Genomic DNA, 113,736 nt, shown 5'->3' with positions numbered 1-113,736 from the left:
CGAGGCGGTCGCGGCCGACCCGCCGTGGGGCACGCGGACCGGCTCCCACGAGACGAACGCGGAACTGTACGGCGCGATGCTCGACACCGCGCACCGGCTCGCGGCGCCGGGCGGGGTGTTCGCGGTGCTCACGCACGAGGTGCGGCTCATGGAGCGGCTGCTGCGCGAGCACCGCGCGCAGTGGGAGCCGCGGGCGGTGCACCAGGTCTTCCAGAAGGGGCACCACCCGCGGATCCATGTGCTGCACCGGCGTTGAGCGGGCCGGCACGAGGAGGCCGGCACGACGAGGGCAGCCCAGCTGGCGGGGGGACCGAGTCCCCCCGATCATCAATTCTCCCCCGCGGGTCCGACGGTCCCCGGCGGCCGTGCCGCCGGGGACCGGATTCCGGGTGCGCTAGCGGATCGGGTTCCAGCCGTCCGAGCCGCGCAGGTAGTCGACCATCTCGTAGTTCGCGGCCTCACTGGCGGACATCTGCGGCCGGTTGGCGTTCACCGTCGCGCCCGCGCCGGTGTTCTGGTACTCGCGCAGGCGCGCGTCCTCCCAGGCCAGGCCCGACATGTCCGACCACGGCTCGGCGGTGCGGATGTGCGAGCCCATGGTCGTCTCGCGGTAGAGGACCTGGCCGCGCGCGGTGGTGGAGCCGCCGGCGGGCCAGGGGCGGCCCAGGTACACGGAGTTGGCGGGCGCGTTGCTGGTCAGCGAGCAGCGGTAGAACAGCATCCCGTACGGGTTGGTGATCTCGGTGCTGGGCGCCACGATGTACCCGTTGTTGGTGGTGGAGCCGCGGGTGAGCGAGTGGATGCGGCACCCGTCGAACACGGCGGTGCCGCGGCCGAAGATGAAGTCGACGTCGCCTTCGACGTAGCAGTCGTGGTAGTACTGCCGCGACACGGTGGTGGCGCTGCCCGAGTCGGTCAGGAGGGTGTCCTGGTTGCCGAGGAAGCGCACGTTGTCGAAGACCATCCGGTCGCCCTGGACCTTGACGGCGACGGCCTGGCTGGCGCCGTTCGCGGCCTCGTCGTAGGTGTTGGCGAAGGTGAGGTCCTCAGCGGTGAAGTTCGCGCCCTGGAGCAGGACGCTGGCGCTGCCGCTGGTCCCCCACGTGCCGCCCGCGCCGTTGCTGCAGCTCGCGCAGCGGTTCTCGTGGATGACGACGTCGGCGGCGTTCCCGGTGGCGCCGATGAGCGTCAGGCCGGTCTTGGAGGAGGGCACGGTGACCGCGCCCTTGTAGGTGCCGGCCTTGACGAGGATGGTCGAGCCGGAGGCGGCGGCGTTCACCGCGGCCTGGACCCCGGTGTAGTCGCCCGAGCCGTCGGCGGCGACCACGATGTCGGCCTCGACGTCGCCTTCGGCGGGGACGAGGCGCCACTGCTGGTTGGTCGCGCCGGTGGGCGTGTACTGGGAGATCCTGCCGCCGTTGGCGGTCGACCACTCCCACACGTCGAGGGCCTTGCCCGAGGCGCGGTTGACGATCGTGGCGTAGCCGCCGCTCTCGGTCACCCGCCACTGCTGGTTGGTGCTCCCGGCGTCGCCCCACTGCTGGACCTTGGCGCCGTCGGCGGTCGAGCCGCTCGCGACGTCGAGGACCTGCCCGGAGTGGCGGACCTGGATCTTGAAGTAGCCGCCGCCGGCGTCGACGAAGCGGAACTGCTGGTCGTGCGAGCCGTTGCTCGACCACTGGACGAGCTCGGCCCCGCTGGCCGTGGAGGCCGCGCGGATGCCGAGGACCAGGCCGGAGTGGCGGGACTCCACGTTGTACCAGACGCCGGCCTCGACGGCCTGCGCCCCGGTGGCGGTGATGAGGGCGGTGGCGGCCGCCAGGACGGCGCCGACCACGACGGCGAGCGCCGCTGCGAGGCGGCGTCGGAATGGGCGCACTGAAGTACTCGATGACATATCGACTCCATTGGACGCGCCCGGTCGCTGAGCATGCCGGGAGAAAATTCCTCAGCAATCCAGGCATTTATAGTTGTCGATCCAGATTGTAGGGCAAACGGTTCCAGGGCGCCACCGCCGGGGACGCTCCACATGGACCGCTCCGCGCCGGCCGCTCCGCCTACACCGCCGCCCGGGGCCGAGGGGCCCCGGGCGGCGCGGTCGGCGGTCAGCCGTTCAGCGTCACCGCGATCATCGCGACGGCGGCGATGACGTCGAGGAAGAGGCAGAACTCGGTCATCGAGCGGACCACGACGCGGCCGGTGCGGTGGTGCCACGCGTCCCAGCCGGCGTGGGCGAGCAGGCCCGCGGCCACGATGTACGCGGCGGCGTCGCCGCCGATGACGAGCACCGCGACCGAGGCGCCGCCGAACAGGACCATCGCCAGCGACTGGAGCGGCAGGGACTCGAAGGGGCGCAGCGCGCCTCGGACGAGGCCGTGCAGGGCGAAGGCCGCGGCGATGCCGAGCAGGACCCAGGTGGCCGCGTCCTCCCAGGGCGTGAATCCGGCCGCGCCGATGACCACGAAGGACAGCCAGAACACCGGCCAGGCCGCGCGCGGGCGCCCGATCGCGGCGGCGCCGAGGTAGACGAGCCCGGAGGCGGTGAGCACGGGCGCGAGGTCGGCGCCCGCGGCGAGGTCGTAGGCGACGAACGCGCCGAAGGCGATGCCCGCGGCGACGGGCCAGAACCGGAGGACCCGGTGGCGGGCGAGTTCGGGGGTGCGGGTCGACATTGGAAGCTCCTCGTATACCTGGAGGGGGTATCTGACGTGTTCAACTCTCCGCCCGCGCCACCGCCGGGTCAAGCCGGAGCGGACCCGAGGTCCGAAATCTTGGCATCATGGTCTTCCGGACTACCCTGCGTTGGCCTACGCTCGGGGCATGGACCCGCACCGCGTGGTCGTCGTCGGCTACGACGACGCCGAACTCCTCGACATCGCCTGCGTCACCACCACACTCGACGCCGTCCGCCAGATCGACCCGGCGGTGCGCTACGACCTCGTGCTCGCCACCCCCGGCGGCGGCCCGATCACCTGCACCTCCGGCCTCGTCCTCACCGGGCAGCAGGCGCTCGAGCGCGTGCGCGGCCCCGTCGGCACGCTCGTCGTCTCCGGCGGGCTCGGGCACACCGCCGCCGCCCGCGACGAGCGCCTCGTCGGCCACGTGCGCCGCCTCGCCCGCGAGAGCGAGCGCGTCGCGTCGCTGTGCACCGGCGCGAGCGTCCTGGCCGCCGCCGGACTCCTCGACGGGCGGCGCGCGACCACCCACTGGCGCTTCGCCGACGAGCTCGCCGCGGCCTGCCCCGGCGTGACCGTGGACCCGCGGCCGATCTGGATCAAGGACGGGAACGTCTACACCGCCGCCGGGGTGACCAGCGCGATCGACCTGTCGCTGTCGCTCATCGAGGCCGACTTCGGCCCCGACATGGCCCGCTGGGTCTCCCGCGCCATGGTCACCTACCTGCACCGGCCCGGGAACCAGGCGCAGATGAGCATGTTCACCGCCGCGCCCGCGGCCGACCACGACATGGTCCGCAGGGTCACCGACCACATCGCCGCCTCGCTCGACGGTGACCTCTCCGCCGAGGCCCTCGCCCGGCTCGCACGGGTGAGCCCGCGCCACCTGACGCGCCTGTTCCGCGCTCACCTGCGCCAGACCCCCGGCCGCTACGTCAGGAAGGCCCGCGTCACCTCCGCCGCGCAGCTGCTGTCCACGACGGACCTCCCGGTCGCGCGGGTCGCGGCCCGCTGCGGCTTCGCCTCCGCCGAGTCGCTGCGCCAGGCGTTTGCGAAGGAGTACGGCATCGCGCCCTCGCAGTACCGCGCGGTCGCCGCGACAGCCGGCTAAGCTCCGGCCGCGGCCGAGGAGCACGAGAATCGTGTAGTTCGAACTACACGATTTTCGTGTAGTCTCGACTACACGACTTCGACGGAGGATGCTCGTGGAGAAGCCTGACACCATCATCGGCCGGGACCTGGAGTGGGCGGTCCTGGAGCGGTTCCTGCGCGCCGGGGACGACGGCTCGCTGAAGATCGGGATCGTCTCCGGGCGCCGCCGCGCGGGGAAGACGCACCTGCTCACCGCCGCCGCGGGGGCCGTGGGCGGGCTGTACCACGTGTGCGTGCAGGAGGAGGGCGACCTGTCGGCGCGGGCCCGGTTCGCGGCCGGGATCGCCGCGCACGGCGGCATCGCGGGGGCGGCGACCGCCGACTGGGAGTCGCTGCTGGTGAGCGCCCTCGACGTCGCCGCGCGCACCGCCCCGCCGGGGCGGCCGCCGCTGCTGGTGATCGACGAGTTCCCGTATGCGATGGCGAAGGCCCCGCAGCTGCCGGGACTCCTCCAGCTGCTCTACGACCGGGCCCAGCGCGGCGAGGGCCCGGGCGGGCGGGTGGTCCTGTGCGGGTCCTCGCTGAGCGTCATGCGCGAACTGCTCTCAGGGACGAAGCCGCTGCGCGGGCGGGCGATGGTCGACCTCAAGCTCGGGCCCCTCGACTACCGGCAGACCGCCGAGCTGTGGGGCGTCGCCGACCCCGAGACGGCCATGAAGGTCCACGCCTGCGTCGGCGGCTACCCCGGGTACCGGCGGCTCATCGACCGGACCCCGCGCAGCCCGGCCGAGTTCGAGGAGTGGGTGCCGGACACGCTCCTGAGCACCGGCTTCGGGGCGTTCACCACGGCCGAGGTCGACTACCTGCTGCGCGAGGACCCGCGGATCACCGACCGGTCGGCGTACCACGACGTGCTCGGGGCGATCGCCCGCGGCTCCACGACGCTGGCGAAGATCGGCGCCGAGACCGGCCGGAGCAAGGACGCCGTGCGGCCGCTGCTGCGGACCCTCGAGTCCACCGGGTACGTCGCGCGCCGGGTCGACCTGGTCCGCGGCCGCAGCTCGATCAGCGTGCGCGACCCGATCATCCGCTTCGACCGGCTCGTGACCGCGCCGCGCCAGGGGCAGCTCGAGCTGGGCCAGTCGCAGCAGGTCTGGCGCGCGATGCGCGACACCTTCCGGTCGCAGATCATCGGCCCGCACTTCGAGGAGCTGGCCCGGGAGTGGGTGCGCCGCTTCGCCGCCGCCGAGCTCGGGCGCGAGGAGGGCTTCGGGGAGGTGGGCACCGCGAACGTGCAGGACAACGCCGGGCGGGCGAAGTACGAGGTCGACGTCCTCGGCGTGCAGGGCCGCACGGTCACGTTCATCGGCGAGGCGAAGGCCACCGGCCAGCGCCAGGGCGCGTCCGCGCTCGAGCGGCTGGAGACGATCCGGTCGGCGCTCGCGGGCCTCGGCTACCGGGCCGAGGGCGCGGTGCTGGGCGTGTTCTCGCTGACGGGGTTCACGCCGGAGCTGGCGGGCCTGGCCGGTCCCGGGACGGCGCTGGTGGGGCTCGACCGGATGTACGGACGCTAGGGGACGGACTTGATGGGCCACACCAGGATGCCGCCGAGGAGGGTGACGCCCGCGGCGACGGCGTACAGGCCGGCGTAGCCGCCGAACCCGGCGATGATCGGGGCGGCGAGCGCGGGGCCGAGGACCTGCGGGACGGTGGAGGCGATGTTGATGATGCCGAGGTCCTTGGCGCGGTCGGAGGCGGCGGGCAGGACCTGGGTGATGAGCGCCTGGTCGACCGAGAGGTACACGCCGAAGCCCGCGCCCATGATCGCGGCGGCGGCGATCGCGGCGGGCCAGGTGTGCCAGAAGACGAGGATGAGCGCGGCCGCGGTGATGACCACCGAGGACGCGGTGACCAGGGCTTTGCGGCGGCCGATGCGGTCGGAGACGACGCCCCCGGCGACGGCGGTGGCGATGACGCCGCCGGTGTAGAGGAGCGTCAGGACGAGCACGCCCTCCTCGGGGTCGGGATGGTGGACGGCGTCGTCGAGGAAGTACAGCAGGTAGAGGGTCCCGGTGGCGTTGCCGAGCATGACGAGGAAGCGCGTGAACCAGGCCCACGCGAAGTCGGGGTGGGCCTTCGGGGAGACCCAGAACGTGTCGAACAGGGCCTTCCAGGAGAAGGCGGGGCGGGCCTCGCGCGGCAGCGGCGGGTCCGGTGTGGACAGCACGAAGGGGAGGGTCATGGCGACGGCGGCGAGGCCGATCACGACGTAGCCCGCGGGGATGTCGGTGACGAGCATGGTGACGATGACGGCGCCGACGACGAGGCCGAGGGCCTGGGGGAAGCCGATCCAGCCGGAGACGACGGCGCGCTGGCGGACGGGCACGTGGTCGGGGATCCCGGCGTTGAGGCTGGCGTACCCGGCGTTGAGGGCGGCCTGGGCGAGGCACCAGCACAGGAGCACGCCGAGGACGGTGGACTGGGCGCCGAGCAGGCACAGGGCCCCCGCGCCGAGGACGACGCCGCCGAGGGTCCAGGGGTGGCGGCGGCCGAAGCGGCCGGCGGTGCGGTCGGAGAGGGCCCCGGCGACGGGGTTGGCGACGACGGCGACGAGCGCGCCGACGCCGGTGACGAGGCCGAAGGCGGCGACCTTGCCGTCCTCGTCGATGCCGGCGAGCTGGAGCGGGAGCAGCACCTGGATGGGGGTGAAGAACGCCATGTAGAGGCCGAGCATGGCGGCGGTGATGCCGCCGATCCAGACGCGGCCGACGTCGCGGTCGGGTTCGGCGAGGGCGGGGTGTCCGGTGGGGCGGGGGGCGGGCGGGGCGGCGGTCATGGGCGCTGGTCTCTGATGAGGGCGGCGTAGCGGTCGAAGGAGTCCTTCGGCGTGCGCACCTGGGTGTCGAAGTCGACGTGGACGAGGCCGAAGCGCTGGTGGTAGCCCTCGGCCCACTCGAAGTTGTCGAGGAGGCTCCACACGAGGTAGCCGCGCACGTCGGCGCCCTGGTCGACGGCGGCGGCGACGGCCTCGACGTGGGCTTCGAGGTAGTCGACGCGGGCCTGGTCGCGGACGCGGCCGTCGGGGCCGGGGCCGGTGCCGTAGGAGCAGCCGTTCTCGGTGACCCACAGGGGCGGGAGGGCGTCGCCGTAGTCGGCGGTGAGGTCGAGGAGGGTGCGGGTGAGTCCGGCGGGGACGACGGGCCAGCCGAAGTCGGTGGTGTCGGCGTCCTCGAACTCGGCGATCGCGAACGGGAGCGGGGTGGTGCCGTCGGGGGCGGTGACGCGGGTGGGGTTGTAGTAGTTGACGCCGAGGCCGTCGAGGGGCGCGGCGATGCGGTCGAGGTCGCCGTCGGCGACGAAGGGGAGGTCGCCGCCGAGGCCGAAGCCGCCGAGGTCGGGGTAGGCGCCGAGGAGGACGGGGTCGGTGAAGAGGCGGCGGTGGAGGGTGTCGTAGGCGAGGGCGGCCTCGGCGTCCTCCTCGCTCTCGCCGGCGGGGACGACGGGCGTGTAGGAGTTGGTGAGCATGACGTGGGGCGCGCCGGCGGCGCGGAGGGCGGCGGTGGCGAGGCCGTGGCCGAGGAGCTGGTGGTGGGCGGCGGGGAGCGCGTCGAGGAGGTAGGCGTGCCCGGGGGCGTGCTGGCCGAGCGCGTACCCGAGGGCCATGTGCTCGAAGGGCTCGTTGAGGGTGATCCAGTGGCGCACGCGGTCGCCGAGGCGGGCGGCGGCGAGGGCGGCGTACTCGGCGAAGCGGTGGGCGGTGTCGCGGTCGAGCCAGCCGCCGCGGTCTTCGAGGGCCTGCGGGAGGTCCCAGTGGTAGAGGGTGGGCATGGGGGCGACGCCGGCGTCCAGGAGGGCGTCGACGAGGCGGTCGTAGAAGTCGAGGCCGGGTCCGTTGGCGGGGCCGGCGCCGGCGGGCTGGACGCGGGGCCAGGCGATGGAGAACCGGTAGGCGTCGACGCCGAGGCGGCGCAGGAGGGCGACGTCGTCCTCGTAGCGGTGGTAGTGGTCGCAGGCGGTGGCGGCGGTGTGGCCGTCGCGGACCTTGCCGGGGGTGGCGGTGAAGGTGTCCCAGACGGACGCGCCGCGGCCGTCCTCGGTGAGGGCCCCTTCGATCTGGAACGCCGAGGTGGCGGCGCCCCAGGTGAATCCGGCGGGAAGTCGCGGCATCGCGGGGCACCTCCGAGAGTGACGTGAGTTACGTTCGTGAAGATACCAGTTCGCGAACCGGCCGGTAACCCCTCTTCAGCTGGTATTCCCCTCGCCGCTCGGGCCGGGCCGGGTCGGCTGCGGCGCAGGCGGTCGCGGCGGTGGGCGGCCATGCGGACGGGGGCGTTCGCCGCCCCGTAGCCGGTGTGGCCGCCGATGCGCTGCACGGCCTCGAAGAAGACGCGGGTGCCCAGGACGGGCGTGTAGCAGTGGAGGAACTCGCCGCCGTGCTCGTCGCGGTCGTACAGGAGGGAGTGGGCGCGCATGAGGGCGAGGCGGTCGGGCGGCGGGGCGAGGCGCGCGTCGAGGTCGTCGTAGTAGTTGGCGGGGATCTCCAGGAGCAGGCCGGCGTCGCGCAGCCGCGCCGCGGCGGCGGTGGCGTCGTCGGTCGCGAAGGCGACGTGCTGGGGGTGGGGGACGCCGGGGGCCCAGTCGCCGCGGCGGACGGCGGCGACGCTCAGGGCGATCCTGACGCGCCGCTCGGCGTCGGTCATCGACAGGCTCCGCATGAGCCCGAAGGGGGCGGCGACCTCGGCCGGCGTCTCGGGGTGGAGGCCGAACACGGTGCGGTAGAACAGCGCCGCGCCGTCGAAGTCGTCGGTCTGCTGGGTGAGGGCCACGTGGTCGACGCGCTCGATGCCCGCGCCGGGCGGGGCGGGGGCGCCGGTGGCGGCGAAGTCGGCGCGCCAGCCGTCCTCGGCCTCGGTGCGGCAGAAGAACACCGAGGTGCCGCCGGGGGCGGCGACGGCGGCGAGGTCGGCCTCGCCGGCGCGGTGCTCGCGGGGCAGGATCGGGGCGAGGAGCCGCTCGGCGCGGCGGGCCGAGGCGGGCGGGTCGGTGCTCTCGACGGCGATGGCGGCGACCGCGGTCGCGCCTTCGGGCGCGGCGGACCGGTTGACGAGGATGCGGGCGCTCCCCTGCTCCCACAGGTCGACCGGTTTGGAGCGGTGCTCGCCGGAGCGGGCGAACCCGAGCGCGGCGAGCGCGGCGGCGACCTCGGCGTCCGCGCCGGGCCCGGCGCCGATCTCCACGAACGCGGTGCCGTCGAGGCGCGGCGGCGCGGGCAGGGCGGCGCCGTGCCCGGCGGCCTCCTGGAGGCCGAGCAGCGACCGGAGGGCGTCGACGGCGGCGACGCGCGGGTCGGACTGGCGGAACACGTCGTTGAACACCTCCAGCGACAGCGGCCCGGTGTAGCCGGTCTCCAGGACGGTGCGCAGGAACCCGGCGAGGTCGAAGGCGCCCTGGCCGGGGAAGAGCCGGTGGTGCCGGCTCCACTGGAGGACGTCCATGTCGAGGCGGGGCGCGTCGGCGAGCTGGAGGAAGAACAGCTTCTCGGGCGGGATGACGCGGATCGCGGCGGGGTCGGAGCCGCGGGAGAGTATGTGGAAGGAGTCGAGGCACAGGCCGAGGTTCGGGTGGTCGGCGCGGCGCACGATCCGCCAGGCCCGGTCGTAGGTCGAGACGTGGCGGCCCCAGGCGAGGGCCTCGTAGGCGAGGCGCACGCCGTGGTCGGCGGCGCGCTCGGCGAGGAGGCGCAGGTGCGCGGCGGCGAGGTCGTCGTCGTCCACGGACCCGGGGTGGACGGTCGAGCACACGAGCATGAGGTCGGCGCCGAGCCGCTCCATGACGGCGAACTTGGCCTCGGCGCGGCGCAGGTTGGCGCGCAGGAGGTCGGGCGGGACGGCTTCGAAGTCGCGGAACGGCTGGTAGAGGTCGATGCGCAGCCCGAGGTCGGCGCAGCGGGCGCGGACCTCCTCGGGGCCGTCGGCGGCGGCCACGAGGTCGGGTTCGAAGACCTCCACGCCGTCGAAGCCCGCGGCGGCGGCCGCGGCGAGCTTGTCGTCGAGGGTGCCGGAGAGGCAGACGGTGGCGATGCCCAGGCGGTGCACGGGTTCCCTCCTCAGCGGGCGGCGGCGAGCGCGTCGAAGTGGCGGAGCATCCGGTCGGCGTCGGGTTCGGCGCCGGTGAACAGCCGGAAGGAGTCCACGGCCTGGTAGACGGCCATGCGGCCGCCGTCGAGGACGCGGCATCCGGCGGCGCGGGCGGCGGCGAGCAGCTCGGTCTCGAGCGGGAAGTAGACGACGTCGGCGACCCACAGGTCCGGGCGCAGCAGCGCGGGCGGGACGGCGGTGCCGGGGTGCTCGGCCATGCCGGTGGGGGTGGCGTGGACGATGCCGTCGGCGTCCGCGACGGCGGCCTCCAGTCCGGCGGCGGGGCCGGCGCTGATGCGGTCGCGTCCGAAGTGGGCCCCGAGGGCGTCGACGAGGCGGGCGCTGCGGTCCTCGTCGAGGTCGAGGACGCGGACCCGGCCGGCGCCGATCCCCAGGAGCGCGTGGGCGACCGCGGCGCCGGCGCCGCCCGCCCCGAGGAGGACCACCCGGTCGAGCGGGGCCCCGGCGAGGCCGCCCATGGCGCTGCGGGCGAACCCGGAGGCGTCGGTGTTGTAGCCGACGGCCTTGCCGCCCTTGAACAGCACGGTGTTGACCGCGCCGAGGACGGCGGCCTCCTCGGACAGCGCGTCGAGGTGGGCGATGACGGACTGCTTGACCGGGTGGGTGACGTTCAGGCCGGTGTAGCCGGTGAGCCGCGCGGCCGCGAGCAGGTCCCCGATCCGGTCGGGCCCCAACCCGAGTTCGAGGAGGTCGAGGCGGCGGTACTGGTAGCGCATGCCGAGCGCGGCGGCCTCGCGCTCGTGGAGGGCGGGGCTGAGGGAGGGTCCGATCCCGGCGCCGATGAGCCCGATGAGGTGCGCGCCGGGAGCGCCGAAGTCAGTGGGCACGGGGTCTCCTCGCGGTTCGGCAACTTTGTACGAACTAGTTACTTCAACTTAGCAACCTTGTGCCGGTTTGGAAAGGGCGCGGCGGGACGGTCTCGGAGGGCTTTCGCCGCAATGCGGGAGCCCGACTCGCGCGGGCGCGGGTTAGAGTTGCGAGTCCGCAACCCACCGCTGCCCGGGGGACCCGCTTGAGCACGCACACGCCCGACACCGCGCCGGCCCCCGGCGCCGACCGCGTGCGCGACCCCCAGCGCACCAGGGCCGAGATCCTGGAGGTGGCGACGAGCGAGTTCGCCGCCAACGGCTACGCGGGCGCGCGCGTCGACGAGATCGCCGCGAAGACCCGCACCACCAAGCGGATGATCTACTACTACTTCGCGAGCAAGCAGGGGCTCTACCTGGCGGTCCTGGAGCAGGCGTACTCGGTGATCCGGTCCCTGGAGCGGCAGGTCGACGTCGAGCACCTCGACCCGCTCGCCGCGCTCCGCCAGCTCGCCGAGCTCACCTTCGACCACCACGAGTCGCACCCGGACTTCATCCGCCTGGTCAGCATCGAGAACATCCACGGCGCCAAGCACCTCGCCCAGTCCGAGATGCTGCCGAGCCTGTCCGCGCCGGTCCCCGAGGTCATCGGGCGGATCCTGGAGCGCGGCCGGGCCGAGGGCGTGCTCCGCGAGGACGTCGACGCCCTCGACGTCCACATGCTCATCAGCTCCTACTGCGTCTTCCGGATCGCCAACCGCCACACCTGGAGCACGATCTTCGGGCGCGACATGCTCGACCCCGGCCGCCGCGAGCACTACCGGACGATGCTCGGCGACATGGTCGTGGCGTACCTCTCCAAGCGCTGACCGCCTCCCGCACGCCCGTCGTATCGACGTGCCGCGATGCGTGCTGCCCGCCGACCTGCGCGTGCTCGCGCGCTCCACCCCCTTGACAGCGCCGCCGCGCTGGCGAATGATCGGTGATTAACCAAGCAGTACATAACTATCCAGTACGTTCATCGTCGACTCGATGGGATGACTGCACCCCGCTGCCCATGCAATGGCGCACAGCCGGAGGAGTACACCGTGTCTGACCACCCCGCCCCCCAGCCCCCGGGCCCCGAGCACCGGGGCGCGCCCCGGAAGACCGCCGTCGCCGCCTGGATCGGCTCCGCCCTGGAGTACTACGACTTCTTCATCTACGGCACCGCCGCCGCGCTCGTCTTCGGCCGCGTCTTCTTCCCCGAGTCGCACCCCGCGACCGGGACCCTGCTCGCCCTCGCCACGTTCGGCGTCGGCTACGCCGCCCGCCCGATCGGCGCGGTCGTCCTCGGCCACGTCGGCGACCGCTTCGGCCGCAAGAAGGTCCTCGTCTTCACCCTGCTGCTCATGGGCGCCTCGACGTTCCTCGTCGGCTGCCTGCCGAGCTACGAGTCGATCGGCATCGCGGCCCCGGTCCTCCTCGTCACGCTCCGCCTGCTCCAGGGCCTGTCGGCCGCGGGCGAGCAGGCCAGCGCGAACTCGATGAGCCTGGAGCACGCGCCCGCGCACCGCCGGGCGTTCTACACCTCGTGGACGCTGAGCGGCACGCAGGCCGGGCAGCTCATCGCCACCGCCGCGTTCCTGCCCGTCGCGGCCCTGCCCGAGGAGGCGCTGCTGTCGTGGGGCTGGCGGGTTCCGTTCTGGGCCAGCGTGATCATGGTCGTGGTCGGGTACGTCATCCGCCGCAAGCTGGAGGAGACCCCGGTGTTCGAGGACGCCGCGAAGTCCGGCGAGGTGGCGAAGCTGCCGCTCGCGGTCCTGCTGCGCGACCACTGGGCCGACGTGCTGCGCGTGGTGTGCGCGGCGCTCATCGCCTCGGTCTCGACGATCTTCACCGTCTACGCGCTCACGTACGCGGTGAACACGGTCGGGCTGGAGCGGACGCCGATGCTGTGGGTCGGCGTGACGGCGAACATCCTCGCGGTGGCGCTGATCCCGCTGTGGGGCAACGCGGCCGACCGGTTCGGTCGCAAGCCGGTGTTCCTGACCGGCTCGATCGGGTGCGGCATCCTCATCTTCCCGTACCTGTGGGCGATCTCGGTCGGCAACTGGGCGCTCATCTTCGGGCTCGGCATCCTCCTGTTCGGCCTGGTGTACCAGGCGGCGAACGCGACCTGGCCGTCGTTCTACGGGGAGATGTTCACCGCGCGGGTGCGCCTGTCGGGGATGGCGATCGGGACGCAGATCGGGTTCGCGATCAGCGGGTTCCTGCCGACGATCGCGGTCGCGCTGGAGGGCGCGGACGAGGGCGCGTGGGTGCGGGTGGCCGTGTTCACCGCGGTCATGTGCCTGGTCAACGCGATAGCGGTGGCGACGGCGCGCGAGACGTCGCGGGTGCCGACCGCGGAGCTGGGCCTGAAGGGGGCGCCGGCGCGGGTCGGCGCGGCCGCGGGCGACTGACCCGATTCGCCCTCGCCTCGGTCGAATCCGCACTACCGTGGCGAGGGCGTTCTCCGGCTGTTCACTCGACGTTGGTGGAACCGCTCACCCGTGCCGCATAGCGTCCGGGGCGAGAGACAACCGAACGCGACGACCCCCGCCCGCGTTCCCCATCGGACTGCCATGGAGAAGCGAATGCAACCCCAGAACCCGGAGCGCCGCCGCCTGCAGCTGTTCCCGTCCGTGCACGGCTCGCGCTCGGCGATCACCTGCATGTACCGCTGCGGCGACGCCTGCAGCCACCCGGTTCCGAACACCTCCGACAACGAGTACCTGGGCGACGTGATCGCCAAGGCCGTGTCGCGGCGCGGCCTGTTCAAGGGCGGCGTGGCGGCGGGCCTGGTCGTGGGCGCGACCGGGGCGCTGGCCGCTCCCGCGGCCGCGGCGGACGCCGAGGGCAGCTCGTCCTCGGCGCGCTGGGGCCGCGGCCCGCGCGGCCTCGACTTCGAGGCGGTGGCCCCCAACCGCGAGGACGCGGTGGTGACCCCCGAGGGCTACGAGCAGCAGGTCGTGATCCGCTGGGGCGACCCGATCCTGGAGGGCGCGCCGGAGTTCGACCCCGAGAACCAGACGCCGGAGTCGCAGGCCGGGCAGTTCGGGTACAACAACGACTACGTGGCGCTCCTCCCCCACCCCGACAGCAGCCGCAAGAAGGTGCTGGTCGCGAACCACGAGTACACCACGGAGAGCTCGATGCTCCCCGACTACGACGACGCCGCGCCGACCGAGGACCAGATCCGCATCGGCCTCGCCGCGCACGGCCTGTCGGTCGTGACGGTGCAGGAGGACCGCCGCACCGGCGCGCTGACGCCGATCGTGGGCGACGAGCTCAACCGCCGGATCACCGCCGAGACGCCGTTCGTCATCGCGGGCCCGGCCGCCGGCTCGGACCTGCTGAAGACCTCCGCGGACCCCGAGGGCCTGACGGCGCTCGGCACGCTGAACAACTGCGCGGGCGGGACCACGCCGTGGGGCACGGTCCTCTCGGGCGAGGAGAACTTCAACCAGTACTTCGCGAACTTCGCGTCGGTGACCGACGCGGACCGCAAGGCGAAGCTGGCCCGCTACGGCTTCTCCGGCGGGGCGTCGGGCCGCAAGTGGGAGACGTACGACAAGCGCTTCGACCTGGTGCAGGAGCCGAACGAGCCCAACCGGTTCGGGTACATCGTGGAGCTGGACCCGTACGACCCGGACTGGGCGCCGCGCAAGCGGACCGCGCTGGGCCGCTTCAAGCACGAGGGCGCGGGCCCGCGCCTGGCGCGCGACGGCCGCGTCGTGGTCTACATGGGCGACGACGAGCGCTTCGACTACATGTACAAGTTCGTCTCCAAGCACAAGATGAAGACCGGGAACTCGCGCAGCGCCCGCAACCACAACCGGACGCTCCTGGACGAGGGCACGCTGTACGTCGCGCGGTTCACCGGCGACAGCCCCGCCGCGGAGATCGACGGCACGGGCGCGCTGCCCGCCGACGGCGCCTTCGACGGCTCCGGCGAGTGGATCAAGCTGGCGTCCGGCGACACGTCGTACGTGGACGGCTTCTCGGCCGAAGAGGTGTACGTGCACACCCGCCAGGCCGCGGACAAGGTCGGCGCGACCAAGATGGACCGCCCCGAGGACGTCGAGCCGAGCCCGAAGACCGGCAAGGTGTACGTGGCGCTGACGAACAACACCAACCGCGGCACCGGCACCAACGCGAAGGCCGACGAGGCGAACCCGCGGACCGCGAACAAGCACGGCCAGGTGCTGGAGCTGACCGAGCGCCGCGACGACCCGACCGCGCTGACGTTCGGCTGGAACCTGCTGCTGGTCTGCGGCGACCCGGCCGCGGCCGACACGTACTTCGGCGGCTTCCCGAAGGACCAGGTCTCGCCGATCTCGTGCCCGGACAACGTGGCGTTCGACCCGTACGGGAACCTGTGGATCTCCACCGACGGCAACGCGCTGGGCTCCAACGACGGCCTGTTCGCCGTCGCGCTGGAGGGCCGCTACCGCGGCCAGACCAAGCAGTTCCTGACGGTGCCGATCGGCGCGGAGACCTGCGGCCCGGTCGTGCAGGAGAAGCACATCCTGGTGGCGGCGCAGCATCCGGGCGAGCTGTCCGGCGCGAGCTACGAGAACCCGCTCTCGGAGTGGCCCGACGGCCCCGGTTCGCTGCCGCGTCCGGCGATCGTGAACGTGACCCGCGAGGACTTCGACAGCATCGGCTGCTAGTCCCCCGCTCCTGACGGCGGCGCCTCCTCTGGGGGCGCCGCCGCTCGGCGCTCCTGGGCGGGCTCGGCCGTGCCGCGTGCCGCGCGGCGCCCGGGCGCGGCGCTGGCCTCCAGGGCCCGCGTGCCGGGTCCGCGCGGCGTCTCCGGCTCTGGGACGGGAGTTGCCGAACCGGTTCAGTCGCGGCTAGGTTCGACCGGGCCGAAGCGCGGCCCCCGTCTGGAGGACACCATGCCTGTCGCTTTCGTTTCCGGTGCGTCCCGCGGCCTGGGGGCCGTCATCGCGCGGCGCCTGGCCGCCGACGGGTTCGCCGTCGCGGTGAACTACGGCGCCAGCCGGGACGGGGCCGAGCGGGTCGTCGCCGGCATCCGGGCGGCGGGCGGCACGGCCGCGGCGTTCGGCGGGGACGTCACCGACGAGGCCGCGGTCGCGGACCTGGCCGAGCGCGTGCGCGCCGAGCTCGGCCCGGTGACGGTGCTGGTGGCGAACGCGACCGGGCCGCAGCCGGAGGTGCGCGTCGACGACCTCGGCTGGGCCGACCACCTCGCGCAGCTGGAGTTCTTCGTGAAGAGCCCGACGCTGCTGCTCAAGGCGTTCCTGCCGGACATGCGCGCGGCGGGCGGCGGCCGGGTGGTGCAGATCGGCTCGGACATGTTCGAGCGGGCGCTGGCGGGCTGGTCGGCGTACGTGGCCGCGAAGGGCGCGCAGTGGGGCCTGACGCGCTCGTGGGCGCGGGAGCTGGGCGGCGACGGGATCACGGTGAACCTGGTGGCGCCGGGGTGGACGCCGGTGGAGCGCCACGGCGAGCTGACCGACGCGGACGTGGCGGGCTATCTCGCGGACGTCCCCATGGGCCGCATGGGCACGCCGGGCGACATCGCCGACGCGGTGTCGTACCTGGCCTCGGACGCGGCGTCGTTCGTGACCGGCCAGCGCCTGACGGTCAACGGCGGCCACACGATCGACTAGCGCGGGCCAGGTGCGCGGTCCGGAGGCGCCGGTCTCCGGACCGGCACTGGACGGGTGGAGGCGGGCCGGGCGGGCCGCGGGGGTTCGCCCCGCGGCCCGCCCGGCTTCTCTGGGAGGGCAAGGCTTCTCAGGAGAGGTAGGGCCCGTCGTCGCCGACCTGGCCGGGCGCGTCGGTGAGCGCGGTGTCGAGCACCCACACGGCCATGTCGCCCTGGCCGGACACGGTGGCGGTGAGCGTGCCGTTCGCGACGGTCTTGACGTCGCCGGTGACGGCGTCGGTGTAGGTGCCGTTCGGGACGCCGGTGAACGTCGCGGCGCCGGTGATCGCGACGAGGGCGAAGCTGTCGGTGGTCGCGTCGGTGTAGCGGCGTTTGAAGGCGATGCCGCCGGAGACGCCTTCGGTGGAGTACTGGCCCATGGAGAGCGCGGGGACGGCCCGGCGGATCTCGTTGAGCCGCTGGAGGTGCTGCACGAGCGGCTGGTCGAGGGTGGTCGCGATCGCGCCGGTGGCGGCGTCGACCCGGCTGAAGTCGCTGACGGCGAGGGTGCCTTCGAGGTGGTCGCCGTAGTAGGCGCGGCCGGTCTCGGCGAGGGGGCAGGTGGGGCCGCAGTCGATGCGCACGCCGGCCTGGAACTCGATCTCGGAGCCGTAGTACAGGGTCGGGATGCCGCGGAAGGTCCACATGAGGTTCATGTTCTCGGCCCAGGCGTCGGTGCCGCCGGCGTAGCGGGTGCTGGACTTGTTGGGGCCGTAGTCGTGGGAGTCGACGTAGACGGCGTTGTAGGTGGCGTCGTTGACCCAGGCGTCGGAGTCCTTGCCGTTGAAGAACGCGTTGGAGGCCTCCCCGAAGTTCATGTGCATGCGCATGTCGATGATGTTCATGCCGGAGAACTGCGAGTGGTCGGGGGCGTGGTAGGTGTTCCCGTCGAGGAACGCGTTGTCGCTGACGGGCTGGTTCTCGGGGCCTTGGGCGTTCTCCCAGGCGTACTGCTCCAACGCGGCGGCGACGTCGTCCGCGGCGTACTCGCGGCGCTCCTGCCAGGTGTAGAACTGCGCGGAGTGGTTGACCGAGCCGCGGTTCCAGCGGTCGTGGACGAACGCGGCGACCTCGCCGAAGATGTAGAAGTCCCGGGCCTGCTCCTCGCCGTACTTGGCGGTGAGGTGCTCCTGGAGGGCGGGGAGGAAGACCCGGTTCCAGGTGACGCGGGGGATGTGGACGGCGGTGTCGACGCGGAAGCCGTCGACGCCCATGTCGATGTACTGCTCGTAGGCGCCGATGAGGTACTCCTGCACCGCTTCGTTCTCGGTGTTGAAGTCGGCGAGGTCCTCGTGGATCCAGCAGGAGCGGGCGTCCTCGCCCTCCCAGTTCCCGATCCAGCACTGGTGGTAGTTCGCGGCGGAGAACATGCCGGAGGTGGGGCTGGGCCACTGGCAGTGGTAGACGCGCCATCCTTCGGCGCTGTAGTTGCCGGTGAACTGGCCCCAGTTCCGGCAGGTGTTGCCGGCGGGCTCGGCGGTGGACCAGAGGTCGCCGTTGTAGTACGAGCGGCCGGAGTTCGGTTCGACGCTGAGGCCGTCGTAGGTGAAGCCGGGGTTGGGGGTGTCGTAGAAGTCGCCCCATTGGGCGTCCTGGACGCCGTAGACGGTGGGGGTCTCGAGGCCGACCGCGCCCCAGCGGGAGGAGTGGTTGAGGACGACGTCCTGGTAGATCTTCATGTCCTTGGCGTGCGCGGTGTCGATCAGGTCCTGGTAGGACGCGCCCTCGGATTCGAGGCGGGCGTCGATCTCGTAGAAGTCGTACCCGTGGTAGCCGTGGTAGTCGTAGTCGGAGCGGTTGAGGACGACCGGGGTGATCCACACGGCGGAGAAGCCGAGGGCCTTGATGTAGTCGAGGCGTTCGATGAGGCCGGAGAAGTCGCCGCGGAACATGGGGTCGTCGTATTCGGCGTTGCCGGAGGTCTCGTGCTTGGCGCCGCCGCGGTTGTTCGACTCGTCGCCGTCGTAGAAGCGGGCGGTCATGACGAAGTAGATCGGGTCCTGGCGGGGGTCGCCGCCGAGCATCTCGCCGCCGGCGGACGCGGGCGGGGCCTCGCCGGTGGTCGCGGTGGCGGCGGCGCTCGCGGCGGAGAGGTTCCCGGCGGCGTCGTAGGCGGCGACGGTGTACGCGTACTCGGTGTGCGGGTCGAGGTTCGCGTCGGTGAACGCGGTGGCGGCGGTGGTGCGGGTGACGGTGCCGTCGGCGGAGGTGCGGGTGAGGCGGTAGCCGGTGACGCCGACGTCGTCGGTCGCGGCGGTCCAGGAGAGGATCACGGTGGTGGCGTTGACGGTCGCGGTGAGGCCCGCGGGTGCCGCGGGGGCGGTGGTGTCGGGCTCGGCGGCCTCGCACGGGTCGTCGCCGGCGGTGGCCTCGGAGTCGGAGACGAGGGTGACGCCCGCGCCGATCAGGTAGTCGGCGCCGCCGTTGTTGTCCCAGACGCCGCCGCCGTTGTTGAACGCGCCGGTGAGGCCGGCGGCGGTGCCGAGGGGCACGGTGAGGCGGGCCCAGCCGGCGCAGGCGGGCTCGGCCATTGCGGTGCCGGGCGCGGTGGTCCAGACGCCGTCGACGGCGTAGTGGAGGTTCGCCCGGGTCCAGCCCATGGAGGTGAGGTCGTAGTAGACGACGGCCTCCTCGCCCCCGCAGGGGTTCCCGGCGCGGACCTGCCCGTTCGCGACGGTGACGTCGCCTGAGCCGATGCGGTAGTTCGCGCCGCCGTTGTTGTCCCAGGTGCCGGCGCCGTTGTTGAAGACGACCTGCGCGCCGGCCGCGGTGCCGAGTTCAACGGTGCGGGTGAGCCAGCCGGCGCAGGCGGCGGCCATGGGGACGCCGGGCACGGCGGTCCAGGCGCCGCCGTCGGGGGCGTAGTGGAGGTTGGCACCGCTCCAGCCGGAGGGCGCGCGGTAGTAGACGGTGGCGGTGGTGGCGGCGGCCGTCGCGGCGGGGACGGCCAGCAGCGCCATGAGCGCGGCGGCCAGTGCGAGGACGGCGGCGAGCAGCCGGGAACGGCGGCGGTGTCCGCGGGTCATGTCGAGCTCCTGTGGGGGCGTGGTTGTCAGTCTCGTTCTTGCCGTTCCCAGATGTTTTCTTGCAGTTCTTGCAAGAAGTAACCAGACTGTAGCACAGGCTTTTCTATATAGCCATGTCTCGATTCATAGGGAATTGCGGCGGAACGCGGAACGCGGAACGCGGAACGCGGAACGCGCGCGAGCGCAGGCGCGGTGGCGCGGTGGCGCGGTGGCGCGGTGGCGCAAGGGCAGGATTCGCCGAGGAGTACTCGCAACGCGCATGAAGGGCTAAAGGTTGTACGACCGTCCCTAGCCCCCACCCACCCAGAAGGGGACCGTAGCCGCCAGTTTTGCCCGCAGGTACGACAGAACACCGGGGTCGCGGGCGCATTGTCACCCGGACGGGTGGCGTGGCGTCGGCCATACCAGGCGTGCGAGATTTATCGAACACCCGTTTGAGGTTGCATCGGGCCCGAGGTTCGGTAAGTTGATCTTGATACACATGTTCGACACAGCACGGGGGTTCTGGTGGCGACGACGGTCGCGGCCGCATTGGCCGCTGAGCTCGGGCTGCGCACAGGCGCGAACCTGCGCCGCGCCGCCGCGGGCACCGACAACGCGCCTGCGGCGCCGGGCCGGGCAGCGCGGCAGCCGCCGGGCCGGACCGAGGACCGGCTACCGGGGCACGCCGAGCGCCAGTCGGTCATCGGAACGCCGAAGACCATCCTGCCGGTCACCTCCGACATTTCCGGGCTCCTCCCCCACGGCGGACTCGCAACAGTGACAGCGATCACGGCCGGGCGCCTCGGGGCGACCTCGCTCCTGTGGCGGCTCCTGGCCGGCCCGACCGGGGCCGGGGCGTGGTGCGCGCTGGTCGGGCTGCCGCGCGTCTACCCGCTCGCCGCGACCGCCGCAGGGGTCGACCTCGGGCGGGTGGCGCTGGTCGACCCGGGGCCGCGCGCCGCCGAGGCGGCCGGGGCGCTGGCCGAGGGCGTCGCCGCGATCGTCGTCCCCAGCGAGGCTCTGAGCCCCGCGCAGGCGCGGCGCCTGGCCGCGCGAGCCCGCGGCAGCGGCACCTCCATCGTGTGGTGGGAGACCCGGCCCGTGGCCGGTGCCGACGCCCGGCTCCAGGTGGCTCGGGCCCACTGGAAGGGCCTGCGCGAGAACGCCGGGCGCCGCTGGGGCGCCGGGCGGCTCGACGCCTGTGAACTCGAGGTCGCCTCGCGCTGGCGCTCCGGCGGCGTCCGCCGGGCCTCGATCTGGCCGTACGGCGGCAGACCGCCCGAACACGTCCTCGACCTCCGCGACCGCCCTGCCGAAGCGAGTGCCGTCGAACCGGGCGGCGACAGGACCGGCGAGGAGGCCGTCGTCCGGCACGGCAGGACCGGCGCGGTCGTGGACTTGCGCCCGCGCGCCATCGGGCCCGACGGCGATGCTGCTCCGTTCGGCGGGGCCCGGACCCTCGATGACGCCGGCGGCCCGGTTCCCTCCGTGACCCGGATCGCCGGAGGTGAGGGGCCGTGAACGCCCGTGTGCGCCGGGCCCCGAGCCGCGTCCTGGTGATGCGGCTGGTCGACTGGGACGGCGAGGACGCCGCCGCGTTCGAACCGGTCCTGGCGGCCCTCGACCTGCTCACGCCGTACGTCGAGGTCCTCGAGCCGGGCTGCGCGGCCGTGCCGCTGCGCGCCGGGGCCGGCGACGAGGGGCTGTTCTGCGAGCGGCTCATCGACACCGTCTCCGGCCTGGTCGACCAGGACTGCCTCACCGGGGTCGCCGACGGCCTCTTCGCGGCGGTCCTGGCCGCCCGCGGCGGCCGGATCGTGCCGCCCGGCGGCGACGCCGCGTTCCTCGCCGCATGCGACATCGGCGACCTCCAGGCCACCGGTCTGGTCGGCGCCGAGACCTGTGAGACCCTGCGCCACCTGGGCATCGACACGATCGGGAAGTTCCGGGAGCTGCCGCCGCAGCCGGTGGCCGAGCGGTTCGGCGCGCCCGTGCGGCGGGCCCAGCTCCTCGCGGCCGGGCGCTTCTCCCGCCCGCTCGTCCCGCGCCCGGCAGTGCCCGAACTCGCCGTCACCGAGACCCCCGAGACCCCGTACGCCACGGTCGAGCACGCCGTCTTCGCCGCCCGGCCCCTCGCCGAGCGGCTGCTGCGGGTCCTCGACGAACGCAACCTCGCCTGCACCCGCGTCACCGTCACCGCCCGCACCGGCAGCGGCCTGGAGCGTCGCCGCACCTGGCAGATCGATCCCGCCATCAGCGCCGCCGACCTCGCCCGCCGCGTCCGCTGGCAGCTGGAGGGCTGGCTCGCGGCCGGCCCGCTCGTCCACGGCGGCGACGAGGACGCGGGCGCCGTCACCTCCCTCGAACTCGCCCCCGGCGGCCTGGTCGGCCTCGTCGCCGCCGGACGCGGCCTGTGGGGCGAGAAGACCGCCGCTGCCGTCAGAGCCGAAGCGGCCCTTCGGCACACGCAGAGCCTGCTCGGACCCGAGGCCGTCCGCATCGCGGGGTCCTCCGACGGCCGCGACCTCGACGAGCGGTACGCCAGCGCGGCCTGGGAGGTCGAGCCGGCCCCGCCGCCGCCGTCGGGGCCGTGGCCGGGCGGGCTGCCGGATCCGCTGCCGCAGCTCACCGGCACCGGGCAGGACGTGGAGGTCCTGGACGCGGCGGGCGCGGTCGTGGCGGTGTCGGCGCGCGGCGATTTGTCGGCGACGCCGGCGCTGGTCGCGCTGGGCGGCAGGCGGATCCGGATCGCGGCGTGGGCGGGGCCGTGGCCGGTGGCCGAGCGGTGGTGGAGCGCGGACGCGCGGCGGTACGCGCGGCTCCAGGTGGAGCTCGCCGACGGGAGCTTCGCGCTGCTGGCCCGCGAGGACGGCCGGTGGCGGGCGGTGGGCTGGTATGACTGACTACGCCGAGCTGCACTGCCATTCGCACTACTCGTTCGCCGACGGCGCCGACTCCCCCGCCGTCCTCGTGGCCGAGGCCGAGCGGCTCGGGCTGCGCGGCCTCGCCATCACCGACCACGACGGCCTGTACGCGGTGTCGCAGTTCGCCACGGCCGCGAGGGGGGCGGGCCTGCCGACGGTGTTCGGGGCGGAGCTGGGCCTGGACATGCCGCGGGCGCGGCGGGGCCAGGCGGACCCGGCCGGGACGCACCTGGTGGTGCTGGCGCGGGACCCGGGCGGGTACCGGGGGCTGTCGCGGGCGATCACGGAGGCGAAGCTCGCGGGCGGCGAGAAGGACCTGCCCCGGTATCGGATCGAGTCGCTGGCCGCGCATGCGGGCGGGCGCTGGCAGGTGCTCACCGGGTGCCGCAAGGGCCCGCTGCACGCGGCGCTGGACGCGGGCGGGCCCGCCGCGGCCGAGCGGGAGCTGCGGGCGCTGGTCGACCTGTTCGGTCCCGGGTGCGTCGCGGTGGAGCTGACCTGCCACGACCTGCCCGGGGACGTCGAGCGGATGGAGGCCCTGTCGGCGGTGGCGCGGCGCTGCGGGGTGCCGGTGGTGGCGACGAACAACGTGCACTTCGCGTCTCCGGCGCGGGCGAGGGCGGCGGCGGCGCTGGCGGCGATCCGGGCGCGGACCACGCTCGACCAGGCCGATCCGTACCTGCCGGCGAACGCGGGGGCGCACCTGCGCTCGGGTGGGGAGATGGCGCTGCGGTTCGCGGACTTCCCTGCGGCGGTTGAGGAGTCGGTGAGGATCGCGGCCGAGTGCGCGTTCGACCTGGAGCTGCTGCGGCCGCGGCTGCCGCGCTTCCCGGTTCCGGAGGGCCACGACGACCTGTCGGCGCTGGCGGCGCTGGTGGTGGCGGGGGCGCGGGGGCGGTACGGGGACCCGTACGACCCGGCGCTGCGGGCGGCGTGGGGGCAGCTCGACAAGGAGATGCGGGTGATCGGGGGGCTGGGGTTCGAGGGGTACTTCCTGATCGTGGCCGACATCGTGCGCTTCTGCCGGGAGCAGGACATCCTGTGCCAGGGAAGGGGTTCGGCGGCCAACAGCGCGGTCTGCTACGCCCTGGGGATCACCAATGTGGACCCGGTCGGGTTCGGGCTGCTGTTCGAGCGGTTCCTGTCGGCCGACCGGGACGGCCCGCCGGACATCGACGTGGACATCGAGTCCGGGCGCCGCGAGGAGGTCATCCAGTACGTCTACGGGAAGTACGGGCGGGACCGGGCGGCGCTGGTGGCGAACGTGGTGACGTACCGGCCGCGCTCGGCGGTGCGCGACGCGGCGAAGGCCCTGGGGTACGGGCACGACCAGGCCACGGCGTGGTCGAAGCGCCTGCACCGCTGGAGCGGGCTCGATCCTGAGGAGGCGCAGGACATCCCGGCCGACGTCCAGGCCCTCGCCGCCGAGCTGCGCGACATGCCGCAGCACCTGGGCATCCACCCGGGCGGGATGGTGCTCACCGAGGAGCCGGTGAGCCAGATCGTGCCCGTGGAGCCGGCGCGGATGGCCGACCGGACGGTCCTCCAGTGGGACAAGGAGGACTGCGCCGACGCCGGCCTCGTCAAGTTCGACCTGCTGGGTCTGGGGATGCTGGAGGCCCTGCACCGCATGGTCGACCTGGTGGCGGACTTCCACGGCGCGCGGGTCGACCTCGCGCACCTGCCGCCCGAGGACGAGGCGGTGTTCGCGATGCTCCGCCGCGCCGACACCGTCGGGGTGTTCCAGGTCGAGTCGCGGGCGCAGATGGCGACCCTGCCGCGGTTGCAGCCCGAGAACTTCCGCGACCTGGTGGCGGAGGTGGCGCTCATCCGGCCGGGCCCGATCCAGGGCGGCGCGGTCCACCCGTACCTGCGGCGGCGGCACGGGGAGCCGTGGCGCGACCAGGTGCCCGAGATCCTGCACCCGGTGCTGGAGAAGACGTACGGGGTGCCGCTGTTCCAGGAGCAGCTCATGCAGATCGCGATCGTCGCCGCGGGGTTCGACGGCGGCGAGGCCGACCGGCTGCGCCGGGCCATGGGCGCCAAGCGGTCCGCCGAGCGCATGGAGGAGCTGAAGGCGCGCCTGTACGCGGGCATGCGGGAGCGGGGCATCGGCGGGGAGGCCGCCGACCGGATCTACGAGCAGTTGAAGTCGTTCGCGGACTTCGGGTTCCCCGAGTCGCACGCGGCCTCGTTCGCGCACCTGGTGTGGTCCTCGTCGTGGCTGAAGTGCCATTACCCGGCGGCGTTCTACGCGGGGCTGCTGGCGAGCCAGCCGATGGGGTTCTACTCCCCCGCGTCGCTGGTCGCCGACGCGCAGCGGCACGGCATCGCGGTGCTGGCCCCGGACGTGAACGCGAGCGGGGAGGTCGCCTCGCTGATCGCGGCCGACCGGGCGTGCGAGCCGCCGCTGCACGGGGTCGCGGACCTGCGGCTGGGCCTGGACAACGTCAAGGGCCTGGGGGCCGGGCCCGCCGGGCGGATCACGGCCGCGCGGGATGCGGACGGCCCGTTCACGTCCCTGGCCGACCTGGCGCGGCGGGCCGGGCTGGGTCAGGGGGCGCTGGAGCGGCTGGCGGTCGCCGGGGCGCTCGGGAGCCTGGAGCCGGACCGGCGGCGGGCGCTGTGGACGGCCGGGACGGTGGACGAGCGGCCCGGCACGATCGCGGGGACGGGCCCCGCGGCGCCGCCGCCGACGCTGCCGGGGATGAGCGCGACCGAGCTCGCGCGCGCCGACTACACGGGTCTGGGCCTATCGGTCGAGATGCACCCGATGGAGTTCGCGCGCGCCGCGCTCGACGCCGACGGGGTGCTGCCCGCGAAGCGCCTGCCGCACATGAAGGACGGCAAGCGGGTCGAGATCGCCGGGATCGTCACCCACCGCCAGCGCCCGTCGACGGCGAAGGGGGCGACGTTCCTGAGCCTGGAGGACGAGACGGGGATCGCGAACGTGGTGTGCTCGCAGGGGCTGTGGAAGCGGTGGCAGTCGGTGGCGACGGTCGCGAAGGCGCTGCGGGTCAAGGGGACGGTGGAGAAGGCCGTGGACGCGCACGCGAGCACGATGCCGATGATCGTGGCGTACAAGCTGGTGGAGCTGGACTTGAGCAGTCCGGCGGCGCCGTCGCGCGACTTCCGGTGAGCGGGTGCCGGCGCGGTTCAGAAGTGGGTGGCGATGCCGAAGGCGCGGCGCAGGTGCGCCATGTCCTGCCGGTCGCGGTCGGTCGGTTCGTAGCCCTGGTGGAAGTGGTTCTGCTGGGCGGCGGAGAGGCAGGGGACGGCGGTGCCGCCGATGGCGCCGGTGGTGAAGGCGTCGGCCGGGTAGTGGAAGGGCGCGTCGGGGTCGAAGGAGGACTGGTCGGCGCTGCCGTCGGGGCCGAACACGAGGGGGTGCAGGTCGATCTCGGGGCCGTCGGGGGCGGTCATGACGAAGCGGACGGGCCGCCAGTCGAGGGTCTCGGTGTAGCCGAGGTCCTGGAGGAGGGCGGTGAGGGCGTCCTCGTGCGCGGCGCGGTGCATGAGGTCGAGGTCGCGGTGGGGGCGGGTCTGCTCGCCGAGGAGGGCGTCGATGCCCCAGCCGCCGCCGATCCACACGTCGATGCCGTTGCGGCGCATGGCGTCGAGGAGGGCGAGCACCTGGTGGGCGTTCATGCGGGGTCCGCGAGGACGGCGTCGAGGGTGCGGCGCTGGGAGCCGTCGTGGTCGTAGTCGCCAGCGGTCACGATGAGCGCCTTCCAGAGCGTCCAGGCACGGGCGCGCGCCCAGGTGCCGTCGTCGAGGCCGACGGCGTCGCGGAAGGCGCGGCGCGCGTCGCCGGTGAAGTGGGTCCAGGCGATCTGGAGGTCGCAGGCGGGGTCGCCGGTGCCGCAGGTGCCGAAGTCGATGAGCGCCGAGAGGCGCCCGCCGGAGGCGAGGAGGTTGCCCGAGGCGATGTCGCCGTGGAACCACACGGGCCGGCCCTGCCACACGGTGGTCATGCCCGCGGCCCAGACCGCTTCGCACGCTTCGGTGTCGACCTCGCTGGCGAGGGTCCGGAGGGCGTCCTGGACCTGGTCGGCGTAGGCGCTGGGGTGGCAGCCGCGGTAGAAGGAGTGGTGTCCGGCGGCGGGGCCGTCGCCGAGGGGTGCGGCGCGCAGGGCGGTGAGGGCGGCGCCGAGGTCGCGGGCGAGGCGCTCCTGGTCGAGGCCGGGCGCGTCCTGGACGGCGGTGCCGTCGAGCCAGCGCCGGATCGACCACGGGTGGGGGTAGTCCTCGGTCGGTTTCCCGGTGGCGACGGGTTCGGGGACGGGGAGCGGGAGGTGGCGGGCGAGGGCGGGGAGGACGCGGTCCTCTTTGGCGACGGCGAGGGCGTAGACGGGGCCGGTGGGGAGGCGGACGGTGAGTTCGTCGCCGAGGCGGAAGGTGCGGTTGTCCCAGCCTTGGCGTGCGACGGGTGCGACGGGGAGGCCGGCCCACTGCGGGAACTGCGCGGCGACGAGGTCGCGGGCGAGGTCGGCGGTGGGTTCGGTCATGGGTCTCCTCGGGGTCGCGGCGGGGCGCACGGCCGTGAGTGTAGATCGGCCCGTGCGCCCGGCGCGAGTGCTTTACCCGGCGGCGATGCGCATGTAGTCGCTGCCGAAGGCGTCGTCGACCTCGGAGGGGTCGAGTCCGTAGCCGAGGAGGGAGTGCTCGTGGCGGCGCACGCCGTCGCGGCCGCCGCCTTGGCCGGTGCGGGTGAGCTGCTCTTCGAGGCGGGCCTCGTCGTCGGGTCCCCAGGGGAGGTCGAGCTGGCCGAAGAGTTCGGGGACGGCGGAGTGGGGGGAGCCGGTGAGGCGGTGGTACTTGACGTCGATGAAGCGGCCGGGCTGGCCGGCGGCGGCGCGGACCTGGCGGCACTGCTCCATGCCGGAGGCGAGTTCGCGGAGCCAGGTGCGTCCGATCTCCTGCGGGTCGACGGCGCCGCGTTTGAGGTGGATGCTGTACAGGCTCTCCACCATGGAGCACAGGGACGACATGACGGTGGTCGGGTCGCGGTGGGTGAGGACGATCTGGGCGTCGGGGAAGACGCGGAGGATCGAGTCGAGGTTGAAGATGTTGCCGGGGTGCTTGAGGACCCAGCGCTGCTTGGGGCGTCCGGCCTGGAGGACCTGGAGGGCGTCGCGCACGAACCGGAAGTCGGTGTCGCGGTCGTAGGAGGTGCGGTACCAGTCGAGGTAGCCGGGGAGGGGGGCGACGGTGGTGTGGAAGGTCGCGTGGAACTTCAGCCAGTAGTCCTCTTCGGGCCATTCGGCGTTGGTGGGGTGGATGGAGGTCCAGGACTTCGACAGGAGGAGGGTCATGTCGAGGCGCTTCTGGGTGGCGCGGATGCGGCGGCGGCGCTCCTCGGGGGAGGGTTCGAGGCCGAGGTAGTACATCTCCCACAGGTAGGGGGCGCGGGCGGAGTCGGAGCCGGCGATGATGTGCTGCGCGAGCGTGGTGGCGGTGCGGGGCAGGCCGAGGACGAAGATGGGGCGTTCGACGACCTCGTCGCGGACCTGGGGGTGCTCGGTCTGGAGGCGGCGGACGGTGAGGAGGTTCGCGATGCGGGCCTCGACCATGTCCTTGGCGGAGCGCCAGCCGACGCCGGAGAGGTCGGGGGTGCGGGCCCAGCAGTGGAGGAGGAACCGGAGGCTCTCCATGATCTCGGCGTCCTCGTCGGAGAGGGCGAGGCCGGCGGTGCCGGTGTCCTTGCGGGCCTTGGCGTGCATCTTGTCGAACAGCGCGTCGACCTTGCGGGTGCTGCCCGATTCGGACCGGCGCTGGCCTTCCATCAGGACGTTGAGGACGCCGAGCATCTGTGTGGTGCGCTGCAAGAGAGGTCTCCTTGGTGACGAATCGTCCGCTCCTCGGTGGGCCACACCATACCGCCGTCCGAGGAGTGGTCGCGATTCAGGTTCGACCGCTATGCAATGGCCTGTGCCGCTTCGTGGTCGCGGAGTGCTTGCGCCGCTTCTGCGGCGGTCTGGGCGCGGAAGCCGTCGGCGCCGAGGGCGAGGACGGATTCGAGGGCCCGGCGGTGGGCTTCGGCGAGGGCGTCGGCCGCGGCGGCGGGGACGTCGGGGACGACGCCGGTGCCCTCCCAGTTGCCGCCGGAGAGGGGGCTGACGGAGCGGGCGGTGGGGATGGTGACCTCCAGGTGGGTGTCCACTTTGAAGCCCTGGCGGGGGTGGGCGCCGCCGCGGGTGCGCTCGCCGACGACGGTGGCGCGGCCGCGCTCCTGGAGGTCGAAGCTGAGGGCTTCACCGCCGGAGAAGGTGGTGGCGCTGGTGAGGACCCACACGGGCTTGTCGGGGCCGAAGGTGGGGCCGGGGACGTGGGAGGTCCACAGCTGCTGGAGGTCGGCGGGGTCGCGGTGGGCCATGCCGGAGAGCTGCACGGGTTCGGTGCCGGTGAGGTGGCTGGCGACCCAGGCGACCATGGTGGGGTCGCCGCCGAGGCATTCGCGCAGGTCGATGATGAGGGCGTCGGTGGCGGCGAGGAGGCGCAGGGCCGCGGAGACGCGGGGTTCGGCGACGGACGGCGGGAACAGGAGCGGGGCGATCGCGAGGAGGCCGACGTTCCCGGGGAGGCGCTGCGCGTTCGCGACGCCGCCGCAGGTGAGGTCGCTCCACTCGGCCATCTGGCGCAGCTGGGTCTCCTCGTCGTCGTGGGTGTCCGCGAGCGGGGCCTCGCTGTGCTTGAGGCGCAGGTGGAGGTCGCCGTTGACGGACTGGAGGTCGGCGGTGACGAGATCGGCGAGGCGGGCCTGGTCGGCGCCCTCGTAGCGGCCTTCGGCGGCGCGGGCGGCGAGGACGGCGCCGAGTTCGGCGGCGACGTCGGGGAAGACGTAGTGCTCGTCGAGGAGTTTCGCGATCTGGGGGATGACGGACATCAGGACCTCCTGGTGGCGGGTGATACCGAGAAGTGAACCACCGATTTGACAAAGTGTCCAGAGTTCTGGACACTTATTTTCATGGACGACTCCGAACCGCTGAAGATCGCGACCCCGCAGCAGTACCGGGCCCTGGGGCACCCCGCCCGCCACCGGCTGCTCTTCGCGCTCGGGGAGCGGCCCGCGACCCTGAGCGGCCTCGCGGCCGAGCTCGGGATCAGCAAGGGCAGCGCCGGGCACCACCTGAAGATCCTGCGCGAGGCCGGCCTCGTCGACCTCGACGAGACCCGGCAGGTGCGCGGCGGCACCGAGCAGTACTTCAAGCGGGCCTTCCGCAAGCTCCACTACGACACCGGCGAGACCACCAGGATCGCCCTCGCGGCCGTCGCCGACGACCTCCTCACCGACGACGACGACCCGCTGCTGCACCTGCGCCACGTCCGCCTCACCGAGGCCCAGGCCAGGCAGCTGCGCGGCACCCTCGAGACCCTGGTCGAAGACCTCGAGAACCAGGAGGGCGAGGCCCGCTACGGCGTCGTCGTGGGCCTGTACCGACCGGGCCGGCCCTGACCGCTCCCCCGCGTACCGACGTATTGACATTTATTAATAGGAAGGTTTACTGTCAGTACGGGAGGACCACATGAGAAGACCGCGATTGCTCGCATCCCTGCTCGCCGCCGCGGCGGTGGCGCTGGCCGGGGCGCTGACCGCCTCGCCCGCGCAGGCCGCCAACCTGCTGACCGACCCCGGGTTCGAGTCCGGGTCGGTGTCGCCCTGGACCTGCGACGGGGGCCAGGTCGTGTCCTCGCCGGTGCGCTCGGGGACCAAGGCGCTCAAGGGGACCGCCGGCGCCGCCTCGACCGGGCGGTGCGCGCTCACCGTCTCGGTGCAGCCCGGCAGCACGTACACGCTCAGCGCGTGGGTGCGCGGCTCCTACGTGTACCTCGGCGCGACGGGGGGCGGGTCGACCTGGACCGGGTCGCCCGCGTCGTACGCGCAGCTGAGCACCAGCTTCACCACCGGCGCGGCGCAGACGACCGCCGAGGTCTACGTCCACGGCTGGTACGGGCAGGGCGACTTCTGGGTCGACGACGTCGTCGTGGACGGCCCGCCCGGCGGGGGCGAGGGCCAGGTGCCCGGCGCGCCCGGGTCGCCGCGCGTCTCGCAGACGACCGAGACGAGCGTGACCCTGGCCTGGAACGCCGCCTCGGGGCAGGTCGACGGGTACACCGTGCGCCGGGCCGGCGCCGCGGACGTCGCGGCCACCGGGACGGGCGCGACGATCAGCGGCCTCGCCGCCTGCACCACCTACGAGTTCACCGTGGCCGCGAGGAACGCCGAGGGCGAGGGCCCCGCCGCCGCGGTGACCGCCCGGACCGCGGGCTGCACCGGCTCGGGCCTCGCCGACAAGGCCCTCATCGGCTACCTGCACACCAGCTTCGCGAACGGCTCGGGTTACCTGCGCCTCGACGACGTGCCGTCCGAATGGGACGTCGTCAACCTCGCGTTCGGCGAGCCGACCACCCCGACCTCCGGCGACATCCGGTTCTCGCTGTGCCCGGCCGCCGAGTGCCCCGGCGTGGAGACCAAGACCGAGTTCATCGCCGCGATCGACCGCAAGCAGGCCGAGGGCAAGAAGGTCCTGCTCTCGATCGGCGGCCAGAACGGCCTCGTGCAGCTGACCACGACGGCCGCACGGGACGCGTTCGTGAACTCGGTGGGCGCCATCATCGACGAGTACGGGCTCGACGGCCTCGACGTCGACCTCGAAGGCCACTCGCTGTACTTCAACGCCGGCGACAGCGACTTCCGCAACCCGACCACGCCCGTCATCGTCAACCTCATCTCGGCGCTCAAGTCGCTCACGGCCGAGTACGGCGACGACTTCGTGCTCTCGATGGCGCCCGAGACGTTCTTCGTGCAGGTCGGCCACCAGTTCTACGGCGGCACTAGCGCCGGCGACAACCGCACCGGCTCCTACCTGCCGGTCATCCACGCCCTGCGCGACGAGCTCGACGTCCTCCACGTGCAGGACTACAACTCCGGGCCCGTCATGGGCCTCGACGGCCAGTACCACAACATGGGCGGCGCGGACTTCCACATCGCCATGACCGACATGCTCAAGGCCGGGTTCCAGGTCGCCAACACGGGTCGGTTCTTCCCGGGCCTGCGCGAGGACCAGATCGCGTTCGGCCTCCCGGCGGCCGTGAGCGCCGGCAACGGGTACACCCAGCCCGCCCAAGTCCACCAGGCGCTCGACTGCCTGACCTCGGGCGCGAACTGCGGCGGATACACCCTCCGCGGCGGGGCCTCGCCGGGCCTGCGCGGCCTGATGACCTGGTCGATCAACTGGGACGAGTACTACGGGTGGGAGTTCATGGAGCACCACCGCCCGTACCTGGACGCACTCTGAGGGATCCGAGAAAGGGGCCGGGCCCGACCGCGAGAGGCGGTCGGGCCCGGCCCGCGTCGTCGGGTCAGTGCGCGGCGAGCGCCGGCGCCTGGCCGTCGACCACGGGCTTGCGCACCAGGAACGAGGCGGCCACGGCGATGACGGCCATGCCCGCGCCCCACAGGAACGCGGTGTGGATGCCGTCGGCCTGGGCGGCGATCGCGTTCGCACCGCCCTCCAGGCTCGCGGTCGTGCCGGTGGTCATCAGCGTGATGAACACGGCCGTGCCGGCCGCGCCCGCGACCTGCTGGAGCGTGGTGAGGACGGCGCTGCCGTGCGAGTACAGCTCCATCTTCAGCGATCCCAGCGAGGAGGTCATGAGCGGCGTCATGAGCAGGCTCAGCGAGAGGCTCATGAGGACGTGGATGACGACGACGAACCACACCGGGCTGGCCTGGTCGAGCAGCGTCAGCAGCGCCAGCGCGCCGAACACGCCGAACGAACCGGGTATGACCAGCGGGCGCGGGCCCAGTTTGTCGTAGAGGCGCCCGATCGTGGGGCCGGTCAGGCCCATCGCGAGGCCGCCGGGGAGGACCACCAGGCCGGTCTGGAACGTGGTGAGCTCCAGGACGTTCTGCAGGTACATGGGCAGCAGGATGAGCGAGCCGAACAGCGCGGCCATCGACACCAGCAGCATGACCACGCCGACGGTGAACGAGCGGCTGCGGAACACCCGCAGGTCCAGCAGGGCCGAGTCGGTGCGCTGGAGCCGCAGCTGCCGGAGCACGAACAGGGCCATAGCGACCGCCCCCGCGGCGATCGTCGCGTACGGCGGCACCGGGGGGTGCGCGCCGGCCGCGGCCTCGCCGATGGAGCTGAGGCCGTAGATGATGCCGCTGAACGCCACCGCGGACAGCAGCGCCGAGAGCAGGTCGAACCGCACCGGGCGGGTCTCGCCGAGGTTCTGGATCTTGAACGCGCCCAGCACGAGGCCGAGGACGGCGATGGGCAGCACCGACAGGAACATCCAGTGCCAGGACAGCTGGGCGAGGATGAACCCGGAGAAGGTGGGGCCGACCGCCGGGGCGACGGCGATGACGATGGTGATGAACCCGATGGTGCGCCCGCGCCGGTCGGCGGGAACGAAGGTCATCACGGTCGTCATCAGCAGCGGCAGCATGACGGCGGTGCCGCTGGCCTGGATGACGCGGGCCGCGACGAGGACGCCGAAGACCGGCGCCGACGCGGCGAGGATGGTGCCGACGGTGAACAGGGTCATCGCGGCGATGAACACCGTGCGCGTGGTGAACCGCTGGAGGATGAGGCCGGTCATCGGGATCACGACGGCCATGGTGAGCATGAATCCGGTGGTGAGCCACTGGACGGTGGCCGCGGTCAGGCTGAACTGCTCCATGAGTTCGGGGAGGGCGACGCCCATGATGGTCTCGTTCAGGATCATCACGAACGCGGCCACGAGGAGGACGCCGAGGACCAGTTTGATCTGGGCCGGGACGCCTTCCGAGGCGGGGGTCTCGACCGCCTCGGGTGTGCCGGCCGCTTCTGGTGTGTCGGCCGGTCGCTGGTCAACGCTCATGGGGGGATCCTTCGGGTGTTGTGGAACTCCCGGTGCCGACGGGGCCCCGCTGTGGTGACGGCGGGTACGCACCGGAAGTGTCAGTGACTGTCAATCATTGCAGTTGCTACCATCCCTTGCATGGCCGCCGGTACCAGTCTGCGAGAAGTGTCACGCCGGGCCGTGCAGTCCCGGATCGCACGGACCGCCGAGTCGCTGTTCGTCGCCAAGGGCTTCGAGGAGACCACGGTCGACGAGATCGCTGCGGCCGTGGGGATGTCGCAGCGGAGCTTCTTCCGGTACTTCGCCTCGAAGGACGAGGTCGTGCTCGACAGCCTGGCGCGGCTGGGCGAGGACCTCGCGGAGCGGCTGGCCGCGCGGCCGCCGGGCGAGCCCGAGTGGGACTCGCTGCGGCGGGCGTTCGACCCCGTCGTCGAGCGCTTCGGCGACCCAGTATCGCGCGGCCACGACGCCGCGATCCAGCGAATTATCGACGGCAGCCCGCGGCTCCTCGCGTCCTACCTGTGCCGCCTGGAGCACCTTCAGCGGATGCTCACCGAGGCGCTGCGCGAGCGGGCCGGGGACGACGCCGACCCGGTGGTGCTGCGCGCGATGGTCGGCGGCGCGTTCGCGTGCCTCCACGCGTCGGCGTTCCCCGTCGTCGACGACCCGGACGCGTTCGGGCCGTGCCTGGACCGGACGATGGCCGCTCTGCGGCCCGGCGCCGCCCGCTGATCGGCCCCGGTTTGCGCTGAACGCCCGGCACCGGGGCCCGCCGCAGGGAAAACTGTGTCGATGGAGCGCACAGTGGACGGGCGGCCCGAATCGGAGGCGGAGCGGCTGGAACGGCTGGCCGGGACCGGCCGGTACCTGCGGCTGCTCCTGCTCGCGGGCCTCGTCGGCATCCCGGTCTCGGTGGCGGCGTTCGCGTTCCTCGCCCTGCTGCACTGGATGACCGCGTTCGTGTGGGAGGACCTGCCCGCGGATCTAGGCCACGACCTGCCGCCGTGGTGGTGGCCGGTCCCGTGGCTGCTGGTCGGCGGGTTCGCCGTCGGCGCGGCGGTCAAGTGGCTGCCGGGCGGGGGCGGGCACGTCCCGATCGAGGGGCTCTCGGCGGCGCCGGTGCGGCCCTCCCACCTGCCCGGGGTGCTGCTCGCGGCGCTCGGCGGGCTCCCGCTGGGCGTGGTGCTCGGCCCCGAGGCGCCGCTCATGGCCGTGGGCGGGGCGGTCGCCCTGCTGGTGGTCCGGCGGTGGGGCCCCGAGGCCGGGACACCCGAGTCGGCGGTGCTCGGCACCTCCGGCGCGGCCGCGGCGGTCGCCGTCATCTTCGGCAGCCCCCTGGTGGCGGCCGTGTTCATCATGGAGGCGGTCGGGTTCGCCGGGCCGAAGCTGACGCGGGTGATCCTGCCGTGCCTCCTGTCGGCGGGCGTCGGCGCGCTCGTGTTCACCGGGCTCGGGGACTGGACCGGCCTGCCGGTGTCCTCGCTGGCCCTGCCGGGCCTGGGCGCGGCGTCCCTGCACGCCGCCGACCTGCTGTGGACGGTCCCCGCGGCCGCGGCGATCGCGGTCGGCGTCAAGTGGATCCACAGTCTCGGGCGCCGGCTGGCCCCGGCCGCACAGCGCCGGCCCATGACGCTGGCGCTGGCCGCGGCCGCCGTCACGGCGGTCTGCGCCGGGGCGTACGCGCTCCTGACCGGCCGGTCCCCCGTCGAGGTCCTGCTCTCGGGCCAGGACTCCCTCGGGGAGCTCAGCCGCGACCCGGCGTCGCTCACCGCGTGGGCGCTCATCGCGATGATCGCGTGCAAGGGGATCGCGTACGCGGTGTCGCTGGCGTCGCTGCGCGGCGGCCCGATCTTCCCCGGCCTGTTCCTCGGCGCCGCCGCGGGCGTCCTCTTCAGCGCCCTCCCCGGGTACGGGGCGGTGCCCGCGCTCGCGGCCGGGATGGCCGCGGCGACCGCGGCGGTCCTGCCGCTGCCGGTCTCGGCCGCGGTGCTGGTGACGCTGCTGCTGGGCGCCGACGCCGCCGAGATGGCCCCGGTCGTGCTCATCGCGGTCGTGGTCGCGTTCGTGACCGAGCGGTTCCTCGACCGGCCGCGGGCGCGCGCCGCGGCGGCCGCGCCGTGAGCCGGCCCCGGGTGCCCGCCCCGCTGCGGTACGCGGTCGCGTGCGCGGCGCTGGCGGTCGCGTACGCCGTCGCGCCGGTCAAGGCCGACGCCGACCCCGCCGCGCTCGCGTTCCGGTGGACGCTCACCGCCGCGATGCTCGTCGTCCTCGCGCTCGCGATCCGCTGGCAGGCCGTCCGGCAGCTGCGCGACCCGCGCGCGCCCCTCGGCGGCCTGGTCGTGGGGGTCCTCGCCGGGGTGCTGGTGTTCGCGCTCATCGACTTCGCCGTGGCGGTGCACCGGCCCGGGGAGTTCACGGGGATCGCGACCCGCGTCGACGCCCTCTATTTCGCGATCAGCACGCTGCTGACCGTGGGCTTCGGCGACGTCCACGCCTCGGGGCAGATCGCGCGGGGCCTGCTGTGCGCCCAGATGGCGTTCAACATCATCGCGATCGCCGGATCGGCCTCGCTCGTGGCCCGCAAGCTGACGCTGCGCGCCCGCCAGCCGTCCCGGCGCCGCCGCGACCACGACGGGACTCAGCCGAGCCGGTAGCCCACGCCCGGCGTCGTCGCGATCACCGGCGGGCCGCCGAGCTTGCGGCGCAGCCGCCCCACGGTGACGGCGACGGTGTTCGTGAACGGGTCCGCGTGCTCGTCCCACACCTGCTCCAGGAGCCGCTCGGCCGACAGGAACCCCGGGTGCGCGCGCAGCAGCGCCTCCAGGACCGCGAACTCCTTCACCGACAGCGGCAGGACCCGGCCGTCGCGGACCGCGGTGCGGCGCACCGGGTCCAGTTCGATCCCGGCCGCGCGGAGCGTGCGCGGGCGCGCGTCGGGGCGGCGGCGCGCCAGCGCCTGGACGCGCAGGACGAGCTCGGGGAAGTGGAAGGGCTTGGCGAGGTAGTCGTCGGCGCCGAGGGACAGGCCGCCGACGCGGTCGTCGGGGCCGCCGGCGGCGGTGAGCATGAGGATCATGGGCCGGTCCTCGCGGTCGGCGACGAGGCGGCAGACCGCGTCGCCGTGGAGGCCGGGGAGGTCGCGGTCGAGGACGAGCACGTCGTAGGCGGTGTGGCCGAGCTTCTCGGCGGCGGTGAGGCCGTCGAAGGCGAGGTCGACGGCCATGCCGTTGTCGCGCAGGCCTTCGGCGACGACGTCGGCGAGCGCGCGGGCGTCCTCCACGACGAGGATCCTCATCGCGGCGCCGTCTCGGAGCGCCGGGCCTCCGGGAGCGCCACGGTGGCGGCGAGGCCGCCTTCGGGGGGCGCGGTGAGCACGAGGGCGCCGCCGTGGGCGGTGGTGATCGCGTCGACGATGGCGAGGCCGAGGCCGGAGCCGCGGTCGGAGCCGGTGCGGTCGGCGCCGTGGCGGTGGAAGGGGCGCACCAGGTCGGCGACGAGGTCGCGGTCGAGCACGGGCCCGGAGCCGTGCACGGTGAGGCGGACGAGGCCGTCTGCGGCGGTGAGGGCGACGGCGACGGCGCCGCCGGGTTCGTTGTGGACGACGGCGTTGTCGACGAGGTTGCCGACGAGGCGGGTGAGGAGCGCGGGGTCGCCGGTGACGGGCGAGGGGGGCAGGTCCGCGGTGACGGCGAGGCCGAGGGCGGCGATCTCGTCGGCGCGGGCGTCGATCGCGGCGGCGGCGAGGTCGGCGAGGTCGCAGGTGTCGGCGCCGAAGGCGCCGTGCTGGGCGCGGGCGAGGGCGAGGAGGCCGTCGAGGAGGCGGTCGACCTGGTCGAGCTGGGGGCGGAGGCGGTCGGCGAGGGCGGTGACGGGGGCGGGCGCGGCGGGTTTGGCGGCGGCGACGTCAACGGCGGCGCGCATGGTGGCGAGCGGGGTGCGCAGTTCGTGGGAGGCGTCGGCGGCGAAGCGGCGCTGGGCGTTGAAGGCCGCTTCGAGGCGTTCGAGGAGGTCGTCGACGGTGTCGGCGAGGTCGGTGACCTCGTCGCGGGGGCCGGTCAGGGCGAGGCGGCGGTCGAGGCGCTCGGCGGTGATCTCGCGGGTGACGGCGGTGATGCGGCGCAGGGGTCCCAGGACCCGTTTGGCGAGGACGCGGCCGACGAGGAGGGACACGAGGATCATGAGGGCGAGCGCGCATACGCAGGCGATGAGGATCTGCCGGGAGTGGCGGGCGTCGGCGTCGGCGAGCTGGCGCTGGAGCGCGGCGATCTGCGCGGCGGGCGAGGCGCCGCCTTCGCCGGCGGGGGCGGTGTCGGCGCGGTCGCCGCCGGCGATGAGGAGCACGAGCGCGAGGAGCGCCGCGCCGCAGAGGAGGAACGCGGCGCCGTACAGGACGGTGAACCGCGTCTCCGTTCGGACCCTTGGCATGCCACCAGCATGCCCGGGCGGGCCTAACAGCGGCATAACGGTTCCGATGCGGCCGGTGTCATGCCCGGGTGCGTAGAAACGGCGGCATGAGAACGCAAGTGAGAGCGGCGTGCGCGGCCTTGGGCCGCTGCGCCGTCGCAGTGTCGAGGCCCTCGGCGTGGGCGGCGCTCCGCCGTCCCGCCCGGCTCGTCGCGCTGGCATCGGTCGGCGCCGTCCTGATCGCCTTCGGGCTCCTGACCGCCGCGGCGACGCCGTCGTGCGGCGGGGCGTGCCCGGCGCCGCCGGTGTCGCCGGAGGGCGAGGTGGTCGCCGACCGGTTCTGGTTCGTGCACCGCGACCTGGGTCCGGAGGGGTCGATCACGGTGCGGCTGGCCGACATGACCGGGACGATCACCTATCCCCCGCCGGACCACGACGAGATCGTGGCCGGTCTGGTGCCGTGGGCGAAGGCCGGGATCATCGTCAAGGACGGGCTCGACCAGGGCTCGGACTACGCGGCGCTGGTGCTCACCGGGGAGCACGGGGTGCGGATGCAGTACGGGTACACCGGGGACGTCGCCGGGAGCGCGACGGCGCCGGGGACGCCGGTGTGGCTGCGGCTCACCAGGTCCGGTGACACGATCACCGGGTTCGAGTCGGCCGACGGGCAGGCGTGGGACGAGGTCGGGACGGCCGTCGTGGCGGGCCTGCCGGAGACGGTGCAGGTCGGGATGCTCGCGACCTCGCCCGGCGACCTGACGGTGCGCGAGACCGCGCTGGGCGCGGGGACCCCGGAGGTGCGGTTCACACAGGCCGTCGGCGTGTTCGACCACATCGGAGTGGAGGGGGCCGGTGCGGGCGCGTGGGCGAGCGACCCGGTCGGCGACATGAACCGCACCGACTGGGAGCGGCTGCACCGCGCCTCCGGCGGTGTGGAGGCAGACGGCGTGTGGACCGTCAGCGGCATCGGCGACATCGGGCCGGCCACGGAGGACCCGTTCGGCGGCGTCGGCGGGCTCCTGCTGGGGCTGCCGTTCGCGCTGGCCGCGGCGGTGGTGCTCGCGGCCCGGTTCGGAGCTTCGGCGCGGGTGCCGGGGCGGGAGTTCGCGGTGCGCGCGGCCGCGCTCGGCACGGCCGTGTTCGCGGTCGGCGCGGTCGCGGTCGGGGTCCTGGTGGTGGCGGGCCCGGCGGTCATGCGCGCCGGCGGGGTCCCGGTGGCGCCGGTCGGTGCGGGGACCGTCGTGCGGCTGGCGGCCGGGGTCCCGGCGGTGCTGGCGCTGAGCGCGGTGCTGGCGTTCGCGATCGGGGCGCGGCTGCGGCGCCGGTGGGCGGCACCGCTGGCGGCGCTGCTGCTGATCGCGGTGCCGTACGCGGTCGGGACGCTCCCGATCCTCCCCGACGCGGTCTCGGAGTGGCTGCTGCGGGTCACGCCCGCGGCGGCGTTCGCGGTGCGGCAGACGGTGGCCGAGCACCCGCAGGTGCTCGGCCACTACGTCCCGTCGGGCGGTTACTTCCCGCTGCCGTGGTGGGCGGGGGTCCTGGTCCTGCTGGCGTACACGGCGGTCGCGATCGCGGCGGCGGTCAGGCCGGCGGCGGCGAAGGCCGGGCCGGCGGGGCCGGCCGCCGCGTAGCCGAGCCCGGCGAGGACCGGGCCGAGCATCGCGCCGACGTTCAATGCGGCCGTCGCGTAGGAGCCGCCCATGGTGGGCGCGTCCTGCGCGGCGGCCATGATGCGTCCGATGAGCGTGCTGCCCGCGGCGAACGCGAGCGCGCCGAGGACGGGCGCGAGCGGGAGCAGCGCGGCGGGGGCGAGCGCGAGGGCGAGCCAGCCGGCGAGGAGGAGCGGGCCGCTCCAGGCGAGGAGCGCCCGCCAGTGCCGGTCGGCGAGGCGCCCGGCCCCGGCGACGCCGAGGAACGCGCCGATGCCGAACAGCGCCAGCACGAGCGGGGCCCGGCCTGCGGCGAGCGCGCCGAGGTAGGTGTACGCGCCGAAGGTCGCGCCGTTGACGAGGACGCCGAGCACCAGCACCTGGATCGTGCTGCGGCGCTTGAGGACGGCGAGTTCGGCGCGCAGGTGCGGCGGGGCCGCGGCGGCGCTCCGGTTCGGGACGGCCAGGACCGCGGCGAGCGCGGGCGCGGCAAGGGCGGCGACCGCCCACAGGGTCGCGCGCCAGCCGAGGGCCTCGCCCAGGAGCGCCCCGGCGGGGACTCCGGCGACGAGCGCGAGCGTGGTGCCGCCCAGCAGGACTGCGAGGGCCCGGGCGCGGGCGGTCTCGGGGACGAGGAGCGCGACCGTGGCGAGCGCGACCGCGAGGAAGCCGGCGTTGGCGAGCGCGGCGACCGCGCGGGTCGCGAGGAGGACGGCGAAGTCGTCGGTGAGGGCCCCGGCGGCGTGCGCGGCGATGAACAGCGCCAGGAACGCGGCGAGGGCGGTGCGCGGGGGCCAGCGGCGGCCGGCGGCCGCCATCAGGGGCGCGCCGGCCACCATCCCGGCGGCGAACGCCGAGGTGAGGAGGCCGGCGCGGGCGACGGTGACGCCGAGGTCGGCGGCGAGGTCGGGCAGGAGGCCGGCGAGCATGAACTCCGAGGAGCCCTGCGCGAACACGGCGACGGCGAGCAGGTACAGGACGAGCGGCATTGCGGTGTCTCCGAAGCGTCGAGAGCGGACGGCGGGTCGCCGCCGGGCCCCGGACGCGCGGAGGGAGGCCCCGCGTCTGGCGGGGCCGAAGGTCTCAGACGGGCGTCGCGGGCCGCCGGCGGTGCGGCGGCCCGGGTCTGGACGCTTCGGGTGAGGACATGGCGCCGAAGCTACCAGGGCGGCGGGCGGGCCGGCGACCCGTTTTCGCGGCGGGCCGGCCGCGGCCTTCGCCTCGGCCTGCTGGAGGCACTGAGAGGCAGCGCGCCGAGCGAGTCGGCCCGGCCGCGGCCTCCGTCTCGGCCTTCTGGACGGCGCTGCAAGGCGGCACGCCGAGCGAGTGGCCGGCGGTCGTCGCGGCGCCGGCCCCGGTCGTCGCCTCCCTCGCGGGAGTGCTGCGGCGCCGTCCCCCGAACGGGGACCGTCCCTCAGCAGACCCGGAGGCCCGGCGGGCCCGCGGCGGCGCGCCGCCGCGGGCCCGCCGTGCTCAGGCGTCGAGGAGGGCCGCGTACAGGGTGAGCCCGGGGCCGAAGGCGAGCATGACGACCGGGCCGCCGGGCGGCCCGGCTCGGAGGATCTCGTCGAGGACGAGCAGCACCGTCGCGGAGGAGCAGTTGCCGTGCTCGGCGAGGACGCGGCGGGACGGGTCGAGGGCCGCGGGCGCGAGGTCGAGGCCCGCGGCGACGGCGTCGAGGACGCGGGGCCCGCCGGGGTGGACGGCCCACGCGGCGACCTCGGACCGGTCGAGGCCGTGCCGGGCGAGGAGGTCCTTCACGAGGGGGCCGACGTGCTCGCCGAGCGCCTCGGGGACCTCCGGGGACAGTCCCATGCGGAACCCGAGGTCGGTGACGCGCCAGGTCATGTGGCCGCGGCGGGCGGTGTCGGTGCGGGCGGCGACGTCGACGACGCGCAGGCCGGGGCCCTCGTCGCCGGGACGCAGGACGATCGCGGCGGCGGCGTCGCTGAACAGGGCGTGGACGACGGCCTGGTCGATGTCGCGGGTGCCGGGCTGCACGTGGAGCGAGGTGAGCTCGACGCACACGAGCGCCGCGGGCCGGCCGTGCGCGGCGACGTAGTCGGCGACCGCGCCGAGCGCCGGGATCGCGGCGTGGCATCCCATGTGGCCCACCAGGAGGCGGCGCGCGTCGGCGCGCAGCGGCAGCGACCCGGCGAGTTCGATATCGGTGCCGGGCGTGCCGTACCCGGTGCAGGTGGCGACGGCGAGGAGCCCGATCTCGTCGGGGTCGGTCCCGGCGGCGGCGAGGGCCCGCCGGACGGCGCGCAGGCCGAGGACCGGGGCGCGCTCGGCGTACCGGCGCATCCGCTCCTCGGTGGACCACCCGGCGGCGACGGCGAGCTCGTACGGCGGGGTCGAGGAGTGGCGGCGGGCGACGCCCGCGGTGTCGAACATGCGCGCGGCGACGCGGCTGCCGCCGAAGTGGCCGTCGAAGACCTCGTCCCACAGCCGCCGCTGCTCGAACTGCGGCGGGAGGGCGGCGCCGAGCCCGGCGACGCGGGCGCTCACCACCGCGGGACCGCCGTGTCGCGGTCCGGGTCGCCGCCGAGCGCGGCGGCGCCGAGCCAGTCGGCGCACACGTCGGAGGTGGCCGGCTGGAGGGCGCCGCAGCGGGCGTCCCGGTAGAGCCGTTCCAGCGGGTGGCCGCGCCGCGACGCCGAGGTTCCGGCCGCCTCGAGGAGCGAGGACGCGACCTGGAACGCGGTGTCGCCGGCGATGAGCTTGGCGCGCCACACCCACCGGTTGGTGCCGTCCTCCCCCGGGGCGGCGTCGATGCGCCGGGCCGCCTCGGCCACCGCGTGCTCGGCGGCGGCGACGGCGTCGCCGGCGCGCATGATGCGGGCGCGCACGCGTGCGAGGCTGTCGAGGCCGCGGCCGCGGACGCGCGCGGCGGCCGCGTCGTCGGCGGCGTGCGCGAGCCCGGTGTACACGGCGGCGTACGAGGCGACGAGCCACTGCGGCATGGCCTCGGCGAGCAGCAGGGCGAGCCCTTCGACGCCGCCGAGGAGCGCGTCGGGGCCGACTTCGACGTCGAAGTGGACGTCGTGGCTCCCGGTGGCGCGCATGCCGAGCGAGTCCCAGGTCTCCTCGACGCGGATGCCCGGCCCGGCGGGGACGAGGAAGTGCGAGACGAGCGGCTCGGCCGCGTCGGCGTCGCGGGCGGTCACCAGGTACGCGTCGACGTGCCCGGAGCCGGACACGAACGCCTTCGCGCCGGTGATCCGGTACCCGTCCCCGCTGCGGCGGTACGTGGTCGCGGTCTTCGACAGCCGCGAGCCGCCGCCGCGCTCGCTCATCGCGACCCCGTACAGCGCGCCCCCGGCGGCCGCTTCGAGGGCCTTGTCGCGGGCGGCGAAGAAGTCCTCGGGCGCGCCGAGCGCGCGCACCAGGTGCTCGGGGGTCTGCGCGAGCGCGCCGGTCACCGAGGCGTGCATGTTGAAGATCAGCGCCGTCGAGCCCGCGCCCCGCGCCAGGGCCGCCGCGACCGCCGCGTACTCGGCGAACGACGCGCCGAACCCGCCCAGGCGGACCGGGACCATGAGCCCGGTGAGCCCGGCCTCGCGCAGCTCGGCGAAGTCGGCCTCGGGGAAGCGGCCCCGCTCGTCGTGGGCCGCGGCGCGGTCGGCGAATCGCGGCGCCAGTTCGCGCGCCAGCGCGAGCGCCTCGCCGCCCCTGGACTCGGTCGGTGCTGGCATGTGCGGACGCTCCTCCGGTAGGCGGGTCCGCCCGGTTCCCTTGCGGGGGCCTAGCCGGCGGGCACCCCAGTATGGAGGAGCAGGACGACGTCGACAAGGGCCACGAGGAGCACCGCGTGGAACGCCGCGCGCGATCCGGGCCGGCGGCCGAGGACGAGCCCGGCGGCGAGGACGGCGGCGGCGACCGGGACCGCGGCCAGGACCAGCGGCGAGGGCGGGCCGGGCGGGCCGAACGCCAGCAGCGCCGACGCGGTGAGCACCAGACCCGCGGCGAGGAGCCGGGTCGCGCCGGCGCCCAGTCGGTGCGGGAGGCCGCGCACGCCGGTGGCGGCGTCGTCGGCGAGGTCGGGCAGGACGTTCACGAAGTGCGCGCCGGAGCCGAGGGCGGCCGCGGCGGCGGTGAGCCACAGCGGCGGCCACGGCGAGCCGGGTTCGCCGAGGGACACGATCGCGGGGAGGAGGCCGAAGGAGACCGCGAAGGGCGCCACGGAGAACGGCGTGGACTTGACGCCGAGGTCGTACGCCCAGGCGGAGACGAGGGCGGCGAGGTGCGCGAGCGTGGCGGGGACGCCCGAGACGAGGGTGAGGAGGACGGCGGCGGGCGCGGCGAGGGCGACGGCGGCGCTGGCGATCGCGGGGTGGAGGTCGCCGGAGGCGAGGGGCTTGCCGGCGCGGCCGGCCTCGGCGTCGCGGGGCGCGTCGACGAGGTCGTTGAGCCAGCCGACCGACAGCTGGCCCAGCAGGACCGCGACGGCGATCGCGGCGATCCCGGGGACGGAGCGGCCGGTGGAGGCGGCGAGCCCGGCGGTGACGAGGGTGACCGCGAGCGCCGGAAGGGGATGGGACGCTTGGACGAGCGCTTTGAACATCGCCGCGGCCGTTGTCATGCGGATCAGTGTGCCACCCTGACCGTATGCGACGCCAGACCCGAGCGGCCCGCGGCGGGGCCGCCGACGCCCTCGCCCCCAACGATCCCGCGCTGTACGACCGCCTCGCCGGGGAGTGGTGGCGGCCGCGGGGCGTGTTCGCGGTGCTGCACTGGCTGGCGGCCGCGCGCGGCGGCCTGGTGCCGCCCGCGGACCGTCCGAGCGCGGTCCTGGTGGACCTGGGGTGCGGGGCGGGGCTGCTGGCGCCGCACCTGGAGGGCAAGGGGTACACGCACATCGGGGTGGACCTGTCGCGGGAGTCGCTGCGGCTGGCCGCGTCCCGCGGGGTGCTGGCGGTGCGCGGCGACGTGTGCGCGGTGCCGCTGCCGGACGGGTGCGCCGACGTGGTGGCGGCCGGGGAGATCTTCGAGCACGTCCCGGATCTGGGCCGGGCGGTGGCCGAGGCGTGCCGCCTGCTGCGACCGGGCGGGTTGCTGGTGGTCGACACGCTCGCGGCGACGGCGCTGTGCCGGTTCCTGGCGGTCACGGTGGCGGAGCGGATCCCGCGGATCGCGGTGCGGGGCGTGCACGATCCGCGGCTGCTGGTGGACCGGGAGCGGCTGGTGGAGGAGTGCGCGCGGCACGGGGTCGCGCTGGGTCTGCGGGGCGTCCGGCCGTCCCTGGTGGACGCGGCCTTGTGGGGGCTGGGGCGGCGGGCCTCGGTGCGGATGGTGCCGGTGCCGACGACGGCGGTCTTGTTCCAGGCGTGGGGCCGCCGGGGCCCGCTCGCGTGAGCGGACCCCGGCGCGGCCGGCGAGGCTTAGTGGGCGGTCTTGTGGCGGCTCGAGGCGATGGCCTCGGCGACGCCGATGAGCAGCACCGACGCGATGACCGCGACGATGAAGCCGAGGATGTTCAGCTCCCAGATGTCGCCGGTCCCGAGCAGGTTCGCGATCACGCCGCCGATCACCGAGCCGGCGAGTCCGAGCAGGAGCGTCGCGAGGATGCCGAGCGACTGCTTGCCGGGCTTGATCAGGCGCGCGAGCGCGCCGATGACGAGGCCGGCGATGATGAAACCGATCATTGGAACCTCCTGTGTGTGTCGTTCCGAGGTGGTCTCCAGGTACCCGCCTAGGCGGATTCCACACCGGCGGAGCGGTGTGATCGTCCCGGTTCGAGCGCACGGCGCTGGTCGCGGCGGCGCTTCACGGCGCGGATGAGCGCGCGCGACAGCGCCAGCCCGGCGGCGAACGCGATCTTCTTCAGGATCCAGGTCATGCCGTTTCCTCCTCTCCGTGCACCGGGGTACCCGGGTGCACGGAGAGGATGCGTCGGTGCGACGGCGTCCTAATTCAGGGTGAACGAGACGAACCGGGGCTTGTAGATGCTCGGGTCCGTGTAGTGGGACCCTTCCGCGGTCATGCGGCTGTCGAAGGTGTTGACGTTGTACGACATGACGAACCGGTTGCCGGAGCTGATCGTCGGGTGGAGGTGCGCGTTGTACGCGAAGATCCGCTCGTCGTGGTACGGCTCGCCGAACATGCCGGTCTCGGGCATGGTGTAGACCAGGCTCTGGTTGGTGAAGGGCCCGGCGGGCGAGCAGGAGGTGTAGGCGAACACCTGGTTGTTGAAGGCCAGGGTCGAGTCCTGGGTGACCAGGACGTACTGGCCGTTCCACGCGGTCACCGAGTACTCGTTGGCGATGCCGTTGAGGCCGATGCCGGTGTCGGACTCGTACGCGGTCCACCCGTCGGCGGTCCAGTACTGCCATTTCGCGGTCGCGCTCAGGTCGGAGCCGTGGACGCGGGCGATGCGCTGCTTCTTGTTCGTGGGCGCGTCGGCGATCCCGTAGATGTAGGTGTAGCCGTCGCCCGACTGGCTCGCGGGCAGCAGGGCCGAGCCCCAGGCGCCGGCCTGGGAGGGCAGGGCCTCGACGCTGATCGGGTCCTTCAGGTTGGAGAGCGAGAACGTGGCGACGACGTTCCGGTCGAAGCGCCAGTCCCAGTCGCCGGTGCCGAACCGCAGGTACTCCTGGAAGACCACCTGGAGGTAGTCGGTGCCGTTCTGGCGGGAGATCATCCCGTCGCCGAGCCAGTACCAGTGGCCGGCCTCCGGTGGCGGCATGATCGCCTCGGGGTTCGCGGCGGTGCCGCCCTGGATGGTGGAGAGGCCGCTCCCGTCCTGTCTGACGAAGGTGGAGTTGACGAGCGGCGCGGTGACGGGCCGGGTGCCGTCGCTGTTGAGCGGCCCGAGGAACGTGTCGGAGAACAGCCACAGCAGGTCGCCGTCGGGCAGGCGCACCGAGTAGGTGGAGTCGCCGCCGGTCCAGCCGTTCGGGGTGGTCGCGGCGTAGTCGAGGAACTGCTGCTCGGGTGCGACGCCGTCGTCCTGGAGGTTGGAGACGGTGAGGTCGGAGAGGCTGCACGACGGGTCGTCGAGCGGCACGAGGGCGCGGACGCGGAACCGGTACTCGCGGCCGTCGCCGTCGGCCTCGACGGCGTTCGTCTGGAGGTCGGTGCGGGTGGCGACGAGGGTGACGACCATCGGGTACGCGAAGTCGGCCACGGTGATGACGTTGCCGACGGGGTAGACCGCGCGTGCGGCGGTGGGGTACTCCGAGAGGCTGCCGGGGCTGCCCTGCGGGGACCACACCATTGCGACGTACTGGAGGTCGTCGCGGCCCTCGGTGGAGATGGTGAGCGTCGACCGGTGCCCGTTGCCGGGGTCGCCGGAGTCCTGGACGGCCGCGAAGTCGAAGTAGGCGGAGCCGCCGGGTTCCATGTCGGCGGTGTAGGTCTCCTGCGTGCCCATGGGGACGGCGCGGGTGAGGCGGTAGGGGCGGTACTCGCCGAGGAGGTGGTCGTCGGTGCGGGAGTCGCCCATGAGGAAGTCGCGCCAGAGGTCGCGCTCGGGGTCGTGGTAGCCGTACCCTGCCATGGGGTTCGGCGGGGCGCCGCCCTGCTCGGCCGCGAGGCGGTAGTTGGCCACGGCGTAGCCGAGCAGTGTGGAGGGGATGTCGAGGCCGTACCCGGTGAGCACGGCCTTGATCGCGGTGATCGGGGTCGAGTCGTGGTCGCGGATGTGCTCCCAGGTCTTGCGGACGGCCGAGACGCTCCCGGTCGCCTCGTTCAGGTAGAACGCGAGCGTGAAGGTGCTGTACTGGCGCGAGCTGCCGAGTGCCTCGGCGGCGTTGATGGCGCGCCCGGGGTCGCCGAGGTGCTCGGGGATCGCGTGGGCGTACATCATCGCGGCGGTGGGGTTGCGCGGGTCGTACGGCTGGAGCCGGTAGGACATGAGGGTCGCCCATTCGGCGGTCGACTCCATCCACCAGTTCATGGTCTTGAAGTCGCTGGCGCCCATCCAGTCGCGCAGGTACGCCCAGCCGATGTCCCCGGTGTCGTCCCAGTACTGGTACTGGACGATGTGGAAGAACTCGTGGCGGGGCAGGTAGTCGTAGTTGTCGCTGTCGTGCAGGCCGGGGTCGGAGGGGAGGACGATCATCGGCTGGCCGTTCGCGCCGAACGGGAGCGTGAACGCGCCGCCGTTGAACCAGCCCTCCTGGGTGTCGTTGAGCCCCACGACGACCGCCCACGGGCCGGAGCCGGGGTCGACCTCGTAGCCCATCTCGCGGTAGGCCGCCTGGGCTTCGTCGACGGCGTTGATCATGTCGACGACCGCGGTGGGGCGGCCGTTGGGGCCCGCGGCGGCGGGGACGCCGCGGGTGTCGCCCGGGGCGTCCTTGACGTCGTAGAGGAACACGAAGTCGCCCGCGAACGCCTGGCACTCGTAGTCGTGGAAGTTGTAGTCGTAGGAGGAGGCGCAGTCGTCGTACGCGGCGGTGGCGGCGTCCTCCATGGCGAAGGGTTCGGCGTCGAGCGAGGCGGCGGTGATCTCCTGGCGCACGGCGCTGCTCTCGGCGGCCCGCGCCGAGGGTGCTTCGTAGGGGCCGAACTCGGCGTCGCCGGCGTCGGTGAAGGCGTCGAAGTCGGCCTGGTCGAAGGGCTGGGGTTCGGCGACGCCCTGCTGCTGGAGCTCCTCGGCCCCGGCCTGCGAGGTGGTGTCGGCGGCCGAATCCGGTGGGGCGGCCTGGGTGGGCTGGATGACCAGCAGGCTGACGAATACCGCTGCCGCGCAAGCGATCGGAAGTCTTCTCAAGACCGTTCTCCGTCCGATGGTATCGATACCAATGAGTATGGCAGCGATCGCCGCATTCGGATAGACCTCAATGGAGGGCAATTCCGAACGGGCCGTTCGGACTCCGGGCCCGGGCCCGCCGGGGCCGCGGTCTAGGGTGGCGGCGAGCGGGAGGAGGCGCGGATGCGGGCGCTGCACAGGGACACCGGGATCGTGCTCGGGCACCTCGACGAGACCAGGTTCTTCACCGTCGTCGTCTACTCGCGCGAGACCCGCCGGTTCCGGCTCACGCCGGTCCCCTGCCGGCGGCCCGCCGAGGGCGCGGCGGACATCGAGATCCGCTGCGGGGCCTGCGGTCAGGAGCTGCTGCTGCGGGCTCGCAGCGCGGCGTCGACCGCGCGCGTGCGCCGGCGCCTGCTCGTCGTCGCGCTCGCGGGCCTGGCGGTCGCCGCGGCGGCGGTCGTCGCCGGCTCCCTCGTCCACCTGCCGCTGGCCGACCCGCTCGGGAAGCTCGTGCTCGTCGTGTTCCTGCTCGCCCTGCCGGTCGCCGGGGCCGCCGGATGGCGGTGGTGGAAGGAGGACGGCCTGCGCCTGCACGCGGCCACCGGCGGGGCCGACCGGGTCCACTGGCGCATGGACGCCCCGGTCCCGGTCCGGGCGGCGCCGTGACTCAGCGCGGGTCCCACACGCCGCGGGCGGTGCCCGCACGCACGTGCGCCTCGTAGACGGCGACCTTGTTATGGACCACCTCGAGGCACTCCCGGAGGTCCGCGATCTTGGCGAGGACGTCGGCCTCGTGCCGCTGGAGGAGCTTCAGGCGCTCGGCCTCGTTCCCGGGCCCGGCGGCGACGAGGGCGGCGAACTCGCGGATGCCCGCGATCGGCATCCCGGAGTCGCGCAGGCGGTTCATGAGGGTCAGCCACTCGACGTCGGACCGCTCGAAGACCCGCCGTCCGCCGCCGGACCGCGGGATGTCGCGCAGGAACAGGCCCTCGCGCTCGAAGAACCGGAGCGCGTGCACGCTCAGGCCGGTCGCCTCGGCGACCTCGCCGATCGAGAGCCCCTGCTCGTCCATGGGGGCCATCCTAGCCTGACCTCGGGTTCCGCTCGTGTTTAGCGATCAACCGGCGTCCACCTGTCGAAACGGTTTGTCGATCGGCCCGATCGGATGCAAGCTGGTGCGGTGCCCGGGCCCGACCGGGCGCCTCTCCGCCCGCCGTTCGATTGGACCGACGTGACCGAATCCTCCCTGCGCGAGCACCGAATCCCCGCCGACCCGGTGCTGGCGCGCTGGCGCAACGCCGTGTTCACGATCTTCGCCCTGTCGGGGTTCGTGTTCGCCAACTGGGCGGCGCGGGTGCCGAACATCCGCGACATCCTCGGGGCGTCGACGCAGGAGATGGGGGTCCTCATCCTCGGCATGGCCGGCGGCGCGATCCTCGGGCTCGTGGCCTCCAGCCACGTCATCACGCATCTCGGGGTCAACCGGGCGATCCGCCTGTTCCTGGCGACCGCGGCCGTCGGGCTCATCGGCGCCGGGCTCATCGCCGGGTTCGTCCCGCACTTCTGGCTCCTGTTCGCCGCGCTCATGGTCGCGGGCGGGGGCAACGCGATCCTCGACGTGGCGATGAACGTCGCGGGCGCGGCCAACGAGCGGCGCATCGGCCGGACCCTGATGCCGATGTTCCACGCCGGGTTCAGCGTCGGCACCATGCTCGGCGCCGGGACCGGCGCGCTCACCGAGCAGCTGGGCGTCCCGGTCGAGTGGCACCTCGCGGTGGTGGGCGCGGCCGTGATCGCGATCGACCTGTGGGTGGTCCGGCACCTCCAGCCGGCCGAGGAGCCGCACGAGGCCGAGCCGGGCGAGTCCGCCGGATGGCGGGGCCGCCTGTCGGCGTGGCGCGACCCGCGCATCATCCTCATCGGACTCATCATCCTCGGCATGGCGTTCACCGAGGGCAGCGCGAACGACTGGCTCGGCCTGGCGATGGTCGACGGCTACGGCCTCACCAACCCGGGCGGGGCCGCGGTGTTCGCCGTGTTCGTCACCGCGATGACGGCCGGACGGCTGTTCGGCGGGGCCGCGCTCGACCGCTTCGGCCGCGTCCCGGTCCTGGCCGGGTCGGCGGTCCTTGCGTTCGCCGGGCTCCTGCTCGTCATCATCGGCCCGACCTCGCCGGTCGCGATCGCCGGATCGGTCCTGTGGGGCGTCGGCGCCTCGCTCGGGTTCCCGGTCGGCATGTCGGCCGCCGCCGACGACCCGCGCAAGGCCACCGCGAACGTCGCCGCCGTCGCCACCATCGGGTACATGGCGTTCCTCGTCGGCCCGCCGCTCATCGGCGTCCTCGGCGAGGAGGTCGGCCTGCGCAAGGCGTTCCTGGTGGTCCTGGTGCTGGTCGCGGTCGCCGCGATCTGCGCCCCCGCGGCCCGCAGGCCGAAGGGCCTGCCCGAGGCGTGAGGGGAGCGGCGCCTGCCGGCGCCGCTCCCCCGCTCACTCGCTGTGCAGCGCTTCGGCGATGGTGAGCCGGGCCGCGCGCCGCGCCGGGAGGTAGGCGCCGGCCACGGCGATCGCCAGGCCCGCGAGGGCCAGCAGCGCGAGCTGCGGCGCGCTCCAGGTCCGCAGCAGCGAATCGGGCATGTCGACCTGCGAGGCCGCGGCCGCCAGCCGCATGACCTGCCGGTGGGCGGCCACGCCGAGGCCGATGCCGGCCAGGCCGCCGAGGACGCCCAGGCCCGCCATGGAGGTCACCATCATCGCCACCACCTGCCGCGGGGTCATGCCGATCGACTTGAGCATGGCGAGGTCGCGGCGGCGCTCGCGCGCGTCGAGGGCGACGGTGTTGAACACCCCGAGCGCCGCGACGGTCCCCAGCATGAGCGCGAACAGGGTCGCGAGGCCGACCACGGCGATCCCGGTCGCGTCGGACTGGCGCGTGGACCGGCCGACGAGCCCCGCGTCCTCGACGGCGGCCAGGAACGCGGCCGGGTCGGTCCCCGCGTCGAGGGCGACCTCGTAGGTGATCGGCTGCCCCAGCGCCTCGACGTCCGCGACCAGTCCGGTGAGGACGTCCCAGCCGGTGTAGACGGTGCCGGTGCCGCTGCCCATGACGACGCCGACGATCGCGACGGTGGCGGTGCCGCCGTCGAGTTCGAGCGTCATCTCGTCCCCCGGCCCCAGGCCGCTCTGGTGCGCGGCCTTCGAGGAGAGGACCGCCTCGCCGGGGCCTTCGAGCCAGCGTCCGTCGACCAGCTGCTCGGCGAAGCCCATGTCCGAGGCGTCGCCGCGGATGGACCACAGCGTCGGCGTCTTCGCGAACCCGAACGCCGACACCGGCATCCGCAGGTTCGCGGTCACGTTCGCGGTACCGGCCATCCCGGCGAGCAGGTCCTGCGTCGCCTGGTCGCCCAGGGCGGCGGCGTCGTCGCCGCCGGGCCCGCCGGGGCCGCCGAGGACTTCGACGGGGGCGGCCTCGTGCCGCTGGATCATCGCGTCGACCCCGGTCGCGAACGCGGCCAGGCCCGCGGTGAAGGTCGCGGTGGTGACCCCGAGGACGACGGCCGCGGCCGTCAGCGCGGTGCGGCCGGGCCGCGCGAACGGCAGGCCCAGTCCCAGGCTCACCGAGCGCGGCAGCGGCGTGCCGCTGAGGCGACGGTGGACGCGCAGGCCGCGGCCGCTGCGGGGCGCCGATCCCGCGCTGATGGCCGCGGCGGCCGAGAGCCGGTGGGCGCGCAGCGCGGGGCCGAGCGCGGCCAGGACCACCAGCAGCGGCATGCCCAGGAGCGCGGCGGCGTCGGCCCAGGGGCTGACGGCCGGCGTGCCGAGGCCCGCGTCGCGGAACGTCTCGGCCATGACCCCGGCCGCGAGGAGGTGGCCCAGGGCCGTGCCGAGGACGGCGCCGGCGGCGGCCGGGAGCGACACCATCGCGAGGTAGACGGCGACGACCTGGCGGGGGGTGAAGCCGAGGGCCTTGAGGATGCCGATGTGGCGCAGGCCGGAGACGACGGCGCCGCCGACCACGTTGGCGACGATGAGGACGGACACGGCCAGGCCGAGGATGCCGAACACGGTGAGCAGCACCAGGAAGATGCCGAGCTCTGCGGAGACGTCCTCCTTGAGGGCGAGGTAGGACTGCGCGCCGGTGAGGGCGCCGTCGGGGACGGCGGCGGTGATCGCGGCCAGCGCCGCGTCGATGTCGGCGTCGGCGGCGTGCGCGTCGAGGCGGTAGAGCATCTGGGTCGCGGTGGGCCCCATGGCGTCCATCTGGGCTTCGGTGACCCAGGCGTCGGCGCTGCGGCCGAAGCTGGAGGCGAAGCCGACCACGGTGAGGGCGGTACCGTCCGACGTGGTCAGTTCGGTGCCGATCGGGAACGGGGATGTCGAGGAGCCTTGGTCGGTGAAGGCGCCGCTCAGCACGATCTCGCCTTCGGCTGCAGCCCAGCGGCCTTCGATGAGGTCGAGGCGGTCGACCGGGCCGGCGGGGTCGTCGCGCCCGGCGACGGCGACCGGGAGCTGGAACACCTCGTCCCCCGGCAGCTCCAGGACGGTGGCGAGCTGCCCGAAGGGCCCGGCCGCGGCGGCGACCCCGTCGAGGCCGGCGGTCGCGCCGACCGCGGCGTCCGTCGCGAGCGCGGCGTCGAACTCCGCGGTGAGGTGCGCGCCGCGCTGCTCGGCGAAGACCCGGTCGAACGGCTCAGAGGAGGCCGCGAGGAGCGCCAGCGCGGCCACGACGGTGGCGCTGGAGAACAGGACCACCAGGGCGATGGCGGCGGTCTGGAAGCGGCGGCGGCGCACGGCGGCGCGCACGGTGGTCCACACGGCGCTCACAACGCGCGCTCCAGGGCCCGCTCGCCGACGATGCGGCCGTCGGCGAACTCCACGACGCGGCTCGCGCAGCGGAGGGCGAGGTTCGGGTCGTGGGTGACGATGAGGAGGGTCTGCCCGATCTGGTTGAGGTCGATGAGGAGGTCCATGACCTGTTCGCCCGCATGGCTGTCGAGCGCGCCGGTGGGCTCGTCGGCGAGGAGGAGGGCGGGGCGGTTGACGAGGGCGCGGGCGACGGCGGCGCGCTGGCGCTCGCCGCCGGAGAGCGTGGCGGGGTAGAGGTCGCGGCGGTCGGCGATGCCGAGCTCGTCGAGCAGTTCGAGGGCCCGCTGGCGGGCCTGCGCGGCGCGGACGCCGGCGAGCTGTGCGGCGAGGGCGACGTTGTCGAGGACGGTGAGGTCGTCGAGGAGGTTGAAGAACTGGAAGATCACGCTGACGGCGCGGCGGCGGAACAGGGAGCGGCCGGTCTCGTCGAGGCCGCCGATCTCCTTGCCGTCCACGGTGACCGTGCCGGAGTCGGGGCGGTCGAGGCCGGCGATCATGTTGAGCATCGTGGACTTGCCGGAGCCGGAGGGGCCCATGACGGCCACGGCCTCGCCGCGGCGGACGGTGAGGGAGACGTCGTCGAGCGCCGCGGTGTCGCCGTACTCCTTGCGGAGCCGGTCGAGGGCGACCAGGACGGGGGGTTCGGTTGCGTTCATGCCGCCAACGTACGGCCGCCCGCGCGGCGCCCGCATCGGTCCGGGGAGGCAGGTTCGGGGGCGGGTCATCCTCCGGATGTACGGGGGTGGACCCGGCGACCGATGCCGGTGCGGGCCGGGCCTGCGAGACTGGACCCGTGTGGACTCTCGCATTCGGGCTCGCGCTGGCGGCCGCGGCCGGCCTCGGCGCGGCGCTGCTGCGTTCCCATCGGGCGCACCGGAAGGCGCTGGCGGAGCAGCGGTGGCTGCTGGAGCGGGAGCGGGCGCACGCGACGGCGGCCGCGGTGCGGGCCGAGCGGGAGCGGATCGCGCGGGAGCTGCACGACGTCGTGAGCCACACCGTGAGCCTGATGGTGGTGCAGGCCGCGGCGGCGCGGGAGGTGCTCGACGCGATGCCGGAGGCGGCCGCGGCGGCGATGGCCGCGGTGGAGGACGCGGGGCGCTCGGCGCTGACGGAGCTGCGGCACCTCCTCGGGGTGCTCGCGCCGGCGCAGGACGGCGAGGACGACGGGCCGGGCCTGGGGCCGCAGCCGGGGATGGACCGGCTCGGATCGCTGGTGGACCGGTTCGCGTTCGCGGGGCTGCCGGTGGAGGTGCGGATCTCGGGGGCGCCGCGGGAGCTGCCGCCGGGGATCGACGTGACGGCGTACCGGATCGTGCAGGAGGCGCTCACCAACGCGCTCAAGCACGCCGGGGGCGCGCAGGCGCAGGTGACGGTGCGCTACAGCGAGCGCTCGCTGCGGGTGGAGGTCCTGAACGGCGGGCCGAGCGTGCTCACCGGGGACCGGCCGCCGAGCGGGCGCGGCGGGACGGGCCGGGGCCTGGCGGGGCTGCGCGAGCGGGTCGGCGTGTACGGCGGGGACCTGGACGCGCGCCGGCGGCTCGGCGGCGGGTTCCGGGTGCGGGCGCGGCTGCCGCTGGGGCGGCCGTGAGCGGCGGGCCGCGGGTGCTGGTCGTCGACGACCAGGCGCTGGTGCGCGCGGGGTTCCGGATGATCTTGAACGCCAGGGGCATCGAGGTCGTGGGCGAGGCGGCGGACGGGGTGGAGGCGGTCGCGGCGGTGCGGCGGCTGGTGCCGGACGTGGTGCTCCTGGACATCAGGATGCCCGAGATGGACGGGCTGGAGGCGGCGCGGCGGATCCTGGCGCTGGCGCCCTCGTGCCGGGTCATCATGCTGACCACGTTCGACCTCGACCGGTACGTGTACGCGGCGCTCGCGGCGGGGGCGAGCGGGTTCCTGCTCAAGGACGTGACGGCCGAGCACCTGGCCGCGGCGGTGCGGTTGGTGGGCACCGGGGACGCGCTGCTGGCGCCGTCGATCACGCGGCGCCTGGTGGAGCGGTTCGCGGCCGAGCGGGGCGGGAGCGCGGCGCCCGGGAGCCTGCAGGGGCTGACGCCGCGGGAGCTGGAGGTGCTGGCGCTCATGGGCCGCGGCCTGTCGAACGCCGAACTGGCGGCGCGGTTGACGTTGAGCGAGGCCACGGTGAAGACCCATGTGGCGCGGATCTTCGCGAAGCTCGGCCTGCGCGACCGGGCCCAGGCGGTGGTGGTGGCCTACGAGACGGGTCTGGTGACGCCCGGCGGCGGGGTCGGCGGGGACTGAGCGCTCTGGGCCGCTCGCGGGCCGCGCCGGGCGCTGATCGACCGCGGTCCGGGCGGACCGGTCAGCCCTTGAGCCAGGAGGACCAGACCGGAACGGCGTCGAGCATCGCCGTCAGGGCGGTGATCGAGCCGCGGACGTCGCGGGCGAAGCCCGCCTGGAGCTCGGGGCTGCCGCCGCGGTGGCCGCAGGCCATCCAGAGCTGCCATGCGGCCGTGGCCAGGCGCCCGGCGAGGATGCCGGTGAAGGCCCCTTCGCCGGTGTCGCCGATCGTGCTGCCCGCGTCGGCGTACCCGGCGACGCACGCCTCGACGCTGGCGCGGTCGGGCTCCATGACGCCGAGGCCCGGGGCGCCCATCTCGATCGCGATCGACACCAGCTCCCACCACGGGACGGCGGGGCCGCCGGAGTCGAAGTCGATGAGCTTGGGGCCCTGCGGGGTCACCATGATGTTCAGGTGGCTGAAGTCGCCGTGGACGATCAGCCGCTCCGGCATCGCGGCGACGGCGGGTTCGCCCGCGGCGGCGATGCGCACCGCGATGTCCTTGAGCGCGCGGCGCCCGGCGGGGTCGAGGACCCCGAGGTCCTCCGCCTGGTCGAGCCACTCGTCCCACTCGGCCTCGGGGTGGAAGCGGAAGGCGTAGTCGCCGGTCGGGTCCGGGTCGGGCGCGACCGCGAGCCGTTCGAGTGCCGCGAAGGCCGCGCCGGCCCAGGCGGCGAGGTGCGGGGGCACCGGTGCGGGGGCCGGGGCGCCGTCGAGGAACCGCGCGGCCCTCGCGTACGAGCCGTCGCCGACCGGGGCCCACATGCCGGCCGCGGCCGACGCGGGGCGCAGCGGCTCGGCCGTGCCGACCCCGGCCTCCCAGGCCGCGGCCTCCAGGCGGCCGGTCTGGGCGACGTCGGCGAGCCAGTAGTCGCCGTGCGGGACGAGGCTCTTGACGACCCAGGTCCCGCTCGCGGTGTCGACCCGCCACACCGGGGAGCGCTCCTCGGCTTTGAGGACGACCGCGGGTCCGCGGAGGGCGCCGAGGCCGAGTGCGGCCGCTGCCGCTGCTGGTTCCATGCGGTGCATTCAACCGGCAACCGCTCTCGGACGCAATCGGTTTACCGCCGGGGCGGTGTCGGGGAGTTTCCGGAGCCGGCCTCGGAAGACCGGTCGCGCCCCGGCGGCGCCTCGCGGAGGCGGTGGTGCGGACGACGGACGAGCGCCCGACTTGTCCGGTACCGACCTCGCCGCGTGCTCCGCGACCCGGCTCGTCGCACTGCGGCACCTTCTCGGCGACCGATCCCGGCCCCTCATTTAGACTCTGTCTAAACTACGAGTAAGTTGTTGTTGAGACCTGGTACGGGGCCGCCCTGGCAGGGGTTCGGGGCGCCCGGTGAATGAGGAGGACATCCATGTCTGAGGACCACGACGCGATCATCCACGACGCGGACGCGGGAGCCGAGTCGAAGTGCCCTGTCGCGCACGGGCGCGCGCCCGTCCCGGCGCAGGGCGGCGGCAACCGGGGCTGGTGGCCGGACCGGCTCAACCTGCGGCTGCTGGCGAAGAACCCGGCCGAGACGAACCCGCTCGGCGAGGACTTCGACTACGGGAAGGCGTTCCTGTCGCTCGACCTCGCGGCGGTCAAGGCCGACATCGCGCAGGTTCTGACGACCTCGCAGGACTGGTGGCCGGCCGACTTCGGGCACTACGGCCCGCTCATCATCCGCATGGCGTGGCACTCCGCGGGCACGTACCGCATCAGCGACGGCCGCGGCGGCGCCGGGGCCGGCCAGCAGCGCTTCGCGCCCCTGAACTCCTGGCCCGACAACGGCAACCTGGACAAGGCGCGCCGCCTGCTGTGGCCGGTGAAGCAGAAGTACGGCCAGAGCCTGTCCTGGGCCGACCTCATGATCCTGTCCGGGAACGTGGCGCTGGAGTCCATGGGCTTCCCGACGTTCGGGTTCGCCGGCGGCCGCGCCGACGTGTGGGAGCCGGACGAGGACGTGTACTGGGGCCCGGAGACCACCTGGCTCGGCGACGCCCGCTACTCGGGCGAGCGCGACCTGGAGAACCCGCTCGCCGCGGTGCAGATGGGCCTGATCTACGTCAACCCCGAGGGCCCCAACGGGAACCCGGACCCGATCGCGGCGGCCCGCGACATCCGCGAGACGTTCGCGCGCATGGCGATGGACGACGAGGAGACCGTCGCGCTCATCGCCGGCGGCCACACCTTCGGCAAGACCCACGGCGCGGGCCCGGCCGACCACGTCGGCGCCGAGCCCGAGGGCGCGGCGATCGAGGAGCTGGGCTTCGGCTGGAAGTCGACCTTCGGCACCGGCAAGGGCGGCGACGCCATCACCTCGGGCCTCGAGGGCATCTGGACGAACACGCCGACCCAGTGGGACAACAGCTTCTTCGAGATCCTGTTCGGCTACGAGTGGGAGCTGTTCGACTCGCCCGCGGGCGCGCACCAGTGGCGTCCCAAGGACGGCGCCGGTGACGGGACCGTCCCCGACGCGCACGACCCGTCGAAGCGGCACGCGCCGACGATGCTGACCACGGACCTGTCGCTGCGCTTCGACCCGGTGTACGAGCCGATCTCGCGCCGCTTCGCGGAGGACCCGCAGGCGTTCGCCGACGCGTTCGCCCGCGCCTGGTTCAAGCTCACCCACCGCGACATGGGCCCGAAGGTCCGCTACCTCGGCGCCGAGGTCCCCTCCGAGGACCTGATCTGGCAGGACCCGCTCCCCGCGGCCGACTACGACCAGGTCACGGCCGCCGACGTGGCCGACCTCGAGGCCCGCATCCTCGACTCCGGCCTCTCGGTGGCGCAGCTCGTGTCGACCGCGTGGGCCGCGTCGTCCTCGTTCCGCGGCTCCGACAAGCGCGGCGGCGCCAACGGCGCCCGCATCCGCCTCCAGCCGCAGCGCGGCTGGACGGTGAACGAGCCCGACAAGCTCGGGATCGTCCTCGGGAAGCTCGAGGAGGTCAAGGACGCGTTCAACGCCGCGCAGACCGGCGGCGTGCGCGTCTCGCTGGCCGACGTCATCGTCCTCGGCGGCGCGGTCGCGGTCAAGAAGGCCGCGAAGGACGCCGGGTTCGACGTCGAGGTGCCGTTCTCCCCCGGCCGCGTGGACGCGACCGAGGAGCAGACCGACGCGGACTCGTTCGCGCCGCTGGAGCCGACCGCCGACGGGTTCCGCAACTACCTCGGGAAGGGCCACCGCATCCCCGCGGAGTTCCTGCTCGTGGACAAGGCGAACCTGCTCACGCTGACCGCGCCGGAGATGACCGTCCTCCTGGGCGGCCTGCGCGTGCTGGGCGCGAACTTCGAGGACGCGCAGCACGGCGTGTTCACCGACCGCCCCGGGACGCTGACGAACGACTTCTTCCGGAACCTCCTGGCTCCGGGCGTCACCTGGAAGGCCGGCGACGACGGGGTCTACACGGCCCACGACGACGCCACCGGCGACGTGAAGTGGACCGGCACCCGCGTGGACCTGCTGTTCGGCTCGAACTCCGAGCTGCGGGCCCTCGCCGAGGTCTACGGCAGCGACGACGCCGCCGAGAAGTTCGCGAAGGACTTCGCGGCCGTGTGGGTCAAGGTCGCGAACCTCGACCGGTTCGACCTGCGCTAGCACCGTGACGGAAGCCGCCGGACCTGCGGGTCCGGCGGCTTTCGCGTCGCCTCACATGGATTCGCAGCGCTCGCGCAGGAGCGGGACGCCCTCGCCGTCGAGCTCGTCGCAGTAGGCCGCGCGGCCGGTCATCGCCATGATGAGGGCGAGGGCCGGGCCGGCCACGAGCGGGCCGGCGCCGGCCGCGAACGGCCCGTCGGTCGCCTCGAGCCGGAGCCCGGCGGCGCGCCGTCCCGAGGGCACGGCCATGTTGGTGCGCTGGAAGTACGCGGCCGCGGCGGTCGCGGCGGCGTCGGGCAGGTCGCGGCGCAGGCCGAGCGGGCGGCGGATGTCCTCGCCGTGGACGACGATCTCGCCGAGCATGGCCCGCAGCGGGATCGGCTTCGTGGTGCTGGTGACGACGCGTTCGAACCGCTCCAGGGTCTCGGCGCCCGAGCGGCCGAGCTGCCGCCGCAGCTGCACCTCGACCTGCGCGTCGAAGTCGAAGCGGCACTTGATCACCCCGAGCATCCAGCGGGGCCAGCTCAGGCTCGCGCCCGCGGTGAGGTGCGCGAGGACCTCGCGCACCGACAGGCCCGCGCACTGCGAGGGGGTGGTCCAGGCCGCGGCGTCGAGGCCCGCGAGGTCGTCGGCGAGCGCCCGGCGCTCGGCGAACATCGCGTTCCACAGTTCCGGCTTCGGCAGGGTCTCGGTCACCGGTGCTCCCTTCTCTCGCGGTGAAGACCGCGCGGCGGGCCGGGATTCATCGGCTTCAGCCGAACTCGGCGAACGCGGGCGCGTACGCGAACGTGCCGCCGAGCCCGGAGCCCCACGCGGCGAGGGTGCGGATCTGGAAGTACGGGCCCCATTCGGGGTGCTCGGGGGCGACGCCGTGGTCGGCGGCGGGGACGAATCCGAAGCGGCCGTAGTAGGCCGGGTCGCCGAGGAGGACGACGGCGGGCTCGTCGCGGGCGTCGGCGGCGGCGAGGGCGGCGTGCATGAGCGCCGAGCCGACGCCCCGGCGCTGGCGGGCGGGGTCGACGCCGATGGGGCCCAGACCGAGGACGCGGGTGCCGCCGACGGTGCCGTAGGAGGAGACGACGTGCCCGGCGAGGGTGCCGTCGATCTCGGCGACGAGGGAGTACCGCGGCTCCCACGCGCGGGTGCCGCGGAGGGCGTCGACGAGGTCGGCCTCGCCGCCGGAGGCGTGCGGGGCGGTCGCGAAGGCGGCGGCATGGAGGGCGTGGACGGCGTCGCGGTCGCCGTCGGTCTCGCGTCGGATGAGTGTCACCGCATGAGTATCCCCCGCTAGCGGTTCCCTGACGCGAGGATGGCCCGGGCGCGGCCGAGCATCGCCGGGTCGACCATCTCGCCGCTCGGGAGCGTCGCCACTCCCCCGCCGTCGAGGGCGGCCACGACGGCCTCCGCCCACGCGGTCTCCTCGGGGCCCGGTACGAAGACCTCGCGGATCACCGGGAGCTGGCTCGGGTGCACGGCGGTGCGGCCGTACAGGCCCAGGGACCTGCCGCGCTCGGTGTCGGCCCGCAGGCCGTCGAGGTCCCGGATCCGCGGGTAGACCGAGAGCATCGGGGCGGGCAGGCCCGCGGCGCGGGCGGCGACGAGCAGGCGGATGCGGGCGTGGTCGAGGACGGCCTCGGCGGTGGACCCGAGGTCGGAGGCGAGGTCGGCCTCGCCGAGCGCGAGCGCGGCGACCGCCGGGTGGGCGGCGATCGCGCCGGCGTTCTGGAGGCCGCGCGCGGACTCCACGAGCGCGGTCAGCGGCAGGCCCTCGGCGAGTGCGGCGATGACGCCGAGGTCCTCGGGCGACTCCACTTTGGGGATGCGCAGGCCCACCTGGGCGCCGGTGGCGCGGACGGCCCGGATCTCGTGGTCGGCGCCCCAGTTGACCCGCACCTGGACCGCGGGCCCGCCGGTGCGGCCGTGCAGCCATGCGGTGACGTGGTCGAGGGCCGCGGCCTTCGCGGCGTCGGCGACGGCGTCCTCCAGGTCGAGGATGACGACGTCGGCGCCGGAGGCGGCGGCCTTGTCGAAGCGGTCCGGGCGGTCGCCCGGCACGTACAGTGCGCTGACCGGGTTCATACGATCCCTTTCTCCCGCAGCCGTTCCAGCTGCTCGCGGGTGACGCCGACCTCGGCGAGCACCTCGTCGGTGTCCTGGCCGTGGCGGCGTCCGGGCCAGCGGATCGCGCCGGGCGTGGCCGAGAGCCGGAACAGGACGTTCTGCATCTTCACCGGGCCGAGCTCCTCGTCCTCGACGGTCTGGACGGTGCCGATGGCCCGGTACTGGGGGTCGGCGAGGACGCCGCGCACGTCGTAGACGGGGGCGACGGCGGCCTGCGCGTCCTCGAACGCGGCGACGACCTCGGCGGTGGGGCGGGCGCCGATCCAGGCGGCGACGGCCTCGTCGAGCTCGTCGGCGTGCTCGGCGCGGGTGTGCCCGGACGCGAACCAGGGCTCGGCGACGAGGTCGGCGCGCCCGACCAGGCGCACGACGCGCTCGGCGATCGACTGGGAGCTGGTGGAGACGGCGACCCACTCGCCGTCGCCGGTCTCGTACACGTTCCGCGGGGCGTTGTTGACCGAGCGGTTCCCGCTGCGCGGCTGGAGGACCCCGAGCTGGTCGTAGGCGGTGATCTGGCCGCCGAGGAGCATGAGGATCGGCTCGATGATGGCGAGGTCGATGACCTGCCCGGCGCCGTCGCGGTCGGCCGCGCGGAGCGCGACCATGACCGCGTAGGCGGTGGCGAGCGCGGCGACGCCGTCGGCGAGGCCGAACGGCGGCAGCGTGGGCGGCCCGTCGGGCTGGCCGGTGAGGGCCGCGAAGCCGCTCATGGCCTCGGCGAGGCTGCCGAACCCGGGGCGGCCCGAGTACGGGCCGGTCTGGCCGAACGCGGTGACGCGGGCGACGACGAGGCGCGGGTTGGCCTCGTGGAGCCGCTCGGGGCCCAGGCCCCAGCGTTCGAGGGTGCCGGGCCGGAAGTTCTCGATGAGCACGTCGGCGCCGGCGGCGAGGCGCAGCAGCAGCTCGGCGCCCTCGGGGGTCCCGAGGTTCACGGTGACGGTGCGCTTGTTGCGGCCCAGGGTCTTCCACCACAGGTTGACGCCGTCCTTGGACGGCCCGTGGCCGCGCGAGGCGTCGGGCTTCGTCGGGTGCTCGACCTTGACGACGTCGGCGCCGAAGTCGCCGAGGAAGGTCGCGGCGATGGGCCCGGCGAACAGGGTCGAGACGTCGAGGACCCGCAGGCCCTCCAGCGGCGCGGTCATGCGGTGCCCTCCTCACCGGTCGCGGGCAGGTCCCAGGCGATGCGGAACCCGATGCTGCTCGAGCGCTCCAGTCCGAGGCCGGGGAGCAGGAACTTCAGGCTGAACTCGGGGTCTCGGACGCCGCCGTCGGTGTACCAGTCGGAGCCCTCGGAGCGGTGGGCGCTGCCGCCCTTGAGCATCGCGAAGCGGGTGATCCCGTCGCAGTGCTCGCTCTCGGTCCAGTTCCACACGGCCGGTTCGCGGCGGGTGAAGCCGGGGAGGGCGGCGGCGAGCTGCCACTCGAACTCGTCGGGCAGGCGGGCGCCGGCCCAGGCGGCGTAGGCGCGGGCGTCGTCGAGGGACACCCCGGTGACGGGGGCCATCGGGTCGGCGTCCGCGGTGCCCGTGAGGAACCGGTGCGGGACCGTCGGCTCGTAGCCGCTGCGGTCGAGGAACAGCCGGTACTGCATGACTGAGACCTCGTTGGCGGCCACGGCGACCGGGCCGGTCTCGACGGCGAGGACCTCCTCGCGGTCGTCGTGGAGGCGCGGCGGGAGCGGCTTCCACTCCTCGACGTAGGGCGCGCCCTGGTAGAAGCCGGTCTCGCGGCGGCGGTAGGCGACCCGGAGGTCGCGGCGGCCGGCGGGGACGCGGACGGCGGTGTTCGGCGGGATCTGGAGCACGGACGCCTTGGGCCGCACGCGGACCGCCTCGCGGGCGGGGAAGGCCGCGTCGGTCGCGCCAGGGTCGGCGGCGGCCTCGCGCAGGAGCGCGTCGAGCCAGGCGGGGGCCGCGGCGCCGGGGGCGAGGTCGAGGACGCCCGCGATGCCGCGGGCGGGGACCTTGATCGCGCCGTCGACCTTGGTCCCGGCGGTGACGTCGACGCGGCGGCCGGTCGCGGGCGCGGCGAGGGGGTCGCCGACCCAGTCGAGGTCGCGCCGGTTCACGATCGTCCACAGTGTCACGTCACCGAGGGTCCAGCGGGAGACGTGGACGCCGGCGGCGACCGCCTCGGGGGTCGCGCCGTCGAGCGGGGCCCACTCGCCGTCGACGAGGACGTCGGCGGCGGCGCGCTGCACGCGCAGCATCCGGCGGAGCGTGGCCTCGTCGCGGCGGTTCCACCCGACCCAGACGCCGAACACGGCGTCCCACACCAGGATGCCGGTGCCGTTCATCCACGCGGTCTGGAGCTCCTCGGCGTGGTCGCGGTTCCAGCGGCGGATCGAGTGCATCATGTGGCGGCGCTCGTACCAGTGGGCGCGCTGCACGCCGGGGGCCTCGGAGTCGGCGAACCACTGGGCCCACGACAGGAGGTGGTCCTCGATGCGCGGGTTGGCGACGCGGGACTCGCCTTCGAGGACCCGTCCGGCGAGGGCGCGGGTGAGGGTCGCGTCGCCCTCCTTGAGGGTGTCGAGGAAGATGCCGTCGGCGTCGAGCTCGCGCATGAGGTCGGCGAGCTCGTCGGCGTCCCCGCGGCCGGTGCGGCGGGTGCCGGTGTCCCACGGGTTGTAGTCGACGAAGACGCGCAGGCCGCGGTCGTGGAACTCGCGCACGAGCGCGGCGAGGCCGGGCACGTCGCGGTAGTAGTCGAACTGGTTGCGGTCGTCGATGCCGATGACGGGGTAGGCGTGCCAGAGGACGAGCCCGTCGAGGCCGCCCTGGGCGGCGATCGAGTCGAGGAACCGGTCGACGGTGAAGCGCTGCTCGGCGTGGTCGAACAGGCGCTCGTCCCACAGCCAGACCTGGGCGACCGCGTACGCGCGGGAGGCCCAGCGGACCGCGGGGTTCTCGTAGGCCTTCCCGCTGTAGGCGAGGCGGGCGCGGGCCTCGTCGCGCCAGGCGGCGAGGTCCTCGCGCCAGGCGGGCCAGTCGGCGGGGTCGGCGGGCGCGGCGAAGATCTTCGCGATGTCCCCCGCCTCGGGGTCGATCCTCCCGCCGGGCGGCAGGGTCGTGGAGCGGTCGATGGGCCGGGGCACCAGCGGATTAATAGTGTTGGTGGCGGCCTCGTCGGGATCAGCGTGCGTCACGGAACGCCCGCACCTCCTCCAGTGTCGGAATGGACGGGACGGCGCCCTTGCGCTGCACGGCGAGCGCCGCGGCGGCGGTGGCGAACCCGGTGGCGGCGACGAGCGCGTCGAGGCCCTCGCCGTCGAGGGCGGCGGCGAACGCGCCGACGAACGTGTCGCCGGCGCCGGTGGTGTCGACGGCGTCCACGGTGTGGCTGGGCACGGTCACCGGGGCTTCGCCGGGGACGCCGACGAGGGCGCCCGCGGCGCCGAGCGTGATGATGACGGCGCAGCCGAGCCCGGTCAGGGCGGTCATCGGGTCGTCGGGTCCGGCGAGCTCGGCGGCCTCGTGCTCGTTGACGACGAGCACGTCGACCTCGCGCAGGACCGCGTGCGGCACGGCGCCGCTGGGGGCGGCGTTGAGGACGACGCGGGTCCCGGCGGCCTTCGCGGCCGCCGCGGCCTCGGCGACGGTGTCGACCGGGGTCTCGAGTTGGAGGACGAGCACGTCGGCGGCGGCGATCGCGGCGCGTTCGGCCGCGGTGAGGTCGGTGAGCTCGGCGTTCGCGCCGGAGTTCACGACGATGGAGTTCTCGCCGCGGCGGTCCACAAAGATCGCGGCGGTGCCGGTGGGGGCGTCGGTGCGGCGGTCGAGGAGGTCGATGCCGGCCGCGCGGGCCTCGGCGGCGAGGCGGTCGCCGGCGGCGTCGCGGCCGAGCGCGGTGATGAACCGGGTCGGCGAGCCCGCGCGGGCGGCGGCCACGGCCTGGTTGTTGCCCTTGCCGCCGGCGAACGAGCCGGAGCCGAGCGACAGGACGGTCTCCCCGGGCGCGGGAATGCGCTCGACCTCGTAGACGAGGTCGAGGTTGGCCGAGCCGAGCACGACGACGGTCATCGGGAGGCCTCCAGGGTGCGGGCGGCCAGGTCGGTGAAGCGCGCGTTCGCGAAGCCGGGCACCGAGGTGGCGTACCGGTCGCCGATCGGGTCGGTCCACTGCCGCGGCAGGGCCTTCGCGCCGGTGAGGGCGCCGGTGAGCGCACCCGCGGTGGCGCCGACGGAGTCGGTGTCCCAGCCGCCGGAGACCGCGAGGGTGATGGTGCGGTGGAAGTCGCCGCCGCCGCGGGCCAGCGCGAACGCGAGCAGGGCGGCGTTGGGGAGCACGTGGACCCAGTGCAGGTGCCCGTACTGGGCGTGGAGGGCGTCGACGGCGGCCTCGTCGTCGAGGCCGCCTTCGGCGAGGCCGGTGCCCCAGCGGATCGCGGTGGCGTAGCGGGAGTTCGCGGGGACGACGGACAGCCCGGTCTCGATGACGTCGTCGACGGAGGCGCCGGCGACGGCGGCGGCGCTGGCGGCCGCGGCGAACATGGCGCCGTAGACGCCGTTGCGGCCGTGGGAGAGGCGCGCGTCGGTCCAGGCGAGGAGGGCGGCCTCGACGGGCAGGCCCGGGCGGGTCCAGCCGTAGAGGTCGGTGCGGATCTGCGCGCCGATCCAGTCCTGGAAGGGGTTGCGCACGCTGCCGGCGCGGTCGGGTTCGACGCCGTCGAGGAGGTTGCGGTAGGCGATGCGCTCGGCGGTGAAGACGCGGCCGCCGGGGAGGAGGTCGAGCCAGGCCTGGGCGACGTGGTCGGTGGTGAAGCCGGGGCCGTGGCGCTCCAGGAGGTGGAGGGCGATGAGCGGGAAGTTGAGGTCGTCGTCCTCGGGCATGCCGTCGATGTTCTCGGCCAGGCTGGTGGGGCGCGAGCGGCGGTTCCAGGGGTGGGCGGCGGCGGTCTCGGGGTCGAGGCCGCGTTCGGTGAAGTACCCGTCGAGGGGCCAGTTGCCGGTGGACTTCGCGATGGCGCGGATGCCGGCGAGGGAGATCTTCTCGACGGGTTTGCCGAGGAGGCATCCGGCGGCGCGGCCGAGCCAGGCGCCGAGGACGCGGTCGGCGGTGTCGCCGGGGTCGGGGAGCTCGGGCGGGGCCGCGAGGGCGAGGACGGGGCCGAGGTCGTCGGGCTCGTTCGCGCGCAGCGCCTCGGGGTCGGGGAGCAGGTCGAGTTCGGCGAGGAGCTCACGGGCGAGGCCGCGGAGGGCCGCGGGCGCGGGCTCGGGGGTGGCGCCGGAGACGGGTGCGTCGGTCGAGCCGCCGGCGGCGGTCCAGCGGTCGCGGATCGCGTCCGCTTCGCGGCCGTCGAGGCGGGCGGCTTCGAGCGCGTGCGGGACGAGGTCCTCGGGTTGGGTCCAGGAGAGTCTGATCATGAGGAAGCTCCGTATGCGGCGGCTCCGGCGTAGGCGGTGCGGGCGGCGTCGACCCGCGCGGCGCGGTCGGCGTCGGCGGCCCAGATGTCGCGGGCGACGGCGGCGATGACGGGGCCGGTGGCGGTGACGTCGAGGCGGGAGTGGTCGCTGACGTCCTTGATCCACTCGGCGGGGACGGCGGCGAGGCCGCCGAGGGCGCCGGCGATCGATCCGGCCATGACGGCGATGGAGTCGGAGTCGCGGCCGTAGTTGATCGAGCCGAGGACGGCGTCGCGGTAGTCGCCGCGGGCGGCGATGAGCATCCCGAGGGCGATGGGGAGCTCCTCGATGGCCTTGGTGCGGCTGGGGATGCGGGCGTCCATGGCGGGGGCGCGGTAGTCGGGGCCGACGGTGTCGTACGGCTCGACGGCGCGGCGCAGCTCGGCGAGGCCGGCGCGCCAGTCGGAGATGTGGCGGGCGGTGTCGGCGACCGCGGCGATGGCGGCCCTGGTGCCGTCCTTGGCGAGGCGCAGGGCGGTGGCGACGACGGAGTCGACGTCGGCGCCGGGGCGCATGGCCTCGGCGACGGCGGCGGCGTAGACCCCGGCGGCCTCGCGGCCGTAGGAGGACTGGTGGGCGCCGGCGACGTCGATGGCCTCGGCGTAGGCGGCGTCGGGGCTGCCGGCGTTGACGATGCCGATGGGGGCGGCGTACATGGTCGCGCCGCAGTTGACGATGTTGCCGACTCCGGCTTCGCGGGGGTCGATGTGGCCGTAGTGGAGGCGGGCGACGAGCCACTTCTCGGCGAGGAAGATGCGGTGGAGCAGGAGCCCTTCGGCCTCGAACTCGGGGATCCAGCGCTTCTCCCCGATGAGGAGGGGCACGAGGTGGGAGGCGACGGCGTGGGCGTCGAGGTGGTCGCGCACGTCGGCGTACACGTCGACGAGTGCGCAGGTCATGAGCGTGTCGTCGGTGATGTGCCCGTCGCCCTTGTGGTAGGGCGCGATCGGGCGGGCGTTGCGCCAGTCCGCGTTGAAGGGCGGGACGATCCCCTCGATGAAGCCGCCGTAGCGCTGCTGGATCGCCGCGGGCGTGTTCCCTTCGGCGGCGCCGCCGAGCGCGTCGCCCACCGCCGCGCCGGCGAGCGCGCCGGTCGCCTTGTCCGTCAGGACGTCGTTCAGCGGACCAGTGTTCGGCGCCAGGGTCATCGTGTCTCCTCAGTTCGGTTCGGGTGCCCGCCGGGGCCGGGGCCCCGGCGGGCGGAGGTGTCGCGGGCGGTGCTAGCCGAGGCTGTTCCAGCCGTCGGTGAGCTGCGCCTGCAGCTCCTCGACGGTGATCTCGTCCGCCAGGTACTGCTGGAGGGCGGGGGTGGCGTACTGGTCCTTCCACTGCGGGTAGTTCACGGCGGACTGGAACGGTGCGGCCGAGAGGCCCTCGCCGGAGGCGAGGATGGCGCCCCAGCCGTTGTAGCCCGCGGTCTGCTCGGCGACGAGGTCGCGGGCGGCGGTGGAGGACGGGATCAGCCAGTCGCCCTGGGCGAGCGCGGCCTGGTGCTCGGGCTGCATGAAGAAGTCGATGAACGCGGCCGACTCCTCGACGTGCTCGGACTCGGCGGCCACCGACATGGTCTGCGGGTTGGCGGCCTGGACGGCGCCGGCGGTGCCCGCGAGCGGGGGCAGGACGGCCCAGTTGAAGCCCTCGGGCGCGGACTCGGTGATCTGCTGGGCGATGTAGTTGCCGGCGACGTACATCGGGTACTTGCCGTCGAAGAAGCCGGGCAGGACGTCGGAGCCGGACTGGGTCAGGGAGACCGGGTCGAGCGAGCCGTCCTCGTAGGCCATGGCGTGGATGCGCTCGGGCACGGCGAGCTCGTTCGCGCCGACGTCGATGGCGTCGCCGTCGAAGTAGGTGCCGTCGAAGCCGAGCGAGAGGTTCATGACCGCGGCGGTGGGCTGCTGGAGGCCCCATCCGAGGCCGAATCCGCCGTCGCCGGCGACCTGGGTGGCGAGGGACTGGAAGTCGTCCCAGGCGAGGGCGTCGCCGGCCGGGAGCTCGACGCCGGCGTCGGCGAACGCGTCGGTGTTGGCGAAGACCACGTAGGACTGGAGCAGGGTCGGGGCGGCGACGATCGAGCCGTCGGAGGCGGTCACGGTGCCCCAGATGTCGTCGGAGACCGCGGACTTGGTGTCGTCGCTGAGGGGGTCGCTCAGGTCGGCGAGGTAGCCCTGCTCGGCGAAGCCCATGATGTCGGCGGACTCGTCGTGGATGATGTCCGGCGCGGTGCCGCCCTGGAACTGGGTCACGAGCTGGTCGTGGACGTTGTCCCAGGAGCCTTGGACGAGTTCGACCTGGACGTCGGGGTTGGCCTCGTTCCAGGCGTCGACGATCTCCTGCGTGGCGGCGATCGTGGAGTCCTGGTAGGCGAGGGACTGGAAGGTCAGGGTCACCTTCCCGCCGTCGTCGCCGTCGTCGCCGACGCCGAAGGCCGAGCAGCCGGTGAGCGCGATTGGCAGGGCGAGCAGGCCTGCTACCGCGGCGACGCTGGCGCTGGTGCGAGTGCGCATTGCTTTCTCTCTTTCCATAGTGGTCGGCACGGTCAGCCTTTGACCGCGCCGCTGAGGAGTCCGGCGGTGAGCCGTTTCTGGATGAGCATGAAGAACACGAGGCTGGGGACGCACGCGATGAGCGCGGCGGCGGCCAGCGGCCCGAGTTGGACCTGCCCCTCGGCGCCCACGAAGCGGGCGAGGGCGAGCGGCAGGGTCTGCATGTCCGGGTCCTGGATGAGCACGAGCGCGAAGAAGAACTCGTTCCAGGAGTTGATGAACGTGAACAGGCTGGTCGCGACCAGTCCGGGGGCGAGGAGCGGCAGGACGATCTTCCAGAGCGTCTTGAGCCGGCCGGCGCCGTCGACGGCGCTGGCCTCTTCGAGTTCGACCGGGATCGCCGAGACGTAGCCCTGGAGCATCCACAGCGCGAACGGCAGCGCCCACACCGCGTACACCAGGACCAGGCCCAGCAGCGTGTTCACCAGGCCGATGTCCTTGAGCAGCAGGAACAGCGGGATGATGATGAGGATGAACGGGAAGACCTGCGACAGCAGGATCCACCCGGTGGCGACGGCCCGCAGCCTCGTGCGGAACCGCACCAGGGCGTAGGCCGCCGGGAGCGACACCGCGGTGACGATCGCGGTGGTGGTGACCGCCGTGAGCAGGCTGTTGGCGGCGGCCTGGAAGAGGTCGGCGCGCTCGATCGCGGCGGTGAAGTTGTCGAAGTTGAGCGACTGCGGGAGGAACGACGGGTCGGGCGAGCGGATCTCGCGGTCGGTCTTGAACGCGGTCGTGAGCAGGAAGATCAGCGGGAACGCCAGGAAGCACATGTACGCCAGGAGCGCCAGGTACTGGAGCGGGCGGGCGACGGGGTTGCGCATCGACTTGCTCATGAGTTCCGGCTCCGCATCTGGGCGCGCAGGTACAGGATCAGGAAGGCGCCGATGAGGACGACCATGACGTTGCCCATGGCGGCGGCGTAGCCGAAGTTGCCGTACCGGAACGCCTCGTTGTAGGCGAACAGGCTCGGCAGCATCGTGGTCCCGCCCGGGCCGCCCGCGGTCAGGACGAACACGAGCGCGAAGGAGTTGAAGTTCCAGATCAGGTCGAGCGTGGTGATGGCCGTGACGATCGGGCGCAGCGCCGGCAGCGTGACGTGCCAGAACCGGCGCCAGGTGCTCGCGCCGTCGATGGCGGCGGCCTCGTTCAGCTCCGCGGGCACCGACTGGAGCCCGGCCAGGAGCGTGATCGTGGTCTGCGGCATCCCGGCCCACACGCCGACGACGATGACCACCGGGAGCGCGATCGCGGACTCGCCGAGCCAGTTGATCGAGGACGGCAGGCCCAGCGACTCGAGGGTGCGGTTGACGGGCCCGTAGTTCGGGTTGAGCATGAGCTGCCACATGATCGCGATGATCACCGGCGGCATCGCCCACGGGACGAGCGCGAGGGTGCGGGCCAGCCAGCGCAGCCGCAGGTTCAGGTTGAGCAGCAGCGCGAGCCCGAGTGAGGCCAGGAACTGGAGGATCGTCACCGAGAAGGCCCAGATGAGGCCGATCTTGAACGAGTTCCAGAACAGCTCGTTGCCGGCCAGCGCGACGTAGTTGTCGAGCCCGTTGAAATTCGTCTCGGCGTTGAGTCCGGCCTCGGCGTCGGTGAAGCCGAGGAAGACGCCGTACACGAGCGGGTAGACGCTGAAGAGCATCACCGGCAGGAGCGCGGGCAGGACCAGGAGCCACGCGTCGCGGCCCTCGGTCGAGCGGCGGCGCCGGCGCGGCGGTGCGGGTGCGGCGAGGGCGGTCATGCCGGGCCTCCGGTGGATTCGCGGACCGACAGGGCCGGGGGGATGACGATCCGGCTGACGGGGGCGCCGGGGTCCTGGATGCGGCGGATGAGGAGCTTCGCGGCGGCCTTGGCCCGCTTGGCGGAGCCGAGGTCCACCGAGGTCAGCGACGGGGTGGCGAGCTCGGCGGCGTCGGTGTCGTCCATGCCGACGACGGCGACGTCCTCGGGGACGCGGGTCCCGGCGGCGGCGAGCTCCTTGAGGGCCGCGACGGCGAGGAGGTCGTTGGCGCCGATGATCGCGTCGGGGCTGGCCTGGCCGAGGAGCGCGGCGGTGGCCTTGCGCCCGGCCCGGTAGGTGAACGCGGCGGCGGTGACCTGGAGTTCCGAGGAGGTGGTGAGGCCGAACCGCTCGATCGCCGCGAGGTATCCGGCGAGGCGGGCCGAGCCGGGGACGGTGTCGACGGGGCCGTTGACGAGCGCGATGCGGCGGCGGCCCTGGGCGACGAGGTGCTCGACGGCGAGGCCGATGCCCGTGGCGGAGTCGGCGCGCACGTTGTCGAGTTCGACGTCGGCGGGGAGTGTGCCGATGACGACGATCGGGAGGCGGCTCGACTTCATGGCCTCGACGAGGTCCTCGGTGATGCGCAGCGGGCTCATGAGGAGCCCGTCGGCGTAGCCGCGGTTGAGGCTGGTGACGAGGTCGATCTGGGAGGCGGGGTCGCTGCCGGTGGAGGAGACGACGAGCCGGTAGCCGGCCTTGGCGACGATCCCGGTGACGGTGCGCATCATCTGCACGTAGACGGGGTTGCCGACGTCGGCGACGGCGAGGGTGATCTGGTCGGTGCGGCCGGTGCGCATGGTGCGGGCGCTGGCGTGGGGGACGTAGCCGAGCTCGGCGGCGGCCTCGCGCACCTTGCGGGCGAGCCCCTCGGAGGCGGAGCCGCCGTTGAGGACCCGCGACACGGAGGACACGGACACGCCGGCCTTGGCGGCCACGAGCTGGAGGTTGGACTTCGGTGTCTCAGCCATCCTCATCCCTGCGAGGTAGAAGGGGTTTGGGAACGTTCTTAAGAACGTTTCCAAGAACGATATCAGAGATCTTCCGAAACGCAACAGCAGTCACACCAGCACCGCTCCCACCCGCTGTCGGGCCTGCAGGGAGGAGTGGGGTCGGACCCCGGTGGGGCGTTCGTCTGCCTCGGTCGCGGTGGCGGTGGATGCGAGCGCGACGGGGCGTGTCCGCACCGGCCGCGGCGGCCGCCGGACCACCTCCGCGGCCGCCCGACCCGGCTCCCCTGCGGTGCGGCCTACACCCGCGGCTCCGCGGCACGGGCCGGCGCGCGGCCGGTGCTACGTTCGGCGCGGAAACCGACCGAAGGAGTCCCGGCCATGGCCAAGAACCCCGTCTTCCTCTACCGGATGCTCACCCTCGCCGAAGGCTGGTCCTTCGTGCTCCTCCTCGTGCTCGGGTCCGGCCTCAGCCGCGTCTCCGACATCGACCTCGTCATGCCGCTGGGGTCCCTCCACGGCGCGCTCTTCGCGCTGCTGGTCGGCTCGACCCTCCTCATCCGCCGCCGCCTCGGCTGGGGTTTCGGCACCACGCTGCTCGCGCTCGCCTGCTCGGTCGTCCCGCTGGCGCCGTTCTGGTTCCACCACCGCAAGCGCGAGGAGTTCCTCGCCGCCGAACGCGCCGTGGCCCAGCCCGCGTAGACCTCGCGAACGCGAAACCGCCCCGGCGCATCGCCGGGGCGGTTTCGCGTTCACTCAGTGCGCGCGGCTCTTGAAGGAGCGGAGCCGCAGGCTGTTGCCGACGACGAAGACGCTGGAGAAGGCCATGGCCGCCCCGGCGAGCATCGGGTTGAGCAGGCCCAGGGCCGCCAGCGGGATCGCGGCGACGTTGTAGGCGAAGGCCCAGAACAGGTTGCCCTTGATGGTGCCGAGCGTGCGCCGTGAGAGCCGGATGGCATCGGCCGCGCCGCGCAGGTCGCCGCGCACCAGCGTGATGTCGGCGGCCTCGATCGCGACGTCGGTGCCGGTGCCCATGGCGAGGCCGAGGTCGGCCTTGGCGAGCGCGGCGGCGTCGTTGACGCCGTCGCCGACCATCGCGACGACCTTGCCCTGCTCCTGGAGCCGGGCCACGGCCGCGACCTTGTCCGCGGGGAGGACCTCGGCGATCACCTCGTCGATGCCGACCTCGGCGCCGATGCGCTCGGCGACGGCCTGGTTGTCGCCGGTCAGCAGGACCGGGGTCAGGCCGAGGGCCTTGAACTGGGCGACCGCTTCGAGACTGGTCGGCTTGACGGTGTCGGCGACGACCAGGACCCCGCGGGCCTCGCCGTCCCAGGCGACGGCCACGGCGGTCTTGCCCTCGGCCTCGGCGTCGGCCTTCGCCTCGGCGAGCGCCGGGTCCAGTTCGAGCTTCCAGTCCGCGAGGAGGCGCTCGCGGCCGACGACGACGTAGTGCCCGTCGACGACGCCCTGGACGCCCTTGCCCTCGACGTTCTGGAAGTCCTCGACCGCCGGGAGCGGCCCGTCCTCGGCCGCGCGCCTGGCGATCGCCTGGGCGACCGGGTGCTCCGAGGCGTGCTCGATCGCGCCGGCGAGGCGCAGCAGCTCGGCCCGGTCGACACCCGCGGCGGGGAGGGCGTCCACGAGGGACATCTTCCCGGTGGTGACCGTGCCGGTCTTGTCGAGCACGATCGTGTCGACCCGGCGGGTCGACTCCAGGACCTCCGGGCCCTTGATGAGCACGCCCATCTGGGCGCCGCGGCCGGTGCCGACGAGCAGCGCGGTCGGCGTGGCCAGGCCCAGGGCGCACGGGCAGGCGATGATGAGGACGGCGACGGCGGCGGTGAACGCCGAGGCCGCGGGGAACCCGGCGCCGAGCCAGAACCCGAGGGTGCCGACCGCGATCGCGATGACCACCGGCACGAAGACGCCCGAGACGCGGTCGGCGAGGCGCTGGACCTCGGCCTTCCCGGACTGGGCCTCCTCGACCAGGCGCGCCATCTGCGCGAGCTGCGTGTCCGAGCCGACGCGGGTGGCGCGGACGACGAGGCGGCCGCCGGCGTTGACGGTGGCGCCGGTGACCGGGTCGCCGACGCCCGCCTCGACGGGGACGGACTCGCCGGTGAGCATGGAGGCGTCGATCGCGGAGGTGCCGGAGACGATGACGCCGTCGGCGGCGATCTTCTCCCCCGGGCGGACGACGAACTCGTCGCCGACCGCGAGCTGCGCGACCGGGACGCGGACCTCGGCGCCGCCGCGCAGCACCGCGACGTCCTTGGCGCCCATCTCCAGCAGGGCCCGCAGGGCCGCGCCGGCCCGGCGCTTCGAGCGCTTCTCGAAGTACCGCCCGGCCAGGATGAACATGGTGACGCCGGCGGCGACCTCGAGGTACAGGTTGGAGGCGCCGTCGCTCGGCTCGACGGTGAACTCGAACGGGTGGGTCATGCCGACCTCGCCGGCCGTGCCCCAGAACAGCGCGTACACCGACCAGGAGAACGCGGCGAGCGTGCCGACCGAGATGAGCGTGTCCATCGTGGCCGCGCCGTGGCGCAGGTTCGTCCAGGCGGCCTTGTGGAACGGCCAGGCCGCCCACAGGATCACCGGCCACGCCAGCGCGAGCGACAGCCATTGCCAGTAGTCGAACTGGAGGGCCGGGACCATCGACATGGCGATGACCGGGACCGACAGGACGATCGAGGCGGCGAGGCGGTCGCGCAGCGAGGTGAGCTCGGGGTCGGGGCGGTCCTCGCCTTCGGCCTCGGGTTCGGGGGCCGCGGGGAGGGCGGCGGTGTAGCCGGTCTTCTCGACGACGGCGATGAGCTCGGCCGGGTCGGTGCCCGCGGGGGCCTCGATCCGGGCCTTCTCGGTGGCGTAGTTGACGCTGGCGGTCACGCCGTCGAGCTTGTTGAGCTTCTTCTCGATCCGCATGGCGCAGGAGGCGCAGGTCATGCCGCCGATCTCGAGTTCGATGCGGTTCGCGGCGGCGGGGGCCGATGCCATGGGTCTTCCTCTCTTCTGCTCGGTCGCTCAGTCGTCGTGGGAGTCGGTGCCGTCGTGCCCGTGCGGGGACTCGGTCTCGGCGGGCGCGGCCGGCTCGGTGCCGTCGGTGTCGAGGACGAACGGCGCGGTGTGGACCTCGCCGTCGACCTGGAAGTCGAAGTAGAGCAGGTAGCGGCCCTCGGTGGGCGCGGCGGTGGCGAAGGCGACGGTGGGGCCGGAGGTGGTGCCTGGCTCGGGGTCGTCGCCTTCGGGGTGGACGTGGAGGTAGCCGAGGTCGCCTTCGCGGAGGGCCACGAGGTGGCCCCAGGCGCCGAGGTAGGGCTCCAGGGCGGTGACGGGTTCGCCGTCCTTCGCGACCTCGATGAGGAGCTCGGAGGCGGCGGCCGAGAGGTCGCCGGTGATCGTGACGTCGAAGCCGTCGACGCCGGCGGTGCGGGAGACCGGGTTCTCGGCGCGCGGCGCGTACTCGCCGGCGACCTCGAAGGTCTGCGAGAGGGTCACGTCGATCTCCTCGGCGGCGTCGCCGGGGACGAAGTCGGCGAAGACGCGGTAGGTGCCGGGCTGGGCCCAGGACCAGGGCAGGGACCAGGTCTCGCCGTCGAATTCGGGGTGGACGTGGCGGAACTCGGCGCCGTCGGCGCGCACGACGACGAGGTGGAGGTCCTTCTCGTGGGACTCGGTGTACTCGGTGAGCGGGGCGCCGCCGGGGGCGGTGACGCCGAAGGCGAGGACGCCTTCCTCGCCGACCACTGCGGGGGCGGCGACCTCGCTCATGAGGTAGCCGTCCTGTTCGATCGAGAGGCCGCGGACCGGGTCGGCCTCGTGGCCGCCGTGGTCTTCCACTTCGGTCTCCATCTCCATGTCGTGCTCGGGTTCGGCCTCGGCGAGGCGGTCTTCGACGGCGCCTTCGGGGACCGTGTTCGCGGCGAGCGCGAAGGTGCCCCCGAACAGCGCGGCGAGTCCGAGGCCGAAGGCGCCCAGTTTGACGGGGGTCCTCATGAGACGCGCACCGCCTCGTAGCCGGCCTCGTCGACCGCGGCGAGGACGGCGGCGTCGTCCACGGGCGCGTCGGCGGTGACGACGAGCCTGCCGGTGGCGGCGCTGACGTCGATCCGCGAGATCGGGCCGATCTTGCCGACCTCTTCGCGCACGGACGACTCGCAGTGCCCGCACGTCATGCCGGTGACCTGGTATTCGATGACGCTCATGACGGTTCCTCTCGCTCAATCATACCCCAGGAGGGTATCTCCTTGATCTGAATTTATACCCCCTAGGGGTATCAAGTCAACAGGCGGGCCCCACTTTCTCCCGCCGGGCCCCTGACGTGCGGGATTCCGCCGTGGGCGGAATGGATTGAATCCGCCGGGCGCCGCGGCTTACCGTGAACCATGGCTGAGACTCCCCCGAACCCGGTCGACGCGCCGGAGCGGACCCGACCGAGCGCACCGAGCGAGCGGAGGGAGCCGCTGTGGCGCGACGCCCTCGGCGAGCAGCTCCGCGCGACCCGCCGCGACCGCGGCGAGACCCTGAGCGAGACCGCCGACCGCGCGGGGATCTCCCCGCAGTACCTCTCCGAGATGGAGCGCGGCGTCAAGGAACCGTCGAGCGAGATGATCGCCGCCGTGGCCGGCGCCCTGGAGACGAGCCTCGGCGACCTGGTCCTCCAGGTCGCCGAGCGGATCATCCTCGACCGCGCCGCTCCCCCGGCCGGCCCGGTGTGCCGGGCGGCGTACGCGCTGGCCGCCTAGCGGCCGCGGTCCGGGCCCGGTCCGCGACGCCGGGCGGGCCCGCCGCGGCGCCTGGACGGAACCGGCGCGCGTACCCGGTGGTGCGGCGGTTGAGGGTGGTGCGAGGAGGACGCCGGACGTCTCCTTGACCCATGCGACTCGAAGCCGACGGCCCGGCCTGGGCCCCTGGAACGCTCGTGCGGCACCGGCCGATCCCGCGGCGCCTCTGGCCGGCCCCGGCGGCGGCCGGGTACCGGATCTTCTACCGCGGCTTCGGCTTCGACAGGGCGCGGCGCCTCGTCTCGGGTTCGGCGTTCCTGCCCGCCGGGCCGGCCCCGGACGCCGGTTGGCCGGTCGTGGCCTTCGCGCACGGCACCACGGGGCTGTCGAACGCCTCGGCGCCGTCCAAGACCGGGTTCTCCCGCCTCGAGCGCGCGCACGTGGGCCGCTGGCTCGCCGCCGGGTACGCCGTCGCCGCGACCGACTACGAGGGCCTGGCCACGCCCGGGCCGCACCCGTACTTCAACGGCGAGGCCGTCGCCGACGACGTCATCGACGCCGTGCGCGCCCTCCGCGGGCTCGGCCACCCGGTCGCGGACGCCTGGCTCGTCGCGGGGTTCAGCCAGGGCGGCCACGCCGCGATGCACGTCGCCAACATCGCCACCGGCTACGCCCCCGAGCTCGACTTCCGCGGCGCCGTCGCCCTCGCACCGGCCGCATGCGTCGCCGACCTCGTCGCCCACCTCACCGCGGACGGGGCGGCCCCGCTCTCGCCGATCGCGGTCCTGACGCTGGCGGGCGTGCGCGTGTCCCATCCGGGCTTCGACGTGTCCGGCCTGCTCGCGCCCGCCGGGGCCGCGCTCGTCGCGCAGGCCGCGGGGGCGACGCTCAAGGAGATGTGCCGGGCGGTGCGCGGCGTGAGCAACGACCGCGCCGGGACCACCGGGATCGCCGCCGTCCCCGCCGTGGCCGCGGTCCTCGCGGCCGCGAGCGTCCCGGTGACCTATCTCGACCGGCCGGTCTTCATCGCCGCGAGCCGCGCCGACGAGATCCTGCCCTACGAGCCGATCCGCGTGTTCGCGGACGGGCTCCGCGGGGCCGGCGCCGCGGTCCTGGAGGTCCCGCACGAGGGCGCGGCCCACGCCGACATGCTCGCCGTCGGCCATCCCGGCGCCCTCGCGTTCGGGCGCGCGCACCTGGCCGCGGAGGCGGCCCCGGTCGAAGTCGCGGCGCACCGCTTCGACCTGCTCGACCGGTCCTGCGACGGGCGCCTCGCCCGCGACGACTACGACGCGTTCGCCCTGCGGCTGGCCCGCTCCCTGGGCCGCGGTCCGCGGTCGAGTGAGGCGGCCGCGGTGCGCGGGGGCTACCGGCGGCTGTGGCAGGCCGTGCGCACCGCCGCGGACGCCGACGAGGACGGCGCGGTCTCCGCGGCGGAGTACCGCGACTGGGCCGCGAGGGAGGCGCGGAGCGGGGGCGGGTTCGCCGCGGCCGTGCGCCCGCTCGCCGAAGCGGTCGTCGGCCTGGTGGACGAGGACGGCGACGGCGTCCTGGACCGCGCCGAACTCGCGCGGCTCCTCACCGCGTGCCGCCTGGACTCCGCCGAGGCGGAGCGCACCTCCCGCGAGCTGGACGGCGACGGCGACGGCAGGGTCGGCGTCGACGACCTCGTCGACGCGGTGCGCGCGTTCTGCGTCGGCGAGGACCGCCCCGGGGCCTGGCTGTTCGGGCGGTTCTGACGCGCACCGGAGTCACTCAGCGTTCGGGGGCCGCCGGACGGGTCTCGATGACGCCCGATCCCGTCAGGAGGCCCTTGAGGAGGGCGAGGCCGTCGCCGAAGACCGGCAGCAGGAACACGGCGTGGCCGAGGTACCACCACGAGAGCGGCCGCGTCGCCTCAGGCAGGGCCAGGAGCACGCCCGCGGCGGTGGCGGCGAGCGGGCCCGCGGCGGCGGCCCCCGCCGACTGCCGGCCGGTCATGCGGCCGTGCGGGATGACCGAGATGCGGGCCCGGGTGCGCTCCACGGTCACGGCGGTGACCGCGGGCAGGCGTTCGAGGACCGCGGCGTGGGCGCACTCGTGGAGGACGAAGGAGCCGGTCAGGCCCGCGACGACCGCGGCGAAGATCCAGGCCGCCACCGGGAGCTGCGTGGTGTCGCCGCTGACTGCCGCCCAGGTCAGCGCCGCGCCGAGGATCAGCGAGGCGAGCAGCAGCAGCGGCCGCACCTGGGCCGCCACCGCGAGCGCCGCGCTCCGGACGGCGCGTCCGGAGCGGGCGGCGGTGGCGGCGCTACTCACTCCGCTGGGCCAGCAGGTGCCGGCGCCGGGTCTGGAGCGCGTCCAGGATGATCTGCACCAGGGCGATGAAGGCCGCGACCACCGCGAAGACCACGAGCAGCGGGACGAACCCGTCGACTCCCATGGTCACGCTGGTGGTGTCGGCGGTGGCCTCGGTGACCTCGAAGTAGACGGCGTCGAAGAGCGCGGTCTTGCGGACCGGCTCGTCACCGCTGGTGGAGAACATGAGCAGCATCAGCGCCACCACGGTGGCGGCCAGGGTGATCACCAGGGAGCTCCCGAGCGACACCACGATGATCCGGAACTTCTTCACGGTTTCTCCTCTTTGATTCGTTGGCGTGGATCTCGACGATGGAATGGGCGGCGACGACCAGGGCGCAGGCGGCGAGCACGGCCTGCGTGAGCGGCGCGGGCAGGTGCAGCATGCCCAGGCCGATCGCGATGAGGCCGAACATCACCGCGGCGCAGGCGATGCCGAGCAGGACGGAGAACGGGTTGTTCTTCTCCGAGGGGAAGACCACGGAGATCCAGACGGTCAGCACGATGCCGGCGAAGGCGCTGAGGACCGGCGTGGCGGAGTCGGCCATCGCCACCGGGTCGACGAAGGCGCCGATCAGGAACTGCGGCACCGCGAAGGCGACCAGGAGCAGGGCCTGGCCCTTGCACAGCCGCAGGTAGACGACCGCGGCCGACCGGGTCGCGGACGGCAGCCGGCGCAGCGGCTCGGTCCCGGCGTAGTGGTACAGGCCAGCCGTTGAGAGCGCCACCAGGCTCCACATCGGGTTGAGGCCGTTCCCGGCCAGCAGCAGGTACGCGAACAGCAGGACGGCGATCACGGCGGCGACCGCGGTCTGGGAGTTGCGGACCAGGCAGTAGTCGTAGGGGTGGAGCACGCGGCCCGCGTACCGGCCGGTGAACACCGCCAGGAACCGCGACTGGCGCACGTACTGGCTCGGCGTCAGGAAGAGGTTCGCCGCGGTCAGCGCGGCCACGGCGACCGCGGACACCGCCAGCGCCACGGCCGGGCTCCGGTCCCACATGGACGCGACCGCGGTCTGCCAGTGGAACGCCCCGGTCCGGTCGTAGTACCCGTCGGTGATCGCGACGATGGTCGCGTTCATGGTGGTGGAGTACCAGACGAGGAGCAGGAACAGCACGATCACCGACAGGAGCCCGGCGATGCCCCCCAGCCGCAGCAGGGTCCACAACCGCACCAGCAGGTGGTGGAGCACCCCGAGTCCGAGGTAGACGACCAAGGCGGGGACGGCGAACGCGGTGAGCAGGTACGGGACGGCGGCGAGGCCCATGAGCGCCAGCGAGGTCACCGCGAGCGCCGAGAACCCCAGGGCCACCACGACGCCGGTGATGGCGGCCTCGTACATCAGGAACGCCAAGCCGCGTTCGCGGTTGGTGACCGGCAGCTGGTACGAGAGCTCCAGCATGTCGGCGGCGTTGATGAACAGGACCTTGATGACCAGGAACGCGCCCATCACCCACAGGACGAGCGAGACGGTGCTGATCGCGAACATCAGCTCCCACAGCTCGGGGGTGAGGGCCAGCGGCTCCAGGAACAGGTACGCGGCGGCGCACAGCACGGCGAACAGCAGGGCCGCGAGGACCGCGGCCCCCGCGCGGACGGTGCGGGAGCGGAAGGCGCCGGAGCGGAGCACCCGGCGGCGGAAGAACAGCAGCAGCAGGGCGGCCAGGTACCGCGACTGCCGCACGCGCAGGTTCACCGGTCGCCCGATTCGAGGTGGGACCGGACCATGGTGTCGAGCGATCCGTGGTCGGCGACGAGTTCGGCGGTGGGGGCGTCGTGGACGACGCGGCCGCGGTCGAGGAAGACGATCCGGTCGGCGAGCCGTTCGAGGACGGGGAAGTCGTGGGTGCACAGCAGGACCGACAGCCCGTCGTCGCGCAGGCCCGCGAGCTCCTTCTCGGCCAGGTGCATCGCCTCGAGGTCGATGCCGTTGAGGGTCTCGTCGATGACGGTGAGGCGCCGGCGCACCAGCAGCGCGGTCATGAGCTGGGTCTTCTTGCGCATGCCGTGCGAGTAGTCCTCGATGAGGTCGTCGTAGCGGCCGTCCATGGCGAACCGGGAGCAGAGGTCGAGGGCCGACTCGCGGTCCGCTTCGAGGCCGTAAAATCGGGCGATCATCGCCGTGTACTCGGCGGCGGTGAGGAACTCGGGCAGGTAGTCGTTGCTGGAGAGGTAGACGGCCTTGCGCTTGGCCTCGGGCGCGGTGTGGGGGAGGCCGTCGACGGTGATGGTACCGGACTGCGACCGCAGCAGGTCGAACACGTTCCGGATGAGGGTCGACTTCCCGGATCCGTTGGGGCCCAGGAGGCCCACGATCGATCCGCGCGGGACGGCGAAGCCGACGCCGTCCAGGGCCTTCGCCTCGCGCCCGTAGGAGTAGGTGAGGCCGGTGATCTCGAGGTCGTTCACGTTCCCGCCTTCGCGATGCCTGTCGGTTACGATGGATTCGGAAGGGCCCGCCCGTCCGGCGCGCGCCAGGCACGGCGCGGCACGAAGCCGGAGCGGACGAACCCTCCACTGTTGCAAGCTGACGGTGTCAGCCGGTGTGGTGCGTCCCCGTTACCGGACGCACTGCATCGACACCGAGATGCCGTTCACCCAGCGCCAGGAGCCGGTGAACCGGCCCTTCTGGTTCACCAGGCACCAGATGGCCATGCCGGCGAGGAGCGTCGCGCCGAGGGCGAGCAGGACGGCGATGAACACGAGGAACCAGGCGTCGTAGCGGACGAGCAGGTTGTCGAAGCGGTCCTTGGCCTTCTCGGCGAGTGCGGCGCCGGTGGTGGTCGCCTTGACGCCTGCGAGTGTCATGAACTCGGTCATGTCGATGTTCCCTTCCATGGGATCCTGAGGAGATCGGCTGCGGCCCTTGCGGATCGCAACCGTTGTGGAGTCGGCCGGGGCTGATGTGCCGGTCCCGTGCCGTGCCTTCGATGCTGGCGAACATCACGGTGCGCGGTCAAGGGATCGCGCGCTCGTTGCGGGGCGGCCGTCAATCCGTGACGGGCACCCGTCACGGAGATCGGTGAATGGCGATCAGTCCGCGGCAGGCGGCGTTGGCGACGAGTTCGGCCCGGTTGGCGGCGCGGAGGGTGCGGCGGGCGCGGCGCAGCTCCCGTTCGACGGTGCTCAGGGAGATGAACAGCTCGTCGGCGATCTCGGTGTTCGCCATGCCCCGCGCCACGCAGGCGATCACTCGGCGCTGCCGGACGGTGAGGTAGCTGGTGGTGTCGAGGTGCGCGGGCTCTATCTGCATTGCCGTTCTCCGAACTGGCGTTGAACACCGGGAGTCGTCGGTCGCGGTCGGCTGCGGGCGGGGTGGCCGGCGGCCTGTCGGGACGCGGTCGGTCGAGGTCGAGGGGGCGTGCCCATGGCCTCAGGCTAGGGCGGCTCGAGACGGCGCCGATACCAACGAATCCGCATTTTTCCGCCGGGGCGGTTCGTCGCCGGTGGACACCGGACGCCAGAATGCAATCGTGCCCCTACCGACCGGATCCACCCGTTCCGAAGCGCAGCGCCTGGTGGCGTTCTTCGTGGGCGGCATGCGCATCGCGACGGTGATCCAGATGGCGCCGTCGGTCCCGTACGCGCTGGACCGGTCGGCGTACCCGGTGCTCACGGCGGTGAGCTGGAGTGCGGCGCTGGGCATGCTGGTCGGGATCGCGGTGGTCGCGTTCGCGCGCCGCCGGCCGCCGGGCGCGGGTCTGGAGGTGCTGGACGTCGCGGTGGCGGTGGCGCTGCTGGTGGTGGGGTCGTGGACGGTGCCGCCGGGGCTGCGGTTCGGGACCTGGGAGGGGTTCCAGTTGGCGTACGCGGTGTGCGTGGCCTGCTCGCTCGCCGGGGTGCGCCGCCGGGAGGGCTGGGCGGCGCTCATGCTCGCGCTGGCCGCGGCCGAGGTGCATTATCTGGCGCCGACGGTCGACGGTGTCAGGGACCTGCCGACGGCGGCGGGGAACCTGCTCACGCTGCTCGCGGTCGGGCCGCTCACCTGGATCAGCGCCCGCATCGTGTTCCGGTTGGGCGACAAGGCGGACGAGGCCCGCTCCTACGCGGCGCGGGTCGCCCGCGAGGAGGAGGAGCGGCGCGCCCGGCTCGCCGTCCACAACGGGACGGCGCTGCTGCGGCTGCTCGCCGACGACTCCGCGGACGAGGCGACGCGGGCGCGGCTGCGGGTGCAGGCGGGGGCCGAGGTGAACCGGATGCGCGCGTACCTGAGCGGGGCGCCGCGGGCCGACGCCGGCCAGACGGACCTGGCGGCGGTGGTGTCGGGGATCGGCGCCGAGCACGCGGACATGCCGCTGACGGTGGTCGCGGACCTCGCGGTCGGGGTGCGTCTCGACCCGGGCCTGGCCGCGGATCTCGCCGCGGCGCTGCGGAGCCTGCTGCTCAACGTCCACCAGCACGCCGGGGCCGGGCGGGTGGTGATCCACGCCGAGGAGGCCGAGGGCGGCGCGGGCTGGGCGGTGACGGTTCACGACGACGGGGTCGGGTTCGACGCGTCCCCGGACTCGTTCGGGGTGGGGCTGCGCCAGGTCGTGGTCGAGCAGCTCTCGACGCGCGGTGTGACCGCCGCGATCACGAGCGTGCCCGGCCTGGGCACCACGGTGGTCCTGCGGGCGGGGTACGCGCCGATCGGCGGAGAGGAGCCCTGATGGCGCGGTTCGCGATGGTGGACGACGCGACGGCGCTGCGGGCGTCGATCGCGGTCCTGCTGCCGTCGCTGCGGTTCACGTCGGTGCACCGCAGCGTCGAGGAGCTGCTGCGCGAGCGGCCGGAGGCCGACGTGGTGATCCTGGACCTGCATCTGGCGAACGTGCTGCAACCGGTCGCCAGCCAGGGGATCGCGGCCGTCAGGCAGGTCATCGAGGCGGGGTACCGGGTGTGCGTGTACACGCAGGAGGAGCGCCGGTTCGTGCTCGCGGCGTGCCTGGCCGCGGGGGCGCTGGGCGTGGTGTCGAAGGCGGCCTCGATGGAGGAGGCGGAGGCGTCGTTCGCGGCGGTGGCCGACGGGGAGCTGGTGACGCCGCCGGCGGTGACGGGCCTGATCGAGGTGCTCGCGCGCCGGGGCGCGCTCACGATCCTGACGCCGCGGCAGCGCGACGTCCTGGCGGGCCGGGCGCGGGGCCTGACGTACGCCGAGCTGAGCCGGTCGCTGTTCCTGTCGGAGTCCACGCTGCGCGGGTACTGGCGCGACCTCACCGACACGGTCTCCCGGTACCTGCAGGCGACGTCGCCCGGCGACATCGAGCGGGCGCTGGGGCTCGGCCCTGGCGACCTCGTGGACCTCTGGCCCGAGACGGGCCCCTAGCTCGTCACGGTGGTGACCACGGCGGCGGTGGCCGCTGCGGCGACGGCGGCGTTGGTCGCGAGGATCGCGTTGCGCACGGCCTCGGCGGCCCACTGGCCCTGCACGATCTCGTTCGCGCGCAGCTCGAGCTCGCTCCATTTGAGCTCGTCGTAGTGGAGCACCTGGTGCATGCTGCCGCCGGCGGCGAGCAGCGCGATGAGCGCCCCGGTCCGCGCGTCGGGCTCGGCGCCGCGCACGAGGACCGCCTCGATCCCCTCGCGCACCTCGCGCTCGTGCGCGGTGTCGGCCGCGGGCCAGGTGGTGGAGCGGAACAGGCCGAGGAATTTCTTCTCGTCGCGGCGCACCAGCCCCTGCTCGACGAGGCGGTCGGCGACGCGGCCGCGGAGCGTGGCGCCGATCATGACGAGCAGCTCCTGCACGCTCCGCGGCTTGGGCGCGATCACGGCGTAGGCGTCGGCGAGGAGCGGGTCCTCGGGCGCGGCGTCGTCGACCGCGTGGACCTTGGCGGTGCCGAACAGTTTCTGCTTCTCCTCGAAGCGCACGTTCCCGGCCAGCGCCAGGTCCATGAGGACGGCGCCGCCGAGGGGGTAGTAGAGCGTCCCCTCGCCGGCGATGTGCCCCTTCTCGTCGTCGAGCAGGAGCAGCAGGAGGTCTTCAACGATGAGCATCGGGAGAGTGTATGCGAATCCGGGCCCGCCGAAACCCGTCTACTGCGTCTCCAGGATGTTGTCGACGAGTCCGTAGGCCTTCGCGGCCTCGGCGGTGAAGACGCGGTCCCGGTCGGTGTCGGCGCGCAGCTGCTCGGCGGTCTGTCCGGTGTGGCGCGAGAGGATCTGCTCCATGCTGTCGCGGACCCGCACGAGTTCGTCGGCCTGGATGATGAGGTCGGGGATCGGTCCGCGCCCCTGCCCGGCGGGCTGGTCGAGGACGATGCGGGCGTGCGGCAGCGCCGAGCGCATCCCCTCGGCGCCGGACGCGAGGAGGACCGCGCCGACCCCCACGGCCTGGCCGACGCAGAGCGTGGCGACCTTCGGCCTGATGTAGCGGAGCGTGTCGTAGACCGCGAGCATCGCGCTGGGGTCGCCGCCCTCGCAGTTGATGTAGAAGTTGACGTCCTTGTCGGGGTTGGACTCCTCGAGGTGGAGCAGCTGCGCGACGAGCGCGTTGGCGACGCCCGCGTCGATCGCGGTGCCGAGGTAGATGATGCGCCCCGCCAGGAGGTGTGAGTAGACGTCCATGACGCGCTCGCCGCGCCCGCCCTGGTCGACGATCACGTTCGGGATCATGTAGCTGCTCATCGGGTTCCCCTCTCGGATGCGACCCGCAGGCCGATGCCGGGCCGCTCCTTCGGCGCGATCTCGTCGAAGGAGGTGACGACGCCGTCGACGAACCCGAACTCGCGGGCCTCCTCGGCGGTGTACCAGCGGTCGCGCAGCGAGTCCTCGAAGACCCGTTCGATCGGCTGGCCGGTGTCCTCGGCGATGAGCCGCAGGACGGTGTCCCTGGTGTAGCGCAGGTCGTTGGCCTGGAGCTCGATGTCGACGGCGGCGCCGCCGATCCCGGCCGAGCCCTGGTGCATGAGGACCCTCGCGTGCGGCAGGACCCGGCGCTTGCCCCTGGTGCCCGCGGAGAGCAGGAACTGGCCTGCGCTGCATGCGATCCCGAGTCCGAGTGTGGCGACGTCGCACGGCACCAGCCGCATCGTGTCGCGGATCGCCAGCATCGCCGGCACGGACCCGCCGGGCGAGTGGATCCACAGCGAGATGTCGCTCGCGGGGTCGTCGATGGCCAGCGACAGCATCTGCGTCGCGAGCAGGGTCCCGTTGTCGTCGTCGAGCACGCCGTCGAGGACGAGCACGCGCTGCTGATACAGCTCCCGCCGCACGCGTTCGGAGAACTGCTGCGGCCTGTTGTCTTCGCTCATGCCCCCACCCTCCGCCGCGCCCTGCCGCTCCCGCAATCGAATCCGCCCTGAGCAGATCCGCTCTCAGCAGCGGCGCCGGAGATTCGCGGGCCGAAGCCGCGTCATGGACGGCGGGTCCGCGCGTGCTCATGGTGAGCGAGCCGGCCGGGCCTCCACCAGTGCCCGGCCGGTCCGCGACGTCCTTTCAGGTCGGACGGCCGGTCAGGCGAGGAGTCCGGTGAGGATCTTCGCGAGGGCCGCCCGGTGGTCGGGGGCCGGCGCCGGGGCGGGGCCGTCGAGGAGGGCCGTGATGCGCGGGTGGTCGCCGGTCGCCGCGACGTGGGCGAGGTAGGCGGCCGCGCGGGCGGGGCGGTCGGGGGCGGCGTGGTCGTTGAGGGCGAAGGTGGCGACGACGGCGTTGAGGAGGGCGAAGACCTCGAGCCGGGACCCGGCGTCGCCGGGGTGGTCGGCGAGGAGGGCGAGGACGTGGTCGAGGACCTCGACGGCGTTGGGGCCGAGCGTGGGGCGGGTCAGGACGAGTTCGGGGAGCCAGCGGTGGCGCCGCATGACCGCGTAGAGGCCCTCGCCGACGGCGACGAGGTCGGCGACGGGGTCCCCGGTCGGCGGGCGCAGTTCGACGCCGCCGGCGGCGGCGTCGACCATGAGGTCGAGGAGGTCGCCGCGGCCGGAGACGTACCGGTACAGGGAGGCGCCGCCGGTGCCGAGTTCGGCGGCGACGTTGCGCATGGAGACCATGTCGAGTCCGCCGCGGTCGGCCACCGCCAGCGCGGCGGCGGTGATCTCCGGGCGGCTGCGCACCGCGGGCCGGCCGGTGGCGGCGCGCTCGGGGCGCAGCCAGATCGGTTCGTCGTAGTCGGCCATGTCACTCCCCCGTCGTTTGCGAACACTGTACCCGAACGCTAGACTTCGGGAACACCGTTCGCGAACTCCGATCCCGAGGAGGAGCCATGCGCCAGGACCCGACCTCTCCCCCGCCCGCCGCGCCCGAGCCCACCGGCTTCGCGTCCAACGGCGGCGTCCGCATCGCCTACGAGGACCTCGGGGGCGCGGGCGGCGAGCCGCTCCTCCTGGTGATGGGCTCGGCGGTGACCCGCTTCTGGTGGCCGCGGGGCCTGGTCGACGAGCTGATCGGCCGGGGCTTCCACGTCGTGTCGTTCGACAACCGGGACTCCGGCCAGTCCACGCACTTCCCGGCGGTGGCCGCGGGTCCGGTGACCGCGCTGTTCCGCAGGGAGGCCCCGGCTTACACGGGCGAGGACGTGGCAGACGACGCCGCCGCCGTGCTCGACGCGGTCGGCTGGCCCTCCGCGCACCTGTTCGGGCACTCCAACGGGGGCCTGCGCGCGCAGCGCATCGCCCTGCGCCATCCCGGCCGGGTCCGCAGCCTGGCGCTCTCCGCGTCGGTCTCCTCCGACGCCGGGCGCGTGAAGCTCCTGCGCTTCATCCGCTTCGGGTTCGTCGTGAAGATGGCGCGCCTGCGCTTCCCCGAGACCCGCGAGGGCGACCTCGCGATGGGCCTGGCCGTCTCCCGCGCGCTCGCCTCGCCCGGCTACCCGTTCGACGAGGCCGAGGCCCGCTCCCGCATCGAGCGGGACGCCTCCAGTCCGGTCCGCGACCCGAGCACGATGGGGCGCCAGCTCGGCGCGCACTGGTCCGGGCCGGGTCTCGGCACGATCGCGGTCCCCACCGTGGTCTTCCACGGCGACGGCGACCAGCTGCTCAGGGTCGCCGGGGCCCGCGACCTCGCGGCGGCGATTCCGGGCGCGCGCCTGGTCCTCTCCCCCGGTGTGGGGCACGACATCCCGGGGCCGCTGTTCGCGAGGTACGCGGCCGAGGTCTGGGAGAACGCCGCCCGGGCGGCCGGGCCGGAGCGTGTGGAGGCGGGGCCGGACCCGAGCGGGTGAGGCGCGGGTCGGCGGGGCCGGGGATGCGGGCGTGACGGTCGGTGCCGCGCCGTCGACCGCGCTTCCGGCGGCTGGCGACGGCGGGGCGGGGACGATGCCGCAGCGTCCAAGTCCGGGCCCTCAGCGCACCTCGGCGGGCTCGGGGAGGGCGGCGGGTTTGCGGGCCGCCGGGGTGATGAACGCCGAGGCGACGACGAGGACGAGGACGGCGATCAGCGCGGAGCGCAGCCCGTAGTGCTCGCCGAGGAAGCCCAGGGCGGGCGGGCCGACGAGGAAGGCGACGTAGCCGATCGTCGCCGCGAGCGAGACGCGCGCGGCGGTGTTCGGGCCCGAGTCGCCGGCCGCGGAGATGGCGACGGGGAACCCGAGCGAGGCGCCCAGGCCCCACAGGATCGCGGCCGCGGCGGCCACGATCTGGTTGCCGGCGAAGACGACCAGGGCCATGCCGGCCGCGCTGACGAGCGCGCACCCGCACAGGACCGCGACCCGGCCGAAGCGGTCGACGAGGCGGCCGCCGACGAACCGGCCCACCGTCATCGCGGCGGCGAAGACGGCGAAGGTCGCCGATCCGAGGGCGGCGTCCATGCCGTAGCCGTCGACCATGACCAGCGGGAGCCAGTCGTTGGCGGTGCCCTCGGCCATGGCGAGCGCGAGGATGATGCAGCCGATGAGGAGCAGCCGGGAGTCCTTCCAGACCCGGGCGCGCGGCGCGGCGGCGTCGAGTTCGGCCTCGGCCGCGGTGTGCATCCCGACCCCGGCGGGGACGGGGCGGATCGCCACGGCGAGCGAGGCGACCACGATCGCGGCCGCGATCCACAGATGCGCGGCGACGGGGAAGGCGACCGCGGTGAGCACCATGCCGACGGTCGCGCCGACGACGGTGCCGAGGCTGAAGAACCCGTGCATGAGCGGCATCGTCGAGCGCCCGAGCAGGCGCTCGACCTCGGCGCCCTCGATGTTGAAGGCGACCTCCGCGCCGCCCATGCCGCAGCCGAAGAGGCCCAGGCCGATCGCGACGGCGAGGCCGGACCCGGCGCCCGCGCCGGTGCCGATGACGGCCGCGCCGGCGGCCATGGCGAGGGTCCCGGCGATCATCATCGGCCTGGTCCCCCACCGGGAGACGAGCGGTCCGGCGGCGAGGATGCCGGTCATCGAGCCCACGGAGAGGCCGAAGAGGATGAGGCCCATCTGGGCGGTGGAGGCGCCGACGAGGTCGCGCACGTCGGGGGTGCGCGTGACCCACGAGGAGATGGTGATGCCGGGCAGGAAGAACAGCGCGGACAGGGCGTTCCTGCGGGCGGTGGGGGAAGCGGGCACGGGAGGGCCTTCTCAGGACGGCGGCACAAGTCTGTACAACCGTACACACTAAGCGGGGCGGCGCGGCCCGGGGCCGTCGGCCGGATATGGCAGATTGGTCACATGGGCGGAACACGGCGCGAGGTCCCCAACGACCCCGGACGCAAGGAGCGCATCCTCGACGCCGCGCTCGACATCGTCGCCGAGTCCGGCATCCACAAGACCACCCACCGGCGCATCGCCGCCCGCGCCGGGGTCCCGCTCGGGTCGCTCACCTACTACTTCGAGGGCCTCGACGACCTCCTCGTCCAGGCGTTCGCGCGCCTGGCCGACACCATGTCCGTCCACTACCGGCACACCCTGGAGCGGGCCGCGACCCGCGCGGAGGCCGAGGCCGCGGTGGTCGAGCTCGTCTGCGGCCCCGAGTACGGCACCTCGCGCGAGATGACGCTCATCTTCGAGCTGTACGGCTACGCGAACCACCACCCGGCGGTCATGGCGATCGCCCGCGCCTGGCTCCACCGCTCCCGCGAGAGCCTGAAGCTGCACTTCCCCGCGCACGTCTGCCTCGCGCTCGACGTGCTCATCGAGGGCTGGCCGATCCACCGGGTCATCGAGGGCGCCCCGCTGGACCGCGCGCTCGTGGCCGAGACGGTCCACGCGATCGTCACCGGCCTCGACCCGCGGGACTAGGGCGCGGCGGCCGCTCGCCGGCGACAGGGCCGAGCCGTGCGGGGCCGGTCCGCCCGAATCGGATGCGGACCGGCCCCGCGCGGCGGTCAGCGGGCCTCGGCGACGGCCTTGACGCCCGCGAGCCAGGTGTCCACGCCCAGTTGCAGGGCGGCGCTGGGGACGAGCGCGGCGACGACCGGCCCGGCCAGGGTCTCCTCGCAGGACAGCAGGGTCCCCGTCTCGGCGGGTTCGGTGCGGTACACGTGCGTGAAGCGCGCGCCGGCGCTGACGCTGACGTAGGCGAGGAGGCGGCCGGGTTCGACGGCGCCGAACGTGGAGGTGATCCGGTTCGGTCCGGCGCTCCAGGTGAAGACGCCGCCGGTCCGGGCGGGGCCGTCCGATTCGACGTCGTGGACGTCGCCGCGGACCTTCGGCCAGGCGTCGACGTCGGCGAGGACGGACCACACGGTCTCGGGCGCGGCGTCGACGCGGATCGCTCCGGCGGCCTGAGTGGGGGCGTGCTCGTCGACGCGGCCGGCGGCGACCTCGGCGAGGAGGGTTTCGAGGCCGGGCCCGGCGTAGAGGGCGCCGCCGAGGGGCGCGGCGCCGGCGGCGAGCCAGCCGTCCGGGTCCTCCAGGACGGCGATCCCGGCGGCGCCGGGCAGGTCGAGCCCGTCGGGGGCGGGCTCCTCGGCGAGGCCCGGTTGCGGGCCGGGGGTGAGCGCGAGGACGGACCAGACGTGCTCGTTCCAGCGCAGGAGTCTGATGGTCATGGGGGTTCCTTCCGTTGTCGTACGTCGTACCGTACAACATACGCTAGACGTACCGCGTACGGCAAGGCATTAGACTCGGCGCGTGAACTCGCAACGATGGCCCGACCCCGGCACGACCCTCCCGCTGCTGTGGCGCACGGCCGAGCGCCCGAGCCGCGGCAGCGGCCTGACGATCGGCGCGATCGTGGAGGCGGCGGTGGCGCTCGCCGACGCCGACGGGATCGGGGCGGTGACGATGCGCGGCGTCGCCGAGCGCCTCGGCGTCGGCACGATGTCGCTGTACACGCACGTTCCCGGCAAGCGGGAGCTCCATGCGCTCATGCTCGACCGGGTGTTCGCCGACGCGGCGGCGGTGGCGGGCGGCGACTGGCGCGAGCGGTGCGCGGTGATCGCGCGGCAGGACCGCGCGCGGTACCTGCGGCACCCGTGGCTGCTGGAGCTGCCGGCCGCGCGGCCCGCGTTCGGGCCGGGGGTCGCGGCGAAGTACGAGCGCGACCTGGCCGCCCTCGACGGGTCGGGCCTGCGCGCGGCGGAGATGAACGCGGCCGTGATGGCCCTGACGAGCTTCGTGTACGGCGCGGCCCGCTTCCAGAGCCAGGCCCGCGACGACGAGCGCGACGGCCGCACCGAGCGGCGGTTCTGGCAGGACCACGAGCCGTTCCTGCACCTCGTCCTCGACCCCGCGCGGTTCCCGACCGCCCACCGCGTCGCCGAGGAGGCCCGCCGCGACGGCGACGCCGACCACGACTCCTCCTTCGAGTTCGGCCTCGAACGCCTCCTCGCCGGCATCGGCGACCTCGTCGAGGGCCGGGCCTAGGCACGGGAGAGGGCGGGCGGACCGCGGTGCGGTCCGCCCGCCGTGGAGCGGCTCGGTCGGCTCGGGTCGGCGACCCGGGCGGCGGTCAGGCCCGGCGGCGGGCGCCGACCGCCAGGGCCAGGCCCGACAGCACGGCGATCGAGGCGGCGACCACGAACCAGGCCGTGGCGACCCCGGTCTTGGGGAGCTTCGGGCCGTCGCCGGCGATCCTGAGTTCGGCGGTGTTGTTGCGCAGGTCGCCGTCGAGCTCGCCGGGGTAGTCCTCGTCGCCGAGGGTGACGACCTGGACGTAGCCCTTGTCGCTGGACTTGTCGTCGGTGATCTCGACGGTGAGCTTCCACTTCAGGACGGTGCCCGGGTTCGTGCTGTAGAACAGGCAGGCGAAGTCGATCTCGTCCTCGTCGACCTCCGGGAGGGAGCCGTTGAGGAAGTCGCTCGCGCCCTCCTCGCAGTGCCAGCCGTCCTCGGGCGGGGTGACGGCGACGAAATCGGCGCCGTCGGGGAGCACGCCGACGACCGCGTACGACCCGGGTCCGTCCATGAAGGTCGGCGCCTGGGCGGGGCCGAGGTTCTCGACCGGGACGGTGAGCGTGACCTCGTCGCCCTTGCCGCCCTTGAAGGTCCCGCCCTCGACGGCGAGGTCGTAGGTCTGCTTCTCGTTGCGGATGTCGATCGCCCCGGAGGACGGGTCGAGGAACTCGGACTCGGGGTCGGCCACGGACTGGAGGCCGAGCACGTCGCCCGAGCCCTCCCAGGTGGGCTCGCCGAACCAGGACTCCAGCGACTCGGCGTCGATCGGGAAGACCGAGTAGGAGCAGCCGCAGACCTGGAGCGGGCCGGGCGCGGTCGCGGCGACCTCGTAGCGGATCCGGTCGGTGAAGGTGAAGACGGTGCCTTCCGCGTCGTCGAAGTCGGTGATCGCGCAGACGAGCGCGCCGTGGTCGTCCATGCAGTTGTCCCAGTCGTCCTGGGGTGCGACCAGGCCCTGCGGGAGGTAGTCGGCGCCGAAGGCGGAGACGACGACCGCGGCGGTGTCGGCCGGGAGCGGCTGATCCTGGAGGAACTCGGGCCGGACCTCGGCGAACTCGCCGGGGTCGACGCCCTCGTAGGAGACGTCGCTGTGCAGGTACGGGAACTCGGTGTCGGGGGCGACGACCTCCATCTCCTCGTCGACGACCAGGACGGTCTCGCCGTCGACGGCGATGGTGATCGTGTACGGGTGGACGCCGGTCGCGGCGCCGGGGTCGGCGGTGTACATGTAGCTGAAGTCGACGGTGCGGTCGGCGTCGGCCGCCTCGCACGAGAGCAGCCCGGTGGTGGCGTCGGGGCCGCAGCCGCCGTACTGCGGGTCGTTGTTCGCCCAGTAGACGACCCCGGTGTCGGGCGCGAGCGAGAAGTCGGCGGTGACGTCGTGCTCGCCTTCGGCGAAGTCGTCGCCGAACACGATGGTGAGCTCGCCGTACAGCTCCTCGCCGTTCGCGGTGATGAGGTGGGCGGCCGGGTGGACCACGTCGACCGGGACCGGCGCCTGGGCGGCGGCCGGGGGCGCGAACGCGCCGTCGCCGAGCGCGGCCGCGACGGCCGCGGCGGCGAGGACGCGGCCGCTGCGCGAGGGGGTGCGGGATCGCATGACTGTTCCTTCGAGTGGGTGGGGCCGCCGTGCCGGCCGCCCGCGGAGATGAGGGTTGTGATTACTAGACGCTGTCAGATCGTCACTTGATTCACGTTCCGCGGGTTTTTCTCGCCGGACGGCGGCGCGGACGCCCGCCGCGTCCTGCTGCGGGCGCCCGGCCGGGGCGGCTCAGAGGGCCAGGTCCAGTGCGAGCGTGGCGATCGCGAGGCCGAGGAACGTGAAGGTCCCGAAGGTCTCCTTGGGCCAGAAGTTCGCGAGCACGTGCGTGTGGACCGCGCACGTCCAGAACAGCACGAGGCCCGCGGCGGCCGCGGTCCCGACCAGGGGGAGCCCGGCGACGCCAGCGAGCAGGCCGAGGCCGCCGAGGACCTTGAGGACCCCGATGGGGAAGACGAGCATCGAGTGCGGCACGTGCGCCCCGTCCATCAGCGGCAGGATGACCTTGAGGCGGACGACGGCGCCGATCCCGGAGGCGAGGTTGGCGAGGCCGCCGGCGAGGGCGAGAGCGAGATAGAGGGTCGACATCGGAACTCCTTGCGTTGCAGTGGGTCTTCGAAGGCGGCGCGGTCGGTCCCGCGCGGCGGGGCGCCGGCTATCGCAGCCGTGTGAGCTTCTCGGGGTTGGTGACGGCGTAGACGCCGGTGACGGCCCCGTCCTCGGGCCGCAGGTCGAGCATGAGGACGCCGACGACGAGGCCGTCGCGGACCATGAGCGCCGACGGGGAGCCGTTGACCGGGCGGAACCCGATCTCGAGCCCTGCGGAGCGGCGGAAGGCGCGGCCGACGAGGAACGCGGCGATGCGGTCGGCCCCGCGCATGGGGCGGGGTCCCGCGGCGGGGGCGAGACCGCCGCCGTCGCAGGTGAGCGACACGTCGGGGGCCATGAGGCCGATGAGGGCGGCGAGGTCGCCGCCGGAGACGGCGGCCATGAACCGCTCGGTGACGCGCCGGTGGACGGCGGGGTCGACGCGGTACCTGGGGCGGCGGGCCCGCACGTGGGCGCGGGCGCGGTGCGCGGTCTGGCGGACGGCGTCGGGGGTGCGGCCGAGCATCTCGGCGATCTCGTTGTGGCCGTAGCCGAAGACGTCGGCGAGGACGAACACGGCGCGTTCGGCGGGCGTCAGGGACTCCAGGACGACCATGAGCGCCAGCGACACCGACTCGGCGCGCAGGGCCCGGTCGGCGCCGTCGGGCGCGGCGTCGCCGAAGGCGGTCCGGTCGAAGGCGGCGCGCTCGGGGCCGGTCGCGAGCGGTTCGGGGAGCCAGGGCCCGATGTAGGTCTCGCGGCGGCGGCGGATCGCGCCCTGCCGGGCGATGGCGGCGTTGATCGCGACGCGCACCAGGTAGGCGCGGGGGTGCTCGATCGGCGCGCCGCAGGAGCGGGCCTCCCACGACAGCCAGGTCTCCTGGAGCACGTCCTCGGTGTCGGCGACGGTGCCGAGCATCGAGTAGACGATGCCGAAGAGCAGCTCGCGGTGCTCGGTGAACACGGTCGTCGCGGTGTCGGCGTCGGTTGCCACGGCTGCCTCCTCGGTCGGCGGGCGGTCTCGCCGATCTGAGAGCGGTCCGGGGGCCCCGGATGTGACACCCGGAGCCCTCTTTATGACCGAGGACACACCTCCGGCCGGGCCGGGGTCACTCGGTCCCGACGTAGATGAGCGACTTCAGGACGTGCTTGCCGGGCTCGAGGACGCCCCGCAGGACCGGCAGGACCGTGGCGGGCCAGTACAGGTGCGTGCCGGGCATCGGCTCGATGACGTCGGCCTCGCGGCCGGTCCCGGAGTCGATGATCTCCGAGCGCAGGCCCTGGCTGGTGACGGCGGCCTTCGCGTCGCCGACCCGGGCGAGGTGCCCGGACCGGGGCACGCACCAGCCGCCTTCGCCGGTGTGGAGCGTCCGGCCGGTGTCGACCACGTGCACGCGGGCGTGCCAGCCGTCCACGGCCGCTTCGAGGGAGGTCGTGATCGACACGTCGTCCCAGGGCTGCCACTCGACGGTGAGGACGCCGTTCTCGTCGATGGCGCCCTCGTCGGAGTCCTCGCGGCCGCGCCAGTGCCGGCCGTCCTCGGAGAGGAGCAGGGCGCCGTCGGGGACGGCCGCCTCCAGGCCGGGGCCGGGCGTCGCGTGGGAGAACCCGGCGAGCGAGGAGTACGCGAACTTGGCGTACGCGGCCTGGCCGCCCCGGGCCCAGGGGTGCCAGGCCTGGCCGTTGAGGCGGGTGACGTGGCCGGCGCGGTCGCGCACGTGGACGGCCCGAGCGGCCTTGTGGGCCTCCACGACCGGACCGGGCACGGTCTCCTGCGCGGTCCAGAAGGGATGGTCGGCTCCGGCGAGGAGTCCGATGAAGACCTTCGAGGCCCACCAGGGCGACCCGGCGGTCAGGTACTGCTCGACGACCGCGTCGTTGGGGTAGGAGTAGCCGACCGTCAGGCGCCCTTCGGGATCGAGCATGGGCCGGCGCCACCACCAGTCGAGGTGGCGGCGCGCGTACCCGGCGGCCTCGCCCCACGGGACGGCCTCGACGTCGGCGGCGGCCAGCGCGCCCCACAGCGACGCCTGGGCGAACCGGTAGCCCAGGCTCCGTCCGTAGGGGACGGCGGCGCCGTCGGCGGCGAACCAGGAGCCGAAGCGGCGGGCGAACGCGGCGGCGTTGGCGACGTACCGGTCGTCCCCGGAGAGCTTGTAGTGCAGCAGCGCGTACGTGTGGAACGCGAAGGGGTTGTAGTAGTCGACGCGGCCGCCGAAGCCGTCCTCGAAGACCGTGTCGCCGAGGAGGAACTCCCCCATGCGCTCGAGGTGCGCGGCGGCGACGGCGGGGTCGTGCTTGACGCCGATCCGGGTGAGGCCGTGGCCGGCGAAGACCGGGAAGTAGTGCCAGTTCGTGTCGGCGACCTCGGTCGTGTACGCGGCCGAGAGCCAGGCGGCGACCTTGTCCTTCGCCTTGGGCTCCAAGGGGTCCCAGAGCTTCTCGGGGGCGACGGCGAGGCCCCAGCCGACGGAGGCGGCCTCGACGCAGCGCTGGCTGGGGCCGGACATGTCGCCGACGTACCAGTCGTCCTCGTCGTCGAGGGCCCGCGCGAGCGCGCCGGCGAGGGGCTCCCACACCGAGTCGGGCACGTGGTCCTTGGCGGCGGCGAGGCCCCAGAGGGGGCGGGTGAGCAGTTCGAACCAGTTCTCGCGGTGGGAGTGGTTGGACATGGTGACCGGCATGGCGCCCGGCCCGAGCGCGGCCAGCTCCACCGCCGGGCGGCCCACGGCCAGCGCGGCGGCGCCCCATCCTGCTCGGCTCTGGTCCAACGGTCCGAACGAACGCTGCGGAGAAGTCACGCTGGCAGACGCTATCAACGCCGGGGCGCTCCTGCAACCCCGCCGGGGTATCCCCCGTGGCTATTTCACGGTCCGAATCGTGTGATTCCAGGGTGGCTCAGCGTGACCGCGCGGACCAATATGAGTGGGCGTCGCGAACGGCGCGGCAGTCGGACGTGAAGGGGCTCGCATGGGCGATCGGTACGAGGCGTTCTGCATGGCGGACCCGTCGTTCTACGACGCGATGCACTCGGAGGCGACCGCCGGCGCGTCCTACCCGGTGGCCGACCGCGACCTGCCCGAGGGCTGGCGCTGCACCGCCAAGGACGACTGGCTGACCGTCCGCCGCGACGGGGCCGCCCTGCCGCTCCAGGGCTGGAAGATCCACGCCTCCGCGACCCTCGACGGCGCCGACCGCGTCCTGGAGGCGGTGTGGGACTACTGCGTGCCGCGCGGCATCCAGTTCAAGTTCCTCCGCTCCCCCGGGGCGTTCCGGGCTCGCGTCTCCAAGTACGCGCCCCGCGGCTTCTCCGGGAAGCTCGTCACGGTCTACCCCGGCGACGACGCCGAGTGCGAGCGCATCCTCACCGAGCTCGGCGCCGAGCTGGAGGGCGTGCCCGGGCCGTACATCCTCAGCGACCTCCGCTGGGGCCAGGGCCCGCTGCACGTCCGCTACGGCGCCTTCGCCAACCGGTTCACCACCGACGCCACCGGCGCGGTCGTCCCGGCCCTGGAGGACGGCGACGGCCTCCTGGTGGCCGACCGCCGCGACCCGGTCTTCCACGTCCCCGACTGGATCGAGCTTCCCGGATTCCTCGAACCGCACCTGAAGGCGCGCAACGCCGTCACGGTCACCGACATCCCCTACACGATCGAGAGGGTGCTGCACTTCTCCAACGGCGGCGGCATCTACCTCGCCCGGCACGAGGACGGGCGGCAGGTGGTCCTCAAGGAGGGCCGCCCGCACGCGGGCCTCGACGCGTGGGGCGAGGACGCGGTCCAGCGCGTCGAACGCGAGCACGAGGTCCTCTCCCTCCTCGCCGGCGTCCCGGGCGTCCCGGAGGTGTTCGAGCTGTTCTCGATCGGCGAGCACCGGTTCATGGCGATGGAGTACGTCGAGGGCGAGGTCCTCAGCAAGGCCGTCGTCACCCGCTACCCCCTCGTCGACCCCATGGCCGGACCCGAGGAGTACCGGTCCTTCACCGACTGGGCCCGGAACGTGTACGAGCGCCTCGCCGGCATCGTCGAGGCCGTCCACGCCCGCGGCATCGCCTACGGCGACCTGCACCTGTTCAACGTCATGGTCCGCCCCGACGGCGACCCGTGCCTCCTCGACTTCGAGGTCGCCGGCCCGATCGACTCCGAACGCCGCGCGGGCCTGGGCAACCAGGGGTTCGCCGCGCCGCGCTCCATGGCCGGCGCCGAGGCCGACCGGTACTCCCTCGCGTGCATGAAGCTCGCGCTGTTCCTGCCGATGACCAACCTCATCGGGCTGCACCGCCTCAAGGCCCGCCACTTCACCGAGATCGCGACCCGGCACTTCCCCGTCGACGCCGCGTGGTTCGACGACGCGCTGGAGCGCATCGCACCGGCCGCGTTCGCGTACGAGCCGCCCCGCGTCGACCCCGAGCCCGCCGCGTGGCCGGGCGTGCGCGACGCGATCGCGACGGCGATCACCGCCAGCGCCACCCCCGAGCGCAACGACCGGCTGTTCCCCGGCGACGTCGAGCAGTTCGAGTCGGGCGGCCTGGGCCTGTCGTACGGCGCGGCGGGCGTCCTGTACGCCCTGGACGCGGCGGGCGCGGGCCGGTTCGAGGAGTACGAGTCGTGGCTGCGCGACCGGGCGGTGAACCCGGCGTCGGGCTCGCGGCTGGGCCTGTACGACGGGCTCCTGGGCGCGGCGTTCACACTGGACCGCTTCGGTTACACGCAGGACGCCCTCGACATCGCCGCGATCGTCCTCCGTGAGGACTGGGAGACGCTCGGCGGCGACCTGTCCGGCGGCATCGCCGGCATCGGCCTCGGGCTCCTGCACCTCGGTGCGGCCCACGGCGAGTCGGAGTTGACCGACGCGGGGCTGCGCTGCGCGGCGATCGCCGCCGACCGGCTGGCCGCCGAGACCGGCACGGCCGCCGTCAGCGGCGGGCGCGAATTGTGGGCGGGCCTGATGCGCGGCGGCGCCGGCCGGGCGGTGCTGTTCATGCGCGCGGCCGAGGCCACCGGCGACGCCGGGTACCTCGACGCCGCCGCGGCGGCGCTGCGGGCGGACCTGCGCCGGACCGTGGTGCGCGACAACGGCTCCCGTGAGGTGGACGAGGGGTGGCGGACCATGCCGTACCTCGACGCGGGCTCGGTGGGCATCGGCCTGGTCCTCGGCGAGTACGCCGCGCACCGCGCCGACCCGGAGTTCGCGGAGGCGCTGGAGGGCATCGCGGTCACCGCGTCCTCCCCCTTCTACATCCTGCCGGGCCTGTCGACCGGCCGCGCCGGCATCCTGCTCTACCTGGCGTCGCGCGCCGTCGAACCGCTCGCGGACCCGCTGGTGCGCGCGCAGGTCGAGGCGCTGGCGTGGCACGCGCTGCCGTACGGCGGCGGCATGGCGTTCCCCGGCACGGGGCTGCTGCGCCTCTCCATGGACCTGGCGACCGGAGGCGCGGGCGTCCTGCTCGCCCTCGGCGCCCTGCACGGCGGGCCCGGGCTTCCTCTGATCCCCGGCGCGTCCGCCCCTCGAACGCCCGCACCTCCGGTGCGGGTCGAAAAGATCACCTCCCGGTGACCTACGAAAGGAATACGAACATGGCTCTCCTCGACCTCCAGGGCATGGACAACGACGCGGTCGCCACCAAGGGCGGCGGCTCCTCCGCGAGCGGGCACTCCTGCCCCTCGAACCTGTCCGCGACCCTCTGCGGCGGCACGAGCGGCCTCTCGATCCTGCTCTGCCACTAGTACACCGCTGCGGCCCCGGACAAGTCACCGATGTCCGGGGCCGCGGCCCGCGAACGGAGCCCCCATGACCGCCGTCCCCGCCGCCGAACGGCCGCTGACCTTCCGGGCCGCGGTGCGCCGGTCCCTCGCGTGGCTGCCGCTCATCGCCGCCGCCGCGGTCCTGGGCTCGCTCGGCGCGCTCGCGCTGCCGCTGGCCCTCGCGGCCGCGGTGGACGCCGTCGCCGCGGGCGGCGACGCGACCGGCCCGGTGGCCCTCGCCGCGGGTCTGATCGCCCTGGGCGTGGCATGCGACCTGGCGGAGTCGTCGGCGGAGACCGCCTGCGCCGCCGATGCGGCGGCGCGCCTGCGCACGGGCATGGTCCGCCGCGTTCTCGGTGCCCCGCACCGGATCTCGCGCTTCGACACCGGCGACCTCGTGGCCCGGATCTCCGCGGGCGCCGCCGACGCGGCCCATGCCGGACCGAGCGCCGTGGGCGCGGTCGCCGCGGCGCTGCCGCCGCTGGGCGCGCTGGCGATCCTGGTCTGGCTCGACTGGCGCCTGGCCGCGGCGTTCGCGGTCGGCCTGGTCCTGGTCGCGATGGTGCTGCGGCTCTTCGCGAAGCAGACGACCGCCGCGGCCCGGCAGTACCAGGCGGCGCAGAGCGAGATCGCCGCGCGCCTGACCGAGGCCCTCGACGGCGGCCGCACGATCGCCGCCGCGGGCACCGCCGGCGCCGAGACCCGGCGCGTCCTCTCCGGACTCCCCGCGCTCGCGCGGCACGGCCGCGCGATGTGGCGGGCCCTGTCGGCGGCAGGGGCGCGGGCGGCCGTCGCCGGCCCGCTGGCGACCGTGGGCGTCCTCGCGGTCGCGGGGTTCCTGGTGGCCGCGGGCCGCCTCTCCCCCGGCGAGCTCCTCGCCGCGGGCCAGTACGCGATGATGGGCGCCGGCCTCGGCTCCCTCACCGGCGTCGTCGCCGCCACCGCCCGCGCGAAGGCCGCGGTCGCGCGCATCGCCGAGGTCCACGACCTCAGTGCCATGTCATATGGCACCGACACGCTTCCTCCCGGGACCGGCCGCCTCGAGTTCACGGGGGTCACCGTCGACGGCGACGCGGGCCCGATCCTGCGCGACCTCACCTTCGCGGTCCCCGGCGGCGCGACGGCCGCGGTCGTGGGCGCCTCCGGCTCGGGGAAGTCGGTCCTGGCCGAGACCGCCGCCCGCCTCAGAGACCCCGACTCCGGCACCGTGACCCTCGACGGCCGGCCGCTGTCCGCCCTGTCCCGCACCGAACTCCGCCGCGCCCTGTCGCTCGCCACCGCCCGGCCCGCCCTCGCCGGCGCCACCCTCGCCGACGCCCTGGGCCCGGGCCGGCCCCGCACCCTCATCGTCGACGCCGCCACCGCGGTCGGCGCCCACGACTTCGCCACCCGGCTCCCCGCGGCATATGACACACCACTGCCCGACCTCCCCATGTCGGGCGGCGAAGCGCAGCGCATCGGCCTCGCCCGCGCCTGGCACGCCGAACGCCTCCTCGTCCTCGACGACGCGACCTCCAGCCTCGACCTCCTCAGCGCCGACCGCGTCGAGCAGGCCCTGGCGGCCTCCGACCGCACCCGCCTCGTGGTGACCTATGATGCGACACAGGCCGACCGCGCCGACCTCGTCGTCTGGCTCGAAGCCGGCGCGATCCGCGCGACCGGCCCCCACGGCGACCTCTGGGACGACCCCGACTACCGAGCGGTGTTCGCCCGGTGAGGCAGGAGTTCCGCTACGCCGCATCGGGTCTGAGCGCCCGCGCCGTCTGGGCCCTGCTGGCCTGGTCGGCCCTGGAGATCCTGCCGACCGCCGTGTTCGGCCTCATGCTCGCCCGCGCCGTCGACGAGGGCTTCCTCGCCGGCCGGCCCTGGACCGGCGCGGCCTGGCTGGGCGGCGTCCTCCTCGCCGCGGCGGTGGGCGCACTGGGGGCCGCGCGGGTGTACGCGGCGCTCGGGGCCGTGGTCGAACCGTTCCGGGACCGCCTGGTGCGGCAGGTGGTCCGCCGGTCGCTGGCCGGCGCGGCGGCCGGACGGCCCGAGCCGGGCGCGCTCTCGCTCCTGACCCGCCAAGTGGAGATCGCCCGCGACGCGTACGCCGGGATCGTGGTGTCGGTCCGCGGCTGCCTGGTCACCACGGTCGGCGTCACAGCGGGCCTCCTCGCGCTCGACGCCCGGCTGGCGGCCCTGGTCCTCCCGCCGTTCTTCTTGGGGCTCATGGCGTTCACGGCGACCCTCGGCTTCGCGGCGGGCCGCCAGCGCGCGGCGGCCGAAGCGGACGCGGACCTGACCGACGCCGCGGGCCGGGTGGCGGCGGCGGCCCGGGACCTGGCCGCCGCGGGCGGCGAGGCGTACGGGGAGGCGTTCGCGGCCGGGCCGATCGCGGCGCAGCGGAAGGCGGAGCGGGCGCTGGCCGGCGCCGCGGCGCTGCGCACGCTGTGCTTCGCGGTCGGCGGCTGGCTCCCGCTGCTGGTCCTGCTCGTCGCCGCGCCGAGGCTGCTGGACCAGGGCGTCACCGCCGGTGCGCTCACCGGCGCGCTCCTGTACATACTCACGGGCCTCCAGCCGGCCTTGAGCGCGCTCATCTCGGGTCTCGGCAGCAGCGGCCTGCGCCTGTACGTCGCCTTGACCAGGATCCGCCCGGACACGGGCCGGGACGAGGTCGCCGAGGCCGACCCCGAGCCCGGGCCCCTCAACCCGCTTCCTCTCCCCGACCCGCCCGCGCCGGTCCTCGCCGCGCACGGTCTCACCTTCGCCTACGGCCCGCGATCGACCCCGGCCGTCGAGGACCTGGAGTTCGCGGTCGGGCCCGGGGAGCATCTCGCGATCGTCGGTCCCAGCGGCGTCGGCAAGTCCACCCTCGCCGCGCTCCTGTGCGGCCTGCTCCGCCCCGACCGGGGCGGGGTCGCCTACAGCGGCGACGATGCGGCGCAGCTGTCGCCGCGCGAGCTCGCCCGCCGCCGGGTGCTGCTCCCCCAGGGCGGCTACGTCTTCACCGCGACCGTCCGCGAGAACCTCGCGTACCTGCACCCCGGCGCCACGGACGAGGCGATCGCGGCCTCCGCGGCGGCGGTCGGCGCGACCGGGCTCGTCGACCGGCTCGGCGGGCTCGACGCGCTTCTGGCGCCTCGCGACCTCTCCAGCGGCGAGCGCCAGATCCTCGCGCTCGCCCGCGCGCACCTCTCCCCCGCGCCGGTCGCGATCCTCGACGAGGCCACCTGCCACCTCGACCCGGCCGCCGAGGCGCGCGCCGAACGGGCCTTCGCCGAGCGCGGCACGCTCATCGTGATCGCCCACCGGCCCTCCTCGGCGCTGCGCGCCGAGCGGGTCCTGGTCCTCGACGGCGGCACCGCGGTCCTCGGCGACCGCGAGATGCTGCAGGGCGTCTCGCCGCTGTTCCGGGTCCTCATGGCCCACCAGAGCGGCGGCGCGACGCCGTAGCCGAGGCCGGCGCTTCGCTTCGGGAAGGCGTTCACGCTCCCGAAGCGAAGCGCCGCAGCGTCACCCGTCCGCGCTCACCATGGTTCGGACCGNGCGGGCGCTCGGGACCGGGCGGCCCCGGCTCAGATCCAGCCCGCGCCCTGGGCGATGCGGATCGCGTCGATGCGGCTGCGCGCCCCGGACTTGTGGATGGCGTTGGAGAGGTGGTTCTGCACGGTCCCGACGCGAAGGAACAGCTTCTCGGCGATCTCGCCGGTCCGCGCCCCGGTCGCGGCGAGGCCGAGGACCTCGCGTTCGCGCGGCGTCAGCGGGTTGGCGCGCGATCGCAGTGCGGCCAAGGCGATCTCGGCGTCGATCACCGGCTCGCCGCGGGTGAGGCGGTGGATGGCCTCGACGAAGCGGTCGAAGGGCTCCCCGGTCGTCATGACGCCCACGCGCGGCGCGAAGCGGGTCAGCTCGGGCCGGAACTCCAGCGGGCGGCGCGGGTCCAGGAGCAGCAGGACGTTCGAGTCCGGCAGCGCCGAGCACACCGAGGCGACCTGCTCTTCAGGCAGTAAACCGGCCTCGTGGACCAGGACGTGCGGTCGCAGTCGGCGCGCCGCCGCTATGACGTCCTCGTCCGGAGGGACGTCGTGGACGGCCGTGATGCCCTGCACGCCGTCGAGGCCGCGCGCGAGCGCGGTCCTCCAGAGGTCCTGGTCGTGCTTGAGGAGAACCCGGATCATCGGTACCCACCTGATCTGTGTCGGGCGGACGATGCCCCCACCGCGTCGTCCCCAAAAGTTCGGACTTCAGCTTAGGTAGGTACCCACCGGTCGCGAAAGGACACTAAAGGCTGACTTAGTGTCTGATCATTGACATTTCAGTATCGAACCATACAGATGTTTGTTACTCCTGGCACGCGGCCAGGTTGCCCTCGAGACGCGAGAGGAGCGCCGCGAGGCGCTCGCGGTCCTCGGCCTCGAATCCGGCGCAGGTGATCTCGTCGAGGCGCCGCCAGGAGTCCTCGATCCGGCCGAGGAGGTCGCGGCCCTTGGGGGTGATGGCGACGACGGAGACGCGGCGGTCGACGGGGTCGGGGCGGCGTTCGACCAGGCCCTGCCGTTCGAGCCGCTGGAGCATCTTGGTGACGGTGGAGGGGTCGATGCCGAGTTCGAGGACGAGGCGGGACTGGCGGGTGTCGCCGTGGTCGGCGAGGCGGCCGAGCATGACCTCCTGGCCGGGGTAGAGGCCGATCTCGCGCAGGAGGCGGCCCGCGGCGGCGCGGTGGGCGCGGGCGACGCGGAAGAGGGCGTGGCCGATCTCGCCGACGCGCTGCTCGTCGTCGCACACGTCGCCTCCGGGTGCGCTGGTGGCGGTGCGGCTGGGTTCCATGGGGCAAGCGTAGCAATAGTTGGTCGGCCAATGATATTGTTGGCTGACCAACCTTCAAAGGAGGCCAACATGCCCGCAGTGACCGTGCCCGACGTCCTCGCGCTGCCGCGTATCGACGCGCCCGCGCTGGAGTCGCGCCCGCGCGCCGTGGCCAAGGTCGTCGACTCCGTCCGCGCCCTCGAAGGCGGCGGCTTCCCGGTGCGGCGGCCGTTCCCCACGCCGAGCCTCATGGACGGCGGCGACCCGTTCCTCCTCCTCGACCACATGACCGCGGCCTACGAGCCGCACGAGGCCAAGGGCGCCCCGTGGCACCCGCACCGCGGCTTCGAGACCGTCACGTACCTGATGGACGGCACCTTCGTGCACACCGACTCCCACGGCGGGGGCGGCGTGATCCGCGGCGGCGACACCCAGTGGATGACCGCCGGCTCGGGGCTGCTGCACGACGAGCTGCCCTCGGAGAAGCTGGTCATGACCGGCGGCGTGTTCGACGGCGTGCAGCTGTGGGTGAACCTTCCCAAGCGCGCCAAGTGGAACCCGCCGAACTACCAGGACATCCGCGGCAACGGTCTGACGCTCGTCGCCTCCGACGACGGCGGCGCGCTGGTGCGCATCATCGCCGGGTCGGTCGCCGGGCACGACGGGCCCGGGCGCACCTACACGCCGATCACCCTCGTCCACGCCACGCTCTCCCCGGGTGCGGAGGTGCGGATCCCCTGGCAGCACTCGTACTCGGCGATGGCGTTCGCGCTCCACGGCGACGGGTACGCCGGGGACGAGAAGCGGCCGCTGAAGGAGTCGCAGCTGGCGCAGTTCGCGCCCGGCGGCGACTACATCACCGTCGGCGCCGGACCCGAGCAGCACTACTCGACCGGCGCGATGGAGGTCCTCCTCCTCGGCGGCGAGCCGATCAACGAGCCGGTCGCCCGGTACGGGCCGTTCGTGATGAACACCCGCTCCGAGATCGTCCAGGCGGTCGAGGACTTCCAGTCCGGCCGCATGGGCGAGATCCCGGCCGGCCGCCAGGGCCGCGAGTTCGCCCCCGACCCGGAGGACCCGTGGCTGCCGGAGGTCCCCGGCGGCTGCGAGCAGCTCTAGGAAGTATGTGACACATCGCGGGCCCGTCCGATTCGGACGGGCCCGCGATGTGTGACATGTGATGTATTACCGGCTCAAGCCGCCTGCGCCGAACCCGGATCCGCATCGCGGCCGGCCCCGGCGGCGCCGCGGCGCTCCGCTCCGCATTCGGCCCCGGGGGCGCCGCACGGTGCCGCACCGGGCTCCGGCGCCGACTCGGGACCCGCCGCGATCGCCGGCGCGGCCGCGGGCTCCAGGTCGCCCACCTGGCTGCGCTGCCAGCGCTTGGCGACCCACCCGAGGACGAAGCCGACCGCCAGGACCGTCAGGACCGACCCCAGGAGCGACTGGAGCCCCGGCCCCGCGATCCAGGCGATCAGCAGGCCGAGGCTGACGGTGTACACCGCCCACAGCACCCCGCCGAGGGCCGCCATGCGCCCGTAGGGGACACGACCGGCGCCAGCCGCGACCCACGCGAGCGTGGTGCGACCGGCGGGAAGGAAGCGCGCGATGACGGTGGTGCGGTACGGGTGCTTCTCGACGCTGCCCTGGAGCAGCTTCTCGAGTTTCAGCACCGCGCCCATCACCGTGCGCTCCGCGAACCGCGCTGCGAACCGGGGCGGGCGCCGCCGCAGCCCGGCCCGCACCGCGCGGAACACCTTGTAGCCCATGAACTCGCCGAACCACGACGAGCCCGCCGCGCCGACCAGGAGTACGGCGATCAGCCACGGGTTCCCCAGCACGAGCCCCGCCGCGGCGGTCACCAGCGTCGCGCTCGGGAGCATCGGGACGAAGAAGTCCGCGGTGATCATGCCGATCAGGATCAGCAGCGCCCAGAAGAAGACCATGGGGTCCCCCGTTCACCGAAACACCCGCGGGGACCCGGGCCGGGGGTCGGCCCGAGCCCCCTCAAGGGCGTTCGGCTACTTGGACGCTCCGACGAGCTCGCGCTCGTCCTCGGGGGCGTCGGTGGCGAGGTGCCGCTGGAGCCGCTCCCCCTCGACGTCGACGTTCGGCAGGATCCGGTCCAGCCACTTGGGGATCCACCAGGCGCCGCGGCCCACCAGGGCCATGACCGCCGGGATGATCGCCATGCGGACCACGAACGCGTCGAACACGACCGCCGCGGCCAGCGCGAAGCCCATCGAGGCGATGAGCGACTCGGCGCTGAAGATGAACGCCGCGAACACGCTGATCATGATCAGGGCCGCCGCCACCACCACGCGCGAGGAGTGGCCGTAGCCCTCCACGATCGCGGTCTTGGGGTCGGCGCCGTGCACGTACGCTTCGCGCACCCGCGTGACCAGGAAGATCTGGTAGTCCATGGCGAGGCCGAAGACGAGGCCGATCATGAGGATCGGCATCATCGACATGATCGGGCCGGGCTGGTCGACGTTGAACAGCTCCGCGCCCCAGCCCCACTGGAACACCGCGACGAGCGCGCCGAGGGCGGCGAACACGCTGAGCATGAACCCGAGCGTCGCCATGACCGGCACCAGGAGCGAGCGGAACACCAGCAGCAGGATCAGCGCGGCCAGGCCCACGACGATGAGCATGTACGGCAGCAGCGCGTCGTTGAGGTTGTCGGAGATGTCGATGTTCAGCGCGGTCGCGCCGGTGACGGCCCAGTCCGCGTCGGCGTCGTCGGCGAGGACGCCGCGGATGTCGTGGACGAGCTGGTTGGTGGCCTCGGCCGCGGGCGCGGTCTCGGGGATGACGGTGACCAGCAGCGTGTCGCCGGCCTCGTTCGGCACGGCCTGGCCGATCACGGCGATGCCGTCGACGTCGCCGAGCGCGGTGGTCACGTCGGCCGCGGCGGTGGCCGCGTCGACGCCGTCGTGGAGGTCGCCGACGAGCATGAGCTGCCCGTTGAAGCCCTCGCCGAAGCCGTCGCTGATGAGGTCGTACGCCTGGCGCTGCGTGGTCTCCTCGCCGGAGGAGCCGGCGTCGGGCAGGCCCAGTTCGAGGTCGGTCGCCGGGTAGGCGAGCGCGCCGAGGCCGACGATGCCGACGAGCGCCACCAGGATCGGGTGGCGGGTGACGAACCCGGCCCAGCGCTTGCCGCCGTTGGGCTTGGTGCCGTGGACGCCCGCGGCGATGCGGCGGCGCTGGCGTCCGGTGAAGATGCGCTTGCCGGCGAATCCGGCGAACGCGGGGAGGAGCGTCACGGCGATGACGACGGCGATGAGGACGGTGACGGCGGCGGCCACGGCCATCTCGGTGAGGAACGGGATGTTCACGACCGACAGGCCCAGGAGGGCGACGATGACGGTGAGGCCGGCGAAGAACACGGCCGAGCCGGCGGTGCCGACGGCGCGGCCCATGGCGTCGGCGCGGGCGGCGCGGTCCTCGACGCGGCCGTCCTTGGCGAGTTCGGAGCGGTACCGCGAGAGGATGAAGAGCGCGTAGTCGATGCCGACGGCGAGGCCGATCATCGAGGCGAGGGTGCCGGTGGACTCGCTGACGTTCATGAAGGACGTGGCGGCGAGGATGCCCGCGGTGGTGAGCATGACGCCGAGGACGGCGGTGATGATCGGCAGGCCGGCGGCGAGGAGCGCGCCGAAGGTGATGATGAGGACGACGAGGGCGACGCCGATGCCGATGAGCTCGGTGGCGCTGGTCTCGGGGATGGCCTGGAGGACGTCGCCGCCGACTTCGACGCGGATGCCCGAGTCCTCGGCGTCGGCCACGGCGTCTTCGAGGTAGTCGATGGTCTCCTCGTCGAGCTCCATGGAGGGCTCGGAGTACGCGACCTGCATGACGCCGATGGTCTGGTCCTCGGCGGAGAGCATGCCGATCGGCGTGCCGTCGGGGGCGGTCGCGAGCGGGCTGGTGACCGAGGCGATCTGCGGGGAGTCGGCCATGACGGCGGCGAGCGCGTCGACGGCCGCGGTGTTGGACTCGGCGGTGAGGGGCTCGCCGTTCTCGGACTGGATGACGATCTGGGCGGACCCGCCGTCGGCGTCCATCTCGGGGAAGCGTTCCTCGAGGAGGTCGAAGGCCTCCTGGGACTCGGTGCCGGGGAGGACGAACTCGGGGTTGGTCTCCTGTTGGAGGGTGGCGGCTGCGGCGCCGACTCCGGCGACGACGAGGACCCAGACGGCGAGGACGAGCCAGCGCAGTCGGTAGGACCCTCTGCCGAGACGGTAGAGGAAGGTGGCCACGGTGGGTGCTCCAATCGGATGATTGGCCGGCCCCGCCTGTGCGCTGTCGCCAGTGCGTGGGTGTGTGCGGCGGGACCGGTCGGGTGGTGTTCGCCGACGTCGTCGTCGGCGGTGGGTTTCCTGGTGTTGCCGTTTCTTCTGTTGTGGTCTTGGCTCGCGGGCGGTTTCAGTTCCCGGGCAAGGGGGGCGGCTGGGTGATGCCGCGTTCGAAGTAGGTGAAGGCCTCGGTGATGGTCTCCGCGAGGGTGCGGTCGCCGGGGTCGGTGAGCCAGTGCTCGGTCGAGGACTTCATGGTCACGAGGGCGGCGCCGAGGAGGAGGCGCGGGTAGAGGTCGTCCTTGCTGGTGCCGGTCGAGGCCGCGACGATGTCGATGGCCTCGGCGAACAGCTCCATGAACTGGCCGGACTGCTCCTTGATGAGGGAGGGGGAGCTGTGGATGAGCTGTTCGCGGCAGCGCATCTCGTCGATGTCGAACTTCTCGTCGAAGTGCATGTCGATGGTGGCGTCGCGGAACGCGTCCCAGATGGGCTGGGTGCGGGCGCGCTCGCGCAGGCCGGCGAGGAGCCGTCCGGTGGTCTCGTGGAAGTCGTAGAGGAGGGCGGCTTCCTTGGAGGGGAAGTAGTTGTGGAAGGTGCGGGTGGAGACGCCGGCTTCGGCGGCGATCTCGTCGGCGGTGACCGACTCGATGCCCTCCTTGGCGATCGCCAGGCGCAGCGCGGCGTCGCTGAGGGCCGCCTTGGTGGCGGCCTTCTTGCGTTCGCGGAGCCCGGTCGGTTCGGCCATGGGCCAACCCTAACCGCGGTGGTCGGTGTTTACAAGATTCTCATGTTGAAATTTTGCAGAGCGCGCAATTTCGAATGGTTCACGCGTCCGAGCTGGCGCTTCAGGACAGCGGTGCCACGCACGTCACACCGGGCACGGTCCACTCGGTGGCGGGCGGGCGCTCGCCGGTCGGGTCGACGCGGGTGACCTCGCCGCCGTGCTGGCAGGCGACGAGGAGGGTGCCGTCGGCGGTGAGGACCGCGTCGCGCGGCCAGGCGGCGCCGACCGGCACGGAGCGGACGAGCGCGCTGGTGGCGGGGTCGATCACGGCGAGCTGGTCGGGGCCGCGGACGGTGATGTAGGCGAGGCCGCGCTCGGGGTCGGGGACGACGGCGGCCGGGAGCGACCCGGGCGCCGCCTCGTCGAGGCCGATGTCGGGCATCGCGGCGTAGTCGACGGCGTCGCCGCTGGGCAGCGGCACGGCGGGCCCGAAGGAGAACGTGGCGGACCGGTCGTCGTAGGAGCCGACCGCGAACGCGTTCGCGAGCTCGCCGGCGATGACGGCGCGGTCGCCGACGAACGCGAGGTGCCGGGGGCCGAACCCGGGTTCGAGCTGGGTGGTGGCGGCGGGGGTGAGGGTGCCGTCCTCGCCGAGGTCGAGCGCGTGGATGCGGTCGGAGCCGAGGTCGACGACGAGCACGCGTGACATGTGGCATACCACTTGGTGGGCGTGGGGGCCGGACTGGCGGTCGGGGTCGGGGCCCGAGCCGGAGAGCCGGAAGACATCGGCGGCCTCGCCGAGCGTGCCGTCCTCGCCGATGGGGAGGACCGCGACCGAGGCGCCGGAGCCGTCCCCGGAGCCGTAGTTCGCGACCAGGAGCCAGCGCCCCGACGGGTCGACGGTGGCGTGGCAGGGGTTGTTGCCGCCGGTGGAGCGGCCCTGTCCGGCGCGGTCGAGCGCGAAGTCCTCGCCGAGGCTCCAGGCCGCGGCGAAGCCGGGCTCGGTCTCGGTGAGGGTGTAGACCGCTTCGGGCCCGACGGTGACCCACGAGGGGTTCACCACCGCAGCCGGCTCGCCGAGTCCGTCGGGTCCGGCCGCGACCAGGCCCGGGCCGCCTTCAGTGGTGTAGTCGCCAAGGAGGTACCGCATGGCCGGAATCTTAGCCGCTCGGCCGCGGGGCGGCGCGGGCTCGGGCGTCCGGGGCCCGTCGCGCGGGCGGGTCCGGTCCGCCGCTGCGGGTTCTAGACTGGGTGGCATGGGTCCTGAACGCGGAAATGACGAGCAGTGGCGTGAGAAGCTCACGCGCGACGAGTACCGGGTGCTGCGCGAGGGCGGCACCGAGGCGCCGTGGACCGGCGAGTACGTCGACGAGAAGCGCCGGGGCGTGTACCGGTGCCGGGCGTGCGGCTCGGAGCTGTTCGCCTCCGACACGAAGTTCGACTCGCGCTGCGGGTGGCCGTCGTTCTGGACGCCGATGGCGGGCGACCGGGTGCGGCTGCTGTCGGACGATACCCTCGGGATGCAGCGGACCGAGGTGCGCTGCGCGAACTGCGACTCGCACCTGGGGCACGTGTTCTACGGCGAGGGCTGGGACAACCCCGACGACGCGCGGTTCTGCATCAACTCGATCAGTCTGACGCTGGAGCCGGTCGAAGACCAGGCCGCCTAGCAGTTTCGTCTGGGCTGCAACGCGTCTCGGCGCGAACGGGTCTCGGCGCAGTCCCTTGTACATGCGACGCTCCGGCCTTGAGCTGGGGTGCTCTCCTCGGCGAGCCTGCCGGGTGTCCGGTGCACCGGACACCCGGCAGGCTCGCCGAGGGCGCGTTCGCGGCGCCCTACTAAGCTCACCTTCGTGCCCTGCTCCCGATGACGAAAGAGGCCGAGGGTGGAACCCGGGAACCTGATCGCTGGCCGCTACCGGCTAGAACAGCGCCTGGCGGCGGGCGGCATGGGCGAGGTGTGGCGCGGGACCGACACCCGGCTCAACCGCGTCGTCGCCGTCAAGCTGCTCCACTCCGGACTGTCGGGCAACGACCGGTTCCGGGCCCGGTTCCACCAGGAGGCGCAGGCGGTCGCCCAGCTCCAGTCGCCGGGAATCGTCGCGCTGTACGACTACGGCGAGGAGCACGCCCCCGAGGGCCTCGTCTCGTACCTGATCATGGAACTCGTGCGCGGCCAGGCGCTCGACAACGTGCTGCGCCAGCGCCGGCGCCTGTCGCCGACCGAGACGCTGAAGATCATGGCGTCCGCGGCCGAGGCGCTCGACGTGGCGCACCAGGCCCACATCATCCACCGCGACATCAAGCCGGGGAACCTCCTGGTCAACGACGACGGCAGCGTCAAGATCGTCGACTTCGGCATCGCCGCCGCCAAGGGCGGGGCGGGCCTGACCGAGACCGGCACCGTCATGGGGACCCTGGCGTACGCCTCCCCCGAGCAGCTCCAGGGCTCGCAGCTGACCGGTTCGACCGACGTGTACTCGCTGGGCATCGTCGGGTACGAGGCCCTCGCCGGGCGGCCGCCGTTCGCCGGGAACGAGCCGACCGCCGCGATCGCCGGGCACCTCACGGGCCAGCCCGCGCCGCTCCCGCCGGACGTGCCGGGGCCGGTCGCCAACATCATCATGCGGTGCCTCGCCAAGGACCCGCGCCAGCGCTTCGCGTCGGCCGCCGAGCTCGCCCGCGTGTGCCGCGCCGGCGGCACGGGCGGGGGCACCACGGTGGTCCTCGCCTCTCCCCCGCCGTCGCAGTCCCCGCAGTCGACCCGCGTCATGGGGGCCGCCGCCGGGGCCGCGATGGGCGCCGGCGTCGTCGCCGCGCACACCAGTCCCATGCGCCAGCAGCAGTTCCAGGACGACTACGGTCCGGGCGCGGGCACCGGCCAGTACCGCACCGGCTCCGCCTCGGAGCGGCCCCTGCCGCCGCCGCGCGAGGCTGAGCAGGCCAGGCGCAACCCGACCGGGCCGATCCTGGTGTCGATCGCGGGCGTCGCGGTCATCCTCATCGCCCTGTTCATGTGGGCGCCTTGGGAGGAGAAGGACGACGACCCGTCGGGCGCGTCCGAGGACCCCGCCACCAGCGAAGAGGCCGTCGCGGAGTCCTCCGCCGAGGAGGAGGAGAGCACCGACGACGGCGGTGACGACTCCGGCGGCGACGAGGAGGAGTCCTCCGAGGAGGAGACCACCGAGGAGGAGGAGCCGCTCATGGTGGACCTCCGCGACTACGTCGGCGACGACGTCAACGACGCCGTCGAGGACCTCGAGAACGAGGGCTTCAACGACGTCTCCACGAGCGTGGCCGCGCCCGAGAGCGAAGAGCACGACACGTGCGAGGTGCTGTACCAGTCCCCCGAGGCCGACGCCGAGGTCGGCTACGACACCCCGATCACGCTCGAGTACGTCGCCAACGACGACTCCTGCCCGGACGGGGACCAGTCGGGCGAGGCCTGACCTCGACGTCCCGCTCCCCTGCCGTGATGTCGAGCCGGGACCGCCGCGCAAGGCGGTCCCGGCTCAATGCCGGTCCGATGTCGCACCTGTAGGGCACTGTTGAGCCGGGGGCGCCTGCGAATGCCCGTTTTGCCGGGACCCTCCGTTCACGTTCGAGCGCACAGGGAGTCCCGGCCGCGGGGCGGCGGCGCTTCGGCTCGGCGAGAATGGTCGGCATGCCGCAACCGCCCGCGCTGCCCGACCTGCCGATCCGCGCGTCGCTCCCGGCGCTCCTCGACGCCGTGGCGCGCACCGGGACCGCCGTGCTCGCGGCGCCGCCCGGCACCGGGAAGACCACGCTCGCGCCGCTCGCCCTGGCCGGGCTCATCGACGCCGGGCCGGGATATGTGACACGTGATATGCCACAGCGGCGGGTCCTCGTGGCCGAGCCGCGGCGGCTCGCCACGCGGGCCGCCGCCTCGCGGATGGCCGCGATCCTCGGCGAGCGGCCCGGCGAGCGCGTCGGGTTCCAGATCCGGGGCGAGACGCGGCGGTCGGCCGCCACCCGGGTCGAGGTCGTCACCACCGGGGTCCTGCTCAACCGGCTCCTTGCCGACCCCGAGCTGCCCGGCGTGGACCTCGTCGTCCTCGACGAATGCCATGAGCGGCACCTGGAGACCGACACCGCCTGCGCCTTCCTCATCGAGTCCCGGCAGGTCCTGCGCCCCGACCTCGGGCTCGTCGCCGCCTCCGCCACCGCTGATGTGGCACTGTGGACGGATCTCCTCGCGGGCGGCGCCGGGCCGGCCCCTGCGATCGCCTCCGAGCCGATGCGCCACCCCGTCGCGATGCACTGGGCGCCGCCGCGCGAGCGCCTCAGCCCGCCCGAGGGGCTGCGGGTCGACCCCAGGTTCCTCGGTCACGTGTCACATGTCATCGGCCGGGCGCTCGACGCCGACGACGGCGACGTGCTGGCCTTCTTCCCCGGCGCCGCCGAGATCCGGCGGGTGGCCGAGCAACTCAGACACCTCGACGCCGATATATATCAATTGCACGGATCGGTGTCGCCGGCCGAGCAGGACCGCGCGATGCGCGCCGGGGAGCGGCGGCGCGTCGTCCTCGCGACCGACATCGCCGAGTCGAGCCTGACCGTCCCCGGGGTGCGGATCGTCGTCGACGCCGGGCTGGCGCGGCGCCCCGTCGTCGACCACGCCCGGGGCCTGCCGGGGCTGACGACCGCGCCCGCCTCCCGGGCCGCCGCCGACCAGCGCGCGGTCCGCGCCGGCCGCGAGGGCCCCGGCGCGGTGTGGCGCTGCT

General features: G+C 73.9%; 98 protein-coding genes and 1 pseudogene (1 of these 99 only partly in view). 37 read left to right on the top strand and 62 right to left on the bottom strand.

Annotation, left to right across the window (positions count from 1 at the left end; all coding sequences use genetic code 11):
* On the top strand, positions 1-256 hold the 3' portion of the coding sequence (locus ABD419_RS21190) for a methyltransferase (protein WP_344490779.1). 782 nt of this gene lie to the left of the window's left edge; only the last 256 of its 1,038 coding nucleotides appear in the window; its start codon lies off the left edge, out of view; it ends in the stop codon at positions 254-256.
* 138 nt (positions 257-394) lie between these two features.
* On the opposite strand, the gene ABD419_RS21185 is transcribed toward ABD419_RS21190, so the two are convergent.
* Positions 395-1,879, bottom strand: coding sequence for a pectinesterase family protein (locus ABD419_RS21185; RefSeq protein ID WP_344490776.1), 1,485 nt, complete (start codon positions 1,877-1,879; stop codon positions 395-397).
* A gap of 226 nt (positions 1,880-2,105) precedes the next feature.
* Positions 2,106-2,672: a hypothetical protein gene (locus ABD419_RS21180; protein ID WP_344490773.1), complete on the bottom strand. Its 567-nt coding sequence runs from the start codon at positions 2,670-2,672 to the stop codon at positions 2,106-2,108.
* A 148-nt stretch (positions 2,673-2,820) separates the two neighbouring features.
* Between ABD419_RS21180 and ABD419_RS21175 the strand changes: the two genes are divergently transcribed.
* The gene (locus tag ABD419_RS21175; protein ID WP_344490771.1) at positions 2,821-3,786 is read left to right on the top strand and encodes a GlxA family transcriptional regulator; all 966 of its coding nucleotides are present in this window, start codon (positions 2,821-2,823) and stop codon (positions 3,784-3,786) included.
* A gap of 88 nt (positions 3,787-3,874) precedes the next feature.
* Entirely contained in the window at positions 3,875-5,341 is a 1,467-nt protein-coding gene (locus ABD419_RS21170; RefSeq protein WP_344490768.1) for an ATP-binding protein, read from the top strand.
* On the opposite strand, the gene ABD419_RS21165 is transcribed toward ABD419_RS21170, so the two are convergent.
* The 4 genes and pseudogenes from ABD419_RS21165 to ABD419_RS21150 all read right to left on the bottom strand — a co-directional run bounded on the left by ABD419_RS21165 (position 5,338) and on the right by ABD419_RS21150 (position 10,752).
* Positions 5,338-6,603, bottom strand: coding sequence for an MFS transporter (locus ABD419_RS21165; protein WP_344490765.1), 1,266 nt, complete (start codon positions 6,601-6,603; stop codon positions 5,338-5,340). The two genes, ABD419_RS21170 and ABD419_RS21165, sit on opposite strands and share 4 nt — an antisense overlap.
* A complete protein-coding gene (locus tag ABD419_RS21160; protein ID WP_344490762.1) occupies positions 6,600-7,934 on the bottom strand; it encodes a GH1 family beta-glucosidase in 1,335 nt (444 codons plus the stop codon). The genes ABD419_RS21165 and ABD419_RS21160 overlap by 4 nt, the downstream gene beginning before the upstream one ends.
* Positions 7,935-8,059: 125 nt before the next feature.
* A pseudogene (locus ABD419_RS21155) lies at positions 8,060-9,877 on the bottom strand (TIM barrel protein); the annotation flags it as partial.
* Complete coding sequence (locus ABD419_RS21150) at positions 9,874-10,752, bottom strand: shikimate dehydrogenase (protein WP_344490759.1); 879 nt, start codon at positions 10,750-10,752, stop codon at positions 9,874-9,876. The pseudogene ABD419_RS21155 and the gene ABD419_RS21150, both read right to left, overlap by 4 nt.
* A 185-nt stretch (positions 10,753-10,937) precedes the next feature.
* On the opposite strand from ABD419_RS21150, the gene ABD419_RS21145 reads away from it, so the two are divergent.
* The 4 genes from ABD419_RS21145 (at position 10,938) to ABD419_RS21130 (ending at position 16,394) form a co-directional block, all read left to right on the top strand.
* Positions 10,938-11,600 (top strand): TetR/AcrR family transcriptional regulator, encoded by a 663-nt coding sequence (locus ABD419_RS21145; RefSeq protein ID WP_344490756.1) that lies wholly within the window; start codon positions 10,938-10,940, stop codon positions 11,598-11,600.
* 219 nt (positions 11,601-11,819) lie between these two features.
* Positions 11,820-13,175, top strand: a complete 1,356-nt coding sequence (locus tag ABD419_RS21140; protein WP_344490754.1) for an MFS transporter — start codon at positions 11,820-11,822, stop codon at positions 13,173-13,175.
* A gap of 174 nt (positions 13,176-13,349) precedes the next feature.
* A complete protein-coding gene (locus ABD419_RS21135; protein ID WP_344490751.1) occupies positions 13,350-15,428 on the top strand; it encodes a PhoX family protein in 2,079 nt (692 codons plus the stop codon).
* A gap of 228 nt (positions 15,429-15,656) precedes the next feature.
* Complete coding sequence (locus ABD419_RS21130; protein WP_344490748.1) at positions 15,657-16,394, top strand: SDR family oxidoreductase; 738 nt, start codon at positions 15,657-15,659, stop codon at positions 16,392-16,394.
* Between the two features lie 127 nt (positions 16,395-16,521).
* Here ABD419_RS21130 and ABD419_RS21125 read toward each other — a convergent pair whose 3' ends face one another.
* Positions 16,522-19,458: a carbohydrate binding domain-containing protein gene (locus ABD419_RS21125; RefSeq protein WP_344490746.1), complete on the bottom strand. Its 2,937-nt coding sequence runs from the start codon at positions 19,456-19,458 to the stop codon at positions 16,522-16,524.
* A 507-nt stretch (positions 19,459-19,965) separates the two neighbouring features.
* On the opposite strand from ABD419_RS21125, the gene ABD419_RS21120 reads away from it, so the two are divergent.
* From ABD419_RS21120 to ABD419_RS21110, 3 genes are read left to right on the top strand one after another with little or no spacing between them, the layout of a single operon-like run.
* A complete protein-coding gene (locus ABD419_RS21120) occupies positions 19,966-20,961 on the top strand; it encodes a hypothetical protein (RefSeq protein WP_344490743.1) in 996 nt (331 codons plus the stop codon).
* Entirely contained in the window at positions 20,958-22,343 is a 1,386-nt protein-coding gene (locus ABD419_RS21115; RefSeq protein WP_344490740.1) for a DNA polymerase Y family protein, read from the top strand. The genes ABD419_RS21120 and ABD419_RS21115 overlap by 4 nt, the downstream gene beginning before the upstream one ends.
* Positions 22,336-25,503 (top strand): error-prone DNA polymerase, encoded by a 3,168-nt coding sequence (locus ABD419_RS21110; protein WP_344490737.1) that lies wholly within the window; start codon positions 22,336-22,338, stop codon positions 25,501-25,503. Before ABD419_RS21115 ends, ABD419_RS21110 begins: the two co-directional genes overlap by 8 nt.
* Before the next feature lie 17 nt (positions 25,504-25,520).
* Here the strand turns inward: ABD419_RS21110 and ABD419_RS21105 are convergent, their stop codons facing one another.
* The 4 genes from ABD419_RS21105 to ABD419_RS21090 form a co-directional block, all read right to left on the bottom strand.
* Complete coding sequence (locus ABD419_RS21105; protein WP_344490734.1) at positions 25,521-26,012, bottom strand: nucleotidyltransferase domain-containing protein; 492 nt, start codon at positions 26,010-26,012, stop codon at positions 25,521-25,523.
* Complete coding sequence (locus ABD419_RS21100; RefSeq protein WP_344490731.1) at positions 26,009-26,872, bottom strand: aminoglycoside phosphotransferase family protein; 864 nt, start codon at positions 26,870-26,872, stop codon at positions 26,009-26,011. Before ABD419_RS21100 ends, ABD419_RS21105 begins: the two co-directional genes overlap by 4 nt.
* A 72-nt stretch (positions 26,873-26,944) precedes the next feature.
* On the bottom strand, positions 26,945-28,192 hold the full coding sequence (locus ABD419_RS21095) for a sulfotransferase family protein (RefSeq protein ID WP_344490728.1): 1,248 nt from the start codon (positions 28,190-28,192) through the stop codon (positions 26,945-26,947).
* Between the two features lie 89 nt (positions 28,193-28,281).
* Positions 28,282-29,250 (bottom strand): S41 family peptidase, encoded by a 969-nt coding sequence (locus ABD419_RS21090; RefSeq protein WP_344490725.1) that lies wholly within the window; start codon positions 29,248-29,250, stop codon positions 28,282-28,284.
* Positions 29,251-29,331: 81 nt separating this feature from the next.
* Here ABD419_RS21090 and ABD419_RS21085 point away from each other — a divergent pair, with 81 nt between their 5' ends.
* Positions 29,332-29,820 carry an ArsR/SmtB family transcription factor gene (locus ABD419_RS21085; protein WP_344490722.1) on the top strand — a complete coding sequence of 163 codons (489 nt, stop codon included), beginning with the start codon at positions 29,332-29,334 and terminating at the stop codon, positions 29,818-29,820.
* Positions 29,821-29,890: 70 nt separating this feature from the next.
* Positions 29,891-31,663: a chitinase gene (locus ABD419_RS21080; RefSeq protein WP_344490719.1), complete on the top strand. Its 1,773-nt coding sequence runs from the start codon at positions 29,891-29,893 to the stop codon at positions 31,661-31,663.
* 64 nt (positions 31,664-31,727) lie between these two features.
* Here ABD419_RS21080 and ABD419_RS21075 read toward each other — a convergent pair whose 3' ends face one another.
* A complete protein-coding gene (locus ABD419_RS21075; RefSeq protein WP_344490716.1) occupies positions 31,728-33,236 on the bottom strand; it encodes an MDR family MFS transporter in 1,509 nt (502 codons plus the stop codon).
* Positions 33,237-33,398: 162 nt separating this feature from the next.
* Between ABD419_RS21075 and ABD419_RS21070 the strand changes: the two genes are divergently transcribed.
* The 3 genes from ABD419_RS21070 to ABD419_RS21060 are packed head-to-tail and all read left to right on the top strand — an operon-like array spanning position 33,399 to position 35,872.
* Positions 33,399-33,950, top strand: a complete 552-nt coding sequence (locus tag ABD419_RS21070; protein ID WP_344490714.1) for a TetR/AcrR family transcriptional regulator — start codon at positions 33,399-33,401, stop codon at positions 33,948-33,950.
* A 60-nt stretch (positions 33,951-34,010) separates the two neighbouring features.
* On the top strand, positions 34,011-35,339 hold the full coding sequence (locus ABD419_RS21065; protein ID WP_344490711.1) for a chloride channel protein: 1,329 nt from the start codon (positions 34,011-34,013) through the stop codon (positions 35,337-35,339).
* Positions 35,336-35,872, top strand: coding sequence for a potassium channel family protein (locus ABD419_RS21060; protein WP_344490708.1), 537 nt, complete (start codon positions 35,336-35,338; stop codon positions 35,870-35,872). Before ABD419_RS21065 ends, ABD419_RS21060 begins: the two co-directional genes overlap by 4 nt.
* Here the strand turns inward: ABD419_RS21060 and ABD419_RS21055 are convergent.
* From ABD419_RS21055 to ABD419_RS21030, 6 genes are all read right to left on the bottom strand, one after another.
* Positions 35,857-36,513: a response regulator transcription factor gene (locus ABD419_RS21055; RefSeq protein WP_344490705.1), complete on the bottom strand. Its 657-nt coding sequence runs from the start codon at positions 36,511-36,513 to the stop codon at positions 35,857-35,859. The two genes, ABD419_RS21060 and ABD419_RS21055, sit on opposite strands and share 16 nt — an antisense overlap.
* Positions 36,510-37,643: a sensor histidine kinase gene (locus ABD419_RS21050; RefSeq protein WP_344490702.1), complete on the bottom strand. Its 1,134-nt coding sequence runs from the start codon at positions 37,641-37,643 to the stop codon at positions 36,510-36,512. Before ABD419_RS21050 ends, ABD419_RS21055 begins: the two co-directional genes overlap by 4 nt.
* A gap of 1,486 nt (positions 37,644-39,129) precedes the next feature.
* Entirely contained in the window at positions 39,130-40,260 is a 1,131-nt protein-coding gene (locus tag ABD419_RS21045) for a Cmx/CmrA family chloramphenicol efflux MFS transporter (protein WP_344490700.1), read from the bottom strand.
* A 484-nt stretch (positions 40,261-40,744) separates the two neighbouring features.
* Positions 40,745-41,782, bottom strand: a complete 1,038-nt coding sequence (locus ABD419_RS21040) for a type III polyketide synthase (RefSeq protein ID WP_344490698.1) — start codon at positions 41,780-41,782, stop codon at positions 40,745-40,747.
* Positions 41,779-42,969 (bottom strand): acyl-CoA dehydrogenase family protein, encoded by a 1,191-nt coding sequence (locus ABD419_RS21035; RefSeq protein WP_344490696.1) that lies wholly within the window; start codon positions 42,967-42,969, stop codon positions 41,779-41,781. The genes ABD419_RS21040 and ABD419_RS21035 overlap by 4 nt, the downstream gene beginning before the upstream one ends.
* Before the next feature lie 50 nt (positions 42,970-43,019).
* Positions 43,020-43,856, bottom strand: a complete 837-nt coding sequence (locus ABD419_RS21030) for a UbiA family prenyltransferase (RefSeq protein WP_344490693.1) — start codon at positions 43,854-43,856, stop codon at positions 43,020-43,022.
* Positions 43,857-43,882: 26 nt separating this feature from the next.
* Here ABD419_RS21030 and ABD419_RS21025 point away from each other — a divergent pair, with 26 nt between their 5' ends.
* Positions 43,883-44,629: a methyltransferase domain-containing protein gene (locus ABD419_RS21025; protein WP_344490690.1), complete on the top strand. Its 747-nt coding sequence runs from the start codon at positions 43,883-43,885 to the stop codon at positions 44,627-44,629.
* A 26-nt stretch (positions 44,630-44,655) separates the two neighbouring features.
* Here ABD419_RS21025 and ABD419_RS21020 read toward each other — a convergent pair whose 3' ends face one another.
* The 3 genes from ABD419_RS21020 to ABD419_RS21010 form a co-directional block, all read right to left on the bottom strand.
* Entirely contained in the window at positions 44,656-44,919 is a 264-nt protein-coding gene (locus tag ABD419_RS21020; RefSeq protein WP_344490687.1) for a GlsB/YeaQ/YmgE family stress response membrane protein, read from the bottom strand.
* Positions 44,920-44,966: 47 nt separating this feature from the next.
* A complete protein-coding gene (locus ABD419_RS21015; protein ID WP_344490684.1) occupies positions 44,967-45,113 on the bottom strand; it encodes a hypothetical protein in 147 nt (48 codons plus the stop codon).
* A 69-nt stretch (positions 45,114-45,182) separates the two neighbouring features.
* Positions 45,183-47,990 carry a hypothetical protein gene (locus ABD419_RS21010; RefSeq protein WP_344490681.1) on the bottom strand — a complete coding sequence of 936 codons (2,808 nt, stop codon included), beginning with the start codon at positions 47,988-47,990 and terminating at the stop codon, positions 45,183-45,185.
* A gap of 162 nt (positions 47,991-48,152) precedes the next feature.
* Between ABD419_RS21010 and ABD419_RS21005 the strand changes: the two genes are divergently transcribed.
* A complete protein-coding gene (locus ABD419_RS21005; RefSeq protein WP_344490678.1) occupies positions 48,153-48,638 on the top strand; it encodes a hypothetical protein in 486 nt (161 codons plus the stop codon).
* A gap of 1 nt (position 48,639) precedes the next feature.
* Here ABD419_RS21005 and ABD419_RS21000 read toward each other — a convergent pair whose 3' ends face one another.
* The gene (locus ABD419_RS21000; RefSeq protein WP_344490675.1) at positions 48,640-49,044 is read right to left on the bottom strand and encodes a MerR family transcriptional regulator; all 405 of its coding nucleotides are present in this window, start codon (positions 49,042-49,044) and stop codon (positions 48,640-48,642) included.
* Between the two features lie 159 nt (positions 49,045-49,203).
* Between ABD419_RS21000 and ABD419_RS20995 the strand changes: the two genes are divergently transcribed.
* On the top strand, positions 49,204-50,427 hold the full coding sequence (locus ABD419_RS20995; RefSeq protein WP_344490672.1) for an MFS transporter: 1,224 nt from the start codon (positions 49,204-49,206) through the stop codon (positions 50,425-50,427).
* Positions 50,428-50,460: 33 nt separating this feature from the next.
* On the opposite strand, the gene ABD419_RS20990 is transcribed toward ABD419_RS20995, so the two are convergent.
* Together ABD419_RS20990 and ABD419_RS20985 are read right to left on the bottom strand one after the other, a co-directional pair.
* Positions 50,461-52,794 (bottom strand): ABC transporter permease, encoded by a 2,334-nt coding sequence (locus ABD419_RS20990; RefSeq protein WP_344490670.1) that lies wholly within the window; start codon positions 52,792-52,794, stop codon positions 50,461-50,463.
* Positions 52,791-53,492 carry an ABC transporter ATP-binding protein gene (locus ABD419_RS20985; protein WP_344490668.1) on the bottom strand — a complete coding sequence of 234 codons (702 nt, stop codon included), beginning with the start codon at positions 53,490-53,492 and terminating at the stop codon, positions 52,791-52,793. Before ABD419_RS20985 ends, ABD419_RS20990 begins: the two co-directional genes overlap by 4 nt.
* A gap of 137 nt (positions 53,493-53,629) precedes the next feature.
* On the opposite strand from ABD419_RS20985, the gene ABD419_RS20980 reads away from it, so the two are divergent.
* Both ABD419_RS20980 and ABD419_RS20975 read left to right on the top strand, forming a co-directional pair.
* A complete protein-coding gene (locus ABD419_RS20980) occupies positions 53,630-54,424 on the top strand; it encodes a sensor histidine kinase (protein WP_425556149.1) in 795 nt (264 codons plus the stop codon).
* 59 nt (positions 54,425-54,483) lie between these two features.
* Entirely contained in the window at positions 54,484-55,095 is a 612-nt protein-coding gene (locus ABD419_RS20975) for a response regulator (RefSeq protein WP_425556156.1), read from the top strand.
* A 61-nt stretch (positions 55,096-55,156) separates the two neighbouring features.
* Here the strand turns inward: ABD419_RS20975 and ABD419_RS20970 are convergent, their stop codons facing one another.
* The gene (locus ABD419_RS20970) at positions 55,157-56,155 is read right to left on the bottom strand and encodes a phosphotransferase (protein WP_344490662.1); all 999 of its coding nucleotides are present in this window, start codon (positions 56,153-56,155) and stop codon (positions 55,157-55,159) included.
* A gap of 335 nt (positions 56,156-56,490) precedes the next feature.
* Between ABD419_RS20970 and katG the strand changes: the two genes are divergently transcribed.
* Positions 56,491-58,716, top strand: a complete 2,226-nt coding sequence (gene katG, locus ABD419_RS20965; RefSeq protein ID WP_344490659.1) for a catalase/peroxidase HPI — start codon at positions 56,491-56,493, stop codon at positions 58,714-58,716.
* A gap of 51 nt (positions 58,717-58,767) precedes the next feature.
* Here the strand turns inward: katG and ABD419_RS20960 are convergent, their stop codons facing one another.
* From ABD419_RS20960 to ABD419_RS20905, 12 genes are all read right to left on the bottom strand, one after another.
* Positions 58,768-59,373 (bottom strand): maleylpyruvate isomerase family mycothiol-dependent enzyme, encoded by a 606-nt coding sequence (locus tag ABD419_RS20960; RefSeq protein WP_425556155.1) that lies wholly within the window; start codon positions 59,371-59,373, stop codon positions 58,768-58,770.
* Between the two features lie 94 nt (positions 59,374-59,467).
* Positions 59,468-59,986, bottom strand: coding sequence for a GNAT family N-acetyltransferase (locus tag ABD419_RS20955; RefSeq protein WP_344490657.1), 519 nt, complete (start codon positions 59,984-59,986; stop codon positions 59,468-59,470).
* Between the two features lie 17 nt (positions 59,987-60,003).
* Positions 60,004-60,795 (bottom strand): HpcH/HpaI aldolase/citrate lyase family protein, encoded by a 792-nt coding sequence (locus ABD419_RS20950; protein WP_344490654.1) that lies wholly within the window; start codon positions 60,793-60,795, stop codon positions 60,004-60,006.
* Positions 60,792-61,979: a CaiB/BaiF CoA transferase family protein gene (locus ABD419_RS20945; RefSeq protein WP_344490651.1), complete on the bottom strand. Its 1,188-nt coding sequence runs from the start codon at positions 61,977-61,979 to the stop codon at positions 60,792-60,794. The genes ABD419_RS20950 and ABD419_RS20945 overlap by 4 nt, the downstream gene beginning before the upstream one ends.
* Positions 61,976-63,985, bottom strand: a complete 2,010-nt coding sequence (locus ABD419_RS20940) for an SUMF1/EgtB/PvdO family nonheme iron enzyme (protein WP_344490648.1) — start codon at positions 63,983-63,985, stop codon at positions 61,976-61,978. Before ABD419_RS20940 ends, ABD419_RS20945 begins: the two co-directional genes overlap by 4 nt.
* Positions 63,972-64,859 carry a ribokinase gene (locus ABD419_RS20935; protein ID WP_344490645.1) on the bottom strand — a complete coding sequence of 296 codons (888 nt, stop codon included), beginning with the start codon at positions 64,857-64,859 and terminating at the stop codon, positions 63,972-63,974. Before ABD419_RS20935 ends, ABD419_RS20940 begins: the two co-directional genes overlap by 14 nt.
* Positions 64,856-66,202, bottom strand: a complete 1,347-nt coding sequence (locus ABD419_RS20930) for an ADP-ribosylglycohydrolase family protein (RefSeq protein ID WP_344490643.1) — start codon at positions 66,200-66,202, stop codon at positions 64,856-64,858. The genes ABD419_RS20935 and ABD419_RS20930 overlap by 4 nt, the downstream gene beginning before the upstream one ends.
* Positions 66,199-67,389 (bottom strand): ADP-ribosylglycohydrolase family protein, encoded by a 1,191-nt coding sequence (locus ABD419_RS20925; protein ID WP_344490640.1) that lies wholly within the window; start codon positions 67,387-67,389, stop codon positions 66,199-66,201. The genes ABD419_RS20930 and ABD419_RS20925 overlap by 4 nt, the downstream gene beginning before the upstream one ends.
* A gap of 72 nt (positions 67,390-67,461) precedes the next feature.
* A complete protein-coding gene (locus ABD419_RS20920) occupies positions 67,462-68,745 on the bottom strand; it encodes an ABC transporter substrate-binding protein (RefSeq protein WP_344490637.1) in 1,284 nt (427 codons plus the stop codon).
* Between the two features lie 32 nt (positions 68,746-68,777).
* Positions 68,778-69,620, bottom strand: coding sequence for a carbohydrate ABC transporter permease (locus tag ABD419_RS20915; protein WP_344490634.1), 843 nt, complete (start codon positions 69,618-69,620; stop codon positions 68,778-68,780).
* Positions 69,617-70,531: a carbohydrate ABC transporter permease gene (locus ABD419_RS20910; protein WP_344490631.1), complete on the bottom strand. Its 915-nt coding sequence runs from the start codon at positions 70,529-70,531 to the stop codon at positions 69,617-69,619. Before ABD419_RS20910 ends, ABD419_RS20915 begins: the two co-directional genes overlap by 4 nt.
* Entirely contained in the window at positions 70,528-71,541 is a 1,014-nt protein-coding gene (locus tag ABD419_RS20905) for a LacI family DNA-binding transcriptional regulator (RefSeq protein ID WP_344490628.1), read from the bottom strand. The genes ABD419_RS20910 and ABD419_RS20905 overlap by 4 nt, the downstream gene beginning before the upstream one ends.
* A 360-nt stretch (positions 71,542-71,901) precedes the next feature.
* Between ABD419_RS20905 and ABD419_RS20900 the strand changes: the two genes are divergently transcribed.
* Positions 71,902-72,222: a DUF3817 domain-containing protein gene (locus ABD419_RS20900; protein ID WP_344490625.1), complete on the top strand. Its 321-nt coding sequence runs from the start codon at positions 71,902-71,904 to the stop codon at positions 72,220-72,222.
* A gap of 54 nt (positions 72,223-72,276) precedes the next feature.
* Here ABD419_RS20900 and ABD419_RS20895 read toward each other — a convergent pair whose 3' ends face one another.
* From ABD419_RS20895 to ABD419_RS20885, 3 genes are read right to left on the bottom strand one after another with little or no spacing between them, the layout of a single operon-like run.
* Positions 72,277-74,520 carry a heavy metal translocating P-type ATPase gene (locus tag ABD419_RS20895; protein ID WP_344490622.1) on the bottom strand — a complete coding sequence of 748 codons (2,244 nt, stop codon included), beginning with the start codon at positions 74,518-74,520 and terminating at the stop codon, positions 72,277-72,279.
* Positions 74,521-74,547: 27 nt separating this feature from the next.
* Positions 74,548-75,519: a heavy-metal-associated domain-containing protein gene (locus ABD419_RS20890; RefSeq protein WP_344490619.1), complete on the bottom strand. Its 972-nt coding sequence runs from the start codon at positions 75,517-75,519 to the stop codon at positions 74,548-74,550.
* Positions 75,516-75,728 carry a heavy-metal-associated domain-containing protein gene (locus ABD419_RS20885; protein ID WP_344490616.1) on the bottom strand — a complete coding sequence of 71 codons (213 nt, stop codon included), beginning with the start codon at positions 75,726-75,728 and terminating at the stop codon, positions 75,516-75,518. Before ABD419_RS20885 ends, ABD419_RS20890 begins: the two co-directional genes overlap by 4 nt.
* Positions 75,729-75,908: 180 nt before the next feature.
* Here ABD419_RS20885 and ABD419_RS20880 point away from each other — a divergent pair, with 180 nt between their 5' ends.
* Together ABD419_RS20880 and ABD419_RS20875 are read left to right on the top strand one after the other, a co-directional pair.
* Positions 75,909-76,268, top strand: coding sequence for a helix-turn-helix domain-containing protein (locus ABD419_RS20880; RefSeq protein WP_344490614.1), 360 nt, complete (start codon positions 75,909-75,911; stop codon positions 76,266-76,268).
* Positions 76,269-76,399: 131 nt separating this feature from the next.
* A complete protein-coding gene (locus tag ABD419_RS20875; RefSeq protein ID WP_344490612.1) occupies positions 76,400-77,986 on the top strand; it encodes a lipase family protein in 1,587 nt (528 codons plus the stop codon).
* 16 nt (positions 77,987-78,002) lie between these two features.
* On the opposite strand, the gene ABD419_RS20870 is transcribed toward ABD419_RS20875, so the two are convergent.
* The 6 genes from ABD419_RS20870 to ABD419_RS20845 form a co-directional block, all read right to left on the bottom strand.
* Positions 78,003-78,545 (bottom strand): hypothetical protein, encoded by a 543-nt coding sequence (locus ABD419_RS20870; protein ID WP_344490609.1) that lies wholly within the window; start codon positions 78,543-78,545, stop codon positions 78,003-78,005.
* Positions 78,538-78,813 (bottom strand): hypothetical protein, encoded by a 276-nt coding sequence (locus tag ABD419_RS20865; RefSeq protein WP_344490606.1) that lies wholly within the window; start codon positions 78,811-78,813, stop codon positions 78,538-78,540. Before ABD419_RS20865 ends, ABD419_RS20870 begins: the two co-directional genes overlap by 8 nt.
* Positions 78,752-80,281: a hypothetical protein gene (locus ABD419_RS20860; protein ID WP_344490603.1), complete on the bottom strand. Its 1,530-nt coding sequence runs from the start codon at positions 80,279-80,281 to the stop codon at positions 78,752-78,754. Before ABD419_RS20860 ends, ABD419_RS20865 begins: the two co-directional genes overlap by 62 nt.
* A complete protein-coding gene (locus tag ABD419_RS20855; RefSeq protein ID WP_344490600.1) occupies positions 80,278-80,994 on the bottom strand; it encodes an ABC transporter ATP-binding protein in 717 nt (238 codons plus the stop codon). The genes ABD419_RS20860 and ABD419_RS20855 overlap by 4 nt, the downstream gene beginning before the upstream one ends.
* A 150-nt stretch (positions 80,995-81,144) precedes the next feature.
* On the bottom strand, positions 81,145-81,405 hold the full coding sequence (locus ABD419_RS20850) for a hypothetical protein (protein ID WP_425556147.1): 261 nt from the start codon (positions 81,403-81,405) through the stop codon (positions 81,145-81,147).
* 190 nt (positions 81,406-81,595) lie between these two features.
* Positions 81,596-81,838 (bottom strand): LuxR C-terminal-related transcriptional regulator, encoded by a 243-nt coding sequence (locus ABD419_RS20845; RefSeq protein ID WP_344490598.1) that lies wholly within the window; start codon positions 81,836-81,838, stop codon positions 81,596-81,598.
* Positions 81,839-82,058: 220 nt separating this feature from the next.
* Between ABD419_RS20845 and ABD419_RS20840 the strand changes: the two genes are divergently transcribed.
* Together ABD419_RS20840 and ABD419_RS20835 are read left to right on the top strand one after the other, a co-directional pair.
* Positions 82,059-83,234, top strand: coding sequence for a sensor histidine kinase (locus ABD419_RS20840; RefSeq protein ID WP_344490595.1), 1,176 nt, complete (start codon positions 82,059-82,061; stop codon positions 83,232-83,234).
* Positions 83,234-83,890, top strand: a complete 657-nt coding sequence (locus ABD419_RS20835; protein WP_344490592.1) for a helix-turn-helix domain-containing protein — start codon at positions 83,234-83,236, stop codon at positions 83,888-83,890. The genes ABD419_RS20840 and ABD419_RS20835 overlap by 1 nt, the downstream gene beginning before the upstream one ends.
* Here ABD419_RS20835 and ABD419_RS20830 read toward each other — a convergent pair.
* From ABD419_RS20830 to ABD419_RS20815, 4 genes are all read right to left on the bottom strand, one after another.
* Positions 83,887-84,558, bottom strand: a complete 672-nt coding sequence (locus ABD419_RS20830) for a GOLPH3/VPS74 family protein (RefSeq protein WP_344490589.1) — start codon at positions 84,556-84,558, stop codon at positions 83,887-83,889. The genes ABD419_RS20835 and ABD419_RS20830 overlap by 4 nt on opposite strands.
* Before the next feature lie 39 nt (positions 84,559-84,597).
* The gene (locus ABD419_RS20825; RefSeq protein ID WP_344490586.1) at positions 84,598-85,188 is read right to left on the bottom strand and encodes a ClpP family protease; all 591 of its coding nucleotides are present in this window, start codon (positions 85,186-85,188) and stop codon (positions 84,598-84,600) included.
* Positions 85,185-85,814, bottom strand: coding sequence for a ClpP family protease (locus tag ABD419_RS20820; RefSeq protein ID WP_344490583.1), 630 nt, complete (start codon positions 85,812-85,814; stop codon positions 85,185-85,187). The genes ABD419_RS20825 and ABD419_RS20820 overlap by 4 nt, the downstream gene beginning before the upstream one ends.
* Before the next feature lie 201 nt (positions 85,815-86,015).
* Positions 86,016-86,675, bottom strand: coding sequence for a TetR/AcrR family transcriptional regulator (locus ABD419_RS20815; RefSeq protein ID WP_344490580.1), 660 nt, complete (start codon positions 86,673-86,675; stop codon positions 86,016-86,018).
* A gap of 86 nt (positions 86,676-86,761) precedes the next feature.
* Here ABD419_RS20815 and ABD419_RS20810 point away from each other — a divergent pair, with 86 nt between their 5' ends.
* Entirely contained in the window at positions 86,762-87,718 is a 957-nt protein-coding gene (locus ABD419_RS20810) for an alpha/beta fold hydrolase (RefSeq protein ID WP_344490577.1), read from the top strand.
* Positions 87,719-87,838: 120 nt separating this feature from the next.
* Here the strand turns inward: ABD419_RS20810 and ABD419_RS20805 are convergent, their stop codons facing one another.
* Entirely contained in the window at positions 87,839-89,035 is a 1,197-nt protein-coding gene (locus ABD419_RS20805) for an MFS transporter (protein WP_344490575.1), read from the bottom strand.
* A 102-nt stretch (positions 89,036-89,137) separates the two neighbouring features.
* Here ABD419_RS20805 and ABD419_RS20800 point away from each other — a divergent pair, with 102 nt between their 5' ends.
* Positions 89,138-89,707, top strand: coding sequence for a TetR/AcrR family transcriptional regulator (locus ABD419_RS20800; protein ID WP_344490572.1), 570 nt, complete (start codon positions 89,138-89,140; stop codon positions 89,705-89,707).
* A gap of 86 nt (positions 89,708-89,793) precedes the next feature.
* Here ABD419_RS20800 and ABD419_RS20795 read toward each other — a convergent pair whose 3' ends face one another.
* The gene (locus tag ABD419_RS20795) at positions 89,794-90,459 is read right to left on the bottom strand and encodes an SRPBCC family protein (RefSeq protein WP_344490569.1); all 666 of its coding nucleotides are present in this window, start codon (positions 90,457-90,459) and stop codon (positions 89,794-89,796) included.
* 82 nt (positions 90,460-90,541) lie between these two features.
* Between ABD419_RS20795 and ABD419_RS20790 the strand changes: the two genes are divergently transcribed.
* Positions 90,542-91,276: a TetR/AcrR family transcriptional regulator gene (locus ABD419_RS20790; RefSeq protein WP_344490566.1), complete on the top strand. Its 735-nt coding sequence runs from the start codon at positions 90,542-90,544 to the stop codon at positions 91,274-91,276.
* An 85-nt stretch (positions 91,277-91,361) separates the two neighbouring features.
* On the opposite strand, the gene ABD419_RS20785 is transcribed toward ABD419_RS20790, so the two are convergent.
* The 4 genes from ABD419_RS20785 to ABD419_RS20770 all read right to left on the bottom strand — a co-directional run bounded on the left by ABD419_RS20785 (position 91,362) and on the right by ABD419_RS20770 (position 96,205).
* Positions 91,362-92,906 (bottom strand): LPXTG cell wall anchor domain-containing protein, encoded by a 1,545-nt coding sequence (locus ABD419_RS20785; RefSeq protein WP_344490563.1) that lies wholly within the window; start codon positions 92,904-92,906, stop codon positions 91,362-91,364.
* A gap of 171 nt (positions 92,907-93,077) precedes the next feature.
* Positions 93,078-93,434, bottom strand: coding sequence for a DoxX family protein (locus tag ABD419_RS20780; protein ID WP_344490560.1), 357 nt, complete (start codon positions 93,432-93,434; stop codon positions 93,078-93,080).
* A 67-nt stretch (positions 93,435-93,501) separates the two neighbouring features.
* Positions 93,502-94,428 carry a sigma-70 family RNA polymerase sigma factor gene (locus tag ABD419_RS20775; RefSeq protein ID WP_344490557.1) on the bottom strand — a complete coding sequence of 309 codons (927 nt, stop codon included), beginning with the start codon at positions 94,426-94,428 and terminating at the stop codon, positions 93,502-93,504.
* A gap of 115 nt (positions 94,429-94,543) precedes the next feature.
* Complete coding sequence (locus tag ABD419_RS20770) at positions 94,544-96,205, bottom strand: DUF2264 domain-containing protein (RefSeq protein ID WP_344490554.1); 1,662 nt, start codon at positions 96,203-96,205, stop codon at positions 94,544-94,546.
* A gap of 199 nt (positions 96,206-96,404) precedes the next feature.
* On the opposite strand from ABD419_RS20770, the gene lanKC reads away from it, so the two are divergent.
* From lanKC to ABD419_RS20750, 4 genes are all read left to right on the top strand, one after another.
* Positions 96,405-98,990, top strand: coding sequence for a class III lanthionine synthetase LanKC (gene lanKC, locus ABD419_RS20765; RefSeq protein WP_344490551.1), 2,586 nt, complete (start codon positions 96,405-96,407; stop codon positions 98,988-98,990).
* 20 nt (positions 98,991-99,010) lie between these two features.
* Positions 99,011-99,160 (top strand): SapB/AmfS family lanthipeptide, encoded by a 150-nt coding sequence (locus tag ABD419_RS20760; RefSeq protein WP_344490548.1) that lies wholly within the window; start codon positions 99,011-99,013, stop codon positions 99,158-99,160.
* Between the two features lie 64 nt (positions 99,161-99,224).
* Positions 99,225-100,895 (top strand): ABC transporter transmembrane domain-containing protein, encoded by a 1,671-nt coding sequence (locus ABD419_RS20755; protein WP_344490545.1) that lies wholly within the window; start codon positions 99,225-99,227, stop codon positions 100,893-100,895.
* On the top strand, positions 100,892-102,613 hold the full coding sequence (locus ABD419_RS20750; protein ID WP_344490543.1) for an ATP-binding cassette domain-containing protein: 1,722 nt from the start codon (positions 100,892-100,894) through the stop codon (positions 102,611-102,613). Before ABD419_RS20755 ends, ABD419_RS20750 begins: the two co-directional genes overlap by 4 nt.
* 122 nt (positions 102,614-102,735) lie before the next feature.
* On the opposite strand, the gene ABD419_RS20745 is transcribed toward ABD419_RS20750, so the two are convergent.
* Both ABD419_RS20745 and ABD419_RS20740 read right to left on the bottom strand, forming a co-directional pair.
* Positions 102,736-103,338 carry a response regulator transcription factor gene (locus tag ABD419_RS20745; RefSeq protein ID WP_344490541.1) on the bottom strand — a complete coding sequence of 201 codons (603 nt, stop codon included), beginning with the start codon at positions 103,336-103,338 and terminating at the stop codon, positions 102,736-102,738.
* 163 nt (positions 103,339-103,501) lie between these two features.
* Positions 103,502-103,987, bottom strand: coding sequence for a MarR family winged helix-turn-helix transcriptional regulator (locus ABD419_RS20740; protein WP_344490538.1), 486 nt, complete (start codon positions 103,985-103,987; stop codon positions 103,502-103,504).
* Between the two features lie 69 nt (positions 103,988-104,056).
* On the opposite strand from ABD419_RS20740, the gene ABD419_RS20735 reads away from it, so the two are divergent.
* Positions 104,057-105,085 carry a pirin family protein gene (locus ABD419_RS20735; RefSeq protein ID WP_344490535.1) on the top strand — a complete coding sequence of 343 codons (1,029 nt, stop codon included), beginning with the start codon at positions 104,057-104,059 and terminating at the stop codon, positions 105,083-105,085.
* Between the two features lie 74 nt (positions 105,086-105,159).
* Here ABD419_RS20735 and ABD419_RS20730 read toward each other — a convergent pair whose 3' ends face one another.
* The 4 genes from ABD419_RS20730 to ABD419_RS20715 all read right to left on the bottom strand — a co-directional run bounded on the left by ABD419_RS20730 (position 105,160) and on the right by ABD419_RS20715 (position 110,141).
* Positions 105,160-105,912 carry a DedA family protein gene (locus ABD419_RS20730; RefSeq protein ID WP_344490532.1) on the bottom strand — a complete coding sequence of 251 codons (753 nt, stop codon included), beginning with the start codon at positions 105,910-105,912 and terminating at the stop codon, positions 105,160-105,162.
* 75 nt (positions 105,913-105,987) lie between these two features.
* A complete protein-coding gene (locus ABD419_RS20725) occupies positions 105,988-108,228 on the bottom strand; it encodes an MMPL family transporter (protein ID WP_344490529.1) in 2,241 nt (746 codons plus the stop codon).
* 166 nt (positions 108,229-108,394) lie between these two features.
* Complete coding sequence (locus ABD419_RS20720; protein WP_344490526.1) at positions 108,395-109,012, bottom strand: acyl-CoA-like ligand-binding transcription factor; 618 nt, start codon at positions 109,010-109,012, stop codon at positions 108,395-108,397.
* A gap of 100 nt (positions 109,013-109,112) precedes the next feature.
* Positions 109,113-110,141: a lactonase family protein gene (locus ABD419_RS20715; RefSeq protein ID WP_344490523.1), complete on the bottom strand. Its 1,029-nt coding sequence runs from the start codon at positions 110,139-110,141 to the stop codon at positions 109,113-109,115.
* Positions 110,142-110,247: 106 nt separating this feature from the next.
* Here ABD419_RS20715 and msrB point away from each other — a divergent pair, with 106 nt between their 5' ends.
* The 3 genes from msrB to ABD419_RS20700 form a co-directional block, all read left to right on the top strand.
* Complete coding sequence (gene msrB / locus ABD419_RS20710) at positions 110,248-110,661, top strand: peptide-methionine (R)-S-oxide reductase MsrB (protein WP_344490520.1); 414 nt, start codon at positions 110,248-110,250, stop codon at positions 110,659-110,661.
* A 216-nt stretch (positions 110,662-110,877) separates the two neighbouring features.
* Positions 110,878-112,440, top strand: coding sequence for a serine/threonine protein kinase (locus ABD419_RS20705; RefSeq protein ID WP_344490517.1), 1,563 nt, complete (start codon positions 110,878-110,880; stop codon positions 112,438-112,440).
* Positions 112,441-112,655: 215 nt separating this feature from the next.
* The coding region (locus ABD419_RS20700) for a helicase-related protein (protein WP_344490514.1) at positions 112,656-113,736 on the top strand (1,081 nt) is incomplete at its 3' end.

The sequence above is a fragment of the Glycomyces endophyticus genome, from assembly GCF_039531525.1.
GTDB classification, from domain to species: domain Bacteria; phylum Actinomycetota; class Actinomycetes; order Mycobacteriales; family Micromonosporaceae; genus Glycomyces; species Glycomyces endophyticus.
The sequence above is the reverse complement of the archived record's forward strand: the minus strand, read 5'-3'. Positions and strand labels throughout refer to the sequence as shown.

Bases quoted from the DNA above. Each gene is read 5' to 3' on its own strand.
- ABD419_RS20810 (WP_344490577.1), top strand. From the start codon at position 86,762: ATGCGCCAGGACCCGACCTCTCCCCCGCCCGCCGCGCCCGAGCCCACC.
- ABD419_RS20885 (WP_344490616.1), bottom strand. From the start codon at position 75,728: ATGAGCGTCATCGAATACCAGGTCACCGGCATGACGTGCGGGCACTGC.
- ABD419_RS21025 (WP_344490690.1), top strand. From the start codon at position 43,883: ATGCGACGCCAGACCCGAGCGGCCCGCGGCGGGGCCGCCGACGCCCTC.
- ABD419_RS20975 (WP_425556156.1), top strand. From the start codon at position 54,484: ATGATCTTGAACGCCAGGGGCATCGAGGTCGTGGGCGAGGCGGCGGAC.
- ABD419_RS20820 (WP_344490583.1), bottom strand. From the start codon at position 85,814: ATGAGCGAAGACAACAGGCCGCAGCAGTTCTCCGAACGCGTGCGGCGG.
- ABD419_RS21090 (WP_344490725.1), bottom strand. From the start codon at position 29,250: ATGTCCGTCATCCCCCAGATCGCGAAACTCCTCGACGAGCACTACGTC.
- ABD419_RS20835 (WP_344490592.1), top strand. From the start codon at position 83,234: ATGGCGCGGTTCGCGATGGTGGACGACGCGACGGCGCTGCGGGCGTCG.
- ABD419_RS20795 (WP_344490569.1), bottom strand. From the start codon at position 90,459: ATGACCATCAGACTCCTGCGCTGGAACGAGCACGTCTGGTCCGTCCTC.
- ABD419_RS20915 (WP_344490634.1), bottom strand. From the start codon at position 69,620: ATGAGCAAGTCGATGCGCAACCCCGTCGCCCGCCCGCTCCAGTACCTG.
- ABD419_RS20845 (WP_344490598.1), bottom strand. From the start codon at position 81,838: ATGCAGATAGAGCCCGCGCACCTCGACACCACCAGCTACCTCACCGTC.
- ABD419_RS20825 (WP_344490586.1), bottom strand. From the start codon at position 85,188: ATGAGCAGCTACATGATCCCGAACGTGATCGTCGACCAGGGCGGGCGC.
- ABD419_RS20960 (WP_425556155.1), bottom strand. From the start codon at position 59,373: ATGTTCGCCGAGCGCCGGGCGCTCGCCGACGACCTCGCGGGCCTCGAC.
- ABD419_RS21045 (WP_344490700.1), bottom strand. From the start codon at position 40,260: ATGCCGCTCGTCCTGTACCTGCTCGCCGTCGCCGTGTTCGCGCAGGGC.
- ABD419_RS21030 (WP_344490693.1), bottom strand. From the start codon at position 43,856: ATGACAACGGCCGCGGCGATGTTCAAAGCGCTCGTCCAAGCGTCCCAT.
- ABD419_RS21005 (WP_344490678.1), top strand. From the start codon at position 48,153: ATGCGGGCGCTGCACAGGGACACCGGGATCGTGCTCGGGCACCTCGAC.
- ABD419_RS20875 (WP_344490612.1), top strand. From the start codon at position 76,400: ATGCGACTCGAAGCCGACGGCCCGGCCTGGGCCCCTGGAACGCTCGTG.
- ABD419_RS21130 (WP_344490748.1), top strand. From the start codon at position 15,657: ATGCCTGTCGCTTTCGTTTCCGGTGCGTCCCGCGGCCTGGGGGCCGTC.
- ABD419_RS20715 (WP_344490523.1), bottom strand. From the start codon at position 110,141: ATGCGGTACCTCCTTGGCGACTACACCACTGAAGGCGGCCCGGGCCTG.
- ABD419_RS20880 (WP_344490614.1), top strand. From the start codon at position 75,909: ATGGCTGAGACTCCCCCGAACCCGGTCGACGCGCCGGAGCGGACCCGA.
- msrB (WP_344490520.1), top strand. From the start codon at position 110,248: ATGGGTCCTGAACGCGGAAATGACGAGCAGTGGCGTGAGAAGCTCACG.
- ABD419_RS21165 (WP_344490765.1), bottom strand. From the start codon at position 6,603: ATGACCGCCGCCCCGCCCGCCCCCCGCCCCACCGGACACCCCGCCCTC.
- ABD419_RS20925 (WP_344490640.1), bottom strand. From the start codon at position 67,389: ATGACCCTGGCGCCGAACACTGGTCCGCTGAACGACGTCCTGACGGAC.
- ABD419_RS21080 (WP_344490719.1), top strand. From the start codon at position 29,891: ATGAGAAGACCGCGATTGCTCGCATCCCTGCTCGCCGCCGCGGCGGTG.
- ABD419_RS20895 (WP_344490622.1), bottom strand. From the start codon at position 74,520: ATGGCATCGGCCCCCGCCGCCGCGAACCGCATCGAACTCGAGATCGGC.
- ABD419_RS20755 (WP_344490545.1), top strand. From the start codon at position 99,225: ATGACCGCCGTCCCCGCCGCCGAACGGCCGCTGACCTTCCGGGCCGCG.
- ABD419_RS21125 (WP_344490746.1), bottom strand. From the start codon at position 19,458: ATGACCCGCGGACACCGCCGCCGTTCCCGGCTGCTCGCCGCCGTCCTC.
- ABD419_RS20950 (WP_344490654.1), bottom strand. From the start codon at position 60,795: ATGAACCCGGTCAGCGCACTGTACGTGCCGGGCGACCGCCCGGACCGC.
- ABD419_RS20905 (WP_344490628.1), bottom strand. From the start codon at position 71,541: ATGGCTGAGACACCGAAGTCCAACCTCCAGCTCGTGGCCGCCAAGGCC.
- ABD419_RS21170 (WP_344490768.1), top strand. From the start codon at position 3,875: ATGCTCGTGGAGAAGCCTGACACCATCATCGGCCGGGACCTGGAGTGG.
- ABD419_RS21105 (WP_344490734.1), bottom strand. From the start codon at position 26,012: ATGAACGCCCACCAGGTGCTCGCCCTCCTCGACGCCATGCGCCGCAAC.
- ABD419_RS20945 (WP_344490651.1), bottom strand. From the start codon at position 61,979: ATGACCGCGCCGCTGGAGGGCCTGCGGGTCCTCGACGTCTCGACCCTG.
- ABD419_RS20745 (WP_344490541.1), bottom strand. From the start codon at position 103,338: ATGATCCGGGTTCTCCTCAAGCACGACCAGGACCTCTGGAGGACCGCG.
- ABD419_RS20910 (WP_344490631.1), bottom strand. From the start codon at position 70,531: ATGACCGCCCTCGCCGCACCCGCACCGCCGCGCCGGCGCCGCCGCTCG.
- ABD419_RS20890 (WP_344490619.1), bottom strand. From the start codon at position 75,519: ATGAGGACCCCCGTCAAACTGGGCGCCTTCGGCCTCGGACTCGCCGCG.
- ABD419_RS20930 (WP_344490643.1), bottom strand. From the start codon at position 66,202: ATGATCAGACTCTCCTGGACCCAACCCGAGGACCTCGTCCCGCACGCG.
- ABD419_RS21055 (WP_344490705.1), bottom strand. From the start codon at position 36,513: ATGAGGATCCTCGTCGTGGAGGACGCCCGCGCGCTCGCCGACGTCGTC.
- lanKC (WP_344490551.1), top strand. From the start codon at position 96,405: ATGGGCGATCGGTACGAGGCGTTCTGCATGGCGGACCCGTCGTTCTAC.
- ABD419_RS20735 (WP_344490535.1), top strand. From the start codon at position 104,057: ATGCCCGCAGTGACCGTGCCCGACGTCCTCGCGCTGCCGCGTATCGAC.
- ABD419_RS21160 (WP_344490762.1), bottom strand. From the start codon at position 7,934: ATGCCGCGACTTCCCGCCGGATTCACCTGGGGCGCCGCCACCTCGGCG.
- ABD419_RS20935 (WP_344490645.1), bottom strand. From the start codon at position 64,859: ATGACCGTCGTCGTGCTCGGCTCGGCCAACCTCGACCTCGTCTACGAG.
- ABD419_RS20720 (WP_344490526.1), bottom strand. From the start codon at position 109,012: ATGGCCGAACCGACCGGGCTCCGCGAACGCAAGAAGGCCGCCACCAAG.
- ABD419_RS21020 (WP_344490687.1), bottom strand. From the start codon at position 44,919: ATGATCGGTTTCATCATCGCCGGCCTCGTCATCGGCGCGCTCGCGCGC.
- ABD419_RS21085 (WP_344490722.1), top strand. From the start codon at position 29,332: ATGGACGACTCCGAACCGCTGAAGATCGCGACCCCGCAGCAGTACCGG.
- ABD419_RS21075 (WP_344490716.1), bottom strand. From the start codon at position 33,236: ATGAGCGTTGACCAGCGACCGGCCGACACACCAGAAGCGGCCGGCACA.
- ABD419_RS20800 (WP_344490572.1), top strand. From the start codon at position 89,138: ATGGGCGGAACACGGCGCGAGGTCCCCAACGACCCCGGACGCAAGGAG.
- ABD419_RS20850 (WP_425556147.1), bottom strand. From the start codon at position 81,405: ATGACCGAGTTCATGACACTCGCAGGCGTCAAGGCGACCACCACCGGC.
- ABD419_RS20785 (WP_344490563.1), bottom strand. From the start codon at position 92,906: ATGCGATCCCGCACCCCCTCGCGCAGCGGCCGCGTCCTCGCCGCCGCG.
- ABD419_RS20815 (WP_344490580.1), bottom strand. From the start codon at position 86,675: ATGGCCGACTACGACGAACCGATCTGGCTGCGCCCCGAGCGCGCCGCC.
- ABD419_RS21050 (WP_344490702.1), bottom strand. From the start codon at position 37,643: ATGCCAAGGGTCCGAACGGAGACGCGGTTCACCGTCCTGTACGGCGCC.
- ABD419_RS20900 (WP_344490625.1), top strand. From the start codon at position 71,902: ATGGCCAAGAACCCCGTCTTCCTCTACCGGATGCTCACCCTCGCCGAA.
- ABD419_RS20830 (WP_344490589.1), bottom strand. From the start codon at position 84,558: ATGCTCATCGTTGAAGACCTCCTGCTGCTCCTGCTCGACGACGAGAAG.
- ABD419_RS21000 (WP_344490675.1), bottom strand. From the start codon at position 49,044: ATGGACGAGCAGGGGCTCTCGATCGGCGAGGTCGCCGAGGCGACCGGC.
- ABD419_RS21065 (WP_344490711.1), top strand. From the start codon at position 34,011: ATGGAGCGCACAGTGGACGGGCGGCCCGAATCGGAGGCGGAGCGGCTG.
- ABD419_RS20985 (WP_344490668.1), bottom strand. From the start codon at position 53,492: ATGAACGCAACCGAACCCCCCGTCCTGGTCGCCCTCGACCGGCTCCGC.
- ABD419_RS20740 (WP_344490538.1), bottom strand. From the start codon at position 103,987: ATGGAACCCAGCCGCACCGCCACCAGCGCACCCGGAGGCGACGTGTGC.
- ABD419_RS20780 (WP_344490560.1), bottom strand. From the start codon at position 93,434: ATGTCGACCCTCTATCTCGCTCTCGCCCTCGCCGGCGGCCTCGCCAAC.
- ABD419_RS21110 (WP_344490737.1), top strand. From the start codon at position 22,336: ATGACTGACTACGCCGAGCTGCACTGCCATTCGCACTACTCGTTCGCC.
- ABD419_RS21035 (WP_344490696.1), bottom strand. From the start codon at position 42,969: ATGCCAGCACCGACCGAGTCCAGGGGCGGCGAGGCGCTCGCGCTGGCG.
- ABD419_RS20760 (WP_344490548.1), top strand. From the start codon at position 99,011: ATGGCTCTCCTCGACCTCCAGGGCATGGACAACGACGCGGTCGCCACC.
- ABD419_RS20970 (WP_344490662.1), bottom strand. From the start codon at position 56,155: ATGGAACCAGCAGCGGCAGCGGCCGCACTCGGCCTCGGCGCCCTCCGC.
- ABD419_RS21180 (WP_344490773.1), bottom strand. From the start codon at position 2,672: ATGTCGACCCGCACCCCCGAACTCGCCCGCCACCGGGTCCTCCGGTTC.
- ABD419_RS21015 (WP_344490684.1), bottom strand. From the start codon at position 45,113: ATGACCTGGATCCTGAAGAAGATCGCGTTCGCCGCCGGGCTGGCGCTG.
- katG (WP_344490659.1), top strand. From the start codon at position 56,491: ATGTCTGAGGACCACGACGCGATCATCCACGACGCGGACGCGGGAGCC.
- ABD419_RS20730 (WP_344490532.1), bottom strand. From the start codon at position 105,912: ATGGTCTTCTTCTGGGCGCTGCTGATCCTGATCGGCATGATCACCGCG.
- ABD419_RS20920 (WP_344490637.1), bottom strand. From the start codon at position 68,745: ATGCGCACTCGCACCAGCGCCAGCGTCGCCGCGGTAGCAGGCCTGCTC.
- ABD419_RS21135 (WP_344490751.1), top strand. From the start codon at position 13,350: ATGCAACCCCAGAACCCGGAGCGCCGCCGCCTGCAGCTGTTCCCGTCC.
- ABD419_RS21100 (WP_344490731.1), bottom strand. From the start codon at position 26,872: ATGACCGAACCCACCGCCGACCTCGCCCGCGACCTCGTCGCCGCGCAG.
- ABD419_RS21175 (WP_344490771.1), top strand. From the start codon at position 2,821: ATGGACCCGCACCGCGTGGTCGTCGTCGGCTACGACGACGCCGAACTC.